Here is a 115,343-nt window from a genome sequence, read left to right as displayed (position 1 = left end):
AATTTAGGCATTCAAGATGCAATAGCTTTAGTTAATGAAATAGAAAATGCATTATATCGAAAATTATCTCCGGGTAATTTTTTGGCGCTTCGTCGTTATCAACGCAGCAGAAAACCTCATAATCTGGGCATGATGGCCGTAATGGAGGGTCTGAAAAGGTTATTTGAAGATCAGCACTTGCCTATGCGATTATTGCGCAATGACGGCATGAGGCTTATAAACAAACTCGGCTTTATTAAAAATAAAATTGTGAAAGAAGCGATGGGGATTTTATAGTATGCATTTTTAAGTACAGCTAGCCCAATACTTGTACTTTAGTTTAGGGTTAATCAAGGTTAGAATCTTAGATATTTTTTAAGTTATATCGTTTTGGTCAAACGGTTAGAAATCAAGAAGTGGAATAAGGAAACCTCAATGAAAAAAGCTCCATCCGGTTTAAAATACGCCGCTAGCCATGAATGGGTTCGTGATGAAGGGGACGGCACAGCAACAATAGGCATAAGTGAACATGCGCAAGAAAGTCTTGGGGATGTTGTCTATGTTGAGTTGCCACAGCTCGGAATGAGCGTTGTTGCAGGAGAAGAAACTGGAGTTGTAGAATCTGTTAAAGCAGCTTCAGATATTTATGCGCCTATTTCTGGCGAGGTAATTGCAGTTAACGCATTACTAGAAGATGAGCCCGAAATTGTTAATGGTTCGCCATATGATAGTGGTTGGTTTTTTAGGGTAAAAATATCAGATCCGACCGAATTACATAATTTAATGGATACTGAGGAGTACGAGTCTTTAGCTGCTGCTGATTAATTAGAGTTCGCACTACAAAGACAGCCTAAAAGTACTGTCCAGAAGGACTGCTATCTACTACAGTAGGATGGAAGATAAGATGAACTTTAACGACAAAATGGAAGAGATCAGACTCTTAAATCAGTTTAACTTGAAATCAAAAGCATATGGCCTAAAGATACATGAACAAGACGCTTCTTCAGGCTCGGTAAGCGCGGCAGCCAGACTATTTCATAAGGGTTTAACCGATCATCTCGACGGGGGCTACTTAACAGATCTAGGAATAGTGGCAGCTGGGCACGCCCAAGCTCTTTTGAAAATTCTGGAAGATTAATATTTAAACACAAACAGACCCTTGCCTATTTGTTTTAAAGATAACATTTTTAATTTACCTGTTGAGTATCTTGGCGGCTTCTTTAGCAAAATAGGTTAGAACTCCGTCAGCTCCGGCTCGCTTAAAACATAAAAGAGATTCGATTATTACCTTTTCTCGATGAAGCCAGCCGTTCTCGAACGCGGCTACATGCATGGCGTATTCCCCGCTCACTTGATATACAAATGTAGGTGCCTTAAGTTCTTCTTTTACTCTGCGCACTACGTCCAAGTAGGGCATGCCGGGCTTAACCATAATCATATCTGCCCCTTCTTCCAGATCTAATGCGCACTCATGCAGTGCTTCATTTGTGTTGGATGGGTCTATTTGATAGGTTTTTTTTTCTGCATTTTTAATATTTTTGGCAGAGCCTACAGCCTCCCGAAAAGGTCCATAGTAGCTAGAAGCGTATTTGGCAGAATACGCCATGATGCGTGTATTGACATGCCCGGATTCTTCTAGATTTTCACGAATGCGTCTGATGCGTCCATCCATCATATCTGATGGAGCAACAATATCTGCGCCTGCCTCGGCATGCGAGAGAGCTTGCTTCACTAGAGTCTCGATAGTTATGTCGTTCAAAACATAGTCGGTGTCATCATCAACGATGCCATCCTGGCCGTGTGTTGTGAAAGGATCAAGTGCTACATCAGTGATAATGCCTAACCCTGGAACTGCCTGCTTGATGGCCCTTGTAGCTAGCTGCACTAACCCATCTGGATTGAATGCCTCTTCAGCCAAAAGAGTTTTATGTTGTTGATCGGGAACAGGAAATAAAGCGATTGCAGGGATGCCAAGATCTACTAGTGTTTGAGCCTCTTTCACCAAGAGGTCAATAGAAAGCCTTTCTATTCCAGGCATAGAGAGTATTTTTTCGCGACGACGACTGCCCGCTATTACGAATAAAGGGCAGATTAAATCATCAGGAGTCAACGTAGATTCTCTGATGAGGCGGCGTGAAAAATTATCAGTTCGGTTTCGACGCATGCGCGTATATGGGAATACGCCTCGGATGTGTTTAAAGCTCATGATTTCTCCGGACCTTAATTTTCTTTACAGGCTAAAAATCATTATTTTTCAGCATACAGAAAGCAAATAGTTGCAGGTTATAAATGCCTAAATACCTTCGCTGCCGCATTTAACGCAAATGCTATATCTTCGTCTGTATGCGCTGCGGACATGAAGCAGCCTTCGTAAGCTGCAGGAGCAAGATAGACTCCAGCATCTAGCATACCACGGAAAAAGTGACCAAAACGCGCAGTATCGCATGCCATAACCTGCTGATAATTTGTTACAGCGGGCTCTTCGGTGAAAAAGAAGCCAAACATGCTACCTACGTGATTTGTAGTCATAGGAATATTGGCATTGGTTGCTTGTTCTTGCAGACCCCTAACAAATTTTGTAGTTTTGGCGAACAATGAATCATGGAATCCAGGTTGAGTGATCAACTCTAAAGTTGCCAATCCCGCCGTCATAGCTACAGGGTTTCCTGAAAGTGTTCCAGCTTGATAGATCGGTCCAACTGGTGCAATTTGGTTCATGATATGACGCTTGCCTCCAAAGGCCCCAACCGGCATGCCACCACCAATTACTTTGCCAAGAGTGATCAGATCAGCATCAATATCAAAGCGTCCCACGGCGCACCGGACGTCTACTCTAAATCCGGTCATAACCTCATCAAAAATTAATAACGCACCAGAGTTAGTGCACTCTTCGCGTACAGCCTCCAAAAAACCTTCAATTGGTGGGATGCAGCTCATATTGCCTGCAACTGGCTCTATGATCACGCATGCGATTTCAGAGCCAATTTGAGCAAAGGTATTTTTGATATCATCAATATTATTGTAGGTGAGCGTTATGGTTAAATCGGCTAACACAGATGGAACCCCTGGAGAGCTAGGTACTCCCATGGTTAAGGCTCCCGATCCGGCTTTAACCAAAAGAGAATCAGAGTGTCCGTGGTAGCAGCCTTCAAACTTTATAATTTTATCGCGACCAGTAAAGCCTCTAGCTAGGCGAATAGCACTCATAGTAGCCTCAGTACCAGAATTAACCATACGAACCATGTCCATTCCTGGCACAAGAGTACAAAGTTTTTCCGCTAATCTTGTTTCTAGTTCGGTAGGCGCACCAAAAGTGATACCTTTGTCCATTTGTGTTTTTACTGCCGAAATAACCTTAGGGTGGCCGTGCCCTAAAATCATTGGCCCCCAGGATTGAATAAAATCTATATAACGCTTGCCATCAGCATCATATAGATATGCTTTGTCAGCCTTTTCGAAAAATATGGGAGAACCGCCAACAGCCTTAAAGGCTCTTACGGGAGAATTAACGCCACCTGGTATATGTTCTTGCGCAGCTTTGAATAGTTGTTGAGATCGTTGCATGGATTGGACTGCCTAGCGACTTTAGAGTGAAATATTTAGTGCTTATTATCCTTGATTATGACCCTGTGTGCCAAGTAATAAAAAAGAGATTTTAAAACAAAGCCCTCTATTTTTTGAGAATAGGGTGCTATGAAAAAGGCTTTACTACGACCAAAATAACAACCCCCACCAGTATGATCACTGGAGCCTCATTAAACCATCTATAAAAAATATGGCTATAGGAATTATTGTCATCTCGAAATTGACTCATTAGCTGCTGACAGATGCAGTGATATACAACTAATAAAATAACTAGGAAAAGTTTTATTTGAAACCAGAGGGCTCCTTTATAGTAATCAGGAGAAATGCAAAAAAGAGCTATTCCCATAGAAATGGTGATTACCATAGATGGGTTTGCAATGCCCCTGTATAGTTTCCGTTCCATAATTTTAAATCGTTCATTGCTTATCTGATCGTCAGACATGGAGTGATAAACAAACAACCTTGGCAGGTAAAACAGCGCAGCAAACCAACAAACCATTGCAATAATGTGTATTGCAGTTATCCAACTATGATTCGCTATGAGAAATTCTTTTATCCAGTCCATTCGCTCATCACCTATATTCTGTGAGACTACGTTTAATCTTAGATTGTTTGGGTTATTATAAACACCTACAAAGGTTGATGACATGAAGAATAGCATAGTGATTAAAATCGGTGTTGTGGGTGCCACAGGATACACTGGCGTCGAGCTATTAAGGCTTTTGGCGATGCATCCTAATGCGCAAGTGCTGGTGATAACTTCTCGCACCGAGATTGGTCGTCGAGTAGACGATTTATTTCCCAGCCTTAGAGGCTATTATGATCAGAGCTTTGTTGACCCAAACTCTGATCAATTAAATAATTGTGATGTCGTATTTTTCGCTACTCCTCATGGGGTTGCTCAAGAAGCTGCACCAGGCATGCTAAGAAGAGGCATCAAAGTTATTGACCTGTCCGCTGATTTCAGACTAAGAAGTTCTACTTCGTGGGAACAATGGTACGGAAAAGCCCATGGTTGTCCAGAACTGCTTGATAAGGCTGTGTATGGATTACCAGAAATTAATCGACAGGAAATAAAGAATGCCGATCTAGTTGCTTGCCCCGGCTGTTACCCTACCAGTGTATTGCTTGGATTTAAGCCGCTACTTGAGTCAGGGTTAGTAAATCTTGATGATCTTATTGCTAATACTGCATCTGGCGTTAGCGGTGCTGGTCGTGAGGCTAACATAGAAAATCTTTTGTCGGAGACCAGCGATAGCTTTAAAGCCTACAGTGTGGCTGGACATAGGCATTTGCCGGAAATTAAGCAAGGTCTGGAGGATATTGCAGGAGAGCCTGTTAAATTGACGTTTGTACCTCACTTGCTACCAATTATCAGAGGAATACACTCTACATTGTATGCGACACTTAAAGTAAAAGGTGTGGATATACAGAAAATCTATGAAGATTGCTTTAGAGATGAACCTTTTGTTGATGTTTTGCCAGCCGGCAGTCATCCTCAGACACGCACTGTTAAAGGCACCAATAAGTGTAGAATTAGCGTATTTTGTCCTGGTGGTGGAGATAAGATTGTAGTTCTTGTTGTTGAAGATAACCTTGTGAAAGGTGCTTCTGGCCAGGCAATACAGAATATGAATATATTATTTGGCTTGCCAGAAAGTACGGCTCTAGAAAGCCCCGCCTTGCTGCCCTAGGTTGACCTTACGCTATCAGTAAAAAGTGTCACAGGTGGAAAGGAAAAAGTTCTAGACCTGATCCGCTCGATAGCATGGTTGATTCTGTTGCTAGAAAATCAGAATTTAAGTATTTTGATATTCTAAAAGGTATTATAGGATTATCTGCAGGCTTTTCCTCGCAGAGTGTATCTGCAAAAACATGGTAACAGGATGATAGCAAGATACGTCGTGAGCGTGAGTGAAAGATTGATAAGAATTAGTATCGTTTGAACTGAAGTCAAACAGCTAGCGAATAATATTAAAGGAGAGCAAGGCATGTCTGCAAATAAGACTAGAGATTTTTCATCAGGAAATACAACGCTGATTTCTGAAAGCACTCGTATTGTTGGAGATCTACACTTTACTGGAAATTTAGAAATAGAGGGCCAGGTAACTGGCAATGTTCTCTCTAGCGAAGGAGGTGATCGAGTTAGAGTTTTGCCTACAGGTGTGGTTACAGGAGATATTCATTCCCCTATGGCTGTAATTAACGGACGCGTAGAGGGGAATATTTATTCCTCAGAAGAAGTCCACCTAGTGGCTAATTCCTATGTGGAAGGCAATCTCTACTATGTATTGATTGAAATAGAAAAAGGTGCCCAGATAAACGGAACTTTTGTCTATCAGCCCAATCCGGACGACATTAAAGTTTTGGAAAACGACGATATAGCAACATCCAACGAGTAAGTTGTTAGTGTATGCTATGATGGCTTGGTTATATCTTTTTTGGTTGCAGTAATCTACAGGAATATAAATGTCAGGTATTCAAACGTTTGTGCCTATGCCTCTGTATGTGTCAGAGCGCGCAGCAGCAAAGGTAAAAAATTTAGTTGAAGAAGAAGGTAACCCTGAGCTCAAATTAAGAGTGTTTGTTACTGGTGGCGGCTGTTCCGGCTTTCAGTATGGATTCAGTTTTGATGAGTTGGTAGCCGAAGATGATACTATTATAGAAGAAGAAGGTATTTCTGTGCTTGCGGATTCCCTGAGTATTCAATATTTAGTGGGCTCCACTGTAGATTATGAGGAAGGCCTCCAAGGGTCTAAGTTCTCTATTTCTAATCCAAATGCTACCGCTACATGTGGTTGTGGATCTTCTTTTTCAATGTAAGTCATATTCTTTTAGAGCTGGCTTTACTTTGTGTAAATCGCTCCTAGTATAGAGGCTTTTTTCGCCCCAGTTACAGCTGGTATATTGCCAGGTGCCCCTTCGATAGTTTGCTTTGCTAGCCAAGCAAAGGCAACAGCTTCAACCCATCCTGGAGCAACACCTAGTGCTGATGTGTTTTCAACTAGGGTTGGATGCAGCAATTCTCCAAGACGACGAACTAAAGCAATATTGTGCGCACCACCACCACAGATATATACTTCATCTACTTTTAATTTGTGAGAATGCAGCGCTTGAGTGATAGTTTTAGCTGTAAACTCCAACAATGTCGCTTGAACGTCTGCTGGCCTGCAAGGTGGAATTTCTCTTAGGTGTTCTTGTAACCAGCACATATTAAATAATTCTGGACCCGTGCTCTTGGGGGCCGGCTCTATAATATAAGAAGTACTCATTAGACTAGAAAGTAACGCCTTAACAGCGCTCCCTTCGGAGGCCCAGGCACCGCTTTCATCATAATCTTTTCCAAGATTTTCCTTGATCCACTTGTCCATTAGCCCATTACCTGGACCTATATCATAACCAAGAACTGATGAGGTCATTCCATCACCGAGCAATAGGGTAATATTAGAGATACCCCCTATGTTGATAATGGCACGTATAGAGCCAATTTTTTCAAAGAACTCTAGATGAAATCTTGGGACAAGAGGAGCCCCTTGCCCGCCTAATGCGATATCACGACGACGAAAATCAGCAACTGTAGTGATACCAGTTAACTCTGCAATAGTGTTTGGATCGCCTATTTGCAAGCTATAGCCTTCGTCGTTGTTAGAAATTTTTCCTGGCGGATAATGCCGAATAGTTTGTCCGTGGCTACCGATTGCTAAAATATCTTTTGTTCCTTTTATCGATCTTGATAAATAGACTAATTCATTGACGGCTTGCGCGAATAGTTTCCCAAGAGATCTGTCTAGCAGACTCATTCGATGTATTTCATCTACTCCTGAGGCGCTGAGTGAATTGATTTGTTCTTTTATCCTGCTCTCTAATTTAAGTGAATGTGTGAGCAGCACTTCAGGTTTCTGAGGTCCGAGGTCTACCAAGACAGCGTCAATACTATCTGCACTTGTTCCAGACATAAGACCTATATAAAGTTGCTTCTCGCTCATAGTCTTGAGTATCTAATTATTAGATTTTTGTTTTTTGGATGATAATATCATAGCTAGTTTTGATGTTTTTTGGTGGCTTTTAAGCTGTGCAACTAAAGGTTTTGTGAGCTGCTCGAATCGGACTCTCTCAGAATTTTTGATCGGGTTAGCCTGTGGAAGAGCGACCGTGCGAGGATTTTTGTGAACACCATTGATTAAAAATTCATAGTGTAAGTGAGGGCCTGTAGAGTAACCCGTAGAGCCCAATGTTCCAATTATTTGCCTCTGCGAGACTTTTTGCCCTTTTTTCACTTTTCGTTTCTGAAGATGAAGGTACTTGGTGATTACTTCTTGGCCATGCTGTATAAATATATAATTTCCATTGGCTTTATTGTAGCTGCTAGCAATAATTTTGCCGTCACCCGCCGCAAGAATTGGAGTACCTCGCGGGGCAGCATAGTCTACACCCCGATGAGCGATTATTTTTTTGTGTATGGGATGCTGGCGTTTTAAATTAAAACTAGAACTTATACGAGTAAAATCAAGCGGCGCGCGAAGGAACGTTTTTCGCATATCATAGCCTTCAGGGGTGTAGTATTTTGCGCTTCCATCGACGCTTAGGTAACGAACAGCCCTAAACGATCTACCTTGATTGACGAATTCAGCAGCTAAAATATGGCCTTCATCTATTTTTTCTCCATTTAAAAATTTTTCTTCATATAGAACAGAAAAACTATCCCCCTTTCGTATATCTAACGCAAAGTCGATATCCCAACCAAAGATATTAGCGAGCTCCATAATTACACCATAAGGCAGCCGAGCGCGCTCACCGCTGAGGAATAGCGAGCCTTCAATTATTGCATCGCGATAAGTAGAAATTATCTCAGGACTTAAAATAATATGCTTCCCAGTAAATTTAACTCCTTCTATTTGATCGGTCTTGACATAGAGATAAGATTCTAGTTTGGATTTAATGTATCTAAGTTGTATGAGCTCTCCTTCAGGAGATAGGGCAAATTGTATCTTTTGTCCAGGCTGTACTGCCAATAAAGGCTCGGATAGAGGGATAGATGTTAAGTCAAGAACGTCTTTTGCGCTCAAAGAAGATCTTTGGAAAATGATGCTGAGATTGTCGCCATGCTTAATGATCTGATCTTTCCATATTAGATGTTCGACACTACTGTCAGAAGACGACTCTAGACTGGAAGAGCTGAATGCCGAAACATCCGATGCTGCTTTTATTTTTTCTCCATTATCAAAACTGACGACTATATCTTTTTCGATACGCTTTATGGGTGTTCTTTCGGCTGAAAAATAAAAGATCATTGCTAGTATAGCAACTGCATAAGTCAATGCTGCTGCATATGCCTTGAGGTAAACCAATGCTGCTGCATATGCCTTGAAATAAATCAATGATACGGTAGCGCAGACCTTAGATGTGAATATCTTATAGGATAATATCGAATAAGCCTGCTTGGCATTGTGATATCTATTTTGGGGCATAATAGCTTATATACTACTTTATATTGATGTTAATACCAGAACTGCATATTAACAGAAATCATCTTAAGTCCACAGTTGGGATTTTTAAGTCCAGTCTCAGAAATGTTTGTTTTTGTAGAGAGATAATGTATCGTTTGCATCCTTCGTGGTTTGTTCAAGGTAGAGACTTTAAAGATGGACAAGAACAGTGAGCAGTTAATAGACGACCTTCAAGCACGAGGCTTGATTGCCCAAATGACCGCAGCTGAGAAGCTAGTTGAGCACCTGTCAACTGGTTCTCGCACTCTCTATTGTGGGTTTGACCCAACAGCAGATAGCCTTCACATTGGCAGCTTGGTGCCCTTGTTAGTTTTAAGACGCTTTCAACAGGCAGGACATAAACCCATTGCTCTACTCGGAGGTGCGACAGGATTAATTGGAGATCCAAGCTTTAAAGCTCAAGAACGAAAACTTAATACACCTGATGTAGTTGCAGACTGGGTCATTTTGATTAGAGAGCAGATATCTAAATTTGTAGATTTTAATATTGGCGACCGTTCTGCTGAGATGGTGAACAATATGGATTGGATCGAAAAAATAGATCTGTTGTCCTTCTTGCGAGATGTAGGCAAGCATTTCTCTGTCAACAACATGGTTAATAAGGAGTCTGTACAACAAAGACTCGATAGAGATGGCGAGGGTATATCTTATACCGAGTTTACTTATATGTTGCTCCAGTCCTATGATTTCGCTCAACTGAATCGACTGCATGATTGCACTGTGCAAATTGGCGGATCAGACCAGTGGGGGAATATAACCGGCGGCGTTGATCTTTCACGACGCTTAAATGGTAGTCAGGTTTTCGGTATGACGCTACCATTAGTAACAAAATCAGATGGCACTAAGTTCGGTAAAACTGAAGCTGGCACCATATGGCTTGATCCTAAAAAAACGTCGCCTTATGCATTTTATCAATTCTGGTTGAATACTGCAGATGCAGATGTGTATACCTTTTTGCGGTATTTCACTTTTTTATCACTCAGTGCTATTGATGAGATAGAAAAAGTTGATGCCCTGATTCAGGGTAGAAAGTCTGCTCAAGACGTACTTGCGAGAGAAGTAACGGAGCTTGTGCATGGACCGGTTAGTCTTGCTGCGGCACAACGGATAACTCGCGAGCTTTTCTCAGGTGAGCTGGCATCTTTGAGCGAAGACGACTTAGTTCAACTTAAGCAAGATGGCTTGCCGTCAAGTAGCCTAGAACTGTCGGAACTAGATGGGCAAACTATGACAGGGCTTTTTTCAGAGTGCGGCCTAGCCCTTTCCGGCAAAGAGGTTAAGGATGCACTTTTGCGCAATGCCCTATCTATTAATGGGGTCACTAAGTGTTACGAAGATAACATGAAGATAGCAAGATGTTTTTCCTTGGATCATGCACTTTTCGGGAGATTTTTTATAGTTAAGCTCGGGAAGAAAAAATATCATTTATTTGAGCTGACCGTTTAAGCAAAAAAATTATAAAAATAAACGCCCAAAATAACGTTTCTTTTTGTTCAGAAGCAAAGTTCTCTGCTCAGAAATAAAGCTAAAATCCCCAGTTCTTGTGAACATATTAATCAAATCGAAAAAAAGAACTACTTTTATAAAGAAATAGTTTGACAGCTAGGCGTGAAAGGCTAGAATGCGCGTCCGTTTCAAGGTTGATTGGAAACGAAAAATTAACAGCCACAAGTCGTGAATTTTTTAGTAAAAAAACCATCGATACTGTTGACTTTAAGGAGGCGATCCGTAGAATACGCAACCCGCTCCATACGTGAGCAACGTTCTTTAACAATTAATCAGATAATGAGTGTGGGTGCTTGCTGAGATGATTCATGTGACAACGAATCATCAAATACAAGTAACTCACCAAAATAAGTAATTTGGTAAGCCAAAGTGTTTGGCCAAGTTTTTGAGTAGTGTCGCAGGTTTTTGTGAAACTGCTCCCTCTTAATCTAATCTTTCTAAGATATGAAAGAGGTTAAAGAATTTTAAACTGAAGAGTTTGATCATGGCTCAGATTGAACGCTGGCGGCAGGCCTAACACATGCAAGTCGAGCGAGAAATTTCCTTCGGGAAAAAGTACAGCGGCGGACGGGTGAGTAACGCGTAGGAATCTACCTAGTAGTGGGGGACAACATGTGGAAACGCATGCTAATACCGCATACGCCCTATGGGGGAAAGCAGGGGATCTTCGGACCTTGCGCTATTAGATGAGCCTGCGTCGGATTAGTTTGTTGGTAGGGTAATGGCCTACCAAGACTACGATCCGTAGCTGGTCTGAGAGGATGATCAGCCACACTGGGACTGAGACACGGCCCAGACTCCTACGGGAGGCAGCAGTGGGGAATATTGGACAATGGGCGGAAGCCTGATCCAGCCATGCCGCGTGTGTGAAGAAGGCTCTAGGGTTGTAAAGCACTTTCAGTAGGGAGGAAAAGTTAGTAGTTAATAACTGCTAACCCTGACGTTACCTACAGAAGAAGCACCGGCAAACTCCGTGCCAGCAGCCGCGGTAATACGGAGGGTGCGAGCGTTAATCGGAATTACTGGGCGTAAAGCGCGCGTAGGCGGTTTGATAAGCTGGATGTGAAAGCCCCGGGCTCAACCTGGGAACTGCATCCAGAACTGTCTGACTAGAATACAATAGAGGTGAGTGGAATTTCCTGTGTAGCGGTGAAATGCGTAGATATAGGAAGGAACATCAGTGGCGAAGGCGACTCACTGGATTGATATTGACGCTGAGGTGCGAAAGCGTGGGGAGCGAACAGGATTAGATACCCTGGTAGTCCACGCCGTAAACGATGTCTACTAGCCGTTGGGATCCTTGAGGTCTTAGTGGCGCAGCTAACGCAATAAGTAGACCGCCTGGGGAGTACGGCCGCAAGGTTAAAACTCAAATGAATTGACGGGGGCCCGCACAAGCGGTGGAGCATGTGGTTTAATTCGATGCAACGCGAAGAACCTTACCAGGTCTTGACATCCCGAGAAGTCGCTAGAGATAGCTTCGTGCCTTCGGGAACTCGGTGACAGGTGCTGCATGGCTGTCGTCAGCTCGTGTCGTGAGATGTTGGGTTAAGTCCCGTAACGAGCGCAACCCTTGTCCTATGTTGCCAGCACGTAATGGTGGGAACTCATAGGAGACTGCCGGTGACAAACCGGAGGAAGGTGGGGACGACGTCAAGTCATCATGGCCCTTACGACCTGGGCTACACACGTGCTACAATGGCCGGTACAGAGGGCTGCTAACCCGCGAGGGGGCGCTAATCCCACAAAACCGGTCGTAGTCCGGATCGCAGTCTGCAACTCGACTGCGTGAAGTCGGAATCGCTAGTAATCGCAAATCAGAATGTTGCGGTGAATACGTTCCCGGGCCTTGTACACACCGCCCGTCACACCACGGGAGTGGGTTGCAAAAGAAGTGGGTAGTCTAACCTTCGGGGGGACGCTCACCACTTTGTGATTCATGACTGGGGTGAAGTCGTAACAAGGTAGCCCTAGGGGAACCTGGGGCTGGATCACCTCCTTAATCGATGCACTGACATTTCAGTTAAGTGCCCACTCTCATTATCTGATTATTGGCTAAAGCAGTACGCGTGTATGTTTTTATACGCACACCTATAGACAGTGGGTCTGTAGCTCAGTTGGTTAGAGCGCACCCCTGATAAGGGTGAGGTCGGTGGTTCAAATCCACCCAGACCCACCATTTCATATGCATGAAAGGTTGCATTGGGGCTATAGCTCAGCTGGGAGAGCGCCTGCCTTGCACGCAGGAGGTCAGCGGTTCGATCCCGCTTAGCTCCACCACTTTCTCTAAAAATACTGCTTATAGATGTCAGAATTAAATTATTTTTGATGATTTAATTCTGGTTTTTATGCCAGACGTTCTTTAAAAAAGTAGAAATGTTAAAGCTGTATTAATTATATATAGTAATTTTTATACAAGTGTATTCTTATGAATACACAAGTTCGGCAAAAAATTATCGAAAGATAATTGTCGTAAATGCAGTCGTTTGTCTTATATGGTCAAGCGACTAAGCGCATACGGTGGATGCCTTGGCAGTTAGAGGCGATGAAGGACGTAGGAGCCTGCGATAAGCTTCGGGGAGTTGGCAAACAAACTTTGATCCGGAGATTTCCGAATGGGGAAACCCACCTGCTATAAAGCGGGTATCATGCACTGAATACATAGGTGTATGAGGCGAACCTGGGGAACTGAAACATCTAAGTACCCAGAGGAAAAGAAATCAATTGAGATTCCCTAAGTAGCGGCGAGCGAACGGGGATTAGCCCTTAAGTTTTTAACGTTTTAGTGGAAGGTTCTGGAAAGTTCCGCGATACAGGGTGATAGCCCCGTACACGAAAAGACGTTCTAAGTGAAATCGAGTAGGTCGGGACACGAGTTATCTTGACTGAACATGGGGGGACCATCCTCCAAGGCTAAATACTACTAACTGACCGATAGTGAACCAGTACCGTGAGGGAAAGGCGAAAAGAACCCCGTAGAGGGGAGTGAAATAGATCCTGAAACCGTATGCGTACAAGCAGTAGGAGCAGACTTGTTCTGTGACTGCGTACCTTTTGTATAATGGGTCAGCGACTTACTTTTAGTAGCAAGGTTAACCATTTAGGGGAGCCGTAGAGAAATCGAGTCTTAATAGGGCGTTTAGTTGCTAGGAGTAGACCCGAAACCGGGCGATCTATCCATGGGCAGGTTGAAGGTTGAGTAACATCAACTGGAGGACCGAACTCACGTATGTTGAAAAATGCGGAGATGACTTGTGGATCGGAGTGAAAGGCTAATCAAGCCCGGAGATAGCTGGTTCTCCTCGAAAGCTATTTAGGTAGCGCCTCGTGTCTCACCACCGGGGGTAGAGCACTGTTTGGGCTAGGGCCTCATCCCGAGGTACCAACCCCATGCAAACTACGAATACCGGTGAGTGCAATCACGGGAGACACACGGCGGGTGCTAACGTCCGTCGTGAAAAGGGAAACAACCCAGACCACCAGCTAAGGTCCCAAATACCAGTTAAGTGGGAAACGAAGTGGGAAGGCTAAGACAGCTAGGAGGTTGGCTTAGAAGCAGCCATCCTTTAAAGAAAGCGTAATAGCTCACTAGTCGAGTCGGCCTGCGCGGAAGATATAACGGGGCTAAACTGGTAACCGAAGCTGTGGATGCGTGTTTACACGCATGGTAGAGGAGCGTTCTGTAAGCCGTTGAAGGTAGATTGAGAAGTCTGCTGGAGGTATCAGAAGTGCGAATGCTGACATGAGTAACGATAAAGGGGGTGAAAAACCCCCTCGCCGAAAGACCAAGGTTTCCTATCCCATGCTAATCAGGGTAGGGTTAGTCGGCCCCTAAGGCGAGGCAGAAATGCGTAGTCGATGGAAAAAAGGTTAATATTCCTTTACTTCTTATTATTGCGATGGAGGGACGGAGTAGGCTAGATCAGACGGGCGTTGGTTGTCCCGATCTAAGCGTGTAGGGGGTTCTCTTAGGTAAATCCGGGAGAACATTACTCTGAGACGTGATGGCGAGGCTCTCTTTTGAGCCGAGTGGTCGATGCCATGCTTCCAAGAAAAGCTTCTAAGCTTCAGGTAATAAGAAACCGTACTCCAAACCGACACAGGTGGTCAGGTAGAGAATACCAAGGCGCTTGAGACAACTCTGGTGAAGGAACTAGGCAAAATGGCACCGTAACTTCGGGAGAAGGTGCGCTGTTGGCGGTGATCGGACTTGCTCCGTAAGCTGTCGACAGCCGAAGTGACCAGGCCGCTGCGACTGTTTATTAAAAACACAGCACTTTGCAAACACGTAAGTGGACGTATAAGGTGTGACGCCTGCCCGGTGCCGGAAGGTTAATTGATGGGGTTAGTCTTCGGACGAAGCTCTTGATCGAAGCCCCGGTAAACGGCGGCCGTAACTATAACGGTCCTAAGGTAGCGAAATTCCTTGTCGGGTAAGTTCCGACCTGCACGAATGGCGTAACGACGGCGGCGCTGTCTCCACCAGAGGCTCAGTGAAATTGAATTTGCGGTTAAGATGCCGTATACCCGCACCTAGACGGAAAGACCCCGTGAACCTTTACTATAGCTTGGCACTGAACTTTGAACCTATCTGTGTAGGATAGGTGGGAGGCTTTGAAGCGTGATCGCTAGATTGCGTGGAGCCATCCTTGAAATACCACCCTGGTATGTTCGGGGTTCTAACCCAGGTCCGTTATCCGGATCGGGGACAGTGTCTGGTGGGTAGTTTGACTGGGGCGGTCTCCTCCCAAAGAGTAACGGAGGAGCACGAAGGTACCCTCGGCATGGTCGGAAATCATGCTATGAGTGCAATGGCATAAGGGTGCTTGACTGTGAGACTGACAAGTCGAGCAGGTACGAAAGTAGGTCATAGTGATCCGGTGGTTCTGTATGGAAGGGCCATCGCTCAACGGATAAAAGGTACTCCGGGGATAACAGGCTGATACCGCCCAAGAGTTCACATCGACGGCGGTGTTTGGCACCTCGATGTCGGCTCATCACATCCTGGGGCTGAAGCCGGTCCCAAGGGTATGGCTGTTCGCCATTTAAAGTGGTACGCGAGCTGGGTTTAGAACGTCGTGAGACAGTTCGGTCCCTATCTGGTGTGGGCGTTGGAGATTTGAGGAGAGCTGCTTCTAGTACGAGAGGACCGAAGTGGACAGACCTCTGGTGTTCGGGTTGTCATGCCAATGGCATTGCCCGGTAGCTATGTTTGGACAGGATAACCGCTGAAAGCATCTAAGCGGGAAGCCCCCTCCAAGATTAGATCTCCCTGGGACTTTAAGTCCCCTGAAGGGCCGTTCAAGACTAGGACGTTGATAGGCTGGATGTGTAAGCACTGTGAAGTGTTGAGCTAACCAGTACTAATTGCCCGTGAGGCTTGACCATATAATAGAAATGACTGCATTAAGAACCTATATAAAATAAAAATTTGTTGTTTTAACATTTCTGCACCCTATTTGAGACTAGACCAATTAATATAATTAATTGATTTTGACTCATAACAGTTTTCCTGGCGACCATAGAGCTTTGGTACCACCTGATCCCATCCCGAACTCAGAAGTGAAACGATGTATCGCCGATGGTAGTGTGGGGTTTCCCCATGTGAGAGTAGGTCATCGCCAGGTTTTTAATTCAAACGCCCTGATTCAGACGAATCAGGGCGTTTTTTTTTATTTTTGAAATGGATGCGATCTCTGGATTTAACATATTCAAAAATCGGGCATAATACTTGCTCATTATTTTTTTCATGAGCAAAATATGGATATTTTTATTCTCTATCTTTGTCTTGGTGCTGCCGCAGGGATGGTTAGCGGATTATTTGGTCTTGGCGGAGGCGTGGTGATTGTGCCAATACTAATTTTCACTTTTTCTGCCCAAAATTTTTCTTCTGAAGTATTGACACATATGGCTATAGGCACTTCTTTAGCCACCATAGCGGTGACCTCTATTAGTTCTGTTGCTTCTCACCATAAGCACGGTTTGGTAGTCTGGCCTGTAGCCTTATGGTTATCGCCAGGCATACTTGTTGGAGCTGCTTTAGGTGCCAGCTTTGCTATCAGTATTACAGGGCTTTTTTTGCAACTCACCTTTGGTATTTTTCTTTGTTGCGTGGCCCTCGCTATGGCGATACCGAGTAAGTCTTCCCTGGTGGTGGCTATGCCAGGCTATATTGGGAAGTCGTTTATTGGTTCAGTTATTGGATTTTTCTCTAGCGTATTTGGTATTGGGGGCGGTTCATTATCGGTACCCTATTTTTCTTGGACTCAAATGCCAATGAAGAATGCTGTTGCAACATCAGCAGCTTGTGGCTTACCTATAGCCTTTAGTGGGGCCATTGTATACGCAGTTCAAGGATTGGGTAGTCAAGAATTACCAGAAAAAACTATTGGTTTTGTGTATGCCCCAGCTTTTTTTGGCATCATCATTGCAAGTATATTTTTTGCAAAAGTGGGGGCGAAGTTAGCATACCAGTTACCTTCTGAAATACTAAAAAGGTATTTTTCATTGCTGCTGTTATTGATTGGGATACACTTTATATGGAAGAACACCATGCTTTTCTTGTTGAATTCAAATGGATAGATTGTTAACTATTCTCAGTGATGGAAGATATCACTCTGGTGAGAATTTAGGCAAAGAGCTAGGGATTTCTAGGTCAGCTGTCTGGAAGCAAGCACAAAAAATTAGCTTATTGGGCATACTGCTTGAATCCAAAAAAGGTTGTGGATATCGAATATCTGGTGGTCTCGAGTTGCTAGACATAAACCTAATTCATCGCCAGTTGTCTGCAGCTGTCAAGCCCCTATTGTTAAAGATACAACTTTTATCGACAGTGTCTTCTACTAACATACTTGCTAGACAGCGTGCCGAGCAAGACAATGCGTCTGGCTGGGTAGTTTTAGCTGAAGAGCAAACAAGCGGTCGCGGTCGTCGTGGTAAATCTTGGGTCAGTCCTTATGGGTGCAACCTTTATCTTTCTTTAGTCTGGGGTTTTGACGGCGGCGTGAAGGAAATAGAAGGTTTAAGTCTTGCTGTGGCTGTTGTAGTGCTTCGCGGGCTTAGATTGCTGGGTGTCGAAGGCTTAAGCCTTAAGTGGCCAAATGACCTGTTATATCAGAATAAAAAAATTGGTGGAATTTTACTGGAAGTTGTTGGCGATCCTTCTGGGTACTGCCAGGTTGTGATTGGCGTAGGGGTTAACATAAATATGTCGGGACAGTTTTCTGGATCGATTGCTCAGGCATGGGCAAATGTTAGTGAGTTATCGGACTCCAGGGTGGGAAGAAACCAACTTGCCGGGATTATTATAGATCAACTTTTGTTGCTGTTAAGTAAATATAAAAAAACAGGCTTTGTGGGCTACAAAGAAGAATGGTTGCAGCATGATGCATTTATGAATAAAAAGGTAAAATTGCTTATGATGAATAATTCTGTCGAAGGCATTGTTCGCGGTATAGATAATAGTGGAGCCTTAATACTAGAAGTGGATGGAGCGGTAAAAATATTCAGCGGTGGAGAAATTAGCTTGCGAGGATTCGAATGATTCTCGAGGTCGATGCGGGTAATACCAGAATTAAGTGGCGAGTATTTTTGGACGACATTGTTCAATCTCGAGGCGTTGTTGCTAACGAAGATATTGAATCGTGGTTACGGAAATTAGATCAAACTCCCTTGCTAGACAAAATCAGGATGTCTTCTGTCAGTGACAGGAGCATTGTAAAAAGAATAGCCCTGTATTCATCCCAGAGAAAGTGTTTATTTTTCGAAGCTAAGTCTGAAAAAGAGACTGCCGGGGTTTTTTGTGGCTATGCCGACCCATCGACTATGGGGGTCGATCGCTGGATGGCCATTGTGGCCGCCTATAATAGATTTCGATTACCATGTGTCATTGTTGATGCTGGTAGCGCAATCACTTTGGATGTTGTAGATGGTAGTGGGCAGCATCTAGGGGGCTATATAATGCCTGGCCTTGAAATGGTGCAAAAAGCCTTATTGGCTGGTACCAAGAATGTAAGTATAAAATTGCTAGACATGAGACATTCAGCGTGTTTATTGCCCGGCCAGTCAACCCAGCAGTGTGTAATTAGAGGGCAACTGCTGATGTTAAAATCGATGGTTGAATCGATTGCTGAAAGCATGCAAGATCAAAAAATGGCAACCCAGATTATATTGACTGGTGGAAATGGAGAGCAGCTGGCGACTATATTCGATGATTTGGTATATTTTGAACCAGAACTAGTTTTAGATGGGTTAAAATTTTCCGTAACCTAGATTTATTGACTAGTAATTTGATTATTATTTGTTGCGATAGAGCAACTTATTCATAAAAAACATGAAAAATTCATTTTATGCCACATCAGCTGTTGATTATAGTGTCAACATTCACTAAAATCGCGCTCCCTATTTGTGTATAGGGTTTGGGCTGGCGTAGCTCAGTTGGTAGAGCAGCTGACTTGTAATCAGCCGGTCGGGGGTTCGACTCCTCTCGCCAGCTCCAATATTTAGCATGACCGGAGTCTTGGGGTAGTTGCAATAGGGAAGCCGTACTATGGATGTGGACGATGTGCAGCCTTTTACGCAGGGGTTCCCGAGCGGTCAAAGGGATCAGACTGTAACTCTGACGCGAAAGCTTCGGTGGTTCGAATCCACCCCCCTGCACCAAATTTTTAGATTTGGTACTAATTTGGTACTATGTACGTTATGCGACTAAGTGTTTTTTTGGCTTAGAGGCTAGAGATTGTGGCGTCATTGATTGGTTATTTTCGATGATGAGTATATGGGTAGGTTATTTTTGCAACAAAAAATAGATTTGGTCCCAGCAGAAAAGTTGTTCTGTTGAGTCGCGGTTATAGGCGGGTATGGTTCAATGGTAGAACCTCAGCCTTCCAAGCTGATGGTGCGGGTTCGATTCCCGCTACCCGCTCCAGATACTACCGACAGCGAAAGTTAATGCTCATATAGCTCAGTCGGTAGAGCACTTCCTTGGTAAGGAAGAGGTCACCGGTTCAAATCCGGTTATGAGCTCCAGTGTTTAATAAGATACGGTATACCGTTAATTTTAACTATAAATGTAGTGCAAGTATTGATTGAGGAGTTTTTGTCATGGCAAAAGAAAAATTTGAGCGTAATAAGACCCACGTCAATGTGGGCACAATTGGTCACGTAGACCATGGTAAAACCACACTAACCGCAGCGCTGACTCGCGTATGTGCAGAAGTATGGGGAGGAGCGGCAGTTGCGTTTGATGGTATTGATAATGCACCAGAAGAGCGTGCTCGCGGTATCACTATTGCTACGTCTCACGTAGAGTACGATACCCCTAATCGTCACTACGCCCATGTTGATTGCCCGGGTCACGCGGATTATGTAAAAAACATGATTACAGGTGCAGCCCAAATGGATGGTGCGATCTTAGTTTGTGGTGCCACTGACGGTCCTATGCCTCAGACGCGTGAGCATATCCTTCTTGCTCGTCAAGTTGGTGTTCCTTATGTTGTGGTTTTTTTGAACAAGGCTGACTTGCTTGCCGCGGATTGTGGTGGAGTTGGCTCCGATGAATACAACGAAATGATCGAATTGGTAGAAATGGAGCTTCGTGAACTGCTTGATACTTACGAGTTCCCTGGAGATGACACCCCAATTATTGCAGGTTCTGCATTAATGGCACTTAATGGAGAAGATGATAACGAGCTGGGCACTACAGCTGTAAAAACTCTTGTTGAGACGCTAGATTCTTTCATTCCAGACCCAGTTCGAGCAGTTGATCAGCCGTTCCTGATGCCCATTGAAGACGTATTTTCTATTGCCGGCCGTGGTACTGTTGTAACTGGCCGTATTGAACGTGGGGTTGTTAAAGTTGGCGAAGAGATCGAAATTATCGGCATTAACGATACTACGAAAACTACTTGTACGGGCGTAGAAATGTTCCGCAAGTTGCTTGATGAAGGTCGCGCTGGTGAGAATTGTGGTATTTTGTTGCGCGGCACTAAGCGTGAAGAAATAGAGCGTGGCCAAGTGCTAGCTAAACCAGGTTCTGTTAATCCGCACACTAAATTTGAAGCTGAAGTGTATGTTTTGTCAAAAGATGAAGGTGGCCGTCATACACCTTTCTTTAAAGGCTATCGTCCTCAATTTTATTTCCGAACTACAGATGTTACGGGTGCTTGTGAGTTGCCGGACGGTGTTGAGATGGTGATGCCTGGTGATAATATCAAGATGGTAGTTACACTAATTAATCCAATTGCTATGGAAGAAGGTCTACGTTTTGCGATCCGTGAAGGCGGACGCACGGTAGGGGCTGGTGTTGTAGCAAAGATTATTGAGTAACAAGTAGGCTACGTTGATGCAAAGTCGAGGCTTCTTTGAGGTCTCGACTTTATTGTTGTCGTGTTTTTTAGGTTTATACGATAGGCCAGTAGTTCAATTGGTAGAGCACCGGTCTCCAAAACCGGGTGTTGGGGGTTCGAGTCCCTCCTGGCCTGCCAATAACATGCTTGAAGCTGGCCTTTATTCATTAAACAAGACAAGTAGGGGCGCAATGCAATATGAATGCGACTACGGAAGAAAAGCAGTATAGGTTGGACAGCCTGAAATGGTCGATTGTTGTTTCGTTAACCGCCGGAGCAATTTATGGTAATCACTACTTCTCCGAGGAGTCGCTGCTTTATCGTGCGGTAGCTTGGATTTTCATTGCAGTTTGTGTTGCTTTTATTGGCTCAAAGACGAAAAAAGGCGACAGCTTGATAGCGTTAATGCACGGAGCATATAACGAAGCTTGCAGAGTTGTTTGGCCTACGCGACAAGAACGCAACCAGACAACGTTGATGGTAGTAGCTGTGGTGCTAATTATGTCTTTGATTTTGTGGGGTTTAGACACATTTTTTGGCTGGATTGCTTCCATGGTTATAGGTTAAGGGGTTCACATGCGCTGGTACGTTGTACATGCCTATTCGGGCTATGAAAAGAAAGTTGCTGCAGCGATTAAAGACCGCGTTATCCTTAATGGTATGGAGGACAGTTTTGGTGATATTCTTGTGCCTACAGAAGAGGTGGTGGAAATCAAAGGCGGCCAAAGACGCAAAAGCGAACGTAAGTTTTTTCCTGGCTATGTTCTTGTGCAGATGGAACTGAATGATGATTCTTGGCATATGGTCAAGGCAACCCCCAGGGTATTAGGGTTTATTGGAGGCAAGGCAGATATGCCTGCCCCAATTACAGACAAAGAAGCAGATGCGATTTTACAACGAGTGCAAGATTCTGAAGATAAGCCTAGGCCTAAGACTATTTTTGAGGCAGGCGAAGTGGTCCGCGTCATTGACGGGCCATTTAATGATTTTAATGGTGTAGTAGAAGAAGTTAACTATGAGAAAAGCAGAGTGCGAGTGTCCGTATCAATTTTTGGGCGCAATACACCTGTCGAGCTCGAATTTGTTCAAGTAGAGAAGATCTAAATTTTTTTATTGCTAATGTCTGTGTTGGGCTATAGCTGGGAAGCCTGAGATGAGCTGTTTTTATGGAAGCTTTGAGGCGTTACACCCACTTTTGGAGAAAATAAATGGCTAAGAAAGTAGATTCGTATATAAAGCTTCAAGTACCGGCAGGAAAGGCTAATCCAAGCCCCCCTGTGGGTCCTGCCTTAGGTCAAAAAGGCGTCAATATTATGGAATTTTGCAAGGCGTTTAATGCCCAGACGCAGGATTTAGAGTCTGGCTCTCCTGTACCTGTTGTGATTAGTGTCTATGCGGATAAAAGTTTTACATTTGCTATGAAAACCTCGCCTGCATCATACTTATTAAAGAAAGCTGCGGGAGTTGAAAAAGGAAGCGCTACTCCTAATACAAGTAAAGTTGGAGCAGTTACTCGAGCGCAATTAGAGGAAATTGTAAAAATCAAAAAAGCCGACCTGACTGCTTCTGACATTGATGCAGCTGTTAGAACTATCGCTGGTTCTGCTCGGTCTATTGGTCTTGATGTGGAGGGCGTATAAATGGCTAAGCTATCTAAGCGCATACGCGCTATTCGTGAAAAAATTCAAATTGGTAAGCAATACTCAATTAGCGAAGCGGTATCTTTGCTGAAGGAAGTTTCTACTGTCAAATTTTCTGAAGTGGTTGACGTTGCAGTGAATTTGGGTATTGATCCTCGTAAATCAGACCAAGCAGTACGTGGAGCTACAACACTCCCTCATGGTACCGGTAAAAATGTTAGAGTCGCAGTCTTTGCTCAAGGTGATGCTGCAGAGGCAGCGAAAGCGGCTGGGGCCGATCTAGTTGGAATGGAAGATCTAGCAGAAGATATCAAAGCTGGAAATATGAATTTTGATGTAGTTATTGCTGAACCTGCTGCTATGCGAGTAGTTGGTCTTTTGGGTCAAGTTCTTGGGCCTCGTGGCCTGATGCCAAACCCTAAAACTGGTACTGTAACTCCGGATGTAGTCACAGCTGTTAAAAATGCTAAGGCTGGACAGGTTCGTTACCGTATAGACAAGAACGGCATAATTCATGGCGCAATTGGCAGTCTTGATTTTGATGTTGTGTCGTTAAAAGAAAATCTTGAAGCGTTGATTGTAGATTTAAAGAAGGCTAAGCCAGCATCAGCAAAGGGCGTATTTCTTAAAAAAATAGTACTTTCAACGACAATGGGCCCTGGATTACTAATTGATCAGGCGTCTCTAGAAGCATAAGACGCAATGGCCTTTAAGTTGTGAGGCCAGGTTTAACTTTGGGGTCTGAGCATTTTTTCTGCTTAGGCTGTTAAAGACCGTAGGTGCCTTTTATAAGGTTTAATGAAATCTCCAGCTATTTTTCTGGCTGAAGAAACGCCTACGCAAATGGTGTAACCCGATTCAGTATTTGTATGACTGGATTTTTTCGCCGAAATTGCATCAATAGTATTTTATGTTGATGCCTAACCAATTGAGAAGCCTGCTTTGGGTGGACCAATTAAGTCGAGGAGATAGTCTTGTGGCATTAAATCTCGAAGGCAAGAAAGCGATTGTAGTTGAAGTTAGCGCGACCGCTTCCAATGCGTTGTCATTGGTAATTGCTGATGCTCGCGGTGTTAGTGTGACTGACATGACAACTTTTCGTGAAAAAGCACGCGAACAAAATATCGATATTCGTGTTATTCGCAATACACTTGCGAAACGCGCGTTTGAAGGTACAGAGTTTGAGTGTGTAAATGAAGTGTTGACGGGTCCGTCGCTCTTTGGTTTTTCTATGGAAGACCCAGGCGCTGCAGCTCGCTTATTTAAAGATTTTGCGAAGGCAAATGATAAATTTGAAGTAAAAGCTCTTTCTGTCAGTGGTCAGTTGTTGGGCAAAGAGCAGATCGACGTGCTAGCTAAGCTACCAACCTTAGAGCAAGCTCTAGGACAGTTGGCAAATGTAACGCTTGCGCCAGTTATTAAATTGGTTCGTACTCTTAATGAAGTGCCCACCAAAGTAACTCGTGTTGTAGGAGCTGTCAGTGATCAAAAGCAGAAAGCTGCATAAATCATAGAACAGTTTAATAAATTTATTTAATTAGGAGATAGGTCATGGCTCTGTCCAAAGATGACATTTTAGAAGCGATTGCTTCAATGAGCGTAATGGAAGTTGTGGAACTTGTAGCTGCAATGGAAGAAAAATTTGGAGTATCTGCGCAAGCTGCTGTTGCTGTTGCTGCTCCAGTAGCCGGTGGAGATTCTGGGGATGCCCCGGAAGTTAAAGATTCGTTTGATGTGATGCTCACTTCAATGGGTGAGAAGAAAGTAAACGTTATTAAAGCTGTTCGTGCTATCACTGGGTTAGGCTTAAAAGAAGCGAAAGATCTTGTAGATAGTGCCCCTTCGCTTATCAAAGAAGGCGCTTCTCCAGCGGATGCGGAAGAGGCCAAGAAGCAGCTCGAAGAAGCCGGCGCTACTTGCGAGCTTAAATAAGCTTGAGACGGCCGGTTGTCTTATGATTAGCTGGACTTGGGCTGGAGGGGTAAAACCTTCTGGCCCTTTAGCGCTTTTATGCTGAACAGGTAGTTGGCGTTAAGAAAAAATCCTTTTCTGCAAAAGGTTAGTAGCCTTACATAAGGTACTAAACAGCTCGTAAAGCCCAAAGGCTAAACGATCTTGATGGGGAATATGATGGCCTACTCGTATACTGAGAAAAAACGCATCCGTAAGGATTTTGGGAAGCTTCCGCAGGTTATGGACTTACCTTATTTGCTTGCAATTCAGATGGACTCCTATCGAAATTTTACGCAAATGGGTGTTCCAACCGAAGACAGAATGGAAGCCGGTTTGCATGCAGCATTTAAGTCTGTGTTTCCAATTGTAAGTTATTCGGGGAATGCGGGACTTGAATATGTAGATTATAGGTTGGGTAAGCCGGTCTTTGATGAAGAGGAGTGCAAGCTTCGAAGTGTCACTTTTGGATGCGCGCTTAGAGTTCGTGTCCGCCTAATGATTTACGATAAAGATTCTTCATATAAAACTATTAAAGATATCAAAGAACAAGAAGTTTACATGGGTGAAATCCCATTGATGACTAACAATGGAACTTTTATCATTAACGGCACTGAGAGAGTTGTTGTATCTCAATTGCATCGCTCTCCAGGGGTATTTTTCGATCACGATAAAGGGAAAACGCACTCTTCAGGTAAGCTGTTGTACTCTGCCCGAATAATTCCTTATCGTGGCTCATGGCTTGATTTTGAATTTGACCCAAAAGACTTAGTTTTTGTGCGTATTGACCGTCGACGTAAGTTACCAGCGACAATGCTATTGCGCGCACTTGGCTTTAGTGCCGAAGAAATGTTGGCTGAGTTTTTTGAAACTAGTACTTTTAATCTGTGCAAGGATGACACTTATACCCTAGATCTCGTACCCTCAAGATTGCGTGGGGATATCGCAAATTTTGACATTACAGACAAAAAAGGTAACGTGATTGTTCCAGATGGACGTCGCATAACAGCGCGCCATGTGAGGGATCTGGAAAAACAAAAAATTACCAAATTGGCTGTTCCAGCAGAGTATCTCTATGGACGTCCGCTAGCTAAAGATGTGATTAATCCAGAGACTGGTGAGGTTTTACTGGATTGTAATACAGAGATTACTGAGGAAATATTAGCGCAATTACGCGCTGCAGGACTTTCTTCGATTGAGTCTATCTATACAAATGATCTTGATCGTGGCTCATTTATTGCGGATACATTAAGATCAGATAGTACGCGCACGCAGCTAGAAGCATTGGTGGAAATCTATCGCATGATGCGCCCAGGTGAACCCCCTACAAAAGAATCTGCCGAGAATCTATTTAATAACTTATTCTTCAGTTTAGATCGGTATGACCTGTCAACTGTTGGTCGAATGAAGTTTAATCGTCGTCTTGGCCGCAAAGAAGAAAGTGGCGAAGGAATTTTAAGCAAAGAAGACATTGTTGGTGTTCTAAGGGTACTGATTGGTATCCGCGATGGAAAAGGGATCGTCGATGATATTGACCATCTTGGTAACCGACGCATACGATCTGTGGGTGAAATGGCTGAAAATCAGTTCCGCATTGGTCTTGTTCGAGTTGAACGTGCCGTCAAAGAACGCCTTTCTGTTGCTGAGGCCGATGGTTTAATGCCCCAAGATTTGGTGAATGCCAAGCCTGTTGCTGCTGCTATGAAAGAATTTTTTGGATCAAGTCAGCTGTCTCAGTTTATGGATCAGAACAATCCGCTGTCAGAAGTCACGCATAAGCGTCGCATTTCAGCCCTTGGGCCAGGCGGGTTGACTCGCGAGCGTGCAGGTTTTGAGGTGCGTGATGTTCATCCGACCCACTATGGTAGAGTCTGCCCCATTGAGACCCCAGAGGGTCCAAATATTGGACTGATTAACTCATTGTCGGCCTATGCCAGAACTAATGATTATGGATTTTTAGAAACTCCTTATCGCAAGGTTGTTGGCGGCAAAGTCACTGATGACATAGAGTACATGTCAGCCATCAATGAAGCTGAATATGTTATTGCCCAAGCATCTGCATCCGTAAATAAGAAAGGGCTCTTATCGGAAGAACTTGTGAGTGTTCGCTATCAGGGAGAATTTAACCTTAAGTCGCCTGATGAAGTTCATTATATGGATGTTTCTCCACAGCAAGTTGTTTCTGTAGCTGCAGCATTGATACCATTTCTAGAGCATGATGATGCAAACCGTGCGCTGATGGGTTCAAACATGCAACGACAGGCGGTGCCTACATTGAAGGCTCAAAAGCCACTAGTGGGTACAGGATTTGAGCGCTTTGTGGCCTCTGACTCCGGGGTCTGTGTGGTTGCACGTCGAGGCGGCGAGATTGAAAGTGTAGACGCTAGCAGGATTGTCGTTCGAGTCAATGATTCAGAGGTTGAGACTGGCGATGCCGGTGTTGATATCTATAATTTGACCAAATATACACGATCAAATCAAAATACATGCATTAATCAGCGCCCCATAGTTTGTCTGGGGGATGCTATAGCTAAGGGTGATATTCTTGGGGATGGGCCATCTATTGATATGGGTGAGTTAGCCTTAGGTCAAAATATGCGTATTGCCTTTATGCCATGGAATGGCTACAACTTTGAAGACTCTATCCTCATTTCCGAGCGTGTTGTCGAAGAGGATCGTTTTACAACAATTCACATTCAAGAACTTACCGCCACAGCGCGTGACACTAAGCTGGGCTCTGAGGAAATTACTGCTGACATTCCTAATGTTGGAGAGGCTGCTCTTTCTCGATTAGATGAGTCTGGCATTGTTTATATTGGTGCCGAGGTAGTTGCTGGCGATATCCTCGTAGGTAAGGTAACACCAAAAGGTGAAACGCAGCTGACTCCGGAAGAAAAACTTTTACGCGCCATTTTTGGTGAGAAGGCTTCTGATGTAAAAGATACTTCTTTGCGCGTACCGTCTGGAACTAAAGGCACGGTTATTGACGTGCAAGTATTTACACGTGAAGGCCTAGAAAAAGATCAGCGGTCATTAGAGATTGAAACTACTGCGCTTACTCAATTTAGGCTTGATCTTAATGATGAATTTCGCATCATGGAAAATGCTACATTTGAACGTTTAACGACTGCTTTTTCTGGAAGCGAGATAATCAAGGCCCCTGGACTCAAAAAAGGAGACAAATTAACAACTGAGGTTGCGGCTGCATTTGCTAGCTCAGAATGGTTTGGTGTTCGTATGTCTGATGAAGCTCTTAATGAGCAATTAAGTCGCGCCGACGAAATGCTTAAAGAACGTCGCTCTATCTTAGATGAGCGATATGAAGATAAGAAGAATAAACTTCAAAGTGGCGATGATCTTGCCCCTGGTGTTTTGAAAACAGTTAAGGTGTACCTTGCTGTTAAGCGTCGAGTGCAGCCAGGAGACAAGATGGCTGGCCGTCACGGCAACAAAGGGGTAATTTCAGTAATCATGCCAGTTGAGGATATGCCGCATGACGAGCATGGCGTACCTGTTGATATTGTATTAAACCCTTTGGGTGTACCTTCTCGAATGAATGTAGGGCAGGTGCTTGAAACACATATGGGGCTTGCAGCAAAAACTCTAGGTGAGAAGATAGACAAGATGCTCCAAGAGCAAATAAAGACTGCTGAAATTCGTAAATTTTTGCAAGAAGTGTATGACGTTGGTATAGGGACCCAAAAAGTTGATCTTGACAAGCTGTCAAGCCAGGAATTTGATGAACTTGCGCAAAATCTTCGGGCCGGTGTACCCATGGCAACCCCTGTTTTTGATGGTGCAGATGAGGTTGAAATAAAGCAATTGCTGAAGCTGGCAGATCTCCCTGAAAGTGGTCAAATGCAGCTATATGACGGCCGAACAGGTGATATGTTTGAGCGTCCGGTTACTGTTGGCTATATGTATATGTTGAAATTAAATCACCTAGTAGATGACAAAATGCATGCTCGATCTACAGGATCTTATAGTCTGGTTACCCAGCAACCCTTGGGGGGTAAAGCTCAGTTTGGCGGCCAACGCTTTGGTGAGATGGAGGTGTGGGCTCTAGAGGCCTACGGCGCCTCTTATACTCTACAAGAGATGCTGACAGTTAAATCTGATGACGTGAGTGGCCGCACTAAAATGTATAAAAACATTGTTGATGGCGATCATCGTATGGATCCAGGTATGCCGGAATCCTTTAATGTGTTGGTTAAGGAAATACGCTCGCTGGCTATAAACATCGAGCTAGAAGTAGACAAATAACCACAGCTAAAAGTCGAAGAAAAATATAAATTGGGGCGGATCATTTGCCCGCTATTAAAATATAGTACCCATCTTGGAGAAAGGCGTTGAAAGACTTACTAAATCTGCTCAAATCACAAGATCAAACAGACGAATTTGATGCAATTCGTATTGGCCTAGCATCACCGGATATGATTCGGTCATGGTCTTATGGTGAAGTTAAGAAGCCGGAAACCATTAATTATCGGACCTTTAAGCCAGAGCGAGAAGGTTTGTTTTGTGCTAAAATTTTTGGTCCAGTAAAGGATTATGAGTGCCTTTGTGGGAAATACAAACGCATGAAGCATCGCGGCATTGTCTGCGAAAAGTGTGGTGTAGAGGTGACTCTTGCCAAGGTACGTCGGGACAGAATGGCTCATATTGAGCTAGCGTGCCCAGTTGCCCATATATGGTTCCTTAAATCTTTACCATCTCGTATTGGTCTGATTTTAGACATGACTCTTCGTGAAATAGAAAGAGTGCTGTATTTTGAGTCATTCATTGTGACTGATCCTGGCATGACTACACTTGATCGCGGTCAATTGCTGACAGACGATGAATACTTTCAAGCTATGGAAGAATTTGGTGATGAGTTTGAGGCAACAATGGGTGCAGAAGGTATTCAGAGCCTAATGAAAGATCTTGACATGAATCAAGAAATTGCAATCATCCGCGAGGAGATACCAAATACTCGCTCAGAAACAAAAATAAAAAAATTATCTAAACGACTCAAATTACTAGAGGCCTTCCTTGGTTCTGGCAACAAGCCTGAATGGATGATCCTTGAGGCATTGCCAGTATTACCGCCAGATTTAAGACCATTGGTCCCTCTTGATGGAGGCCGTTTTGCTACATCTGATTTGAATGACTTATACCGTCGAGTAATTAATCGCAATAATCGTCTAAAACGCTTATTAGAGCTAAATGCGCCAGATATAATTGTAAGAAACGAAAAACGCATGCTCCAAGAATCAGTCGATGCTCTTTTAGATAATGGACGTCGCGGTCGAGCTATCACTGGGTCTAATAAGCGACCTTTGAAATCGCTTGCAGACATGATTAAAGGTAAACAGGGTCGTTTCCGTCAGAATTTATTGGGTAAGCGTGTAGATTACTCTGGGCGTTCTGTAATTGTAGTTGGTCCAACTCTACGGTTACATCAGTGTGGACTACCTAAACGTATGGCATTAGAGCTATTTAAGCCATTTATTTTTTCAAAACTTGAGCTTCGAGGGCTGGCTACCACAATAAAAGCTGCTAAAAAAATGGTTGAACGTGAAGAGCTTATAGTTTGGGATATTCTTGACGAGGTGATTCGCGAGCACCCAGTGTTGCTCAATCGCGCCCCAACACTTCACAGGCTAGGCATTCAGGCTTTTGAGCCAGTTCTTATTGAAGGGAAAGCAATTCAATTACACCCACTAGTTTGTGCAGCATATAACGCAGACTTCGATGGCGACCAGATGGCGGTTCATGTGCCGTTAACTTTGGAGGCCCAGCTCGAGTCCCGCGCCTTGATGATGTCAACCAACAATATCTTGTCTCCTGCAAGCGGGGAGCCAATTATTGTTCCTTCTCAGGATGTTGTTCTAGGGTTGTATTGGATGACCCGGGAAAGAGTTAATGCATTGGGTGAAGGTCGTATTTTTGGCGACCTGAAAGAAGTATCCGGGGCTTACTATGGAAAGCAGGTTCATCTTCAGGCTCGAGTAAAAGTACGCATTAATCAGGTCCTTTTTGACGAACAAGGTGATGCTCAATCCAAAAGATATATTGTAGAGACAACAGTGGGTCGTGCTCTACTCTGGGACATTGTTCCGGATGGTTTAAGCTACGACATGGTTAACCAGCCTATGACTAAAAAAGCAATCTCAAAAATTATTAATCGTTGCTATCGTGATGTTGGATTGAAGGCAACGGTAATTTTTGCAGATCAGCTTATGTATACCGGGTTTGATTTCTCTACTAAGTCTGGCGCCTCTATTGGAGTAAATGATTTTACCATTCCTTTATCCAAGGGAGATATCATTGCTCAGGCTGAGAACGAAGTGAAAGAGATAGAAAGTCAGTTTGCCTCAGGCCTTGTAACGCAGGGGGAAAAGTATAATAAAGTAGTTGATATCTGGTCTCGCGCTAATGATCTGGTTGCCAAGGCAATGATGGAAGTGATTAGCACGGAAGAGGTTGTCAACAAAGCTGGTGATATAGAGTTACAAGCCTCTTTTAATTCAGTATTTATTATGGCAGATTCTGGAGCCAGAGGCTCTCCTGCACAGATTCGACAGCTAGCAGGTATGCGTGGATTGATGGCTCGTCCCGATGGATCTATTATTGAAACACCAATTACCGCTAATTTCCGTGAAGGTTTGAACGTGCTGCAATATTTTATATCAACGCATGGAGCTCGAAAAGGTTTGGCGGATACTGCTCTAAAGACAGCCAATTCTGGTTATTTGACTCGCCGACTAGTTGATGTATCGCAAGACTTAGTAGTTGTTGAGGAAGATTGCGGAACATCAGAGGGGCTACTAATGACTCCAGTTATTGAAGGTGGAGATATCATTGAATCTCTGGGTGACCGGATTCTGGGGCGTGTAGTTGCAGTCGATGTAGTTAAGCCTGGCTCGAAGAAAGTTATACTGCAAGCTGGCTATATGATTGATGAGAAATGCGTAGAAAGTATCGAGCTACTAGGTATAGACGAGCTTAAAGTCCGCTCCCCAATTACCTGTGAGACTCGTCATGGCATATGTTCGCAATGTTATGGACGAGACCTAGCCCGAGGCCACAGGATTAATTCTGGTGAAGCAGTTGGAGTTGTTGCCGCCCAATCTATTGGAGAGCCTGGCACACAACTTACTATGCGTACATTCCACATTGGTGGCGCAGCGTCTCGTGCCTCTGCTGCTGATAGCGTTCAGGTGAAAACAGGCGGAAAAGTCCGCTTAATTAACATTAAGGTAGTAGAGCGTGAAAATGGAGAGCTTGTAGCTGTATCGCGATCTGGTGGCTTGGCTCTAGCTGATGAAAATGGTAGAGAGCGTGAACGCTATAGGTTGCCTTATGGGGCTGTGATTAGAGTGAAAGAAGGCTCTATTGTTGCTGCTGGCGATGTGGTAGCTAGTTGGGATCCGCACACACACCCAATTATTACTGAGGTTGCTGGACAGGTGACTTTTTCTGGTATGGAGGAGGGGCTTAGCATACGAACTCAAACTGATGAGATGACGGGCCTTTCAAATATTGCAGTAATTGATCCTAATGAGCGCCCATCTGCTGGTAAAGACATTAAACCGATGGTTACCTTGCTTGATGACAAAGGAAAAGAATTAACCTTTGTCAACTCTACTGTGCCCGCACACTATATGTTGCCGCCCAATGCCATTCTTAGTATTCGCGACAATAATCATGTAGGGGTTGGTGATATTATTGCTCGTATCCCACAAGAGGGGTCTAAAACTCGGGACATTACTGGCGGATTACCCCGTGTAGCTGATTTGTTTGAAGCTCGCAAGCCAAAAGATCCAGCTATATTAGCTGAAATTTCTGGTACCGTAACTTTTGGTAAAGAGACCAAAGGTAAGCGAAGATTAGTTATTACACCCCCCAATGGAAAATTACTTCCTGACGGAAGTGACCATTATGAGTTATTGATACCTAAGTGGCACCAATTGGGTGTGTTCGAAGGCGAGAATGTCACTAAGGGCGAAATGATTGCTGATGGCCCTGAGAACTCTCATGATATTCTGCGCTTACAGGGTGTAGACTCCCTGGCGGAGTACATTGTCAATGAGATTCAAGAAGTTTATCGATTGCAAGGTGTTAAAATAAACGATAAGCATATCGAAGTTATATGCCGCCAGATGTTGCGCAAGGCTGAGGTCACCGCCATGGGTGATTCGTCTTTTGTGAAAGGAGAACAGGTTGAGTTCACCAGAATACTTGAAGAAAATGAAAAACTAGCACTTGAAGGAAAAGTTCCTGCCAAGTATGAGCGACTTCTTCTTGGTATTACTAAAGCCTCTCTTGCAACAGAAAGCTTTATTTCTGCTGCTTCTTTTCAAGAGACCACTCGAGTTCTTACCGAGGCTTCGGTCACAGGAAAAGCGGATCGTCTTCGTGGATTAAAAGAAAATGTAGTAGTTGGTCGCTTGATTCCTGCTGGTACAGGATTAACTTACCATCGGAAACGTCGTGAGGCTAGAGAGAAAGAAGCGGAGACGAAAGTTAGCGCAAGTGATATCGAAGCAGCATTAAGCGAGGCTTTAAGCACGGGTGAGAGCCTGGAACAGAGTTAAGTAAAAAATGACCTTAATTGGTCACCTCTCTTGACTAGAAGCGCGCGTATCTTTAAAATGCCGCCTCCCTAAATAGGAGCCTGTTGTTCGGGTTTAATTTAAAAATACAGCTTTCAAAGGAAGGCTTTTATCTGGAGTTAATTGAATGGCAACGATCAACCAGTTGGTTCGTAAGCCGAGGAAAAGCAAAGTAGTTAAGTCTGGCGTGCCCGCACTGCAGGCTTGCCCTCAGCGTAGAGGTGTTTGCACTAGGGTATATACGACTACACCTAAAAAGCCTAACTCTGCTTTACGTAAGGTATGTCGTGTTCGACTAACAAATGGTTTCGAGGTAAGTTCATACATAGGTGGCGAAGGCCATAACTTACAAGAACATAGTGTTGTATTGATTCGTGGTGGTCGTGTTAAGGATTTACCAGGTGTACGCTACCATACTATTAGGGGCGCTCTTGACACGTCAGGTGTAGCTAAACGAACGCAAAGTCGATCAAAATATGGAACCAAGCGTCCTAAAAAATAAAGACGTCTTTGTTTTAGATTAAAAAAGTTAAGTAAGGCCGGATAAGTAATATTTTTTAATTCCGGAAAACCCTGAAAAAAGAGTAAAATTGTATGCCTAGAAGAAGAGTTGTTGCCAAACGTGAAATATTGCCAGACCCAAAATTTGGAAATATAATATTGGCTAAGTTTATGAACCATGTAATGGTCAGCGGCAAAAAGGCTGTTGCTGAAAGTATTATTTATGGCGCATTGGATATTGTGCAAGATCGCCTTAAAGAAGATCCTCTTGTCGCTTTTGAAGCAGCGCTGGAAAAAATTGCTCCTTCTGTAGAGGTTAAAGCACGTCGTGTTGGTGGGGCCACATATCAAGTGCCTGTCGAGGTCCGCCCTTCCCGTCGTATGGCCTTGGCAATGCGTTGGATGGTAGATTTTGCCCGAAAGCGCGGAGAGAAATCAATGGCTCAACGCTTAGCTGGAGAGATTATTGATGCTCAGCAAAGCAAAGGCGGGGCAGTCAAGAAGCGTGAAGATGTTCATCGTATGGCTGATGCCAACAAAGCGTTTTCTCATTTCCGCTTCTGATAATGATGTCCAAAGTTGTGTCTTATATCAAAAGGTAGCTGGTTTCAGCTGCCTTTTGTGGTTTTTATAAGATGAATAAATTTCAACTTCCTGTTTTAGCTTCATTGTGTTGAGGAAATTATAGTGTCTCGTAAAACTCCTATCGTGTGTTACCGCAATATTGGTATTTGCGCTCATGTAGATGCAGGCAAAACCACTACTACCGAGCGAGTTCTTTTTTACACCGGGAGATCACATAAGATCGGCGAAGTACATGATGGCGCCTCAGTTATGGACTGGATGGAGCAAGAACAAGAGCGTGGGATTACTATCACTTCTGCAGCAACGACATGTTTTTGGATGGGAATGGAGCAACAACTAGAACAGCATCGTATAAATATTATCGATACCCCGGGACATGTTGATTTTACGATAGAGGTAGAACGTTGCTTAAGGGTGCTAGACGGTGCTGTCGTTGTTCTTTGCGGCTCTTCTGGCGTGCAACCGCAAACGGAAACTGTTTGGCGACAGGCGAATAAATATCAAGTTCCTCGTTTAATATTTATTAACAAGATGGATCGTTCTGGTGCTGATTTTAGAATGGTGATCAGTCAGATCGAAGCTCGCTTAGGGGCTACGGCAGTTCCAATGCAGATGACTATTGGCGCTGAGGGTGAATTCACTGGTGTTGTTGACTTGATTAAAATGAAGGCAGTTCTTTGGAATGAAGACGATCAGGGTTTAACATTTGACTATCAAGAAATACCAAGCGACCTTCGCGAAGAATGTGAGCTCATGCGTGAATACATTATAGAAGCGGCAGTCGAAGCAAGTGATGACTTGATGGAAAAATACATTGAAGGAATAGAGCTGTCGGAGTGTGAGATAAAATCTGCGATTCGGCAGCGAACACTGGCAAACGAAATTTTCCCTGTTTTTGGGGGATCTGCATTTAAGAATAAGGGTGTTCAGGCAGTTTTGGATGCAGTGATTGAATATTTGCCCTCCCCGCTTGATGCCAAGCCTATTGAGAGTGTTCCTGGAGATGAAGATGCTGTGGGTGCTTTTGAGGTAGATGATAGCGCCCCTTTTTCCGCTCTAGCTTTTAAGGTTGCCACTGACCCTTTTGTAGGCACTTTAACTTTTTTCCGAGTATATTCTGGAAAGCTTAAAAGTGGTGACGCTGTGTACAACTCTGTAAAGATGAAAAGAGAGCGTGTAGGTAGAATGGTTCAAATGCATGCTAATAGTCGAGAGGATATACGTGAAGTCCGCGCGGGAGATATAGCCGCTGCTATTGGTTTGAAAGATGTCACTACAGGCGACACTCTTTGTGAAGAGAAGTTTAAAATTATTCTGGAACGCATGGATTTTCCAGAGCCAGTAATTTCTGTGGCTGTTGAACCAAGGTCTCAGCCAGATCAGGAAAAAATGGGAATTGCATTAGGTAAGCTTGCCCAGGAAGACCCTTCTTTTCGTATAAGTGTTGATGCGGAGACAGGACAAACAATTATATCTGGTATGGGCGAACTACATTTAGATATTCTAGTGGAGCGTATGCGCCGTGAGTTTAGTGTTCAGGCTAATATAGGGAAACCACAGGTCGCTTACCGTGAAGCAATTCGGAATACTGTAAATACAGAAGGTAAGTTTATTCGTCAATCTGGTGGTCGCGGCCAATACGGGCATGTTTGTATTAAATTTGAGCCAGCAGATGATCCTGCTGCAGAAGGGTTAGATTTTGTTAATGAAATAGTTGGTGGAACAGTACCGAAAGAATACATCCCTGCTATTGAAAAAGGCATAACCGAGCAAATGCAAAACGGAGTACTGGCGGGTTACCCTCTCCTTGGATTAAAAGCAACCTTGTTTGATGGCTCCTATCATGATGTAGACTCGAATGAGCTGGCTTTTAAGATAGCGGGGTCTATGGCGACCAAAAAACTTGCCGAGGATGCCGGAGCAGTTTTGCTTGAGCCGACAATGACAGTTGAGGTGATCACCCCGGAAGCCAATATGGGAGATGTTGTTGGTGATCTTAATAGACGTCGAGGTGTCATTCACGGCATGGATGACGGAGCTATGGGTAAGGTTATAAGCGCTGAAGTCCCTCTTGGGGAGATGTTTGGTTATGCTACCCACCTTCGCTCTGCTACACAGGGGCGTGCGACGTTTACAATGGAATTTGATAAATATTCCGAGGCACCCCAAAATATCGTTGATCATGTGACGGCTAAAAATCAATTTTAGTCATTTTCTTTAAGTATAAAAAACCGCCCCAACTGAAGGCGGCTTTTAGATTTTTTTAAGACAATTGTTACTTTTTAGCTTTATCCTCTTTTTCTTTCCTTTCTTTCGTTTCCAGAATGACTTTCTCAGAAACACTATTGGGGCAAGGTAAATAATGCGCAAATTCCATTGAGAACTGACCTCGTCCTGATGTCATTGTACGAAGAGTCCCTATGTACCCAAACATTTCGGCTAACGGAACATCTGCCTTGATCCGGACACCTGTAACCCCTTTTTCTTGATCTTTTATCATTCCTCGACGGCGGTTAAGATCACCAATTACGTCACCCACGTGATCGTCTGGGCTGAAGACATCGACTTTCATGATAGGTTCTAGTAGCTGCGGTTTTGCTTTTGGCATAGATTGGCGAAATGCCCCTTTTGCAGCAATTTCAAATGCAATTGCTGAAGAGTCGACCGCATGGAATCCGCCGTCATAAAGCTCAATTTCGACATCCAAGACAGGAAACCCTGCTAACGGTCCCTGCTCCATCATACCCCTGAAACCCTTTTCAATAGCAGGAAAGAATTCTTTTGGAACATTGCCGCCTACTACGGAGGATGTGAATGTGAAGCCAGAAGCTACTTCCCCAGGCTTAATTCGGTAGTCAATTTTTCCGAATTGACCTGAACCACCAGATTGTTTTTTATGAGTATAGCTATCTTCTATTGGCTGCGTAATTGTTTCTCGGTATGCAACTTGTGGCTGGCCTACCTCAAGTTCAACTGCATAGGTGCGCTTGAGTATGTCTACCTTAATGTCTAAATGTAGTTCACCCATACCCTTAAGGATTGTTTCTCCCGAGTCTTCATCTGTTTCAACACAAAAAGTAGGGTCTTCTGCAACCATTTTTCCGATAGCAATACCCATTTTTTCGGAGCCGCCCTTATCTTTAGGTTTAACAGATATAGAAATTACAGGCTCTGGAAATATCATTGGTTCAAGCGTGCATGGATGTTTGGGGTCGCATAAAGTTTGCCCAGTCTTAACATTTTTTAACCCTACGAGAGCAATAATATCACCTGCTTGTGCAACTTCCAGCTCCTTGCGGTCATCTGCATGCATTTCAACCATACGGCCAATACGTTCAGATTTTCCTGTAAAAGAATTCAGAATAGATGAGCCTTTTCGGAGAACACCTGAATAAATGCGTATGAATGTTAAAGCACCGAAACGATCATCCATAATTTTGAAGGCTAGTGCTCGGAAAGGCTCTTCGGTAGAAACAATCGCCAGCTCTCCGTTTGGCTCGCCCAGCTCATCTGTAAGCGGCTGAGGAATGACATCAGTAGGACATGGCAAATAGTCAATTACTGCATCTAAAACCAACTGAACACCTTTATTCTTAAATGCTGAACCACATAGGGTGGGAAAGAAATCCAATGCTATAGTTCCTTTGCGGATACAGCGCTTTAAGTCTGTGATTGAAATTTCTTCGCCTTCAAGATACTTTTCCATTAAATCATCATCTTGCTCGACAGCTGTTTCAATTAACTGCTCGCGGTATTCGGCAACAAGATCTAACATATCGCTAGGTACATCTTCTATTTTAAAGTTTTCTGGCAGTCCGGAGTCGTCCCATATGTAAGATTTTTGAGTCACGATATCAACAACGCCTTTAAAGCCATCCTCTCGACCAATAGGGAGAGTCATAACTAAAGGATTTGCCCCTAGGACTTTTTTGATTTGTCCCACGACGCGAAGAAAGTCTGCGCCTGTTCGGTCTAATTTATTAATGAATATGATCCTGGCAACTTTAGAATCGTTAGCGTAGCGCCAATTTGTTTCAGATTGCGGCTCTACCCCACCTGAACCGCAAAACACACCAACGCCACCATCTAACACTTTTAGTGAACGATAGACTTCAACTGTAAAGTCAACGTGACCAGGCGTATCAATAATATTAAGGCGATGATCTCTCCAGAAGCAGGTAGTAGCGGCAGACTGAATAGTAATTCCTCGCTCCTGTTCTTGTGTCATAAAATCTGTAGTTGCTGCTCCGTCATGCACCTCGCCAGTTTTATGAATCTTTCCGGTAAGCTTTAGGATGCGTTCAGTCGTAGTTGTTTTCCCCGCATCAACGTGGGCGAAAATACCAATGTTTCTGTAGTTTGATAGGTCAGTCATTATGATACTCGATAAGTTACAAGGGCTAAAAAATGCGCGTAATTATACAAGAATTTTTCTAGTTTATTGATAAATATTTAGCAATAAACTGTAATTTAAGTAATAAAAAGGGCAATACTGTCCGAATTAGCTAAGATTTAGCTATTTTTCGAACAAATTAAAGCAGAATTTTATTTTTTGCAAAATCTATAATAAATATGGATTTAATTTTTTTCGAGTATAGACTGCGCATCTATGATAATTAAGTGTAAATGCTTGTGAGTTGCAGAATCATTTTGCTTAATATCAAGAAAATAAAATAAAGGCAGCCAATGTGCTTGACAGGCATTGCGCTCAGCCTTAAGATCTCGCCTCCTTTTTTCAGGGTTCTGATGAACATGCAGAATCTGTAGGCTCTTTTTTTAGATAGATAGTTGGAGTTTGGTTCCATGAAGGATCAACGTATACGTATTCGTCTCAAGGCATTTGATCACAAGCTGATTGATGCTTCGACACAAGAAATTGTTGAAACGGCCAAGCGTACTGGTGCGCAAATTCGTGGACCGATTCCTTTGCCTACCCGCAAAGAACGCTTCACTATTTTGACTTCCCCGCATGTGAACAAAGATGCGCGTGATCAGTATGAAATTCGTACTCATAAAAGATTGCTAGATATTGTAGAGCCGACCGAGAAAACAGTAGATGCTCTGATGAAGCTAGATTTAGCAGCAGGAGTTGAAGTTCAAATTAGTCTAGGTTGAGTTAGACAATAAGATATAAATTATTTTTCAATAAATAAGCCCATGCTCAGCCAACGCTGAGTGGGTGTAACGCTCTGAAATGGGCGGCCATAGCGGGTAAAAGCCCCGTACACTATGAGGTTATACAGATGGTTATTGGTATTGTCGGCCGCAAAAGTGGTATGACTCGTGTTTTCAATGATAGCGGTGCTTCAATCCCTGTTACAGTGGTTGAAGTCGAACCTAATCGTATCACTCAAATTAAAACCGATGAGATAGACGGCTATTCTGCTGTTCAGGTAACTGTTGGTGCTCGTCGCTCTTCGCGTGTCAGTAAATCAGAGGCCGGACATTTTTCTAAAGCCGGTGTCGAGGCTGGACGTGGTATTTGGGAGCTGAGAACTGATAAATCTGTTGAAGTTCAAGTCGGTGAAAGTATTGCTGTTGACCAGTTTGCAGTGGGCCAGAAGGTAGATGTTACAGGCACATCAAAAGGAAAGGGCTACGCTGGTGTTATTAAGCGTTGGAACTTTGCTATGCAGGATGCCACTCATGGTAACTCACTATCTCATCGTGCTCATGGCTCGATTGGTCAATGTCAAACTCCTGGGAGAGTATGGAAAGGTAAGAAGATGTCGGGTCATATGGGTAGCGAGAAAGTTACCACTCAAAACCTAGAAATTGTACGTATTGATATCGAGCGCAACCTGCTTCTTATTAAAGGGGCGGTGCCGGGTGCGCCGGGTAGCGATGTGATCGTTCGTGCGGCTGAGAAGAGCTGAGGGGATCGTTGATGGAACTAAATATTTCAAAAACTAAAGGTAAGACTGAAACTATTGAAGTTTCTGACTTAGCTTTTGGTAAAGAATTTAATGAAGATCTAGTGCATCAGACAGTTACTGCTTACTTGGCAGGTGCTCGTCAAGGCACTCGTGCTCAAAAAAATCGAGCCGCTGTATCTGGTGGAGGCCGCAAACCTTGGAAACAGAAAGGCTCTGGTCGAGCTAGAGCTGGAACTATCAGAAGCCCTATATGGCGTTCTGGGGGCGTAACATTCGCTGCTCAACCGCAAGATCATTCGCAAAAATTAAATCGTAAGATGTACCGTTCTGCAATGCGTTCTATTTTGTCAGAACTAGCTCGCCAAGAACGTCTAGTTATAGTGAAAGAATTTGATCTCGAGGCCCCAAAAACTAAATCCCTAATTCAAAAATTAGGCGACTACAATTTAGACAGAGATGTACTAATCGTAACTGAAGAAGTTAGCGAGAACCTTTATCTATCTTCAAGAAATTTGCACAAAGTAGATGTTAGCGATGCTATAGGTATTGATCCTGTTAGTTTGATTCGTTTTGAAAAAGTAGTAGTGACTGTTCCTGCACTTAAAAGAATTGAGGAGATGCTAGGATGAACCAAGGACGCATTTTCAAAGTCTTGTTAGGGCCGCATTTTACAGAAAAAGCTACTTCTGCTGTTGGATCTGCTAATCAAGTGGTATTTAAAGTCGTTAAAGATGCGACAAAGCCTGAGATAAAGTCAGCAGTTGAGCAACTTTTTGATGTTAAGGTTTTAGGTGTTTCTGTTGCCGTGATGAAAGGAAAGACAAAGCAAACTAAGTACGGGTTGGGTAGACGCTCTACTTGGAAAAAAGCATACATCCGTTTAGAGCAGGGTCAAGAAATTGACTTTGCGTCTGCAGAGTAAAAGGGAGTTGTTGACATGCCAGTTATAAAGAGAAAACCAACATCCCCAGGCCGTCGCCATGTGGTTAGTGTTGTAAACCCTGACCTACATAAAGGCGCCCCGCATGCTCCTTTGCTTGAGAGTCAATCAAAGTCGGGCGGCCGCAACAATAATGGCAGAATCACTACTCGTCATATTGGTGGTGGACATAAGCAGCACTACCGATTAATTGATTTTAAGCGAAACAAGGATGGCATTCCGGCTAAAGTTGAGCGCTTAGAATATGATCCAAACAGAACCCCCTATATAGCGCTTGTATGTTATAGAGATGGAGAGCGTCGTTATATAATCGCTCCCAAGGGTTTAGCTGTTGGAGATGTAATTGAATCAGGTGCTGGTTCGGCAATTAAGGCGGGCAATACGCTCCCTCTTGCCAACATACCGGTAGGTGGCATTGTTCATTGTGTTGAGATGAAACCAGGCAAAGGTGCTCAAATTGCTCGTAGTGCTGGAACCTCAGCACAATTAATTGCGAGAGAAGGGCAGTATGCAACTCTTCGACTTCGTAGTGGGGAGATGAGAAAAATTCCTGTAGCTTGTCGTGCAACTATAGGTGAAGTATCAAACAGTGAGCATAGCTTGCGCTCTCTAGGTAAAGCTGGAGCTTCGCGTTGGCGAGGTGTTAGGCCCACTGTTCGTGGTGTTGTTATGAATCCGGTTGATCATCCACATGGTGGCGGTGAGGGTCGCACATCAGGTGGTCGTCATCCAGTGTCTCCTTGGGGTATGCCTACCAAAGGTTACAAAACACGCAAAAACAAGCGCACGGACAATATGATTGTTCGTCGGCGTACTAAAAAATAATTAGTAGAGAATGAGGAAACAATAGTGTCACGCTCTCTCAAAAAAGGTCCATTCCTTGATTTACATTTAGTAAAGAAAGTTGATGAGGCAAAGGAAAAAAATGATAGGCGTCCAATTAAAACTTGGTCTCGTCGCTCAATGGTCAGCCCCGATATGGTGGGCTTAACTATTGCAGTTCATAACGGTAGACAGCATGTGCCCGTCATGATTAATGAAGAGATGGTTGGACATAAACTCGGTGAATTCGCTCCAACACGTACCTTTCGTGGGCACGTTGCGGACAAAAAAGCTAAGCGATAGAAAGCTTGAGAGGTAAATGACTGTGGAAGTAGCAGCTATATTGCGTGGTACTAAATTATCGCCCCAAAAGGCTAGACTTGTTGCCGACCAGGTACGAGGAATGCCTGTAGAGGCGGCTTTAGATGTCCTAACTTTTAGCGAAAAGAAAGGTGCCGACATAATTAAAAAAATACTGCTCTCTGCAATCGCTAATGCTGAGCACAATGAAGGCGCAGATGTAGATGAACTTTCTGTATCAACAATTTATGTTGATGCGGGTAAGACATTAAAACGTGTTAGCCCTCGTGCAAAAGGTAGAGCTGATCGTATATTAAAACGCCACTGTCACATTACTGTGAAAGTTGCTGATGGGGAGACCGTTTAATGGGTCAGAAAGTACATCCAAATGGTATGCGTCTGGGGATTGTTAAAACACACACCTCGGTTTGGTATGCAGGTCAAAAAGACTATGCAGATAAATTAAATTCAGATCTTTCTGTGCGAGAATTCCTCAGAAAAGAGCTGTCTAGCGCTTCTGTTAGCCGGATTGATATAGAGCGTCCCGCACAGAGTGCTCGTATCACTATCCATACAGCCCGTCCAGGTATTGTGATAGGGAAAAAAGGAGAAGGTGTCGAACGTTTACGTAATCAGTTGTCTGTGATAGTCGGTGTACCGGTGCACGTTAACATTGAAGAAGTGCGTAAACCTGATCTCGATGCATTGCTGGTAGCACAAAGTGTTGCTCAGCAACTAGAGCGACGTGTGATGTTTCGTCGTGCTACAAAAAGAGCTGTTCAGAATGCTATGCGTCAAGGAGCAAAAGGTATAAAGATTCAGGTGGGTGGTCGTCTTGGTGGTGCAGAAATTGCTCGATCAGAATGGATCCGCGAAGGTCGTGTACCTCTGCATACGTTTAGAGCAGACATTGATTACAATACCGCTGAAGCAGCAACCACTTACGGTATTATTGGTGTTAAGGTTTGGATTTTCAAGGGTGAAGTGTTTGGGGTTGAAGAGGCTGCGCAAGTGCCTACTAAAAATCAACCACTAAAATAAGAATTAAGATGGCGAGTTAAGGGTAAAGCGAGATGCTGCAACCAAAACGTACAAAATTCCGCAAGCAACATACCGGTCGTAACCGTGGTCTTGCATTGCGTGGTAGTAAAATAAGCTTTGGCGAGTTTGGATTAAAGGCTGTTGGCCGGGGTCGTCTGACCGCGCGTCAAATTGAAGCAGCGCGTCGTGCAATGACTCGCCATATTAAGCGAGGCGGTAAAATTTGGATTAGAGTTTTTCCTGATAAGCCAATTACCAATAAGCCTCTTGAGGTTAGGATGGGTAAAGGTAAGGGCAACGTAGAATACTGGGTCGCCCAGATTCAGCCTGGTAGAGTGCTCTATGAAATGGATGGTGTTTCTGAGGCATTAGCTAGAGAAGCATTTGCCTTGGCGGCGGCTAAATTGCCGATTCAAACAACCTTTGTTATAAGATCGGTGATGTGATGAAAGCTAGCGAATTAAGAGAAAAGTCTGTTGATGAGTTGAACGCAGAGTTAGGAGTCCAATTGGAGCGTCAATTTAAATTGCGCATGCAGCTGGCAACTTCGCAACTAGGTCAGACCCATCAAATTAAAGATGCACGCAAAGATATTGCGCGTATTGAAACAATATTAAATGAGAAAGTGGGTAATTCAAATGACTGAGGCAGCTTCTAGATCTAGTACTTTGTCAGGTCGTGTGGTCAGCGACAAAATGGATAAAACAGTGACGGTTGTAGTTGAACGTCGCGTGAAACATCCGTTGTATGGGAAGATTCTAAATAAGTCTTCTAAAATTCATGCCCATGATGAAAAGAATGAATGCCGTATTGGTGATGTTATAACAATTATAGAAACGAGACCTATGTCCAAGACCAAATCTTGGGCTCTGGTTAAAATCGACGAGCGTGGTGCTGAGATTTAGTTGATAACCAGCAATAACTGGTTAGGAGACATAGGATGATTCAAACAGAAAGTTATCTGGACGTAGCAGACAACAGCGGTGCACGCCGCGTGATGTGCATTAAAGTTTTAGGTGGCTCTCACAGACGTTATGCGCGCATCGGCGATATTATTAAAATTACCGTTAAAGAAGCAATCCCTCGTGGTAAGGTTAAAAAAGGCCAGGTGATGAGCGCGGTAGTTGTGAGAACTAGAAAGGGTACTCGTCGGTCAGATGGCAGCGTGATTAAGTTTGACGATAACGCAGCAGTTTTGCTGAATGCCCAATTGGCACCTATAGGAACAAGAATTTTTGGTCCTGTGACTAGAGAATTAAGAACTGAGCGTTTTATGAAAATTATTTCCCTTGCGCCTGAAGTGCTTTAGCCGGGGAAGAGGAAAGGATTATGTCTAAAATTAAGCGTGATGATGAGATAATCGTCACTGCCGGAAAAGATAAAGGCAAGCGTGGAAAGGTGCTAAAAGTTAAAACTGATGGCCGCCTTATAGTTTCTGGTATTAATATTGTAAAAAAACACCAAAAACCTAATCCGCAAAAAAATGTTACTGGCGGCATTATAGAAAAGGAAGCAGCTATTCAAGCTTCTAATGTAGCTATTTTCAATCCGACCTCAGAGAAAGCTGATCGGGTAGGCTTTAAAATTCTTGAAGACAATAAAAAAATTCGTGTCTTCAAATCTAGCGGCGAAGCCGTTGGTGTTTAAATTAGATCGGAAAATGACATGGCAAGGCTGAACGAAGTATATAAAAATGAAATTGCTGGCAAGCTAAAAGAAGATCTTGGCTTAACCAACACAATGGAAGTTCCCAAGATCACCAAGATCACGCTTAATATGGGTGTAGGTGAAGCATTAGGCGATAAGAAGGTGCTAGAAAACGCGGTAGCTGAAATGACTTTAATCGCAGGGCAAAAGCCTGTAGTTTGTTTAGCTCGAAAATCCATTGCTGGGTTTAAAGTTCGTGAAGGTTGGCCGATAGGCTGCAAAGTAACTCTTCGCAGTGAGCGCATGTATGAATTTTTGGAGCGTTTGATTTCTATTGCTATTCCCCGCATAAGGGATTTTCGTGGATTTAGCCCCAAATCTTTTGATGGGCATGGAAATTTTTCTATGGGTGTTACCGAGCAAATTATTTTCCCTGAGATAGATTTTGATAAAGTAGACGCAATGCGCGGCATGGACATTACTATAACTACCAGTGCTCGCAATAATGATGAAGGACGGGCTCTTTTGCGCGCTTTCAACTTTCCACTGAAGGATTGAGGTTAAAATGGCTAAAATATCAATGATTGAGCGTGAAAAGAAGCGTGCAAAAATTGTAAAAAAGTTTGCCGAGAAACGAAAAGCATTAAAGATCGCTATCGTTAATCTGCAGCTTTCTGATGAGGAGCGCTGGGAAGCACAAGTTAGCTTGCAGAAACTTCCTCGCAATGCTAGCCCTAGCCGTCAGAGAAACCGTTGTCGCCAAACAGGTCGACCTCATGGTGTTTATAGTAAATTTGGTTTGTGTCGCATGAAGCTACGTGAAGCTGCGATGCGTGGTGATGTGCCTGGCCTAGTTAAGGCTAGCTGGTAAAACGTCTCGAATTGAGGAATTGAACTGATGAGCATGCAAGACCCAATAGCAGATATGCTGACCCGCATACGTAATGCACAGATGGCAGAAAAGAAAATTGTTTCTATGCCTTCTTCTGCACTTAAGTCGGCAGTTGCAGAAGTGTTGAAAAATGAAGGGTACATTAAAGGTTTTGGCGTTGAAGAAGCCATCAAGCCTCAACTTTCGATAGAGTTAAAATATTTTGAAGGCAAGCCTGTTATAGAGGAGATTGATCGCTACAGTCGGCCCGGCCTACGGAAGTACTGCGGTGCTTCTGAGCTACCCTCTATTCGTGGTGGTTTGGGAGTGGCTATCGTATCTACAAGTAAAGGGGTGATGACCGATCGTGCTGCTCGTGCTGCTGGTATCGGTGGTGAAGTCCTTTGTACAGTATTCTAAGAGATAATAGAAATGTCTAGAATTGCAAGTAATCCTGTAAACATACCATCTGGTGTTGAAGTGCAAATCAATGCCGATGAAATTTTTGTAAAAGGATCGAAAACCGCGTTATCTATGCCTATTCATGCCGCTGTTGAAATTAAACAGGCGGATAGCATCCTAACATTCGCTCCCAAAGACGAGAGCAAAGGTGCTGATGCTATGGCTGGAACAACACGTTCTTTGGTGAGCAATATGGTTGTCGGTGTCAGTCAAGGTTTTCAGAAAAAATTACAATTAGTTGGAGTTGGTTATCGTGCTCAACTTCAAAATAACAAGCTTAACCTGTCGTTAGGTTTTTCTCATCCCGTTGAGTTTGCTTTACCTGACGGTGTTACAGCTGAAATTCCAAGCCAAACAGAAATTGTCCTTACGTCAGCAAATAAGCAATTGCTTGGTTTGGTGGCGGCAAAGATTCGCGCCTTTAGGCCCCCAGAGCCCTATAAGGGTAAAGGTGTACGCTATGCTGATGAGCAAGTGCATCGTAAAGAAGCTAAGAAAAAGTAGGTTAGAAGTATGAGCAATAAAAAAGAATCACGCATGCGTCGAGCGAGACGTACTCGTAGCAAGATTAGTGATCTAGGAGCCAACAGACTGTGCGTCAATAGGACGCCCAAGCATATTTATGCCCAGGTTATTTCGCCAGATGGTGGGCATGTGCTGGCTTCAGCCTCTACTTTAGATGCTGCTTTGCGTAGCGGAAGTACTGGAAATGTTGATGCAGCTAAGGGCGTAGGGCTTTTGGTGGCGGAGCGTGCAAAAGAAGCGGGTATCTCTGTGGTAGCGTTTGATCGCAGTGGATATAAATACCATGGTCGTGTTAAAGCTCTTGCCGATGCTGCACGTGAAGCTGGTCTTAAATTCTAAAGGTTTTAGCGATATGTCAAGAAATCAAAAAGGAAGCGAAGCGTCTGACGAAGGCTTACAAGAAAAGCTTGTTCAGGTAAATCGAGTTGCCAAGACTGTTAAAGGTGGTCGTATTTTCGGTTTTACAGCACTTACTGTTGTAGGTGACGGTAATGGAAAAGTAGGATTTGGCCGAGGAAAAGCTCGTGAAGTTCCTATGGCGATTCAGAAAGCCATGGAAGCGGCTCGACGCAATATGATTAATATTGATTTAAATGGCACAACTATACAGTATGCAATAAAAGCAAATCATGGAGCTTCAAAAGTTTATATGCAACCTGCTTCAGATGGTACTGGAGTAATTGCTGGGGGTGCCATGCGTGCAGTTCTTGAGATTGCTGGGGTGCATAATGTTTTAGCTAAATGTTACGGTTCCACCAATCCAGTTAATGTTGTTCGCGCTACTTTTAAAGCGCTGCAGTGTATGAATTCTCCTGTGACAGTTGCAGCTAAGCGTGACAAGACTGTCGAAGAAATTCTGAATTAAGGTTAATTATCACCATGACGAAGATTAAAAAAATTAAAGTTACCCAGGTGCGCAGCACTAATGGTCGGTCGGCATCGCATAAAGCGTCTATTGCTGGATTGGGTTTACGCCGTATTAGACATACCGTTGAGGTGGAAGATACACCTTCAGTGCGCGGCATGATTAACAAGGTCCACTATCTAGTTAAGGTTGAGGGGGAATAGTATGCGTCTTAATACGCTAAGTCCGGCACCAGGGAGAACCAAAGAAGCTAAGCGTGTCGGTCGAGGCATAGGCAGCGGCTTAGGAAAAACTGCTGGACGGGGGCATAAAGGCCAAAAATCTCGTTCAGGCGGAAGTGTTCGTCCGGGTTTCGAGGGTGGTCAAATGCCTTTGCAAAAACGCCTACCTAAATACGGCTTTACATCTCGCATATCGCGCGTGACGTCTGAAATTCGTTTGAGCGAACTAAACCAAATAGATGGTGATATTGTTGATATTCAATCTCTGCGTGCCGCAGGATTGATTAATAGTCACATTACTCGAGCAAAAGTGTTTCTTTCTGGTGAGCTTTCCAAAGCTGTTGTTCTTAAAGGTCTTCGTGTGACAAAGGGAGCTAAGATTGCAATTGAAGCTGTCGGCGGCAAGGTAGAAGAGTAGAATTTAATGACGAAAGCCGGCATACAAAAACAAGGTGATTCAAAAGGTTTAGGTGAGCTTTGGACTCGCTTGCGTTTTTTGTTTATAGCTCTTGTTATTTATCGCATTGGCACCCACATACCAGTGCCTGGTATTGATCCTGACCGTTTATCTGAATTGTTTGGACAAAATCAGGGGACAATTGTTGGAATGTTCAACATGTTTTCTGGTGGCGCGCTGGAGCGTATGAGTATTTTAGCCTTAGGAATCATGCCATATATATCTGCCTCTATTATCATGCAGCTAATGTCAGCAGTGATTCCTTCGCTCGAGCAGCTTAAGAAAGAAGGTGATTCTGGACGTCGCACGATAAACCAGTATACTCGCTACGGAACAGTTCTATTGGCTACACTTCAGGCAATCGGTATGTCTGTAGGATTGGCGGGCCAAGGTTTGGCTTATGCGGTAGATTTTAGTTTCCATTTTATCGCAGTCATTTCGCTGGTTACTGGTGCTGTGTTTTTAATGTGGTTAGGAGAGCAGATTACCGAAAGAGGAATTGGCAACGGCATATCAATGCTTATTTTTGCAGGTATTGTTGCAGGCATTCCTTCGGCTATTGGGCAAGCATTGGAATCATCACGTCAAGGCGAACTGCATATCCTAGCTTTATTGCTAGTTGGAATTCTGGCGGTTGCAGTCGTTTATTTTGTTGTATTTATTGAGCGCGGCCAGCGGCGAATAACAGTTAATTATGCTCAACGTCAACCAGGTCGAGGGCCAGCCCAGGCAAGCCATCTTCCACTGAAAGTAAACATGGCCGGCGTTATTCCAGCAATTTTTGCCAGTAGCCTGCTATTATTTCCTGCATCTATTGCCCAGTGGTTTGGACAGGGCGCCGGCTCAGCAGACTGGCTTCAAGAGGTAGCACTTTTTATCGGTCCAGGACAGCCCTTGCACATCCTAATGTTTGCTGGATTGATTATTTTCTTCTGCTTCTTCTATTCAGCATTAATGTTTAATCCTCGTGAGATGTCAGACAATTTAAAACGAGGCAATGCTTTTTTGCCAGGGATAAGACCCGGAGAGCAAACTGCAAAATACATAGACGGTGTGATGACAAGATTAACCTTAGTCGGAGGCCTTTACATGACTGCAGTATGCCTTTTGCCGCAATTTTTAAATGTGTACTTAAATGTTCCTTTTTATCTCGGTGGTACTTCGCTGCTTATTGCGGTGGTGGTAACAATGGATTTTATGTCTCAAGTGCAGTCACATTTGATGTCGCATCAATATTCTTCTTTGATGAAGAAGTCTAACCTTAAAGGATATAGCGGTCGAAGCCGTTAATTAGAATAGAGGATTTATTATGAAAGTACGCGCATCTGTAAAAAAAATGTGTCGTAACTGTAAGATAATTAAGCGAAAAAGTGTCTTGCGTGTTATCTGCAGTACTGAACCCCGTCACAAACAACGTCAGGGTTAATTGAATAGAGTTATTGATTTTTACTACAAGCAAAGCTATTCTCTTGCGCCTTTTTGGGTTACTCCTGTTGCGGGAGTTATTTTAGATAGTAGGATTGCAAATAAATATTAAAGTGGAGTGAACAGATGGCCCGTATTGCCGGTGTCAACATACCTGATAACAAGCATGCAGTGATTTCTCTCACGTATGTTTTTGGAGTAGGCCGTAGTACTGCTAAGGCAATTTGTGCTCGCGCGGGTATTGCTGAAAATATAAAAATATCTAATTTAAGCGAAGTGCAAATTGATGCCATTCGGGGTGCTGTTACTGAGCAGACCGTTGAGGGCGACCTGCGTCGTGAAGTTAGCATGAACATTAAAAGACTGATGGATCTTGGTTGTTATCGCGGTCTTCGTCATCGTCGAGGCTTGCCTTTACGCGGGCAACGCACCAAAACTAATGCGCGAACTCGAAAAGGGCCACGCAAGCCCATTAAGCGATAGAAAAGGATACGTATGGCAAAGCCTGACAAAAAAATCACGCGAAAGAAAGTAAAAAAGACCGTAATTGACGGCGTGGCACATATTCACGCCTCTTTTAATAATACTATTGTGACTATTACAGATCGCCAAGGTAACACTCTAAGTTGGGCCACCTCTGGTGGTTCTGGATTTAGAGGATCTCGGAAAAGCACTCCGTTTGCTGCGCAGGTTGCAGCTGAACGTGCTAGCGAGGCTGCCCAAGAGTTTGGGTTAAAAAACCTTGATGTAGAGGTTAAGGGTCCAGGCCCAGGTCGCGAGTCCGCTGTACGTGCTCTTAACAATGCAGGGTACAAAATTACTAATATTACTGACGTCACGCCTATTCCACACAACGGATGTCGTCCGCCGAAAAAACGTCGCGTATAAAGAGGGTAGTAAGCAAATGGCAAGATATCTAGGACCGACATGTAAACTTTCTCGCCGCGAAGGTACAGATCTATTTCTGAAAAGTGGAATCCGACCCTTGGAGTCTAAATGCCATGCAGATAGTGTTCCCGGGCAACATGGTGCTCGCCGCGGACGCCTTTCTGATTACGGGGTTCAGTTGCGTGAGAAACAAAAAGTGAAACGTACGTATGGGGTTCTTGAAAAGCAATTCCGTAACTACTACAAAGAAGCAGCTGTCATTAAAGGGGCAACAGGTGAGACCTTGTTGAGGCTTCTTGAGCAGCGCTTAGATAACGTTGTATATCGCATGGGGTTTGGTTCAACGCGCTCTGAATCACGACAACTGGTTGCTCATAATGCAATTCTAGTGAACGGCATAAAGGTTAATATTGCTTCCTATCGAGTTAGCGAGAATGATGTTGTAAGTATTCGTGAAAAATCAAAAAAACAATTACGCATACAGGCAGCACTACAAATTTCTGGACAACGAAGCGCTGTTGATTGGATTGAAGTGGATTCAAGTAAGATGATTGGGACATTTAAGCGTTATCCAGATCGTGCTGAGCTTCCGTCCGAAATCAATGAGAACCTTATTGTAGAGCTTTACTCTAAATAAAATTTTTAAGATTTAAAAGCCAATTAATCGATAAGAGGCAGTTAGGAATATGCATACATCAGCAAATGAGTTTTTGACACCACGTACTATTGATGTAACCGAATTAAGTTCCACCCGATCCAGGGTCGTTCTTGAGCCTCTTGAGCGTGGTTTTGGGCACACCTTAGGGAATGCTTTGCGCCGAATTTTATTATCCTCAATGGCTGGATCAGCTATAGTCGAGGTAGAGATGGATGGCGTGTTACATGAGTATAGTAGCTTGCAGGGTGTCCAAGAAGACGTAATTGAAATTTTACTTAATCTTAAGGGCGTAGCTATTATTCTGCATGAAAAAGATGAAGTAACCTTGACGCTTACCAAGAAAGGTAAAGGCGCTGTTACTGCCGGGGATATAACTGTTGACAGCACATGTGAAATTACCAATCCTGAGCATGTGATTGCAAATATTACAGCAGCCAGCGCAAAGCTTAATATAAAACTTCATGTGGTAAAAGGAAGAGGTTATCAGCCTTCTAATCTTCGCATAGATGCCTCTGATGAGGATCGTACTATAGGTCGACTGCAGCTGGACGCTACCTTTACACCTGTTAGGCGTGTTTCTTATGTGGTCGAGAGTGCTCGTGTTGAACAACGCACTGATTTAGATAAATTAGTGTTAGACATAGAAACCGATGGGACAATCGATCCAGAAGAGTCTATTCGCCGCGCTGCAACTATCCTGCAGCAACAGCTGGCTGTTTTCGTAGATCTTCAGAGTGAAAGTGCTGCGTTGCCCGAAGAAGAAGAAGATCTGGTTGATCCTGTTCTCTTGCGTCCGGTTGATGATCTGGAGTTAACGGTACGCTCTGCAAATTGTCTCAAGGCTGAAAATATTTACTATATTGGTGATTTGGTTCAGCGTGCGGAAGTTGACTTGCTGAAAACCCCAAATTTGGGAAAAAAATCTCTAACCGAAATTAAAGATGTGTTAGCTTCTAGAGGTTTATCTTTAGGTCTTCGTCTTGAGAATTGGCCGCCAGCAAGTATACGCACAGAAACTGAAGCTGAAGTAGTTTAGTTTTTTATCATTTCCAGCTTAAGCAAGCCAGGAATTCAAAATTTTATTGCTGAGATAGCAAAATTTTTTAAGGAAATAGAACCATGCGTCATCGTAAGAGTGGTCGAAAATTAGGCCGCACAGGTGCACATCGTAGAATCATGTTTCGTAATATGGCTACGTCTTTAGTTGAGCACGAGCTAATAAAAACTACCTTACCGAAAGCAAAAGAGCTGCGTAAGATCGCCGAGCCTTTAATTACTTTAGCTAAAGTAGACAGTGTAGCTAATCGGAGGTTGGCATATAGTCGACTTCAAGATAAGGCTGCTGTAGGAAAATTATTTTCTGAATTGGGCCTTAGATACCAAGATCGTCCTGGGGGCTATATTAGCATTTTAAAATGTGGCTTCCGATCAGGCGACGCAGCACCAATGGCTTATGTTGGACTAATGGATCGGCCAGAGGTTGAAGCTGTAGAAATTGATGCGGAAACAGAAGATAGTTAATTTTTTTATAAATCTTCTTGACCATTAAACAGCCGGATATTATTCCGGCTTTTTAATGGTTGCTGATTTTTTCTTGAGCCCAACCTTATTTGATGGAATTTTGAGGAGCTCGCTATGATAGCGGGAGTTGTATATGGAAGGTGGTCCCCACATCTAAATCAGAAGTGATTGCCAGCTGACCTTTGTGTTGTTCTGTAATAATAAAATATGAAAAAGATAGGCGTTTTGCTGAGTCATAGTTACAGCTTACTGATTGGTTGGTAAAAAAAGGCTCAAAAATAAATTGCTGTTCTTCTTTGCTAACACCTAAGCCGTTATGTTGTATCTTGACCCATAGTGCTTCATAGCACTCCATAACTTTAATCTTTATTAGGGGTTTTGATTTTTCAGGTGTGACTTCACTGATTGCATAACAAGCATGACGAAATAGGCTTAATAATACTTGTTTCATTTCTGAGGAAAAAAAAGGTATTTGGGGAAGATTTTCTTCAAAGTCAATTTCAACCTTAATATCACTAAATTTTAGACCAGAGGGAGAGGTGATTACCTTGCAAGCTAGTTCAAGAGTGTCACTAACGAGAGAAGGAATGGCGCCGAGTTGTTTTTTGCCTCCCCTGCTAACAGAAAAATCTACAAGATTGTCAATAATAGCTAGAACTTGTTGGCCTCGTTGGCTGGCATCTAACAGTGGCAATTTTAGCCTTTCTCCATCTTTATTTTTTAAGGAGTCTAGTTTTTCTATGTTGGACAGTCCTTGGTTTAAATTTTTCAATATACACTGTAGAGGGAAATTGATATCGTGCGCCATAGTTGAGGCTAGTTCTCCCATAGAAGACATCTTGTCTCTTTGTATAAGCATGTTTGCAGTAAGAATGGTCTCTGTTACGTCATCTATCAAAACAACTACGCCGGTTGCTTTTTGGTCTCTAAGTGGGTAAATAGTTATGTCGAAGTGATACTGACCTCGCTGGCTATGCTTAATTGTTGTGGCTTGACTCTGAGTTTGAGCATAGCTAATTTGTGCTGGGGTAATAGTTATGGCTGGATAAGTTTGCCAAAGATCCTTACCTAAGGCCTGTGCAGAGCTGATCCCTGTAATAGACTCAGTTTTTTGATTCCATCGAGTTATTTTCCCATGCTGATCTAAACTTATTAGCATGAGGGGCATGGAGCTTAAAATACCAGCTATATATGACTCCGACGAACGAAGTCGCTCTGTTGTTGTTTTATGTTGTGTTATTTCGCCCTCTAAAAGTCTATTTGAGTCTTTTAGTAGTTGGTTGTATTGATCCAAAGTAGCAGTTCTTTCTAATACGCGCTGCTCAAGTTGATTTCGTATTTCCTCGAGGGCTCTGTTCGATTGATGAGCTTGCCTTCGACTAAAAAAAAGCATTATGGCGGTGGTTGATAAAAGGATAATGAAGATCCCGCCGGACCAATTGGCCAGATGTTGCCAGTTGGTATGACCGTCTTCATTGTTTAGGAAGGTTATCATGCCTGCATTTACAGGGAAAATCGGGGTTAATATACACAAATAATACAAATATTTTTTCATATCTGAACGCCACTCTCACAAAAGGTTATTCTAAAATAAGAATATCATGCCTAGCGCAAACACGAATCCTGACCAGATTAGCGTCACTGTGCAATAGCCCATTATATCCCTGATTTTGAGTCTTGCGATACCTAGCAATGGAAGAGCCCATAACGGTTGAATCATGTTGGTCCATGCATCGCCAAAGGCAACAGCCATAGCAGCTTGATGTAGCGGAACACCTAATGATTGCGCTGCAGGAATTACAATGGGAGCCTGGATGGCCCACTGCCCTCCACCTGAAGGCACAAAAATATTCACTAGGCCAGCACTAAGGAAGGTCAGTAGTGTAAAATTGTCAGCATTTGAGATGCTGACAAACCATCCCGACATAGATGCGGCTAATCCAGAACCTACCATCATGCCCATAATCCCAGCATATAAAGGGAACTGAAGCACAACCCCGCAGAGCCCTTTTACTGCCTCGCTAAGCGCAGCCAGATAGGATGCTGGCGACTGATGAAGCAAAAGCCCTGCTACCAGAAAAATAAAGTTAATGGTATTTAGACCAATAGCGCCATCATACGTAATATAGTCTACTAAATAGTATGCGCCGAGCAATCCTAGCAAAAAAGTGGGCAATCGGTGATTTTCGACGTAATTAGCAGGGGTGCTGATCTTTATATCGGGGTTTGTGTTAATATTTATTTTGTAGGGCTCTACTTCAATAGTTTCTGCCGGTGGAGGTAGCATCAGCCTATTAACCAGGGGCAGCGTGACAAAAAGAATGAGACATATAGTTAGAGATTCCCAGCTGAAAATTGTTTCAGACAAGGGAATGGTGTTTCCCTCTAGCAGGGCGCTTAATTCATCACCATCGGTTGCGGCAATCTTTAATGGTATAGAGGCTGATAGCCCTGCATGCCAGACAAGCATGCCAGAGTAAGCCGAGGCAACTAGGAGGGGATAGTGCACCCCTTTTACTTGGAGAGCGATCTGACGCGCCATTAATGCGCTGGCAATCAACCCGAAGCCCCAGCTAATCCAGCAACAAATTAAGGCAATCATAGTCATTAATACAATTGCCTGTTCTGGAGTTTTGGCTATGGAGGCGATTTTTTTCAAACCCCCTCTTACCGCTTCTGTTTGCGCCAGAACACTTCCGGTGAACAGGGTAATGGTTACCTGCATGGAGAACACTAAAAGATCCCACACCCCATCACCCCATAATCGAACCATATGCGTAGGTGAATAGTCTTGTGTAATTACACCGGTAATTAAAACTATAAAAGTTATTATGATGGCGATAACGAACGCATCAGGTAGCCACCGCTCCATGATGTGAGCAAAAAACTTGGAGGTGCGTCTGATCATTATGGGAGCGTATCCTTATGCTTGGTCCATGAAAGTAAGACTACTTCTGCTCAAAGGGGGCTAAAGATTAACTGATGTATGGTTGCGATGGAAAAATTCTTTTGTGTCGATGTCCATTAATCGCATGCGCCCACCCCAAACATATCCGGTATCTAAAGGAAAAATGTTTTCTTTTTCGATACGCCCTTCCAGTGCAGCCCAGTGTCCAAAGATAATCTTAGCATTTTTTGATAACCTTTTTTCATGCCTAAACCAAGGCAAAAATCCATCTGGCGGAATTGCAGAGGTATTATTAGATGTAAAATCGAGTTGTCCCAATAGAGTGCAAAAACGCATTCGTGTAAGGTAGTTAGCGATAACCCTCCATCGTTTTACTCCAGTCAGACTATCATCCCAAATATCTGGTTGGTCTCCATACATGGCGTTAAAAAATTCACCTGATTGGGTGCCACAACGTAAAACAGTATTCAATTCTTCCGCTAACTGCATAGCTTTTGCTAAGGACCATTGAGGAGGGATTCCCGCATGAACTAAAATGTAACCTTTTTCATTAATCATCATTGGTTGCTGTTGAAGCCAATGTAGGAGCTTTTCTCTATCGGGAGCATCAAGTATTGCTTGAAATGTATCGCTAGAGCTAATTTTTCTTGACCCATAAGCCGTAGCCAGTAAGTGCAGGTCGTGATTGCCTAGAACCATCCTAAAACTGTTGCCTAGTTTGTAGCAAAATCGAAGTGTTTCAAGGGAGGAGGGGCCTCTGTTCACTATGTCGCCAACAGACCACAAAAAGTCTTTATCCGGATCAAATGATACTTCTTCTAGTAAAGATATCAGTGGTTCAAGGCAACCCTGAATATCGCCTACGGCATAGGTGCTCAATGCACTGCTCCTGGCACAGACAATAAAAATACTGGGATAGAGACATCGAATGCTGTTTCCGAGTTACAAGACATTTGATAGTATCCCTCCATGGTGCCAACTTGAGTGTTAAGCGTGACACTGCTTGTGTATTGGTATGCTTCCCCTGGCGCAATAGTTGGCTGCTCTCCTACAACGCCAAGACCTTTAACTTCTTTGGCTTGCGCATCTCCATCAGTGATAATCCAATGCCGGCTAATCAGTTGTACCGAGCGGCCTCCATTATTTTTAATGCTAACATGATAAATAAAAGAAAATTTCTTATTCATTGGATCTGAATATTCCGAAGAATAGTGGGGGGTCACGCCCACAATGATATCATTCATAACAGGGAGCTCATTTGGTTGCTAAGCTGCACAAACTGCTCAACGCTGAGATTTTCTGGGCGAAGAGTTAAATCAACATCAAGTTGTTTGAGGCGCCTATCAGGAAGAATTAATTTTAACGAATTTCGTATAGTTTTTCGACGTTGCTGAAAGCATGTTCTTACTAGTTCAGACAGGAGGGCTAGATCAGTTGCCTTGTATGGTGGACTTGAATATGGCTGCAACAATACCATGGCTGAATCGACTTTAGGTATTGGATTAAAAGCAGAAGGTGGCACTAAGAATAAGGGATGCACTTTACAATAATATTGAATCATTACGCTCAGCCTGCCATAACTTTTTTGTCCAGGCAATGAGCCAAGTCGATCCACCACTTCTTTCTGAAGCATAAAATACATATCAGAAATACATTCATTGAAGCCTAGCAAATGAAATAAGAGCGGCGTGGTAATATTGTATGGCAGGTTACCGACAATTCGTAGTGGGCGCCCATCAGTGCAAAATTTTCGAAAATTTATTTTTAGCGCGTCTCCTTGGTGGATCTCAAGATTAGCATATTGCTGGAACTTGTCCTTAAGAACTGGAATCAAATCCCGATCTAACTCAATGATGCTAAGCCTCGGGCATTTTGTTAATAGCGGGCCTGTTATTGCACCTTGCCCGGCTCCGATTTCAATCAAGTTGTCATTTTTTTCTGGCTTGATGGCCTCAACTATTAGTTCGATAACACCCCGATCAACTAAGAAGTTCTGACCGAAACGCTTACGTGCCTGATGCTCGTTTTTTTTATGGGAATATTTCATTGGTTTAGCATGACCATTCTTCTGGCATATTCAATGGCGGCAACCAAGCTTCCTTTGTTTCCTTTGCCAGTTCCAGCCAAATCAAGAGCTGTGCCGTGGTCAACAGATGTTCGTATAATCGGCAACCCTAGTGTGACGTTAACTGCGCTTCCAAATCCTTTGTATTTGAGCACTGGTAACCCTTGGTCATGGTACATTGCTAATACTACGTCACAATTTTTTAAATATTTTGGCGTAAACAGTGTATCGGCAGACAGGGGCCCCTCAAGACGAAATCCTTGATTTCGCAGCTGATCCAAACAAGGCGTAATAATATTTATTTCTTCCATTCCCAGATAGCCGTCTTCTCCTGCATGAGGGTTGAGACCGCAAACCAATATTTTGGGGCATTCAATCCCAAATTTTTGTTTTAATTCGCTATTAAGAATGCAAATAGTCTTTTTTAATAGATCCTGTGTAATGGTTTTTGACACATCAGAGAGAGGTATATGTGTTGTTACAAGAGCTACCTTGAGGCCCTCGGTAGCAAGCATCATGACTACTTTTTTAGTGGAAGTTTTTTCTGCTAAAAATTCTGTATGGCCGGTGAAACTAAACCCCGCAGCGTTAATCACACCCTTATGAATAGGCCCGGTAACCATTGCATGACAATAGTTATTTTGGCATGCAATCAATGCTTGGGAGAGTGCATCTAGCACATATTTCGAGTTATCTGGATTAAGGACTCCTGGTACTACTTTGCAGCCTAAAGAGATGGGCTGTATTGCAATCTCTCCACCCTTGAGTGCTTTAGGGCGCCCTGGAGCTGCCGCACGAAGTTTAATAGGTAAATTTAGTTGCTTGGCTCGCAATTCCAATAGATTTGGATCCGCATAAGCTATCAGCTCAAAATCAAGCGGTTGCTGGATGAGTTGAATAAGTAAATCTGGTCCTATGCCAGAAGGTTCACCTGGGGTTACAGCTATTCTTATCACAATTTGATGTCTACAAAAGCCTCATCTCTAATCTCTTTAAGCCAGACCTCTAACTCTTCTCGGTATCTTTTTTGTTTTAGAGTATTTTTGGCCTGAGAGCGCTTTATTGTATCAGTGAAATCTTGATCGCGGCGTTCTGTGACCTGTAAAATATGCCATCCAAATTGAGTTTTAATAACTTCGCTGATTTCGTTTATATTAAGTGCATTCATTGTTTTTTCAAATTCAGCCGCAAATTTACCAGGAACCGACCAACCCAGGCTCCCGCCAGACATTGCTGTACCGATATCTTCGGAGTGGGTTCTAGCAACGTCATCAAAATTCTTGCCATTTAATATTTTATTGCGAATTTTATTGGCTATCTCTAGAGTTTTTTCGTCATCTCGGATTTCATTTGGCACTAGCAGTATATGTCTGATATTGTGCTGCTGTACAAGATTTGATGAGGCTATACCTCTTCGATTGTATAGCTTTAACAGGTGAAATCCAGCAGCACTACGTATGGGTTCGCTAATTTGTCCTGGAGATAGATTTTCAATTGTCGCACTGAATATTTCAGGCAACTGAGAGGCTTTTTTCCAGCCTAGGTCGCCACCCTGAGAAGCTTTATTTCCTTTAGATTTGACAATAGCAAGACTCTTAAAGTCTTCTCCATTTTTGATTTGAAAATAAATGTTCAAGATTTCTTCCTGAATTTTAGCTACTTTTTCATCGGAGGATTCGGAAGCTACAGGTAGTAAAATGTGTCCAATTTGGAAATCAGGGGTCGCCCATGAACGCCCCTCTTCGGTATTGAGAAAGTTGTCGATCGCTTGTTCGCTAATAGATATGCGCTTATTAAGGTTGCCTTCCTGAACTCGACCTATGAGCATCTGCTCTCTTACTTTTTGACGAAAAGTTGCAGCCGTTACGCCTGATTGCTGTCCTTCATCGAGCAGGTCCTGCATAGTTTTATTTTGCCGTTGAGCTGCTTGTTCTATAGCTTGATTTACTTCCGTATCACTAAATCTGACCCCGGCTTGCTTCGCCTTAAGTAGCTGGATACGCTCAATAATCAAGCGCTCTAAAACTTCGGCTATAACTTCATCTTGGGGTGGACCTGCTCGATCACTTTCTCTTATTCGATCAAGAACTTCAAGCGTCCTATCTTCTAGCTCGCTGCTCATGATCACTTCATCATTTATTGATGCGACAACTTCATCCAAAAGGACTTCTTTTGCGGGTACCAATGAAGCAAATGAGACTGCTAGTATTGCGCCACATAAGTGCTGAAAAAAGATATTTTTTGATATCATTGCTGTGTCTTCATGAATTAGTTATTTGGTGCTTCGTAGCCATACACACCATCTGTTAATATGGACTCCATTTTGGACCCAAAGCCTGCAATGCCTTTGATCTGGAGCGAAAGGAATACACCTTTGTCTTCCGCTAAGTCGTCCATTGGTAATACAATATTGTCGTCTCTATCAATCCACTTTCGGGCAAGCAGACTTAGGCGTACACAGCAGCTCTCATATTGAACTCCAAAAAATGTTTCTAGGGTTCTGCTGTTAGTAACATCATAGTTATAGCGACCCACAATGTTCAAGCTTCTTGTTATCGGCACTGCAGTAGAGAAATCACTTTGTTCAATATCGTTGTTATATTTTTTTCCATTAAGTGTGACCGGGGTCTGATTATTGAAACGATAGCTGATGTTAAGAAGCCTATTATCGTCTCCATTATAGCGCAAACTAGTGCTTGCCCGATCTAGCTCGTTGTCATCTGAATCGTATTGGGCGCTAGCAAGGGCTTGCCAGTTGTCCCCAAGTCTCATTTCAAATTCTGCAGCATAAGGAGATTCGTCCCTTCGCATTTCCTTGTTTATAGATGAATCTAGAGATACAGTTCGATCATCTAGATAAAATATTTGACCAGCGCTCGCACGCATTTTTTCAATGCCAGAACTATCATCAATTAGTCGTGTAGTAAATCCAACAGAAACTTGCTTCGAATCAGTCACACGATCTCCACCGCTAAAGTGCTCATCTCTAAATAGTGAGCTGTATCCAAAAGTTGATAATGCTGTGTCAAACAATGGAAGATCGTCTTGATTTTCTTTTTTGGCATAGACTATGTAGAGTCTCGGCTCAAATGTATGCGTGTACCCATTGAGCCAAGTGGTTTTTCTTTCTAAGTATATTCCAGTATCTATAATTCCTATAGGCACCGTGACTGACGGACTATCATCATTTTGTCCAGAAACTGGAGAATCAAGGTCATATGCCATATGTTTCACCTTAACAGTAGGACGAAAGTATCCCCAGTCCCACCATTTATTCCAGCTTGCCGCATAAGCTAAGTTAAGCCTGCGTCCAGTAGTTTTGGTGCTATCGTTATGATCATAGTCGCTATACTGGTTCTCTAAATCAAAATCAAAATCACCAACGCTAAAGCTTTTGTTGGCTTGAACTCTTGGCAATAACTTGTATTGGTCAGCCCCGTCTTTAATAAGTGTTTGATACCCAGAACCTTCAATTGAGACACCCCAGTTTTTTATAGAAAAACCCAGATGACCGTGCTGGCGAAGGTACGATTGGCTATTGACCTGCAGTGTTGTTGTATCAAGATTTTGAAAATAATCTTCATCGCTTGCCCTTGTATAATTGAGAGTAGATCTGAGATGGCCGAAGTCTCCTCTATGCTGTATATCTGCTAGCCATCGATCCTCTCCTTCATTCTCTCTTTTTCCTGTAACCGCATTGATTGTTTCATCATCGTCATCTCCGCCGTCATCACTTGCTAAAAATGCACCACTAAAAATAGTTTCAGATAATTCAGACAGATGCCTCATTTCGAGTTCGGCCATAGCCCCTCGTTCCTGCACATAACGTGGGGTAAAGGTAGCATCATAATTGGGAGCCAAGTTAAGGTATATTGGCTGCGAGAAGTCTAACCCGTTTTCTTCGCTACTTTCCCAGCTAGGAAATAAAAGACCACTGGTTCTCCTCTCATCTATCGAAAATCGAACCCATGGAAGATATATGACGGGAAGATCTTTTATCTCTAAACGCACATGCTTAGCTGTAGCAATTCCTGTTCCAGGGTTAATTCGAAGCTTGGAACTGACTAGTCGCCAAGCGTTATTGCCTGGCTCGCATGTGGTGTAAGTGCCATTATCAATATAAAAAATATCTCCACCTGGGCGCCTGAGCATGCTAGCTGACCCACGAGCTCCAGATTCATGGAGTAGGTAGGAGGCATTATTTATTTCTACATCTAGTGAGTTCATGTTCACATGCGCGGCATCACCTCTGAGCAGGAGGCCTGGCTCTCGAAGTTCTATGTGACCATCCATGTCGACCGTACGATCATCTTGATTGAGTGTAGCAGCATCACTACGCGCTTGACGGTATCCTTGTGTTAGATGCACATCACCTTTGAGGTAGGCAACATTATCCTGGATTAACTCTGTGGACGAGGAGGCAACTCTTAATGATGCATCTTCAGGGTTGAGCTCTGAGTCTGGATAGCTACGCTCTGGTTCTATATAGGCACCACAGCAACCAGAAGATCTTTTCGTTAGCTGATCTATAGAGAGATCTTCTTCATCTATCCAGTCGAGATTCTTGGCTAGTTTTACTTTTGGTACTAATTCAGTTTGATTTTCTTCGTCCTGAGGGACATCAAGAACTTCATCTTTGATTGGTCTTGGGTAGGATTTTCCTGCTATCGACTGCTGCCCACACACCCATCCGCCATTTTTCCCTGTATCGCACTCCCACTGCAGGTAAGTATTACTTGTTTCTGCTAACGAGAGACCGCATACCAGTATCATGCTAAAGAAGACCAGCATTGTCTGCGAATACAATGAACATAGCGTTCTATTGATTTTTACGCAGATGTAACTTGCACTTTTTAGTATCATGATTACCCGTAATCTATAAATAAAAATTGTCATCAGTATGCCGATCCTACATTTTACTCATTCTGAAGCATCATGCGAGGGTTTGAGGTAGAATCTGTAGTCTTTTTTTTAATTGAATGACAAATATGACAAATTTATTTTATTTACGAGATTGGGTTGAGAAGTATTTGCCTCGAGGTGTTGTTTTGAGTGAGCCAATATTTCTTGACCCACTTAATGGCGATGCGGGTTTTAGGCAATATTTTAGGGTTAATTCTAATCCATCCCTAATAGCTGTATTGGCCCCACCATTGCTTGAAAATAACTTTAATTTTGTAAACATATCCTCTTGTTTTCGAGAAGGCGCTCTCCATGCGCCATTAGTTCATGCAGTAGATTATCAGTCAGGATTTTTACTACTTGAAGATCTTGGCGATCATTTGTTGTTGCCTCTTCTAGCCGGAAAGAATCAAAGTCAGCTCTATGATTTTGCTGAAATAGAGCTCATAAAAATCCAAAAAATTTCCAAAAATAAGACAATATTTCCAGAGTATAGCCGACAGGAACTGCTCAAAGAAATGACTATTTTTATTGAATGGTTTGTCAGAAAATTGCTTAATATCGAGCTGAGCCCTGCTGATTTGAGACTGCTTGATGATGCTTTCTCAATTATTGCAGAGAGCGCATTGGAGCAGCCGCAAGTGGTAGTGCATCGCGATTTCCATTCGCGTAATTTGATGCAGTTACCTGATGGCTCTATCGGTGTCATTGATTTTCAGGATGCAGTCATAGGACCTATTACCTATGACATGGTTTCCTTATTCAGAGATTGTTATATACGGCTGCCTAAAGAGTATGTTGTACAGCGAGCATTAAATTGCTATCAACAGGCCGTAGATGCTGGTATTGCTCCAAAAATTTCTGATAATCAGGTGATTAGATGGTTTGATTTGATGGGCTTGCAGCGACATATTAAGGTGCTTGGCATTTTTTCTAGACTTCACTTAAGAGACGACAAGCACGATTATCTTGATGACTTGTCGCTTGTAATTCGCTATATCTTGGAGCAGTTGAGGCCATACCCAGAGCTAAAAAATTTCACACTTTGGTTTGAACAATATGTGCTTCCAGAAGTATCTCGACAACCCTGGTTTCAGTCTTTGGAGGCAGCTGGAGAGATTTCAGCAACAAGCAGCTCAGGAGATTAAATATGAAAGCAATGATTCTTGCTGCAGGGCGTGGAGAAAGATTACGTCCCCTTACCGACACGACTCCTAAGGCATTAGTGCAGGCGGGAGAAAAGCCCTTAATTCAGTATCACATTGAGAATCTAGCATCAGCTGGAGTAAAAGATGTGGTGATAAATATATCTTGGTTGGGTGATAAGGTAGAATCATTTATTGGCAATGGATCTGCTTTCGGGATTAATGTTCAATGGTCAAGAGAGCATAGACCGCTTGAAACAGGAGGGGGCATTCGTAGAGCTCTTCCGTTGCTAGGGAGCGAACCATTCTTGCTTGTTAATGCTGATGTCTGGACTGACTTTCCATTGAAAAATTTAGTCGAAAAACTTTTACCATCGGAAATTGATGCCCATCTAATTTTGGTCCCAAATGCATCTCATCATATGGATGGAGATTTCATATTAACGCCTGAGAGCATAGTCAGCACACCAAATGCTAGAAATAACACCTACACGTACAGCGGGATATCTATCTTAAGGCCAAAAATATTTAACGTACATGCCTCGACTACCGAAAAGTTCCCCTTGCGTGATGTATTGTGCGAAAGTATCTCCTCTGGCCGCATAGAAGGCGAAATATATACTGGGGTATGGCGAGATATTGGAACACTGATGCGTCTCCATGAGCTAGATGAATACCTAATGAAAAGATGATGTGGTGGAAGTTAAAAAATGGGGTTTTCGGCGTAATTATTTTTTTCGGGAAAAAGATTCCACTTATTGAATAGCCAGCCTCAGACTTCTAGAGTTAAATGATTGAATACCACAAAGAACAAGTATCAGTGTAGTAAGGTCATCCCATGGAGACCCTTGCCTCGTGCCCTTGATTCCACGATCAATGGCTCCTGACAACTTTAACATTTGTCGTAATCTCTCAATAGGGATTCGGCTAATAGTTTTCTTTACAAGGGGCCTACGACTTTCCCAAACCCCTAGCTTTTGAAGCACTGAGTCAATACCCTCGCCTGACTGAACGGCCTCGCTTCCCTTGATTAGAATTCGTAGATCTCGAGTGATTGCCCAAAGAATAATAGTGGCATCAGTACCTTCGCTGCGAAGGCCTTGAAGAACGTGACAGGCCTTTTTCGCTTCACTCTCCATAATTTTGCCTAACAGTACAAACACATTAAATCGTGAGCTATCAACGACAATATCAGACATAGCTTGTCCAGTTAGCTCTCTCTCTGGTGCCAGCAGTTTAAGTTTTTCTATTTCTTGGATAGCTGAAAGCAAGTTACCTTCAACTCTGTCAGCAAGCACCCTTATTGCCTCTTGGTTAGCCTTAATACCAGATTGATTGAGCCTCCGATTTAGCCATTGCGGTAATTGGGGTGTGGAGACTGGCCATATTTGTATAGAAATACCCTGATTTTCTATAGCAGTAAACCATTTGCCCCTAGTTGACGAGCTGTCTAGTTTTGGTGTGATAATAAGTGTTAGAGTTTCTGTGTTAATTTTTGATAAATATTCTTGAAGTGTCTTGGATCCCTTGTCTCCAGGCTTGCCTGAAATGATACGAATTTCTAGAAATTTCTTTTCCGAAAAAAGTGAAATGTGGCTAGCTTCGATTAGAACGCTATTCCAATCAAATTTGCTGTCTGCATAAAATAATCTTCGTTCGTTATAACCATGTAATTTTGCTGCTGTGCGAATAATATCAGCAGATTCTTGAACCAAGAGTGGCTCATCTCCGCTAATGATATATACAGAAGCGAGGCCTTTCGAGGCTAAGTGCGCACTAAGTTGCTCAGCTTTCAGTCGCATACTGGCTTGTCTTTGTAAGCATTGAATTTAAAATATTTATTATTTTACGAGCTAGATCATTCATCATTTCACGCTTCAATATTTTTTGTTCTTCAGCATTTGTTGATACATTACTTTCGTTGTAATTAAAGAATTTTTCTCTACTGAGAGTTGTTTTTGGCAGCAATACCTTGCCGTCAGCAGTTACAATTTCGACATCAACTAGCTCGGTTATGTGTAGTTCAGATACTCTTGCAGAGGAATTAACGCTTGCCGAACGACTAATGGACCTTTGATTTATTAACCTGATCGTAATTTCAGCTTCTTTGGGGTTCTCTGTAATAGCGATATTGCTAGATTTGAGAGATCTGGAAACAAAACGATAAAGCTGATTTTTTTGATCTCCATCTATATGAATTTGATTGATAGCAGCTAAAGCTGCAGTATGACCGCTGCTCCTTAGGTGCCAGCCACAGCTAGTAATCATAAGGGATACAAGAAATCCTGAGATAATAACGGGGATTAATTTTTTCATTGTAGTTCCTTTCTTCTTGAAAAGAGTTTTGGTTAGGGGCCCTAACTATAAGTATGTTTTTTCATCAGCGTACTACATTTAAATGGCAACAATGTTAACTAATTTATTAGGGATCACTATTATTTTTTGGATAGCTAGCCCCTCAGTGAAGCGTCGAACATTTTCATGCTGTTTGGCCATGTTTTTTATAGCTTCAACAGTTGTTTCAGATGGCACATCAATTTGAGCTCGTAATTTACCGTTTACTTGCACAGCAATCTGAAGAATATTTTTTGTTAATGCTGATTTGTCTGCAACTGGCCATTTCATATCGAGCAAGCTATCTCTATGGCCTAGTTCATTCCAAAGCTGAGCACATATATGGGGTGCAATTGGCGATAAAACTAGCACAATCGTTTCAAGCGCCTCCCGTTCAACAGCCAAACCAACTGCAGTATCTCTGGCAGTCATTTTTCCTATATCATTTAATAACTCCATCACGGCCGCAATAGCGGTGTTAAACGTTTGCCGGCCTCCAAAGTCATTACTTACTTTGATGATGGTGGTATGAGTTTTCCGTCTTAAGTCCTGCTGCTTCTGATCTAGACTAGAGAGAATAGATGCGGCCCCGTCTCCCGCAGCAAGATGAGTGTGCACTGTTTTCCATAGTTTCCGAAGAAAACGGTGCGCGCCTTCAACAGCGCTATCATTCCATTCTAGCGATTGCTCAGGAGGTGCGGCAAACATTGTGAATAATCTTACTGTATCAGCACCATACTGCTCTATTAGATTTTGAGGATCTACTGTATTGCCTTTTGATTTCGACATCTTCACCCCATCTTTCAATACCATCCCTTGGCAGAGAAGCTTAATAAAAGGCTCATCAGAGATTAGTAACCCCTCATCACGCATTAGTTTGTGGAAAAAACGTGCATATAGCAGATGTAAAATGGCGTGCTCAATGCCCCCTACGTATTGATCCACTGGCAACCAATAATTTGCGGCGACACTGTCAATCATTCCTTCTGAATAATTAGGGCAGGTGTATCTTGCGTAATACCAGCTTGACTCCATAAATGTATCAAAAGTGTCAGTCTCATGCTCAACTGGGTGACCGTTTAGTGTAGTTTTTTTCCAGTCAAGGTTAGCCTTAATGGGTGATCTGATTCCATCCATTTCTACTTCTTCTGGCAGCAGTACCGGAAGGCGATCGATAGGGACGGGAATTTCTCCACCATCAGGAAGATTGAACATGGGGATTGGAGACCCCCAGTATCGTTGACGAGACACGCCCCAGTCGCGAAGCCTGTAATGGGTTTTTATCTTTCCGCACCGAAGCTGTTCTAGTTTCTTTGCTATAGCATTAAAAGCTTCTTCGGGACCTAGGCTATCAAATTCTCCGGAATTTATAGATACAACTTCATCTGGTGATTTAGATGCATACCATTTTTCCCAGCGACTTTTACTAAAGTAGTAGGCAGCGCATTTGTCAGCATCAGCTGCATTTTTTCGGCGCAATTTTTCTGTGGACACGGCGACATGTTGAAAGACCTGCTTAATTGGCAGATGATAGTTGTTAGCAAATTCAAAATCGCGTTCATCATGAGCTGGAACTGCCATTATTGCACCAGTTCCGTACCCCATTAGTACGTAGTTTGCCACCCACACTGGTATTTTTTCTCCGGTAAGGGGGTGGATAGCCTCAAGCTCTGAGGATACCCCGATTTTTTTCATTGTTGCCATGCTTGCTTCAGAAACAGACTGCTCTTTGCAGTCTTGAATAAATTTTAATAACTTTGGATTATTTTTTGAGAGAGCTATAGCAATAGGATGCTCTGCTGCAATACAGACATAGGTAGCTCCCATCAATGTATCAGGGCGGGTGGTGTACACAGAGAGGTTGTCAATGCCATTGATAGCTTGATTTAACTTAAAAGTTAATTCAACGCCACGGCTTTTTCCAATCCAGTTTTTCTGCATTGTGCGAACTTGCTCGGGCCAGTCGCTAAGTGTATCCAGGCTGTCTAGCAATTCTTCGGCATATGCCGTAATTTTAATAAACCATTGCGGTATATCTTTTCGCTCTACTACTGAATCGCAGCGCCAACAACAACCGTCAATTACTTGTTCGTTAGCCAGCACCGTCTGGTCTTCAGGGCACCAATTAACAGCTGCAGTTTTTTTGTATACTAATCCTTTTTTATAAAGTCGCGTGAAGAACCATTGTTCCCACTTGTAGTAACTGGAATCGCAAGTAGTCATTTCTCTGGACCAATCGTATCCGAAACCAAGCTTCTTGAGCTGGTTTTTCATATACTGAATGTTTTCATAGGTCCATTTTGCTGGAGCTGTGCGGTGCTTGATGGCTGCATTTTCTGCAGGTAAACCAAAGGCATCCCAGCCCATGGGCTGCAGGACATTCTTACCTAGCATTCTTTGGTAGCGAGATATGACATCTGCGATAGTATAGTTTCGTACATGCCCCATATGAAGCTTTCCGCTGGGGTAGGGGAACATTGCAAGACAGTAGTATTTTTCTCTATCAAGATCCTCTTTTACTTCGAAAGCGCAAGTCTCTGCCCAGAGCTTTTGAACAGCAGTTTCGATCTCCTTGGGATGATATTGTTCTTGCATTAGCTTTCTTGGCCAGGTTGAGGCTTATAGTTGATTTTGTCTGTGATACATCAGGTTTTAATTATAGGCTAAAGCTTTCTATAGACCCAGACAGATTTCCTTGTTGATGAGAATAATTTATTTCTTGATATTACCTATAGTGGGCTTTAGGTTGATAATTTTTAGTTAGAGGTTTTTTAAGCAGCCCTAATAGAACCAATAAGAGAGATAGAAAAATTATTGGATTGGAGCCAAGCCGTCCAAAGGGGGTAAGACCAATCCTTGGTTCCAGTGTGCCTTCGAGAGTGTCTCGATAAAATGATGGAATAACCGCAGCTGTTTTCCCATCAGCATTAACCAACGCACTTATTCCGTTGTTTGTTGCTCGAATCAACGGCTTTCTGTTTTCTATAGCTCGCATTCGAGCGATCTGAAAATGCTGTTTTGGTCCTATCGTATTTCCAAACCAACTGTCGTTACTTATGGTGAGAAGTAGGCTGGCATTTTCTGCAGATTCTCTGACTAGTTCGGAATAGGCAATTTCATAACAAATAGATGTGCTGATAACTACATCATTACCTACAATAATATTTTGTTGGTTTGCCCCCCCCGAGCTAAATACCGACATAGGTAAATTAAAAAATTTAATGATCCCGCGCAACCATTTTTCGAAAGGGACATATTCACCAAAAGGCACTAAATTTTGCTTATGATAGATCCCGGCACCTTGCCCGACAGCTAGTGCTGAATTGTAATAATAAGTTTCATGTAGATTACTTGGATTATCCTTAGGATCGGACATTGTGGGAATGCCGATAATTAGAGCAGTATTCGTATTAGCCGCTTCTTTTGCAATAGAGTTTAAGTAATCTGGCACCTCGTGTCGGAATCTTGGGATTGCAGCTTCCGGCCACACCACCAGGTCGTTATCCAGAAGACTTGCAGTATCTTCACGGTATTGAAAAAGAATTTTATCTAGCTGACTGGAGTCCCAAGAGCTCCACAAAGAAATGGCTGGTTGCATTAAGCCTATGGAAATAACTTTATTTGATGGCTCAGTCCATTTGACTGACTGCAGATAAAGGCCTCCAAGCCAAAAAGAAAAAGTTAGTATTAGTGCGCCAGTTAGCGATATAAATACACTTTGGATTTGAGTACTTTTAGCTATAAGTTGCAGTCTTAGCTTAAAGAAAAGTCCTAGCAGTCCGCCGCAGAAAGCAGTTATCCAGCTTAATCCTAACACCCCAGTAATTGGCGCCCATCCAGATATCCATGAATCAGTATGAGCATAGCCTAGATAAAGCCATGGAAACCCAGTAAATACCCAGCCTCGAAACCATTCACCCAGCGTCCAAAGACTGGGAAATATTAGCAGCATAGTAGTGGCTAGGGCATAAGATGTGTTGCAGGAAGAACTAGATATGTGTAACGCTTTTCTGCCCTGAGCAAACGGAATCGCAACCAATAGAGACAGTAAAATTATAAAGGAGATTATGAGCAACAAAGACAGCCCGATATTAGCTTGACCGTAATCACGTATACTTACAAAAATCCAAGATGCCCCGACAGAATAAAGTCCTAGACCGTAGCTAAGACTTCGCAGAAAAATTAATTTGAAAGAAGCCACTTTCTCCGAGTGCCCGCAGACAAATACTGAGAAGCCAGCTATGGATAAAATTCCTGCTGGCCAGACATCAAAAGGAGCCATAGAAAAGGGCAAAAGAGCCCCAAATAGGATCAATATGAGGCAGACTTTGGTATCATATTTACTTGAAAAAGAGCTCAAGATTGATATTTCCTTGGTTTAGCAAGTATTCCTGCGGATTTAGACTTAGCTGATAACGGAGCTTTCAGGAAGTAATCTTATTGGGCATGACCTGCATTTCCAATAACTTTACTTGTCGATCGTTTCCTTCGGAGATTCTAAATTTAAAGATATCTATGTCTATATTTTCGCCTACTTTCGGCATTCGACCGAATGCTTGAACAATGACACCTCCAACAGTGTCCAATTCATCAGCATTCATATTGACATTAAAGTATTCGTTAAAGTCTTCAATGGGTGTTAATGCGTGAATAAAATAGCCCATTTCGTCTCGAGGGATTATCATTTCTTTTTCGGCATCATCCGTTTCATCTTGGATTTCACCTACAATTTCTTCTAGGATGTCCTCAATAGTGATTAGCCCAGCAATACCGCCATATTCATCTACCACAATTGCCATATGGTAGCGCTGCTCTCGGAACTCCTTTAGAAGCACATTTAGGCGTTTGCTTTCTGGAACAATGGCAGCAGGTCGGATTATGTTCTTTATATTGAAGCCATCTTGGTTCTCAAGCAGAAGCGGTAACAATTCTTTTGCCAGCAGAATACCGACTATGTGGTCGGCTGTTTCATCCAGTACAGGATACCGTGAGTGCCTGCTTTCTATCACAAGCTTAAGGGTGTCGTTTAATTCAAGATGCCGAGGTATTACTGCCATTTGTGAGCGAGGTATCATGATTTCACGAACCTGTTTGTCGCAAACATTCAGGGCTCCTTCGATAATTTCCAGAGCATCATGATCAATGATGTTATTTTCGCGAGCCGAATTTAATAAGTCTGTGAAATCTTTCTTAGATTTGGGGGCCGAAGAGAATACGTTAGCCAGCCTTTCCAACCAAGATCTATTTTGTGGGCCACTCGGTTCATCATCCATCATGGGTTGTCAATATCTCCAAATTTTTATTCATAAGGTGGCGGAAAATTCAGGCTGGCAAGTATTTTTGTTTCCAGAAGTTCCATTTTTTCAGCCTCCGCATCGTCTTCATGGTCAAAACCAATAAGGTGTAAGCTACCATGTATTACAATGTGTGCCCAGTGCGCATAGAGAGGCTTATTTTGCTCGATCGCTTCACGCTCAATAACTTGTGCACAAATTGCCAAGTCCCCAAGTAGAGGTAACATTAGAGATTCTGGTAAATTTGCTGGAAATGATAATACATTGGTTGGATTATTTTTTTTTCGATATTGATGATTTAATGTGGCACTCTCATCTTCATCAATGATGCGAATGTTTAGCTCCATCGGCTTTTTGTGCCCAGATAACGTCGCCGTCACCCACTGATGAATCGCACTTTCATCTGGAATATGCTCACAGCCGGAGACATTTTCCATGCGTACATCAATTATCATGATGCTGTCCGTCCACCCTGATGCTCTGGGTGCCTAATGGTTTCATGGCCTTTCTTTTTCATGTGCCTCATATGCGTCAACAATCCTAGCTACTAAAGGATGTCGAATTGTATCCTTAGACCCAAAAATAGAGAAGCTTATACCCTCGACATTTTTGAGTACATCACAAGCATGAAGAAGCCCTGATTGGTTTCCTTTGGGTAGATCAACCTGAGACGCATCACCAGTGATGATAGCAGTAGCGTTAAAACCTATGCGAGTTAGAAACATTTTCATTTGTTCGCGGGTGGTATTTTGACTTTCATCTAAAATAATGTATGAATTTTTAAGAGTTCGCCCACGCATAAAAGCAAGGGGGGCAACCTCAATAACATTACGATCAATTAACTTAGCTACTGTCTCCACCCCAAGCATTTCATATAAAGCATCGTATAGTGGCCGCAAATAAGGGTCTACCTTTTGGCTAATGTCTCCAGGTAGAAAACCTAATTTTTCTCCAGCTTCGACCGCTGGACGAACCAATACGATTCTTTCCGCCTCATTTTTTAGTAATGATTCGACCGCGCACGCTACAGCAAGATAAGTTTTTCCTGTACCAGCAGGACCTATACCGAAATTAATAGTATGCGTTTTTATTGCCTGAACATATTGCTGCTGATTGATGCCGCGTGGCTTTATTGTGCCTGTTTTCGTGCGTATTGCTGGAAAATTTTCTATATCATCTATAGCTGAATTTAGCATGGTATTAGTTGACGTACCCATAAAAGACTCGAAACTGAATTGCTGTATAGCCAGATGAATTTGGTCTGGCGTTAAGATGCTATTCTGGTAGAGCATCATGAGAATTTTACTTGCAGTATCTGTGGCCTGACTATCTCCGTAAAGCGTAAAAATATTACCACGATTATGAATTTTGATTCTTAATCGTTGTTCAATTTGTCGGAGATGTTCGTTAAATTGGCCGCAAAGAGAGGCTAATCGTTTGGTATCGTTTGGCTCAACACTGATAGAGCGAACAACAGGTTGTGTCTCTACATTTCCCAATAGACGACCCCTATTCTGCTATAACCAACAGCATATTATTTGTGTAACTCACCACAGACATCTAAACATGGTTTGTATGTATAAATTATAACAGATAGTAGTTATTTTATAGTGGATTCACTTTTACACTTCTCTTCAAGAGTGTTTTCTGTGACCACTTTTCCGAGGAGCGAGTTACGGAAAGCCTTAGTTATTTCTACTTCTATAAAATTACCGATAAGGTTCTGATTATTATAGGTGAAATTTACCACACGATTATTTTCTGTGCGACCCTGCAATTGTCCGGGATCTTTCTTTGATATTCCGGTAACTAAGATAGTCACTATTTTGCCAACCATGCTTTCACTTATAGCCATAACATTCTGGTTGATTCTATCCTGTAAAATTGCCAGTCTTTGTTTTTTTATTTTTTCTGGGGTCTCGTCAGGAAGTTCTGCAGCAGGTGTACCGGGTCGCCGGCTATATGTAAAGCTGAAACTCTGATCAAAGCCTATTTCATGGATAAGACGCATTGTTTGCTCGAAGTCAGCCTCTGTCTCACCTGGAAAACCCACAATAAAATCAGACGAAATGCTAATGTCAGGACGTAATTTTCGTAATTTTCGTATTTTAGACTTATATTCAAGTGCCGTATGGCCTCGCTTCATAGCGGAAAGGATTCGGTCGGAACCACTTTGAACAGGAAGATGCAGGTGGCTTACCAATTCAGGCACTTCTGCATAAACTGCAATTAAATTTTCAGAGAACTCTACGGGATGTGAAGTTGTGTAACGAATACGATCGATGCCATCAATTTTTGCAACATAAGCAATGAGTTCAGCAAGATCGCATAAGTTATTATCTGGCGTCTCGCCCCTATAGGCATTAACATTTTGCCCTAACAAATTAATTTCTCTTACTTTTTGGCTGGCTAAGTGAGCTATTTCTGCCAATACATCAGACACAGGGCGACTTATTTCTTCCCCTCTAGTATAAGGTACCACGCAAAATGTACAGTATTTCGAGCAACCCTCCATGATTGATACAAAAGCAGAAACTCCTTCGGCATCTGGTTGTGGCAAGCGATCAAATTTTTCAATTTCAGGAAAGCTGATGTCTACGATAGTAGGTACAGCACGCCTTTTTTTTTCATCCATCATTTCTGGTAAACGATGCAGCGTTTGAGGCCCAAAAATGAGATCCACAAAAGGAGCTCGTTGTGCAATTGCTTCACCTTCTTGGCTGGCAACGCAACCGCCTACACCAATTATTAGATTGGGGTTTTTTTCTTTTAATTTTCTCCAGCGTCCAAGTTGATGATATACCTTATCTTGTGCTTTTTCTCTAATAGAGCAAGTATTCAGTAGCAAGACGTCAGCCTCGTCTGGATTTTCGGTTGCTACCATTTGATGACTGTCACCCAACAGGTCACGCATTCTGGCCGAATCGTACTCATTCATTTGACATCCGTGTGTGACGATATGAATTTTTTTGGTGTTATTTCTTGTCATATGCTGGTTCGATCTGAGACGTATAATTTTAGTTTATTGGCTACACATTATAGTCCCAGTCCCAGAGAAAACCTATTCTCCGAGAGCCCAAGTTGATAAATATCTGGTAGTTTGTGGTATAATAGTTTGGTTTATTTAAACCAATTATTAACTTAGCTCTAGGCCAAAAATATGTCTCTAAATGCAGTCTATAAAGTGATTTTTTTAAATCAGGGTGAAGTATATGAGATGTATGCAAAACAAGTGTATCAAAGTGATCTTTGGGGTTTTCTGGAGGTCGAAGAATTTGTTTTTGGCGAGCGCAGCCAAATGATTGTTGATCCAGCAGAAGAAAAACTTAAAAGTGAATTTTCTGCAATCAAGCGTAGCTTTATTCCCATGCACTCAGTTATACGTATTGATGAGGTTGAGAAAGAGGGGGCTTGCAAGATCACTGATGCCAAAACGGGTAGCAATATTGCACAATTTCCATACCCAGGAGCTGCGCCAAAACCAAAATCCTGATAGTCGTGCTGCCTCCTATTTCCTTGGCCCCTGTAAAATACAAAATTCTTCTACACGCCTATTTTTTGTTTTATCGAAGCTAATTTTACTGAGTTACAAAAGACTCTCATAGCCCTATCTATGTCATCCAGGGATGGAAAAGACGGGGCTAGTCGAATATTTTTGTTGTCCGGGTCCAGCCCATAAGGAAATGTAGCCCCTGCAGGGGTTAATTTTACACCTGCCTCTGCGGCAAGCTCTATCACTGAGTCAGCGAGACCAGGACGAGTATCAAAAGAAATAAAATACCCTCCTTTTGGCGTGGTCCATTGCGCTAGATCGGAGCCCTCAAAGTTATTTTTTAGATGTTCTAGGACAGAAGAAAATTTTGGCTGCAGTAGTTTCGCGTGCTTTTTCATGTGGAGCTTAAGGCCACTACGATCTTGTATGAAGTTCAAATGCCTTAACTGGTTAACTTTGTCTGGGCCAATACAAAAAACACCTAAGTGTTGCTGGATAACGTTCAAATTTTCTTCTGACGCTGCCAAAAAAGAAACACCTGAGCCTGCAAAAGTTATCTTTGATGTAGAGGTAAACTGCAATACATTATTCTGGGTGTTGTGCTCCCTGCAATAGTCCATTATTTTTGGTAAATCTATCCCATCTTCTGATAAGTCGTGAACAGCATAGGCATTATCGTAAAATATTCTGAAATCGGGCGAGCTAATTTTTCCTAATTTTGCCAGTCTCTCGATGGTGTTTTGGCTATAAATACAACCGGTAGGATTGGAATATTTAGGGACACACCATATACCTTTAATACTTTTGTCATTTGCGATGAAAGCTTCTACTTGATCCATATTAGGACCATCTTCATCCATAGAAACCCTGATCATTTCTATACCGAATTCTTCACAAATAGAGAAATGTCGATCATATCCAGGAACAGGACATAGAAACTTAACCTTGCCTTGATCGCGCCAACTAGAACCTTTGCCGCTAACACCAAACTGCCATGCAAAAAGCATTGCAAGATACATCATGCTAAGACTACTGCTACCTCCCACAATGACTTCATTTTTTGCGACACCAAGTAGCTCTGCCCCTAGTGAACGCATTTCTGGCAGTCCAGCCAAATGCCCATAATTTCGAGAGTCTATGCCTTCACTTGTAATATAGCTGCCTTTTGTAGCTCCATCTAAAATATTAGACAAATCAAGCTGCCTGGTAGAAGGTTTCCCTCTAGTTAAGTCTAGATTTAACGAGCTTGCTCTAAATGCTTTATGTTTTTCACAAAATATTTGATGCCAATGCTCTAGCTCTTCACGGCCCATTTGATCAATGTACAACTTACACTCCCGTTATCTTTTTAATTTTCGATAAACCACTTTACAGTTTCTTTCAGGCCCTCTTGAGCATTATGGCTAGGATTGTAGCCAAGATATTTCTTAGCTTTGGAGATATCTGCTAAAGAATGCAAGACGTCTCCGGTACGGAAATCCTGATAAGTGGGATTTTTTTCTACCACATTGATATCTTTTTCGATAATAGCTTTGACAAGAAAAGCAAACAACTCATTAAGTGAGGTACTGTCGCCGTAGGCTATGTTATAAATTTGATTGATGGCATTCTTATGTGTAGAGGTGGCAGCCAAGATATTTGCTTGGATTATATTTTCAATATAACAAAAATCACGTGAGGTGCTGCCGTCTCCGTTTATGGAGCAGGATGCACCTGACAATAGGGAATTTGTCCATTTGGGTACTACAGCAGCATAAGCTCCACTAGGAGATTGCCTGGGGCCAAAAACATTAAAGTATCTTAATCCTATGGTCTCCATTCCATAGGTCTTACCAAATACTTCTGCATAAAGTTCATTGACATACTTTGTGATAGCGTAAGGAGAGAGCGGTCTGCCTATTATGTCTTCAACCTTCGGAAGACCAGGATGATCACCATAGGTAGAAGATGAGGCAGCATAAACAAAACGCTTGATCTTAGAATCTTTTGATGCAACGAGCATATTCAAAAAACCATTGATATTAGAATCATTGGTCAGAATAGGATTTGCGATAGACCTAGGAATACTACCTAAAGCAGCCTGATGCAACACATAGTCTACATTTTTGCAGCCTTCCAAGCAGTCGTCTAGATTACGGATATCAGCTTCACGGAAGGTAAAGTTCGACCAATATTTTCCTGCAGCATTTCTCACGGCCGTTAAGTTTTGTGCGCGACCATTTGAGAAGTTGTCGATTCCGATAACGGTTTGACCAAGTTCTAGCAAAGCTTCCAGCAAACTAGAGCCAATAAAACCTGCAACACCAGTGATCAACCAGATCTTGGGATTTTTTGTAAGTTCTTCTTTTGTTCGGTCGTATGAAGACAAGATTCCCTACCTTTATTCAAAGCCTGATTGATCATTCCTATTAGAGCGATCATGGCTCTAGAGCCGATTGTCGTGCTAGCCTATATAATACGTTATAAAGGGAGCTCATTAAACCACAAAACAAAAGCCAGAAATTCTAAGAAATTTATCCATCAAAGTATGCGATATTTTTTGACATACAGCCGGCTCGATGGAAACGTCTTGGCAAAATATTTTTGATAGGAGTCTTGTTGTTGCAAGGTGGTGGCTACGGGTGGACTTGAACCACCGACCCCAGCATTATGAATGCTGTGCTCTAACCAGCTGAGCTACGTAGCCATATAATCCGCATTATTTGCGATATCTCCTTAGCAAAAAAGGGGCGCGAATTTTGTCGATTTCACATAGGCTTGTCAAGATATTTTCTGATTTTTAGCCTCCATGCGCTAGTTCTTAGTCTGCCCAAACGAGTCAAAAAACAAAAAATATTCTTTATACATTAAATCTAAAGTGTACAACATCACCATCTTGAACGATGTAGTCTTTACCCTCCAGCCGCCACTTGCCTGCCTCTTTAGCGCCTTGCTCGCCTTTCCCTGCAATAAAATCTTCGTATGCAGTTACCTCTGCACGTATAAAACCTTTCTCAAAGTCTGTATGAATTTTTCCCGCAGATTGCGGTGCTGTAGCTCCAACGGGAATAGTCCAAGCTCTGACCTCTTTGGGGCCAGCTGTAAAAAAAGTGTGAAGCCCTAAAAGCTGATATCCGGCAAGAATGACACGATTAAGGCCGGGTTCTTCCATACCCATTTCTTGAAGAAATTCTAGCTTTTCATCCTCGTCTAATTCTGCAATTTCAGATTCAAGTTTATTGCATATAGGAACCACGATAGCATTTTCTGATGCAGCAATAACCTTAACTGTCTCTAGGTAAGGGTTATCTTCGAAACCGTCTTCGCCTACATTGGCAATGTACATAGTTGGTTTAAGGGTTAAGAGGGATAATGACTTAATAGCTTTTCGTTCATCTGGATCAAGATTGAGTGAGCGCAAGGGTTTTGCTTGATCAAGATGAGGTTGAATTTTTTCAAGCACTACCTTGAGAATTACAGCTTCTTTGTCTTGACCACCTTTAATGGCCCTTGTTGCTCGCTGCAACGATTTTTCTACAGTTTCTAAATCGGCAAGAGCTAATTCTGTATTGATGACCTCGATATCGGCACTCGGATTAATCTTCCCGTCAACATGAATAATATTTTCATCGTCAAAACACCTCACGACATGTGCAATAGCCTCTGTTTCGCGGATATTAGTAAGAAATTTATTACCTAGACCTTCACCTTTCGATGCGCCTGCAACAAGCCCTGCAATATCGACAAATTCCATGGCAGCTGGAAGAATTCGTTCGGGCTTAACAATAGATGCTAAATTTTCTTGGCGAACATCAGGAACGGGAACAATCCCTGTGTTTGGCTCAATGGTGCAGAATGGAAAATTTTCTGCATCTATGCCGGCTTTAGTTAATGCATTAAAAAGGGTAGATTTGCCGACATTAGGTAGGCCTACGATTCCACAGTTAAAACCCATTAGATGTACTCTCAAATATAGATGATTTTTATATAAGACTAAAAAATTAGCTGTCTTGTTGCGTATGCAGTTCCTTCATTGCTTTGCCCCAGTCTCCCGAAACAGCCAAGGGAATTACCCGTACGGCATCAACGATTGCCTCATTGATTAACTGTTGTTCAGATTGAGGGGCCTTTTTCAGAACAAAATTTACAACCTCGCTTGCATGCCCTGGATGTCCAATACCTATTCGAAGACGCGAAAAATTAGCGTTGTTGCCTAGCGCCTTAATAGTATCCTTTAATCCATTATGCCCTCCATGGCCGCCGCCTATTTTAAATCTAGAGATCCCTGGATTTAGATCAAGATCGTCATGAATCACCAAAATTTTTTCTGGATTAATTTGATAAAATCTAGCCATGGTTACTATAGATTTTCCGCTTAGATTCATATATGTATTGGGTATTAGCAGGCGTATGTCCTGCTCTTCTATTGTGATGCGGGCAGTGGAGCCAAAGAATTTACTTTCAGTCTGTAATGTAGCTTGGTAATGCTCTGAGAGAGCCAAAACAAAATTGGCCCCAGCATTATGACGGGTTTGTTCGTATTCAGAACCTGGATTTCCCAGCCCTACAATTAACTGAACAGATGTACCCAATACTGAAGCCTCGTTGTTTGTGTCAAGATGATAAAAGAAGCTTAGTCGCTTTTATCATCAGCTGAATCAGCCTCTTGGGCTTCTCCTCCAGACTGCTGCTCAGTAGCCTCATCAGCTATAACTTCTTCTTCAACTTCTTCTTTGGGTTTGTTGATAGTGAAAATAGGCGAGTCGCGCTCTTCTCCATAATTTAAGGCAATACTTTCCACCCCTTTGGGCAGCTTAACATCAGAAATATGTAGGATTTGCCCGATTTCTACTTCAGCTACATCCACCTCAATGTATTCAGGGAGATCACCAGGTAGGCATGAAATATCAATTTCTGTCATGCTATGCGTTATATTTCCTCCACCCAACTTAACACCTGCACAAATATCTTCATTGATAAAATGAAGTGGAACTTTCGTATTAAACTTCTGTGTTTTACTAACACGCAAAAAGTCAGCATGAAGGATAACTGGTTTTGCAGGGTGACGTTGAAGATCCTTCAGAATTACCTCTTCAGCCTTTCCCTCTACATTCAAGGTGATGATGTGCGAATAGAATGCTTCATTTTGAAGCGAACGATCTAGCTCTTTATGAGATAGAGATATGCTTTGTGATGGAGTTTTTCCGCCATAAACGATGGCAGGTATTTCGTTAGATAAACGACGCAGGCGGCGGCTCGCACCTTTCCCCATGTCGTTTCGTACAGTTGCATCTAGCTGAAAGTCATTTGACATTATGTTGTCTCCTAATTTAATCCCCAGTAATCCGCGACCAGAATTGAAGAGGGATATTCCTGATAGCCCTAAATTGGGCGGTAATTTATCAGTTGCTGTGTTCGATTGTTATCTGAAAAGCCAGGTGTTAATCAAACATAGCACTGATGGATTCTTCGTTGCTTACACGACGCATGGCTTCTGCCAGCATTTTTCCTATAGTTAAAACTCTGATGCGATCACTTTTTAATGCAGCAGGACTTGTCGGAATGCTATTTGTAACAACCATGGTGTCCAGCGCTGATTTTTCGATATTTGCAAGAGCCTTCCCAGACAAAACAGCATGAGTACAGTAAGCCACTACTTTGCTTGCTCCGCGTTCTTTTAAGGCTTCAGCGGCTTTGCATAAAGTACCGGCTGTATCGACAATGTCATCAATTAATATGCAGGTACGGCCCGTTACCTCTCCGATAATATTCATCACTTCTATTTGGTTTGCTTCTGGCCGACGTTTATCGATTATAGCTAGTTCTGTGTTTAGTATTTTTGCCATCGCTCGAGCTCGAACTACACCCCCAATATCAGGCGAAACAACAGTCGGTTTTTGGTAATTTTGGCGCTCTACATCTTCTGTCATCAGTGGTAAACCGTAAACATTTTCCACTGCACAGTTGAAGAAACCCTGTATTTGTTCGGCATGCAGATCAACTGTCATTACACGATCTACACCAACGTTAGCAATCATATCAGCAACAACCTTGGCACTAATTGGCACGCGAATAGAACGAACTCGTCGGTCTTGACGTCCATAGCCAAAGTAGGGAATTACCGCAGTGATACGTGCAGCAGAGGCTCGACGCAGCGCGTCTACCATTAAAATTAATTCCATTAGATATTTATGGGTTGGCGGACATGTCGGTTGCACAATAAAAACATCCCGTCCGCGAACATTTTCGCAAATTTCGATGTTAATTTCACCGTCAGAAAACTGTGAAACAACAGCATCACTTAAAGGAATTCCGAGAAATCGTGTGATTTCTTTTGCTAGCGCTGGATTTGCATTTCCAGAAAATACCATTAAGTTTGCCACAAAATCTTCCCTGGTAGTTGTAGTTTGCGCTCCCTAGCTATAATTTTAGAGAGATATGGCTGGGGTGGGAGGGATCGAACCTCCGCATGGGGGCATCAAAAGCCCCTGCCTTACCGCTTGGCGACACCCCAATAATTTTTATCTAGGAGGTAGAAATTTTAACAAAGGAGACTTATTGACCCCTTTAGCAACAAAACCCTGCCATGGCGCTGGTATTTGTTTAAGCACTAATTTTGCTTCAGCTTCTGAGGCAAAAGATGAAAATAAACATGCACCTGTTCCCGTTAACCTAGCATAAGCGAACTGATCTAGCCATTGGCGCGCTTTTTTCACCTCAGGATACAGTGCTTCAACTACTGATTGACAGTCGTTTTTTCCACTCTTCTCAACAAAGTCGGCTATTTTGATCGGATGCGTGTTTCTTGTCAAACCCTGATGAGCAAATATTTCTGCTGTAGAGATGTGTGTATTTGGCATTAAAACTAAAAACCATTCAGTTGGTCTTTCTGTAAGGGTAAGCTTTCCTCCAATCCCTTCAGCCCAAGCAGTATAACCGAAAACGAAAACTGGGATGTCTGCACCCATATTAGCGCCTATCTTTAAAAGCTCATCATTCGATAAATTTAGCTTCCAGGCGGCATTCAATCCTAGTAATGTTGTCGCAGCATTACTGCTCCCGCCACCCAATCCGCCTCCAATAGGTAGCCGCTTGTCTAGAGATATTTTTGCCCCTAAGGCGCATCTTGTGTATTTTTGGATAGCCTGAGCAGCAAGTAAAATAAGATTGTCCTTATCGGAAATATCTTTCATAGGCGACGATAGTTGAATTTCGCCACTCTGATTAGATTCAATGTCGAGACGATCACCATAATCAAGTAACTGGAATAATGTTTGTAAGTTATGATAACCGTTCTCTTGGCGTCCAGTTATATGGAGAAATAAGTTAATTTTTGCTGGAGAAGGAAGTGATAGTCTCATTGAAATCCTTAGTTTGGTAGCCACGTTTTTATTTTTAAATTAAATTGGTAGGTACCTTTCTTGCCCTGTATATTTCCTGGAAGCCTCCAGCCTTTTATGTTTTGATAGTCAGAAAATTGCAATGCCCAGCCCGATTGCTTCAGTGAGCTCAAGGTTCCGTCACTGTTATAAATAGACATCATCTTTGATGAGGACGGGGCGGCGATGCCTCTAATCCAAAATCTAAGTTGTTTTACTGGCCACTGCCACCCAAACAGCAGCTCAGTAAGATCTTCAGCTGAGCTTGCAGTATCAGGTTGCCTGGCCCCGCGCTGTAATTGAGCATGATATTGATTGCCTGTTATCCTAGTTGTGCCGATCCCAAGAGGACCGTTTAATTTTACATCAAAGACATCCCCTCGTTGATCCCATGATATCCAGGCAGCACCGCCTTCTTTTGAGTCCCTATAGCCTATTTTCCCCTGAAGAATCCAGTGATCTAACTGTGTTATTTTGTTGAGGTGTTGCTCCCAGCCAATGGTATTTAAAGGCGAATAATTTTTATTGATAGCGCACGAGCTGACTAGAATCGTAAATAGTAAAAAAATAATTCTTTGCATAAGCTCATTCTACCTCAAGACGCTCGAGGGTTTCCTGGATAATAGCGTTACTTGGGTCGTTCTGTAAAATTTGACCCCACACCAGCCTAGCCTCTTTTTTTTGCCCTGTAATCCAAAGCACTTCACCTAGGTGAGCCACAATTTCCGGCTCAGGTATCAATAAACTTGATAGTGCCCGAGTTAGATGTTTAATAGCCTCCGCGTGGTCCCCCAGTCGATAACAGACCCACCCTAAGCTATCTAGGGCTTCTGGCGACTTAGGATTTAATTTAAGAGACCTGAGTATTAATTCGCGTGCTTCACTATAGCGATCACTATTCAGTGTCATGGAATATCCTAGAGCATTAAGTGCCTCAGCATGATTCGGATTTATTGCTAGAATAGACCTTAGATCTTTCTCAGATTGCAGAATATTTTTTTGAAGACCACTGACCGTGGATCGCATATAAAGAAAGTCTTGGTTTTCTGGATACTCAAGCAGAGCAGTACTAAGAAGATCGTACCCCTCATCTAGAAGTTTCTGCTCACGCAACATTTCAGCTTCAATAAAGTATGTTATGGGGGCGAACGTAGGTCTCTTGGTGCGAAGATCATGCAGTATGAGTCGCAGTTTGGCTACCCCTCCCTGTGTTGCCATGACTTCTTTCAGAGCAGATATCGCATCTATGAGCCTATAAGCGTTTTCCTTTCCGTCTATAAAGCCTGTGTTGGCGCCTTCTATAAATTTTGTAAGATGAGTAGAAGATGCTACAGAATTATCCTTCTTGTACAGGACGCCTAGCTCGTAATGAGCATGGTAATAATGCCACTTATTAGCTGGGGCTTGGATTACTCTGGTGAAAAGCTTGATTGATTCTTCTTGAAGGCCAAGCAATCTAGCGGCACAAGCTAATGAATAAGTGATATTTTTATCATTAGGGTATTGTTTGAGCAGTGCAGTCAATTTTTGATGCCCGTTTTCGGGGCTTTTTTCTAGTGCTTCTTCCGCAAATTCGAGCTCCAAATCTCGCTTTAGACTGGTGTCAGACAATTGGTTTATAGCAGTATACGCTTCCTTTTCTTTTCCTTGCATGAAAAGTATTTCAGCTTTGAGCTCGAAAGCTGTATCCATAAATCTTTTGTTGGCGGTTACTAGTAGTAATCGATCAATAATTTCTAGTGGTTCTGTACTGAGACCTTGTTCATATAAAATTCTTGCCTTAGTAATTTTTAGAACAAAATTGTTAGGGACCTGCGCTTCTATTTTTTTATAAAATCCGAGCAGCTCTGCTCTTTTTATCTTGCGTGCAGAGACAAGTAAGTCTAGAAGTGGCCCCGTATCATCACGCTCAAGAGAAAATATTATATAGGGAATTGCCTCATCGATTCGGCCGTATTTTAAAAGAGCTTTGGCATATATACTGCTTGCCTCAATTCTATCGGGTTCTACTTCCATCCATAATTTAGCCATTTCCAGCAATAGAGATGAATTATTGTAATAGAGCGCAATTCTCGCAATTCTCGCAACTATTTCTGGATCATGAGTTAATCTTGCTTGAGTGATATATTTTTCTTGAAAAATAGCTGTCTTACCTCTCAGGCCTGCGAGCTCTGCTATTATTAAGTCATATAGGGTATCTTCAGTGAATGGGCGAACCTCATATTTACGTTCACGTAATATTTTTCTTTGCTCAGAAAGTGTTTGGATATTTTTAATGGGCACTGGGGCTAACTTGGTATGAGGTGTTTGATATGGCTGAGCACTGATACTTTTGTTGGTAATTTGGCTAGTGCAGCCGTTCAGTATAAAGCCACATAGCGCTATTATTAGGATGGAAAGGTTGTAGCTGCTCATATATTTGCGTATAAAATTTTTGATTGTTTGTGCATTGAAGTTAGATACTTTAACAACAACAAAAGCTTTAACGCTAGTTAAATATTGACCGAATATCACTTGTCTTTAAAGGCTTAGAGCCGGACAATTGCAGATTAGCCTTATCAAGCATTGAATTAATGACTATTTTCACATTTGGAATCAATTACCGCACTGCCGCTCTCGATCTTCGAGAGAAGGTAGCTTTTGCTCCAGAGAATATGATTAGGGCCTTACGCAATGCGATCGAAGTTACCGGCATTGGCGAGGTGGCCATCCTGTCTACCTGTAATCGCACAGAGATATATTTTGTTGACCCTAATGATTCTCATGGAAGTGCTGAGAAGATCTTGGACTGGCTAGCAGATTACCATCAGTTGTCAGCAAGCGAATTATCTACCTGTTGCTATACTTACAGAAATGAAGATGCTGTTAAACATATGATGAAAGTCGCTAGTGGCTTAGATTCAATGATACTGGGTGAGCCGCAAATATTAGGTCAGCTCAAGTCAGCTTATGCTGTAGCGCAGGAAGCAGAAACAGTTTCTACAAAACTTAATCAGTTATTTCAGCAAGCATTTTCTATCGCAAAACGAGTTCGCACCGAAACAGCTATTGGTCAAAATCCTGTCTCTGTTGCATATGCTGCTGTGAGCCTTTCGCAGCAAATTTTCTCAAATCTGAAAGATGCTCACGTACTTTTGATTGGCGCTGGAGAAACTATTGAATTGGTAGCAAAACATTTAATAGAGAAACAGGTGGGCAGCATTACGGTTTCTAACCGAACACTGCGTAGAGCCGAAGAGTTGGCTCAAGAATTTGGCGCCCATGCAATATTATTTTCAGATATTCCTGAATTCCTTCAAAAAGCAGACATCTTGATCTCATCAACAGGTAGTCAGTTGCCCATACTTGGAAAAGGTGCTGTAGAGTCAGCAATTAAAAAACGTAAACATAAACCTATGTTTATGTTGGATTTAGCGGTACCTAGAGATATTGAACCAGAAGTTGCAGGCTTGGATGATATTTATCTTTTTACCGTAGATGATCTTCAAGAGGTTATTCTTGAGAATATGCGTTCGCGTGAAAATGCTGCAAATAAAGCTGAGAAAATCATAGAAGAGGGTGTGAGTGAATGGAAAAGTCAGCTTCAGGGTCTTGATGTGGTAGATATGATTCGAGCCTTTCGTAAAAATTTAGAAGAAACTCGTGATATTGAGGCTGAAAAAGCTTTGCTTGCCTTGCGAGCAGGTCAAGATCCTGAGGATATAGTAAGAAGTTTGGCGCGAAATTTAACTAATAAGCTTTTGCACGCTCCATCAAGAAAACTCAAGCAAGTTGGAGAGCGGGGGCGCAAAGATCATATTCGCTTGGCTGGTGATTTATTTGGATTACAGAAATCAGATAAAAATGAGTCAAATCATTAAACAAGTAAGCTTACTGTTGGCTAATTAAATAATAAAGTGCGCTAATGAAAGAATCTATTTTAGAAAAGCTACAATTGATGACTGATCGCCATGAAGAAGTGCGAGCGCTTTTGGGCGATCCTAGTGTAATAGGTAATCAAAATTATTTTCGTGCGCTTTCTAAGGAGTATGCCGAACAGGAGCCAATTGTCGAAGCTCATAAAGACTATATCTTGGTCGAAGAAAAAATATCTGAAGCAAGGCTGCTACTTCGGGATTCTGATCTAGATATTAGAGGCATGGCTGAAGAAGAGATAACCCTAGAAACAGAAAAACTTTCTAGTATTGTGATTGCAATACAGAAACTTTTATTACCCAAAGATACCAATGATGAGAAAAATGTATTTCTGGAGATTCGTGCAGGCACTGGTGGCGATGAAGCAGCTATTTTTTCTGGTGATCTGTTTCGTATGTACTGTAAATATGCTGAGAGCAAAAAATGGAAGGTGGAGATTATCAGTGAGAATTTAGGCGATCATGGTGGCTATAAGGAGATTATTAGCTTGATCATAGGACAGGGTGTTTACTCTAAATTGAAATTTGAATCCGGTGCTCATCGCGTACAAAGAGTCCCGGATACTGAATCTCAAGGCCGTGTACATACGTCTGCCTGTACTGTGGCAGTTATGCCAGAAGTAGATGCACTAGATGATATTGATATTAAAAAAGGAGATCTTCGTGTTGACACTTTTCGCGCTTCAGGCGCCGGCGGCCAACATGTCAATAAGACAGATTCGGCTATCCGTATAACCCATCTTCCAACAGGACTGGTTGTTGAGTGTCAAGACGAGCGCTCCCAACATAAAAACAAGGCGAGGGCTATGGCCCTGTTGTCATCCCGCTTAAAAAACGCTCAAGAAGTTGTTGCTGCGGAAAATTTGGCAGAAGAGCGCCGTTCATTGGTTGGTAGCGGGGATCGCTCAGAACGCATCCGCACTTATAATTACTCTCAGGGTCGTATCACAGATCACCGAATCAACCTGACGCTATACAAGCTAGGAGAGGTAATGGAAGGGCAGTTAGATGAGGTCATTCAACCTTTAGTGAATGAACATCAGGCGGATCTACTGGCTACAATTTCCTCTTAAAAGGTAGATGCACGTTTCATGTCTAAAAAAGTTCACTCTTTGAACAGAAGAATTTTATCGCTAGGATTAGCGGATGCCTACTGATGCTTCTATGAATTGCATGGCTATTTCAAATTTGCTGAAACTCAGTGTTGAGCTAGCTGATGTAAGTGACAGTCCAAGGCTAGATGTAGAGATAATACTTAGTTATGTTCTGGGAAAAGATCGCGCCCATTTATATACATGGCCTAATCAAATCCTGAGCAGCTTAGAACAGACACGCTTTAATGAACTTTTGAGATGCCGAGTTAACGGAGAACCTGTCGCTTATATCATAAAAAGACGTGAATTCTGGTCGTTGCCGCTTAAAGTTTCTCCTGTCACTATCATACCTAGGCCAGAGACAGAACTGCTTATAGAAAAAGCCCTTTCTCTACCTTTGGATCAACAGATTTCAGTATTAGATTTAGGAACAGGAACCGGGGCTATTGCACTAGCTCTTGCGAGCGAAAAACCATTCTGGGAAATTATAGCTGTTGATTTAGAATTCGGTGCCGTTGCCCTTGCCGAGGAGAATCGACAGCAATTTGGTTTTGATAATGTAAAGATTTGTCAAAGTAACTGGTTTTCTAACTTAAAAGAAATACAATTTGACCTTATTGTAAGTAATCCGCCATATTTGTGCCTTAAAGATAAACACCTCCAAGAAGGTGACGTTAGATTTGAGCCGTTATCAGCCCTTGTGGCCAACGATTCTGGCTTGGCTGATATCCATACAGTTGTTTTTGACTCTTATTTACATCTTAAGCCTGGGGGCTGGTTGTTACTGGAGCACGGACACAGTCAAGGAAAAGAGGTTCGTCAAAAAATGATCCAGGCTGGTTTTAGTGGTACAGAAACTTTCATTGACCTGTCTGGCCTTGATCGAGTCAGTGTATGTTTTAAGGCTGAATTATAGGTACCATATTTTTATTTTAATTTTTGATATTTCCCGCCATGAAAAATTAATGGCGATATGTTGTTGTTAGAAAAATCTAGTACTCGACCTACTATGATAATGTGATCTCCCCCAGAGTAAAGGTGCTCTGTAGCGCATGTAAACTGAGATGCGCAGCCATCTAGCAGTGGCAAGCCATGCGCACCAGAATGCCAAGATGCTTGTGAAAATTTATCGTTATGTGAGCTAGCAAATAATTCAGAAGTTGATTTTTGGTTACCACTTAGAATATTTACTGCGAAATGACCGGCTTGTTGGAATAAGTCAAATAGTCTTGATTCTTGACCTACACACCAAGAAACAAGAGGAGGCTCTAATGATACGGTTGAAAAACTATTGGCCGTCATTCCTTGGGGGGTCTTTTCTCCATCTAGAGCAGTGATTACAGTAATACCTGTTGCAAAACTACCAAAGGCATTGCGTAATTCGTGGTTTTCTTGAGCTGTCATGCTATTAACCCTAAAGTAAATGTAGTTATCTTGGTGTGTGCGTCAGGGTAACCCAATAAGACGCGGATTTAAAAGCATCAAATAACGATTTGTGTTGCATCATTTAAATATTTGAAACAAATTCGTCAAATAAGCTTAGTGTGGGGATCTCATGCTACAATCCGGAACGTTTTCACTCCCTTCGGTTTTTTAGAGATACGCGAAGGTGAAAGATTTATTTAAATTGGCAATATTATGACAAACAGGGATAGTTCAGTTTTTGAGAAAAATCAGCAAACAGGCGTTCCAAGTCAACCGAAAAATAGTGAACTTCAGCGCAAAAACAAAGCGAGTAATAATCTTTTGACGGACTGGGATTTATCTAAGTTTAAAGTGGGCCAAGAAGCCGGTAAGACACGTTTTCATGATCTCGATCTACCCCTTTCTCTGATGCATGCAATAGCAGATCTAGGATTCAAGTATTGTTCCCCGATCCAGGCAAGAACGCTGCCTTATACGTTACGTGGCCATGATATTGTGGGCAAAGCCCAAACTGGCACTGGAAAAACTGCCGCTTTTTTAACTACAATTATTACTGAACTCCTTGGTAATCCCGTTGAGGACGATTACTTTGCAGGCGAGGCTAGGTCACTGATTATTGCTCCCACTCGAGAGCTCGTGATGCAGATAGCAGGGGATGCTCAAGATCTTTGTAAGTACACTGACTTAAAGGTCCATAGCTTGGTTGGAGGTATGGATTACGACAAACAGAAGCGCCGCCTGCATGAGAGTTTATGTGATATCTTGGTGGCCACACCGGGGCGTTTATTGGATTTTGCAGGAAGCAATGATGTCTATCTTGATAGAACTGAGATCTTGGTACTTGACGAAGCAGACAGAATGCTTGATATGGGATTCATCCCTCAAGTAAGACGTATTATCCGCTTAGCCCCTCATCAAGAAAGTCGACAAACAATGTTTTTTTCTGCAACCTTTACTTCTGAGGTGATGAATCTCGCCGAACAATGGACGGTTAATCCAACCACTGTTGAAATTGAACCCGAGAGTGTTGCCACAGATACTGTGACTCAAAAGGTTTACATAACCTCGACGCTTGAAAAATTTGAACTGCTGAGCAACATCATTGATCAGGATGAAGTCGAAAGCGTGATTGTTTTTGCTAATCGACGCGATCAATGTCGCAGGCTTCAGGAAAAATTAAAAAGCAAGGGATTTAGTGTCGGGCTTCTTTCTGGTGAGGTGCCTCAAGGCAAGCGAGTAAAGACTCTAGCAGATTTTAAGTCTGGAAAATTGAAAATTTTGGTCGCTACAGATGTTGCTGGTCGAGGTATTCATATAGACGGTATTAGTCATGTAGTAAACTATACATTACCTGAAGAGCCTGAAGATTACGTACACCGCATTGGTCGTACCGGAAGAGCTGGCAAGACCGGTACGTCTATAAGTTTTGCCTGCGAAGACGATGCATTTTTATTGGAGCCAATAGAAAAGCTATTAGGAACAAAGCTCCTGTCTCAGCTGCCGGATAAGCTGTTGATGCCAATATAAAAAAATATTTATATATTTGGCACAAGATTTAACTAGTAACAGATAGACTCGTTAGGCGGCACTTGCTATAGTCGCGCATCTCGGTGTCTTTCGGTCAGTACCTTATTCTCTAAGCAGTGATCTTAGCGTTTTTTTTAAATATTTCCAGACACCTTATAAATGGTTTTCAGCGCAAGACCGATTTTTTGATAATATCATAAATATGCTGATACCGGAGTCCCCTTTAACATGCTATTTAATGAACTCGGCCTATCGGCTGATATACTTCGTGCTGTCTCTGAACGCGGATATAACAAACCAACACCCATCCAAATTAAAGCTATTCCTTTGGTGCTCCAAGGGCTTGATATATTGGCTGGCGCCCAAACAGGAACTGGCAAAACAGCTGGCTTCACATTACCTATGCTGCAGATATTAAGCGCAAATAGTATAAAAAAATCCTCCCGGCCTATTAGGGCTTTAGTGTTAACCCCTACCCGAGAGCTAGCTGCACAAGTTGCAGAGAGCGTTAAAACCTATAGTAAGTACTTATCAGTTCGCTCTACGGTAATTTTTGGGGGCGTCAAAATAAATCCTCAAATAGCTATATTGCGATCAGGTGTTGATATTCTTGTAGCTACACCGGGGCGTCTTCTTGATCATGCTCATCAAAAAACATTAGATTTGTCTCAAGTAGAAATCCTAGTGCTAGATGAAGCAGATCGGATGCTGGACATGGGATTTCTTCCCGATATCCGTAAGTTACTAGCGTTGCTGCCCAAGAAACGCCAAAATCTTTTATTTTCGGCAACCTTCTCTGACGATATTAAAAGACTTGCTGATGGCTTATTGAATTCACCGACATTAATAGAGGTAGCTCAAAGAAATACTGCATCTGAAAGAATTGAACAAACGATTCATTTTGTGGATAAGGGTCGAAAGCGCGAATTACTTTCATTTCTGATTGGCTCTGAAAATTGGAGGCAAGTATTGGTTTTTACTCGCACAAAGCATGGTGCAAACAGACTGGCTAAGCAGTTAGAAGAAGATGGACTGACTGCTGCTGCTATTCATGGTAACAAAAGTCAGGGTGCCCGAACAAAAGCATTGGCTGATTTTAAGCAAGGCAAGATACGCGTACTAGTAGCGACAGATATTGCAGCCCGCGGCCTTGACATTGATCAGCTGCCTCACGTTGTAAATTTCGAACTACCTAACGTGTCGGAAGATTACGTTCATCGTATTGGCCGTACTGGTCGTGCAGGTAAAGAAGGCGAGGCTATATCATTAGTATGCGTGGATGAACATAAATTATTGCGCGACATAGAGCGCCTTCTAAAATTAAATCTGCCTAAAAAAGTTATTGATGGATTTTCTCCAGACCCTTCAATCAAGGCTGAACCTATAGAGAATGGTAGACAGAACAGAGGGAGGGGAAAGCCAAGACACGCAGGTAATGCTCGAGGGCCAGACAAGAATGTTTGGGGAGCCCGTGGCAACAAAAATAGGTGATCTCATTCGGATGAGTATTGAATAAAAAAGGCGAGAATTTTATCTCGCCTTTTTTATTTTACTAAATACAGCTTAGATTTTCGCATCGCTCTTAACTGATTACAGTAATATTCTCAGCTTGAGGTCCTTTTTGACCTTCAGTAACTGTGAATTCAACTTTTTGGCCTTCAAGTAAAGTTTTGAACCCTTCAGCAGCAATAGCGCTGAAATGGGCAAAAACATCTGGGCCAGACTCTTGTTCGATGAAACCAAAACCTTTTGCTTCATTAAACCATTTAACAGTACCAGTAGTAGTAGACATAATCTTATCCTTTCAATTCAATAGTAATTTTTTAGCCTTAAAAAAGAAGACAATTTTTGCTGAAAATGTGTTGCTATTACTTATGAAGAACCGGACGAGCTACTAAAGGTGAGGCATCGAGATGGTGTGCATAAATATAAAACGTACTTTCAAGCTAAATTGATTATATACCAGTTTTTTCTACAGTCAAAGGATTGACATAGTGGCTAAAAAATTTCTTTTAACTTAGTTACCAAAGACTTGCAATAAAATTTTCCCTTAGCCCTCTGGGAAAATCACCAGAAGTACGCAGCCAGTTTTTGACTGGGGCACATGAGCTGAACCTACCGGGTGATGCAAAAAGGTGCCCGCCTTATGATCGCTCCTGCCATCACTGAATACTCCTGAGATTACATATACTTGTTCAGGGCCTGTCTCATGGATGTCAAGGGCGCCATAAACAGCACCAGGTTCAAATTCATATACGTCTATACGTTTATTGTTTTCTCCCCGCCAAAGATTTCGGACTGTAATTCCTGGAGCCCCTTCTACGGGCTCAATATCCTGCCAGTTACAGACAGCAACACCATCAAAATTCATTTTATCAATCATGAGTGATCTCCAATTTGTTTCTTATTTATACCATAACAACAACATGATGATGTAGGATTTTTCATTGTTTATGCCAAGATTTAGTCAGCATATCTAAGCTCGAACGAACATCACCTTAAATATGCATGGCTTCCCATCAACAGGGTCGATCATTACAGGCGTTGTGTAGGTCAGTCGATTTTTTTTAAGGGATATGAGGCGTGTCTGCACTGTATTTGTCCAAATATCATTCCAGCTCGCATCTAACTTATGTAAAACTCGATCTTCTTGAACTGTATAGGTGCCAGCATAAGCAAGCATGGAATCAAAAAGCTTAATTTTTTCTTCCTCTGAAGGAGGACTTTGAGACGGGCTAGGCCTATCACCATGTAGGGCGAGGACTAAGATACGACCATCTTGATCGTAATTTAAGTAACCTGTGGGGTTGGAGCCAAATACATCAGATTCACCATTGGAATTTGATGACGCTTTCTTCCATCCGGTTAGTCGCCAAGTCCCTACTAGACTGGCTCTTAGTGCAGCTATTTTAGCTTCTTTTTTATCCATATTATTCCGTATTTGGGGTGTGCTAGATTCCGCCATATTTTTTCAATACAACAGCGTACACTTTCCCATGCCCATGCTCTTGGATTATACTTAGCAAAGTTTTACCTTCAGGGTTTTTTGCATTTATATTGTGACCGCTATCAAGAAAAAAATTCACAAAGGTATCAAAATTTCCTATATTCATGCCCCGGTAGGATTTTTCTAGTAGATGGAAACTTGGGTTTACATTTTGAGGGGCTTTAAAATGTAAAAATGTTTTTATTCTTTCGTCATCAAATGTTTCACCGAGAATTTTTTGCTTGTCTTTTACGAATGTCATGAGCTTTAGCTACTATTTTTAAGTCTATGTTTAAGGCAGGTTTTTTTATATCAAGGTAGCCCATTAAGTTTTTGCAATAAAATATCGTTCACTTGTTTTGGATTAGCCTGGCCTTTCGAAGCTTTCATTATCTGCCCGACAAAATACCCTAACATTTTTGATCGTTTTGTTTCCTCGGCTTTGCAAAATTCAGATACCTGCGTAGGATTTCCTGCTAATACCTCATTTACTAGTACTTCAATCGCCTTGTCATCTGAAACCTGTTTTAAGCCACGAGCTTTGATAATAGTATCCGCATCGCCGTCACCACTCCACATAGCATCAAATACTTGCTTTGCCATTTTTCCTGAAATGGTGCCATCATGGATACGGAAAATCATCCCAGCGAGCTGTTCGGCTTTTACCGGAGAAAGATTGATGAGTAGATTGGCGTCATTAAGACGCGCTGAAAGCCCACCTAATATCCAATTTACAGTTAGCTTAATATCTCCACTAGTTTTGACAGCTGTTTCAAAATACTGCCCTATCGCGCGATCACTACTTAAAATGCTTGCGTCATAGGCTGATAATTCGTATTGCTGTATAAAGCGGTGATATCGAGCATCTGGTAGTTCGGGTAGAGATTTGCGGATTTTTTCAATGTAGTCATCTTCTATGACTACAGGAAGTAGATCGGGGCAAGGAAAATAGCGATAATCATTAGCCTCTTCTTTGCTGCGAAGAGATCGAGACTCTTTGGTATCTCCATTGTATAATCTGGTTTCTTGAATTATTTTTTCGCCATCCTCTATAAGGTAAATTTGCCGCTCAACCTCCATGCTTATGGCGTCCTCCATAAATTTGAAAGAATTCAAGTTTTTGGTTTCTGTTCTAGTGCCTAAATCTTCCCCAGGTCTTCTAATTGAAATATTAACGTCAAAACGCATTGAGCCTTGCGACATCTCTCCATCACAAATACCTAGGGACGTGACAATGCTGTGAAGTTTTTTAGCGAATGCTATCGCCTCTTCTGCGTTACTGATATCTGGTTCTGAGACAATTTCTATTAATGGAGTGCCTGCGCGATTAAGGTCCACTCCAGTCATATCTTCAAAGTCCTCATGGAGCGACTTACCAGCATCTTCTTCTAAATGGGCGTGATGTATTCGGATCGTTTTCTTGGCGCCACTGGATAGCTCAATTTCTATTTTTCCTGAGCCTACTATTGGTTTTTCCAGTTGAGTAGTCTGGTAGCCCTTAGGAAGGTCTGGATAAAAATAGTTCTTGCGCTCAAATACCGAAGTTTTTGCAATCTTGGCGCCAATGGCCAAACCAAACATGATTGCATAGCGGAATGCCTCTTCATTGGGCGTGGGCAATGTTCCTGGCATTGCTAAATCTAGAGCAGATGCTTGAATATTAGGCTCTGCACCAAAAGTAGTACTTGATCCAGAAAAAATTTTGGATTTGGTGGCAAGTTGAGCATGAACTTCTAGCCCTATAACAGTCTCCCATTCCATTAGTTGACACCTTCCTCATTTTCACTAGAAAGCTTTACACCCTCTGGGATTTGTTGGTGCCAGCCAGTGACGCATTGAAATTGATGAGCCACATTTAGCATGCGCGCCTCTTCAAAATAGTTGCCTATAATCTGAAGACCGACAGGTTTCTTGTCTACAAAACCACAAGGAACAGACATACCTGGAAGCCCTGCTAAATTAGTTGCAATGGTAAAAATATCCTCTAGATACATAGCTATTGGATCATTGCTTTTTGAGCCAAACTCAAAGGCCGGAGTGGGCGAAGTCGGACCCATGATGACATCAACACTTTCAAATGCAGATACAAAATCTTGTTTAATAAGCCGCCTAACTTGTTGTGCTTTTCGGTAGTATGCGTCGTAGTAGCCAGCAGAAAGACAGTAGGTCCCAACTAAAATTCGACGTTTGACTTCATCACCAAACCCTTCAGCACGACTACGCATGTACATATCACGAAGGTCGATGGGATTTTCACACCTATGTCCATAGCGCACCCCGTCAAATCGTGAGAGGTTAGCTGATGCTTCTGCTGGCGCAATTACATAATAGGCAGGAACTGCAAGATTGGTGTGCGGAAGATCGATGCTGACCAACGATGCACCCTGTTTTTCTAACTGACTTAGCGCTTCCAGTATAGCTTTTTCAGTCTCAGGATTTAGTCCTTTTTGGAAATATTCTTTTGGAACTCCTATTTTTAAGCCCTCTACTGTGTGTGAAAGATCTAGCGTATAGTCTGGAACAGATTTGTTTATTGACGTTGAATCTTTAGGGTCAAATCCAGCCATTACATTAAGCATTAATGCGCAGTCCTCCGCTGTCCGCGCCATCGGTCCAGCCTGATCTAGACTTGAGGCAAAGGCAATCATGCCCCAGCGAGATACTCGTCCATATGTCGGCTTTAGGCCAGTAATTCCACAAAGAGCAGCAGGCTGCCGAATTGATCCGCCGGTATCAGTTCCGGTCGCTCCTGGCGTAAGATGACTCGCAATAGCCGCTGCCGAACCCCCAGATGAACCTCCAGGGACCGTGTTGGTATCCCAAGGATTTTTTACAGATCCATAAAAGCTAGTTTCATTGGATGAGCCCATTGCAAATTCATCCATATTGGTTTTTCCTAAAACTACAGCTCCAGAGTGATAGAATTTTTCTACTACTGTTGCATCGTAAGGGGGGATGAAGTTGTCTAGCATTTTCGAACCGCAGCTGGTACGTACGCCTTTAGTGCAAAAAATGTCTTTATGTGCAATAGGGACACCACAAAACAGGGGAAAATTCCCTGAGGCGCGTTGCTTGTCTGAGGCTTTTGCTTGCGCTAGCGCGAATTCTTCGTTGACGGTTATATAGCAGTTATATATGCCGTCTAGCTGTTGTATGCGATTCAGGTAATACTGGGTAACTTCTACGCTGGAAAACTCGCGTGAATTTAAGCCAGAAATGATACTAGCAATAGTTTTTATATGAATGGTATGATCGTTTGTCAACTGCGTTAGTTCCTTAATCAATCACTTTAGGGACAAGATATAGCCCGTTTTTTGTACATGGCGCAATAACCTGAAAGGCTTCTCGCTGGTTGACCTCGGTTACGTTGTCAGAACGTAAGCACTGAATTGCATCTGTTGGATGAGCCATAGGATCAACATTCTTAGTATCTATAGCATTTAGTCGATCAACTAGGGAGAGCACATCTGCAATACTTTGCGTAGTTTCGGCAATGGTCGCATCATTGAGCTGTATGCGCGCCAATTCGGCGAGTTTTTCAATATCTGTATAATTAATAGCCATGATATAGTTTCTGCGCGTTGTGCAGCTGACATTTAGATCTAACCAAATGACAGCCTTCGATGATTTTTGTTTGGGTTGAAAGCAGGCGCTAAGGTACCACATTCCTCGCTTTAACGGTACTCTATGGAAGGGCAGAGACCATGAGGACCATCGATGTTTTTATGCTTTATGCTACTGTATGAAATTATTCTTGAAAAAACAACTATAGAACTTGCTCTAGATCTGAGTGATTGTTAGAGTTAAGGGCGACTCTAAGAAGCGCCAAAACAACCTTATATACTGAACCAGCAAGCCAAGGAAGATGTGGATGTTAAAGAGATTGCGTGGAATGTTTTCGAATGACCTTTCTATTGATTTGGGAACAGCAAATACACTTATTTATGTCAAAGAAAAAGGTATAGTTCTTAACGAGCCCTCTGTGGTCGCTATTCGACATCAAAATGGCCAGAAAGTTGTTGATGCTGTCGGTGTGGAAGCGAAGAGAATGCTGGGTCGTACCCCCGGAAATATTACTGCTATTAGACCCCTAAAAGATGGTGTTATAGCGGATTTTCAAGTTACCGAAAAAATGCTTCAGTACTTCATTAAAAAAGTACATGCACATAGCTTCATTCCACCGAGCCCTAGAGTGCTTATTTGTGTGCCCTGCGCAGCCACAGAAGTTGAGAAAAGAGCTATTCGCGAGTCAGCCTATAGTGCTGGAGCTAGAGAGGTATTCCTAATAGAAGAGCCTATGGCTGCTGCTTTGGGGGCTGGTATGCCTGTAGGTGAGGCTTGTGGGTCTATGGTGGTCGATATTGGAGGAGGTACGACAGAAATTGCTATTTTGTCTCTCAATGGAGTTGTTTTCTCTGATTCGGCACGTATTGGCGGCGATCGCTTTGATGAGGCTATTAGCAGTTACGTGCGACGTAAATACGGTTGCGTGATCGGCGAAACAACAGCTGAGCGTATCAAATTTGAAATTGGAAGCGCCTATCCGGCAAAAGAGATTCGAGAGATTGAAATAAGGGGTCGAAACTTAGCTGAGGGGGTCCCAAAGAGCATAACATTAAATAGCGATGAGGTATTAGAGTCTCTACAAGAACCATTGTCGGGGATAGTGCAAGCAGTAAAACGAGTGTTGGAGCAATCTCCACCTGAATTAGCCTCTGATATAGCAGAAACTGGAATTGTTTTAACTGGAGGTGGCGCCTTATTGCGTGATCTAAACCGCCTGCTTACTCATGAGACTGGCTTGCCAGTTATTATAGCTGAAGATCCTTTGACTTGTGTTGCTAGAGGTGGGGGAAAAGCCCTAGAAACCATGGATCAACGACATATGGATGTGATGACGTATTAGTAAATAGTTATTATTGGTCCAATAAGTTTCTTTGGCTTAAGGTTTGACTGTTGTGGAGAGCAAGGCGGTATGAGAAACCTTTTTTCTAGTAGCCCCTCATATGCTCGCCGAATGTTATTTCTGTCTGTTATCGCTGGAGTTCTTCTGCTAGTTGATACCACCACACAGTGGTTAAAGCCTGCACGCTCGTGGATTGCTGAACTCACTATACCTATTTTTTCGGTAGCATTGCTTCCAAGATGGGTAAATGAAACCGTAAACGAGTTTGCAGACGCCGCAAATCTCAAAGAGAAGAGCAAGCTTCAAGAAGTAGAATTATTGATTCTCAAGGGCCGCTTGCAACGGATGGCAGATCTTAGCGCTGAAAATTCCCGACTACGAACTTTGCTGAATGCCACAGAAATACTACAACACAGCGTTTTAGTCGCAGAGCTGACAGGTGTTTCTCCTGATCCCTTGAGTCATACTATTATAATCAATCGCGGGAAAGATTATAAAGTGTTTGAGGGTCAGGCTGTGCTTGATGCTGATGGGTTAATGGGGCAAGTTATAGAAGTATACAGTACTAGCAGTAAGGTGCTGTTGATTAGTGATAGTTCTCATGCGTTGCCCGTGCAAGTTTTGAGAAATGGGATGCGCTCTATTGCAGAGGGGTATGGTGATTTTAGGCATTTAGCTCTGCGTTATGTTTCTACTATTGCAGACATAAAAGTAGGTGACCAGTTGGTTAGTTCTGGTCTTGGTGGGCGATACCCCGCTGGATATCCTGTTGGGATAGTTGCTTCTGTTGATACAATAAGCGGTAATCCGTATCTTGCTGTAGATATTAAACCCTCAGCTCAAATAGATCAAAGTCGTTATTTATTGCTCGTGTCCCAAACTGTAGAAAAATTTGGAGCAAGCAAGAATGCCCGATAAGAATTACTCTTTATATTTTTACAGTACTATTTCATTATTCATGGCATTATTATTGCAAATTACCCCTGTATTTGGCTCCACGGTATATTGGAGACCTCAGTTTTTATTATTGGTTGCATCTTACTGGCTACTTAAAAAGCAACGCCAATATGGTATTGCTTTTGCATGGCTCGCTGGTATGCTCCTTGACATATTTTCAGGGCAAATGCTTGGTCGCTATGCGATAACTTTTTCATTTTGCGCTTATATTTTAATCCTTCTAAACAAGCGGTTTTATCACTTTGGGTTGTTGCCTCAAGCTTTTTTAGTCTTTCTTCTAGTGCTACTCAATCAGCTATTGTTAGCCAGCATTTCTCTGCTTTATCGAACTGACTGGAGTATTGTTATGCTAATTGCCCCAGCAATAACATCTGCTCTGATTTGGCCGCCTTTATCTTTGCTGATGAATAGGTTACCCAAGGGTGGCAGGTTGAATCAAGATAATTTATTTGAAAATCAGGGATAGTTGCCAATGACAGGCTATTATTCGGGCCAATTTGTTACAACAGGTGATCAGGAAAAGCTAAGCTCAAGATTCAGTGACTAAGTTTATACTGATGTTGCTGAGTATAAATTGTTTGGAGTAAAATTCACTAGAGAGATATCAGCTTTTTAGTTTAAGTCGCAATATCCAGATTGGGAGTGTTCTTTGGATCGAGCTGTTGTATTAAAGAAAATTGCCTGCGGTATTTTGCTACTGGTATCAGTATTTATAATCGTGAGTGCTCTATACCTGTATGTGAATAAAGATTTCATTCGGGATGTTGACACTTATCGGCTCAAAATTAATACCTATGTGTCCAGAACGCTGGGGATGAAACTAGAGAGCGATAAACTAGAAGGGGGGTGGCATCAGTTTGCACCTCAATTTTCTGTTACAAATGTATCAGTTTATGCCGGCCAAGGAGATCAACCCGCTGTTACGATCAACAAAGTACGTTTTAAAATTAATCTAATACAAACTATCTTGTCTCAACAGCTGATATTACGAGAGTTAAATGTTGATCATATAGATATTTCCATGGAAGAGTCTTCTTTAGGTTCATGGACCATTGCTGGAAAAAGTCTTGGTGGTAACGAGTCTGGTCTTTTGGGCGGCTTGCTCGATAGCCGTTATTTAGAGATTGAATCGATTAGCCTTAGGTTGAAGTTTCTGTCTGGGGCTGAATCAATAGTAAAAGCACACAATCTTCGCCTAGAAAATCAGGATGATTTTCATCGACTGTTGAGTACAGTAAGTCTGCCTGGAGTCGAGCATCCTGTAGACGTCATCGTCGAGGCCAGAGGTCAAGACGTAAGAGATTTAGATTTTTCAGCTTACTTGAAGCTTGATAATTTTAATTTTAACAATAATATCAATAATTTAGTAAAAAATACTTTTCCTGATATATCTGAACACACTATTGATTTGAATGCCAATATTGATGCAGTCTTTTGGATTCAGGCCAAAAAAGATAAAACAATTACATTGTCTGGCAACCTTTATTCTGATGGCATCTACCACAGTCTATTTAAAGGTGCTGGGCCCATTACCAAGCTTAATACAGGTGTGAATGGCTGGTACAACCTTGATCAAGGTTGGGGTATAAATCTTCATGATTTAAGTTGGGATTGGGATGATTTACAGGCTAAGTCTTTGGTGGTCAATATTGCCCAAAATACTCCTGACGGATTAGAGTCTGTCGTTTTATCTATGGACCAAATTGATTTGACATTGCTGAGTGAGACACTGAAGAAAATTCCTACAACATTTAAAGATTTTTCTGATACGCTTCAAAGATTTCAACCTGCGGGCAACATCCGCAACTTGCATTTAGTTGTGGATGGAAAAAGTACAAATTCTGATATTCGGCTAAAAGCTAATCTTGATAATGTCTCTTTAAAGTCATGGGGTGGAAATCCAGGAGTTAGGAAAGTTAATGGCTATTTAGAGGTAAGTAACGAAAGCGGATTTTTAGAGCTAGATAGCCCCAATGGCTTTGCTCTGTATCTGCCCGGCACTTTTGATGATTTCCTTCAGCGTAGCTCTATCAGGGGGCAGGTATCTTGGCGCCATGACCCCATAAGCGAAGCTATAAGGGTCTTTAGCGGCCCTCTTGACATGCATGGAGACGAGGGCGAGTCACGCGCTTACTTCTATCTAGACATCCCTGTAGGAGAAGAAGGCCTGAGTCCAGAAATGTATTTTATTATGGGGACAAAAGATCTTGATTCTCGATACAAGGAATTTTATATCCCCGATAACCTCAATAAAAATTTAAGTAAGTGGCTGAATCAAGCAATGGTTGATATAAAGATTCATGAGGCTGGATTTGTATGGCAGGGACCTGTAGGTACGAAAAAAAATAATAAAGTAAAAATTAACCGAAAGGCGTCCACACAGGTTTATTTGAAAATAATCGATGGCGAGCTAAAGTTCCATAAAAATTGGCCATCTTTGGTCAACCTCAACTCAATCATCACAGCGGATGCATCCAAAATTGATGCTGAAATTTTTAGTGCTCGCATAGGGAAAGCAGAGATTAGTAAGGCAAATTTGAGTATTAACCCCGAGAAAGACAAAGGGCTGCCTTATGTGCACATCCTTGCTTCTATTAAGTCAGATCTGGGTGAAGCTGTGGATGTGTTGGCGCGATCCCCTTTAAAGTCAAGAGTGATAGGTCTGGCTGATTGGGATATATCCGGAGAAACCACTATTTCTTTGGACGCAAAGACACCGCTTACGGAACACAATTCATCTAGCTACTACAGTGTAGATACGATAATCGATCAAGGGCTAATGTCCCTGCCTGATACGAAAGTGTCACTGAAAAACTTGCAGGGAGTTTTAAGTTATCGCGACGAGAGAGGCTTATTTTCGCCATCCCTTAAGGGTGATATTTTTGGCGCCCCCTTCGCAGCCAGCTTGGAAACACTAGAGAAGGACTTTTCAATTGAGATGTATGGCGGTTTGGATATGTCGTCATTGGTAAAACTGCTTGAGCTGCCATCAGACAAGGCCCTTAAGGGCAATACAGATTTTATGGCCACTCTGCTTATTCCGCTTGAAGACCCGTCACTCCCAATTCGGCTGAATGTTAAGACCGATATGAAGGGTGCTGCAATTAATTTGCCTGAACCGTTTGGCAAGAAGGCTAATGTTAAAGAAAATGTAGAAGTAAATATTATTTTTGCCGATGCAATGGACTTACGAGTTGACATGGGTGAGCTGATCAGGTCGCACTTAGAATTAAAAAAAGGCTCTGTAGTTCGGGGAGTATTAGCTATTGAGAGTGATCGCTTGGAGTTGCCTGGAAAAGGCCAGATCTTGACAGTTGGGCACTTGAAATCGTTTTCTTTGTCGCAATGGAATGAAGCATATCCAAAAATATTAAATTTGAGCGGTGAAAGAAAAAGTAGCTTGACTCCACTTTTTGAAATCTCAATTGATCAGCTTAATGCTGCCGGACTGAATGTTGAGCAGGTAGAAGTTAATGGAGGTTATCAGGCTGGCGACTGGATGCTAGGGATTAAAAGTAATCTTATGGATGGTCATCTTTGGGTTCCTCAAGACACCTCTGTCCCCATGTTGATCGATCTAGAGAAACTTTTTCTGCCAGCACTCTCTAAATCTGGCGGGGTAGCAGATATAGTAAATCCAGCAAACTTGCCCCATCTTCAGCTGTCAGTTAGAAATTTCAGCGTGGGAGATAAGCAATTTGGTAAGGTGAAGTTATTGATGGAGCCTCAGAGCATGGGAATAAAGATTACCGATATAGATGCGAATTTTTTGGGGTTAAGGGTTGGGGGGCAGGAGAATGACACTAGTATCGAATGGACAGAAAATAACGGACAACATCATACAAAATTTCAGGGCTCACTGGGCGTAAATGATATTGGTGAAACGCTTAAATCTTGGGGTTTCCCTGTAATAATGGATAGTAAGAAGGCTCAATTTCTATCCCAGCTAAGCTGGTATGGAAGGCCTTGGGAAGCATCACCGGTCTCTATGAAGGGCTCAGTCTCCATGCATCTTGAAGATGGACATTTTTATCAAGAGTCTTCTGGCGCTACTAACGCTTTAATTCGCTTGGTGAGCTTATTTAATTTTGATAATTGGATTCGTCGGCTACAGTTGGATTTTTCAGACCTTTATGAAAAGGGCATGAGTTACAATAAAATGGATGGAGGCTTGTTGCTTGATGAGGGCGAGGTGACTTTTGATCCCGTCATGGTTGTCAATCTCACTTCTGGAGACATCGAATTGGAAGGGAAAGCAAGTTTGATTTCCGAGAAAATTGATGCCCGGCTGCTAACAAAACTGCCCGTGAGCAACAATCTTCCTTGGGTGGCCGCGGCAGTTGGAGGCTTGCCGGTTGCTGCAGGTGTCTTTGTCACTAGCAAGTTATTCGAGAAACAAGTAGAAAGCTTGTCTAGTATCAGCTACAGCATTAAAGGATCGTTGAGTGATCCAAAGATAAAGATGGAGAAAATTTTTAATATAGATACTTCTGGCAAAACAGCACCTAAAAGTGAGGAAATTGAGCCTATTAGCACTTTAGAGAGTGATAGATAGTGAGTAATACAGCTTTATTGCGAAAAGTGGCCTCTATTCAAATGACTAGCGGTGCAGATCTTGGTGCCAATTTAGATCAGGCTGAGTTATTAATTCAATCAGCAGTTAGCAGAGGAGCCGAATTGTTAGTACTTCCTGAAAATTTCGCTTATCTTGGCTGTAAAGAAATTCAAAATATTGCCGAAATAGAAAAATCTATAGGCCCTGCACGAAAATTTTTAGCAGAGCAGGCAAGTAAGTATAAAGTTTGGATTGTGGGCGGCACAATTCCAGTAAAAGAGCCCTCTCTCTCAGACCTTAATGACAGTAGCCTCACATCCGCGAGCTGCTTTGTAGTTGACAGCAAGGGGATTGAGGTATCTTGCTATCGGAAGATGCATCTTTTTGATGCGCAGATCGATGATGCTAAAGGTAATTATTGTGAATCTTCCGAATATAGCCCGGGAAGCTCACCAGTTGTAGTGGATACCCCAATCGGCAGGGTGGGAATAGCTGTTTGTTATGACTTACGCTTCCCAGAATTGTTTCGTTATATTGTGGGGCAAGGCGCTGAAATAATCGTTATACCGTCTGCATTCACTACAAAAACTGGCAAAGCTCACTGGAGTCTGCTGTTAAGAGCACGGGCAGTTGAAAACCTTGCGTATGTTGTCGGTGCCAACATGGGCGACAGAGACCACCCTAAACAGCCAACTTGGGGGGGATCAGCAATTATTGACCCATGGGGTACAATAGTTGGCCAGCTGGAAGGCGGCTCTGGAGTGGTTGTGGCTGATATTGATTTAAGCTACCTAAATGATCTTCGTAATAAAATGCCTGTACATAAACATAGACAATTTAGTATCGCAAAGCCGCTGTCCAGTGCAGAGTAAAGTTAGAAAAACTTTTATGGTTTACTTATAGGGCTAGCACACACTATTGAATAGATATAAAATTCAGTTCCATTATTACGCCATAATTAAAACTAATAGCGGCAGATTCTTTCAAGTCAACAATTGATGATTTGATGTGAACTTTAAGTGGACAAAAGGTAATTAATATAATGACAAAGTTTAAATGCACTTCTTTTGATGATCTTATTTTCGTAGTAGATGATATAGAGTTTAAATATTCAGAATGCAAGGTTATGTCAGAAAAAGAACATCCAAAATACGCTCATGTAGAGTTAGTTCTTAAATCCCTCTGCGGCCATTATGCCGAAGTATTAGTCACCTCTGATGGCGATAAATCAGGAAAAAGTAATATTGTTTCTGGAGAATATGACGGCATGCTTATTGATCAGTCCGTAGCCACTGCTCTAACAAAACTTAATCATGCATTCCAGGAAGAAGAGTTAAATCGAAAAGAGAAACGCGAGCTTGATTTTAAACTTAAGAAGCAGGCACAACCGACTTAATATAAATATTTTCACTAACGATGATAGGGGTGTCCGGCATTAATGGTTGCTGCACGATAGAATTGTTCGACTAGCAAGATACGCACTAACGGGTGAGGAAGGGTGAGCGGCGAAAGCGACCATTGGCTGTTTGCTCGCTTGATGCAATCTTGTGCCAGCCCGTCTGGACCGCCAACCAACAGGCTGAAATTGTCACCTGAGAGCTGCCATTGATCTAGATTTATTGCAAGCTGCTCAGTGCTCCAGTATTTTCCGTGTATGTCTAAAGCGATAACTTGATCGCTCACTCCTATTGCCTTCAGCATGACCTCTCCTTCTCGCGCAATAGCACGCTGGACGTCAGCACCTTTTCCACGGTGACCCATGGGTAGTTCAATAATTTCAAGATTTAGCTCAGAGGGCATACGCTTTAAGTACTCATTGCAGCCAGCTTCAATCCAGTCGGACATCTTGGCACCTATGGCTATGATTTTTATACGCATATTATTGTGTTTCTAAGGTTATTCACTTGCAAGGATAGGATCGTTTGGACGGATTGACCATAATTTTTCTAATTCATAAAACTCTCTTGTGGTCGGATGCATGAGATGCACAACTATATCACCTAGGTCGACCAGAACCCACTCACCACTTTCCATACCTTCTACGCCCATTGGTTGAAATCCTGCTTTTTTGGCATCTTCGATGACAGTATTTGCGAGCGCTTTCACCTGACGATTTGAACTACCGCTGGCGACAATCATGGTATCCATAACGTCTGTTAAACGGGTAACATCAAGTGTGATGATATCTTTACCTTTCACCTCTTCAAGAGCATCAAGTACGATATTGATTAGTTTTTTTTTCATAGAATATCCCGTGTTTTCTGATAAAGTTCATTTTCTTTTATGTAGTTAGCTACTGTATCTGGCAGCAGACAGGAAGTAGGTTCTTTTTTCAGAAGTGCGCTGCGAATTTCTGTTGATGAGATACGCAATGGAGTCGTCTTCATAATAAAAATCTTTCCTGCCGGAGCTTCATGAAATTGCTTTATGCTAGTAGCCCTCCACTTTTTCATGAATTCTAGTACTTCTTGATTTTTTGGTTCACCCCAGCCTGGACGTTTGGCCACTACGATATGTGCAATATCAAGAAGGCTACGCCATTTATCCCAGGTATTTATATCTGCAAAAGAGTCTATTCCCAAACAAAGGCAGATCGACGCCTCTATTCCAACCCGTGCGCGAATTTCTGAAAGAGTATCTAAAGTATAAGAAGGTCCACTCCTACCAAGCTCTATATCATCAGCAATCAACCCTTGCTCCACTTGCTCACTTAAAGCAAGTTGAAGCATTTTGAGTCGGTGGTTTACGCTACCAAAAGGAGTCAGTCTATGAGGGGGCCAAGCGCTAGGTATCATGCGCATTTCTTCAAGGTTGAATGCTTGCTTCAACTCCAGGGCAGTCCTTAAATGCCCTACATGAATAGGGTCAAAAGTCCCACCAAATAGACCTATACCATGGGGTCTTAAGGGCATATATTGTTTGCTCGAATAGCAAGTTTATTGACGAATTTCACCATGACCAAATACAACCCACTTTTGTGAAGTTAAGCCTTCTAGTCCTACTGGGCCTCTGACGTGAATTTTGTCAGTAGAAATACCAATTTCTGCACCAAGACCGTATTCAAAACCATCGGCAAATCGAGTTGAGGTATTGTGCATCACAGAGCTTGAATCCACTGCTTTGATAAAATGAAGTGCTCTTGAGTCATCTTCTGTGACAATAGAGTCAGTGTGTTGTGAGCCATAATGGGTGATATGGGCGATGGCTACCTCGATATTTTTCACTACTTTGATGGAGAGGATCGGCGCTAAAAACTCTGTACTCCAGTCCTCTTCCCTTGCTGCGCTGCATCTAATTAGCTGCTGAGTAATTTCACACCCTCTTAGCTCAACATTTTTTTCTTCGTAGGCGCTAGCCAATCGGGGGAGAATATCTGCAGCAATATTTTCTGCAACTAGCAAGGTCTCCATGGCATTGCAGACACCGTAACGATGAGTTTTGGAGTTTAATGCAATATTAAAAGCCATATCCAGGTTGGCTTTATCGTCGATATATACATGGCAAATACCATCTAGATGCTTGATGACGGGAATTTTTGCATCTTGGCTGATGCGCTTAATCAGCCCTTTTCCTCCGCGAGGAACAATGACATCAACATAGTCTGACATTGTGATGAGTTCGCCTACCGCTTCTCTGTCAGCAGTTTCAATTATCTGCACAATAGATTCTGGGAGTCCTACGGCAGATAGACCTTGCTTGATACAGGTTGCAATTGCTTGATTCGATTTGATGGCTTCACTGCCACCACGTAAAATAGTGGCATTCCCTGATTTCAGGCATAGGCTAGCAGCATCAACAGTTACATTGGGGCGCGATTCATAAATAATTCCAATTACACCGAGAGGCACCCGCATTTTTCCTAACTTGATACCGCTAGGTCTGCTGGTTAAATCTGTGATTTCTCCAATTGGGTCTGGCAGTTCGGACACTTGATTAATACCTTCAATCATACTGCCTATTCTTGCGTCGTTAAGTTCTAATCGATCCATTAAAGCCGAATCTAGACCATTAGCTTGGGCCTTATCTAAATCGACAGCATTCGCGACTAAGATATTTTGACGATTCTCATTAAGAGCTTCTGCAATAGATAATAGCGCCAATTTTTTTGTATCTGCACTAGCGGAAGAGATTACTTTTGAAGCAACCCGAGCCTGTCTGCCTAGCTGTCTTATGTAAGATTTGATATCCATAAAATCCTATATGTTGATATTTTCAGTACCGCTTATTATAGCCCTGCCTGCATCATAAATCTTTCGCAGCTTAGTAATGATTTATAGGCAGAATCAATGCAGCAACACCAGGACTTCAAACAAGCTCTGGTGTTGCTAGTTGGTATTACTTGCCTAGTGGCTTGAATGTCAAAATCAACTTAGGTAGCAACGTCATTGAGCCTAGCAATGCTGCTAACATTGCTAGGGCTGTCAGTAGTCCAAAATATACAGATGGAATAAAGTTAGATAAGGCTAGGATGGAGAAGCCCATAATAATAGTGATCGCTGTATAGAACAGTGCACGACCAATGCTGGCATGAGCCCTATGCATCGATGCAACATAGTCACCATCGACCTCAAATTCTCGCTTAAACCGAGTTATATAGTGAATTGCATGATCAACCCCGATACCTACCGTGATGGCTGCTATTGTGATTGTCATCATATCAAGAGGGATGCCAGCAATTCCCATGCCTCCAAGAACTACACCTGCAGCTAAAAAATTGGGGACAATAGCAATAAAGGATATAGAGATCGAGCGAAACAAGATCAGAAACATTGTCATTATGCCAATGAACACTGTGCCCATGGTCATAATTTGAGAGTGGAATAGGCTCTGTAGCATATTATTATAAAGAACCAATATACCAGTGAAGTGAACCTGCTCTTCTTTAAAACCAGCTTCAGAAACAGCAAATAAACGAATTTTATTTAATAGTTGCTGTCGATTTAAATCCCCTTGTGTTTCGTTAACGCGCATAGTGATGCGTGCCTGATTATTTTTCTCATCTATGTAAGGATTAAGAAGAAGCTCAGCGTTTTCTTTTGATAGCATTAAGGACATAAAAGCAAGCTCAAGATCGTTAAGCTTATGGCCAGATAGGTCAGAAGCAACATCTGTAACCGTTACTAGCGAGCTAACTTTACCAATTTCTGGCAGGGATTCTAGATAAAGATGTATCTTCCGGATATCCTCTATTCCTGCACTTGTCAGCCAGTAGCTATCCTCAACAACATCGACTTCTGCTGGTGTTTCGTCTTCATACATCCCAGCAAAAGGATCATCAGCTGATTCTGCTGGTGCTTCATCTTCATACATCCCAGCAAAAGGATCATATGCCTCGGCAACGTTAGATGTAACATCTTCAGCGCTATTTTCATAGGCTCCAGCAAATGGATCACCATATGGGTCATCAGTGGGAGCAGTTTTGCTTTCTCCACTTGAGGCCATTATTTCATCAAAACTCAGAGAGCCGTCATCTATCGGCGGTGGTGCATCTAAAATAATTTCTAGAGGGGTGGTACCACCTAACTTGGCGTCAATTACAGACAATCCTTGGTGTATTTCTGTATGGGCACGAAAATAATCTATGAAACGATTTTCCACTTGCAATTGAGACATACCCCAAGCACTTATTAAGCCTGCAGTTAATGCAAGCCCTAGCACTAAGTTGCCATGTTTTTCTGTAAAGCGTGAGAAATAGAGCGTAAAGGTCGCAGAATTGTCACCCGAATCCGTGTTTTTTCCCTTACCCAGTATTATCATTCCTGCTGGGATTATTATGAATGCAAGAATAAGAGCTAAAACAATCCCCATTGTCATCATCCAACCGAAATCAATAACTGGTCGAATATCACTGACCACCAAGGAAATAAAAGCTACTGCCGTAGTCAATACAGTATAGACGCATGGGAGAATCATATGCGTAACTGTGTCGCGCACGAGGTCAATTTGATCGCGATTTGGTCCATCTTTTAGTAATTCTCTGTAGCGTACAATCAAATGGATAGTGATCGCCAAGGTTATGATTAATAGTAGTGCTACAAAGTTTGAAGAGATAACAGTAAGGCGCCAATCAATCCAGCTTAGGTAGCCGAGTATTATCTCTACAGATAGAACACAAGTTATGAGCGGAAGCACAACCCAGCGAATTTGTCGAAAAATAATAGCTAAAGTTGCGATGATAAATAATAGAATACCGGTACCAAAAATATTTAAATCGCTCCTGATGAAGTCAACCATATCGGCTGTTATCATGCTGGGACCGCCTAAAAATACTTGGGCTTTTCCTTTAAATCTAGACATTTTTTCACGTATCTCTGCAACTCTTTTATGTTCTTCTGTGGCACGAAGAGTTCGGTAATCGAGAAATTCTTTACTGACATTGTCTAGCTCGATTACCTCTTCAGGATTCAATCCTTCAGTGTCGCGTTTAATTCTCAGGGTGTCTCGAGCACCAACCAGCGATAGGTATTTTTCATCTAGTTTCATCGTGGCAAGTATTGCGGTAGTTTGACCATCTTGGCTTAGAATCATCTCTTTATAGATGGGGCTTTCTAGAAACTCTTTACGAACCATAGTTTTATCAATATCTGGCAGCAACAGCGTGCGTGGCGGGTCTTTCAGTTGTGATACGGTGATTTTAGGGCTATACAATAATGGCACGTTCATCATCGATATGACGTTAGCGACACCATCAATTTTTTCTAGTTCTTTGTGCATTTCGTACAGGGTGTCGAGTGAGTCGTCATCAAACAAATCACCTTCATAGGGAGTGTATGTTACTACTAGAAAATCGCTACTGCCGTAGCGCTGTAGGGCTTCTCGATAATAAGCAAGAGAAGTATCATTTTCCAGAGTCAGAGAATCTGCCGAAGCATCTAGTTTGAAATTTGGTAGACCAAAAGCCATTCCTATAGCGACCAATATGACAAATATTATCGAGGCCACAGGGCGACGTAAAATTAAACTTTCATAGACTGCCAGCAACCGTTTAGACATCTGGTTATCCCTCAGGTATTTATTATTAGATTGTGCATTATGACAGAAGAGGTGATGACAGCACCATACTGATAATTGGGATATGTTTTAAATTGCACAAATACTCATAACCGTTAGAAAAAAGTCAGTTTTTAGGGTGATGTGCAAGCCGTTTAATAGATCTAAACCTTGAAGTCACCCCCAATTTTTTTCTTCACGGGTATGTTTGCTAGCTTTGTATACTGAGGTACTCCATTTTTGTAGGGCGGGTAATCTTCCCCTTGAATAAGCGGAGAAAGATAGTCCTTTCCTTCTTGTGTGACACCATACCCATCTTTGGTAATATAATTTTTTGGCATCTTTTTTTCTTGATTGGCTATATTTACTAAAGGTGCCTCACCTAAGCTCCATGAATAATCAGCACTTTTATTGCGTTCAATGGTCACCATAACCGAATTTTTTCCTGCTAGAGCGTACTCCACTGCAGCCCGACCTACGGCATAAGCCTGCTCTACGTCAGTAGCAGAAGCAATATGACGAGCAGATCTTTGAAGATAATCAGCTAAAGCCCAGTGGTACTTATAATTCAGAGAGCTTTTAATCATGCTAGCAAGTGTAGGCGCTACACCGCCAAGTTGATGATGTCCAAATGCATCTTGGTTTGAGGATCCTGAAATTAATGAGCCATCTGAGTATTTGGCCCCTTCTGACGCAACGACCACACAGTAGCCATGTTGTGATACAGCTTCTTCTACTCGGCCGAGAAAATCTTTTCGGGAAAAAGGAATTTCTGGAAATAAAATTATATGTGGCGGATCGCCAGCTTCTACTGCTGCGAGCGCACTTGCAGCAGCAATCCAACCTGCATGCCGCCCCATGACCTCAAGAATAAACACTTTAGTAGAGGATTCACACATAGAGGCAACATCTAAACTAGCTTCTTTGGTAGATATGGCAACGTATTTAGCGACAGACCCAAAACCTGGACAGCAATCCGTAAAAGGTAGGTCATTGTCCACCGTTTTTGGTATGTGGATGGCTTGAATTGGGTAATTCATTTGCTTTGCTATTTGAGATATTTTAAGGCAAGTATCAGCAGAGTCTCCTCCACCATTGTAAAAAAAGTAGCCAATATTATGTGCTTTAAAGACTTCGATGAGTCTCTCATATTCGGCTTTGTTCTCTTCAAAATCCTTAAGTTTATAGCGACAAGAGCCAAATGCTCCAGAAGGCGTGTAACGAAGACCTGCGATTGCATCTGGTGTTTCTTTGTTGGTATCGATTAAATCTTCGCGTAGAGCACCAATAATTCCATTGCGACCCGCATATACATGACCAATCTTATCCGAGTGCTTTCGAGCCGCTTCAATTAATCCGCAGGCACTGGCGTTAATAACGGCAGTTACTCCTCCAGATTGCGCATAAAAAGCATTTTTCTTTTGTTTATTGTCGCTGGACATAGCTTTGCTCATCAAAGGAGTCATTTTTAGAAGCGGGCAATCATACTGCAAAGTTAAAGCTTATTATATTTTTATATGTGTTTAGTTTTCAATTGTAAGGATCTTTCGCGATATAGCGATAATTTTTTGACTACGGAGGCTTGCATGATGTTCAAATTCAGTTATGTTGAGCCATGGGGTTTTTTAGGTTATTTTTGGTGGCCTAGAGATTTCCTAGGTTTTCTAAATTATCTAACAGGCAGTCGTTGGCGAATGCATATTCATATTCTGGGGATCTGCGGCACTTTTATGGGCTCTTTGGCTCAACTAGCCAAAGCATCAGGACATCAAGTCTCGGGTAGTGATACGAATGTCTATCCTCCCATGAGTACGCAGTTAGAAAAGGCAGGCATAGAATTAACCGAGGGGTATGATACCTCGCAGTTTATTTCTTCCCCTGATCTTGTGGTTATAGGAAATGCCTTGTCTCGAGGTAACCCTGCTGTGGAATACATTCTAAATAATAAGCTTGATTATACTTCTGGCCCCCAGTGGTTATGCGAGCACCTCCTTAAAGATAAATGGGTTCTTGCGGTGGCTGGAACTCATGGTAAAACGACCACCTCAAGTATGTTAGCTTGGATTTTAGAGTATGCCGATATGGGGCCTGGATTTCTCATTGGAGGAGTGCCGGCTAATTTTAACGTATCAGCTCGCTTGGGCGACTCTCAATTTTTTGTTGTAGAAGCAGATGAATACGACACAGCTTTTTTTGATAAGCGTTCCAAGTTTCTTCATTATCGACCTCGCACTGCTATTCTTAATAATCTAGAGTTTGATCATGCAGATATTTTTGATGATATTGGTGCCATTCAAGCCCAGTTCCATCATTTTGTCAGAACAGTACCCAGCGAGGGCTTGATTATTACACCATCAGATGATGCTAATATACAGGTGACAATCGATCATGGATGCTGGTCTGAAGTGCAATCTTTAGGTGAGGGCGGCGACTGGAATATATTGCTGGCAGAGAAAGATAGCTCTGCTTTTTCGGTTATCTTCAAGGGGGACATTCAGGGCACTGTTCGTTGGGGACAAGTTGGCATCCATAATGCGAAAAATGGATTAGCTGCAATCGCAGCTGCGAATCATGCGGGAGTGAAGCCTCACGTAGCTTGTGAGGCATTATGCCAGTTTTTGGGCGTAAAACGTCGAATGGAGAAGATCGCTACAGTGTCTGGCGTAACCGTATATGACGACTTCGCTCATCATCCAACGGCTATTTTTACTACACTGGAAGGCATTCGGAATAAAGTTGGCCACGAAAAAATTGTTGCTGTTATAGAGCCACGCTCAAACACTATGAAGCTGGGTGTTCATAAGGACAGACTCGCAGAAGCTACTAGATTGGCAGACCAAGTTTTATGGTATCAGCCCGAGAGTGCAGATTGGTCGTTAACCGAAGTGGCTCACAAGAGCTCTAACTCAGTCGATATTATTGATAATATCGACGAACTTATACAGCAAACATTGAATAGTGCGGATGGATTAACTCATATTGTTATAATGAGCAATGGCGGTTTTTCCGGATTCCATAGTCAATTAGTGAATGCCCTAAAAGAAAAAACTGACAATAAGCAGGAGTAATTGATGGGAGAACTCAATGTCTATATTTAAACGGTCTGTCACACTGGCTATGACTGGTGCATCTGGTGCCCAGTATGGTTTCAGGCTACTTGAGTGTTTAGTTCAAGCGGAATGCCGAGTTCAGTTCCTGATGTCTGATGCAGCACGCGTGGTTGTTGAAACAGAAACTGACTTAGATTTGCCTGCAGACATTAATCTGGAGGAATTCCTTGCCTTAAATTTTGATGCAGAGCCTGGGCAAATTATAGTAAACACTGCCAAAGATTGGTTTTCATCTGTCGCTTCCGGCTCTTCTGCGCCAGAATCGATGGTTATCTGCCCTGCTAGTGGTGGTACTCTATCTGCTATTGCTTCTGGCGCCAGCAATAATCTAATTGAGCGAGCCGCAGATGTTGTGATTAAAGAAAAATGCCAATTAATCGTTGTGCCAAGAGAAACACCTTTATCGGAAATTCATTTAGAAAATATGCTGAAATTAGCGCGGTTAGGGGTAACTATATTGCCTGCTATGCCTGGTTTCTATCAGAACCCAAAAACCATTAACGACTTAATAGATTTTGTTGTTGCTAGAATCCTTGATCATTTGGATATAAAGCAAGATATTATTCCCCGCTGGGGCGATTAACAGTACCTATTAAGGCTTGCACCCACTTCGATATAGCTATTATTTCTTCCATACATAGGCTGTGCTCCATCATAAAGGTTTGATAGCCCGGCTTGAGGCCTAAAGCCGATAGGGTCTTAATACTTTTTTGGCCGTGAGTTTCTGGAACAATAGCATCATAAACACCGTGAAATAACTGAATAGGCAGATCTTGGTTGGCTGGAGCTATATCGATGGAATTGGCAGTAGGAAAGTAGGTAGACATTCCTAGAAGACCAGCTAAACTTCGGGTATAAGTGAGCGCAGCATCTAGCGCGACAGCTCCACCTTGAGAAAATCCCGCAATAATGATTCTTTGACTATTAATGCCTCTCTGTATCTCTCTGTCTATTATCGCATGCACCGCTTTGACTGATTTTTTTAATTGTTTTTTATCTATTTTTCGATCAAAGGTCATCTCTAAAATATCGTACCAAGCAGGCATCATATGGCCGCTGTTAATGGTTACTGGTATTGTTGGTGCGTGAGGAAAGATGAACCTTATTCGGTTGTGAGTAGGAAGTTCTAGCTCTGGAATAATAGCTTTAAAGTCGTGCCCATTAGAACCTAAGCCATGCAGCCAGATAATAGTGGAGTCAGCTTTTTTTTCAGGATTAATTTCAATATGAGGAAGAATATTCATTATGTTATTTTATAATATTTTGTATGTAAAAAAGTATAATCAGTTAGAGGTTATTATAAGTTAATTTTTTAGTGAGTTTATGTTGCCATGTTGCCTATATTGTATTCTTTTCGTCGTTGTCCTTATGCAATCCGAGCCAGAATGGCGCTATTTTATGCAGGTATTGAAGTAGAGCTAAGGGAGGTTCTGCTACGAGACAAGCCCATGGATATGCTGAGAGTATCGCAGAAAGGTACTGTTCCTGTATTAGTTCTTCCAGATGGCAATGTGTTAGACGAAAGCTGTGTAATTATGCATTGGGCGTTAGATCAAAGTGATCCAGATCAGTGGTATTTTTCAGCCAAGTCTGCTGAATTAGATGAGATTATTCAAAACAATGATAGTTTATTTAAAGAATCTTTAGACCGTTATAAGTATTCAG

At 42.4% G+C, this 115,343-nt stretch carries 113 protein-coding genes, 9 tRNA genes and 3 rRNA genes (2 of these 125 only partly in view); 77 read left to right on the top strand and 48 right to left on the bottom strand.

What is annotated here, in order from left to right:
* The 3 genes from ABXT41_RS06445 to ABXT41_RS06435 form a co-directional block, all read left to right on the top strand.
* Nucleotides 1–276: the end of a UbiH/UbiF/VisC/COQ6 family ubiquinone biosynthesis hydroxylase gene (locus ABXT41_RS06445; protein WP_415390682.1), read on the top strand. It extends 957 nt beyond the left edge of the window; the window shows 276 of its 1,233 coding nt (coding positions 958–1,233); its start codon lies off the left edge, out of view; the stop codon is at nt 274–276.
* Between the two features lie 138 nt (nt 277–414).
* Nucleotides 415–804: a glycine cleavage system protein GcvH gene (gene gcvH, locus ABXT41_RS06440; RefSeq protein ID WP_415390681.1), complete on the top strand. Its 390-nt coding sequence runs from the start codon at nt 415–417 to the stop codon at nt 802–804.
* 79 nt (nt 805–883) lie between these two features.
* Nucleotides 884–1,117, top strand: coding sequence for a TIGR02647 family protein (locus ABXT41_RS06435; RefSeq protein WP_415390680.1), 234 nt, complete (start codon nt 884–886; stop codon nt 1,115–1,117).
* A gap of 54 nt (nt 1,118–1,171) precedes the next feature.
* On the opposite strand, the gene hemB is transcribed toward ABXT41_RS06435, so the two are convergent.
* From hemB to hemJ, 3 genes are all read right to left on the bottom strand, one after another.
* On the bottom strand, nt 1,172–2,185 hold the full coding sequence (gene hemB / locus ABXT41_RS06430) for a porphobilinogen synthase (protein WP_415390679.1): 1,014 nt from the start codon (nt 2,183–2,185) through the stop codon (nt 1,172–1,174).
* 77 nt (nt 2,186–2,262) lie between these two features.
* Nucleotides 2,263–3,543: a glutamate-1-semialdehyde 2,1-aminomutase gene (gene hemL, locus ABXT41_RS06425; RefSeq protein ID WP_415390678.1), complete on the bottom strand. Its 1,281-nt coding sequence runs from the start codon at nt 3,541–3,543 to the stop codon at nt 2,263–2,265.
* Nucleotides 3,544–3,670: 127 nt separating this feature from the next.
* Nucleotides 3,671–4,129, bottom strand: coding sequence for a protoporphyrinogen oxidase HemJ (hemJ, locus tag ABXT41_RS06420; protein WP_415391474.1), 459 nt, complete (start codon nt 4,127–4,129; stop codon nt 3,671–3,673).
* A gap of 97 nt (nt 4,130–4,226) precedes the next feature.
* Here hemJ and argC point away from each other — a divergent pair, with 97 nt between their 5' ends.
* The 3 genes from argC (at nt 4,227) to erpA (ending at nt 6,387) form a co-directional block, all read left to right on the top strand.
* Entirely contained in the window at nt 4,227–5,258 is a 1,032-nt protein-coding gene (argC, locus tag ABXT41_RS06415) for an N-acetyl-gamma-glutamyl-phosphate reductase (protein ID WP_415391473.1), read from the top strand.
* Nucleotides 5,259–5,555: 297 nt separating this feature from the next.
* Complete coding sequence (locus ABXT41_RS06410; protein ID WP_415390677.1) at nt 5,556–5,966, top strand: bactofilin family protein; 411 nt, start codon at nt 5,556–5,558, stop codon at nt 5,964–5,966.
* A 67-nt stretch (nt 5,967–6,033) separates the two neighbouring features.
* Nucleotides 6,034–6,387, top strand: coding sequence for an iron-sulfur cluster insertion protein ErpA (gene erpA / locus ABXT41_RS06405; RefSeq protein ID WP_415390676.1), 354 nt, complete (start codon nt 6,034–6,036; stop codon nt 6,385–6,387).
* Nucleotides 6,388–6,410: 23 nt separating this feature from the next.
* On the opposite strand, the gene ABXT41_RS06400 is transcribed toward erpA, so the two are convergent.
* A complete protein-coding gene (locus ABXT41_RS06400; protein WP_415390675.1) occupies nt 6,411–7,550 on the bottom strand; it encodes an anhydro-N-acetylmuramic acid kinase in 1,140 nt (379 codons plus the stop codon).
* A 12-nt stretch (nt 7,551–7,562) separates the two neighbouring features.
* On the bottom strand, nt 7,563–9,032 hold the full coding sequence (locus ABXT41_RS06395) for a peptidoglycan DD-metalloendopeptidase family protein (protein WP_415390674.1): 1,470 nt from the start codon (nt 9,030–9,032) through the stop codon (nt 7,563–7,565).
* Between the two features lie 174 nt (nt 9,033–9,206).
* Between ABXT41_RS06395 and tyrS the strand changes: the two genes are divergently transcribed.
* From tyrS to fusA (ABXT41_RS06265), 26 genes are all read left to right on the top strand, one after another.
* Complete coding sequence (gene tyrS, locus ABXT41_RS06390) at nt 9,207–10,517, top strand: tyrosine--tRNA ligase (RefSeq protein WP_415390673.1); 1,311 nt, start codon at nt 9,207–9,209, stop codon at nt 10,515–10,517.
* 526 nt (nt 10,518–11,043) lie between these two features.
* Nucleotides 11,044–12,579 (top strand): 16S ribosomal RNA (locus ABXT41_RS06385).
* Nucleotides 12,580–12,679: 100 nt separating this feature from the next.
* Nucleotides 12,680–12,756: transfer RNA gene (locus tag ABXT41_RS06380), tRNA-Ile, on the top strand.
* Between the two features lie 25 nt (nt 12,757–12,781).
* Nucleotides 12,782–12,857, top strand: a tRNA-Ala gene (locus ABXT41_RS06375).
* A gap of 217 nt (nt 12,858–13,074) precedes the next feature.
* Nucleotides 13,075–15,965 (top strand): 23S ribosomal RNA (locus ABXT41_RS06370).
* 123 nt (nt 15,966–16,088) lie between these two features.
* Nucleotides 16,089–16,204 (top strand): 5S ribosomal RNA (gene rrf, locus ABXT41_RS06365).
* The 16S, 23S and 5S rRNA genes sit together here with 2 tRNA genes alongside, the layout of an rRNA operon.
* A 133-nt stretch (nt 16,205–16,337) precedes the next feature.
* Nucleotides 16,338–17,159, top strand: coding sequence for a sulfite exporter TauE/SafE family protein (locus tag ABXT41_RS06360; protein WP_415390672.1), 822 nt, complete (start codon nt 16,338–16,340; stop codon nt 17,157–17,159).
* A complete protein-coding gene (birA, locus tag ABXT41_RS06355) occupies nt 17,152–18,120 on the top strand; it encodes a bifunctional biotin--[acetyl-CoA-carboxylase] ligase/biotin operon repressor BirA (protein WP_415390671.1) in 969 nt (322 codons plus the stop codon). Before ABXT41_RS06360 ends, birA begins: the two co-directional genes overlap by 8 nt.
* Complete coding sequence (locus ABXT41_RS06350; RefSeq protein ID WP_415390670.1) at nt 18,117–18,848, top strand: type III pantothenate kinase; 732 nt, start codon at nt 18,117–18,119, stop codon at nt 18,846–18,848. The genes birA and ABXT41_RS06350 overlap by 4 nt, the downstream gene beginning before the upstream one ends.
* A 150-nt stretch (nt 18,849–18,998) precedes the next feature.
* Nucleotides 18,999–19,074: transfer RNA gene (locus ABXT41_RS06345), tRNA-Thr, on the top strand.
* Nucleotides 19,075–19,154: 80 nt separating this feature from the next.
* Nucleotides 19,155–19,238, top strand: a tRNA-Tyr gene (locus ABXT41_RS06340).
* Nucleotides 19,239–19,429: 191 nt separating this feature from the next.
* A tRNA-Gly gene (locus tag ABXT41_RS06335) sits at nt 19,430–19,503 on the top strand.
* Nucleotides 19,504–19,528: 25 nt separating this feature from the next.
* A tRNA-Thr gene (locus ABXT41_RS06330) sits at nt 19,529–19,604 on the top strand.
* 75 nt (nt 19,605–19,679) lie between these two features.
* Entirely contained in the window at nt 19,680–20,903 is a 1,224-nt protein-coding gene (tuf, locus tag ABXT41_RS06325) for an elongation factor Tu (RefSeq protein WP_415390669.1), read from the top strand.
* 82 nt (nt 20,904–20,985) lie between these two features.
* A tRNA-Trp gene (locus tag ABXT41_RS06320) sits at nt 20,986–21,061 on the top strand.
* A 60-nt stretch (nt 21,062–21,121) separates the two neighbouring features.
* Nucleotides 21,122–21,490 carry a preprotein translocase subunit SecE gene (secE, locus tag ABXT41_RS06315; protein ID WP_415390668.1) on the top strand — a complete coding sequence of 123 codons (369 nt, stop codon included), beginning with the start codon at nt 21,122–21,124 and terminating at the stop codon, nt 21,488–21,490.
* A 9-nt stretch (nt 21,491–21,499) separates the two neighbouring features.
* Nucleotides 21,500–22,027, top strand: coding sequence for a transcription termination/antitermination protein NusG (gene nusG / locus ABXT41_RS06310; RefSeq protein ID WP_415390667.1), 528 nt, complete (start codon nt 21,500–21,502; stop codon nt 22,025–22,027).
* Between the two features lie 104 nt (nt 22,028–22,131).
* Nucleotides 22,132–22,563, top strand: coding sequence for a 50S ribosomal protein L11 (gene rplK / locus ABXT41_RS06305; protein ID WP_415390666.1), 432 nt, complete (start codon nt 22,132–22,134; stop codon nt 22,561–22,563).
* Entirely contained in the window at nt 22,564–23,259 is a 696-nt protein-coding gene (gene rplA / locus ABXT41_RS06300; RefSeq protein ID WP_415390665.1) for a 50S ribosomal protein L1, read from the top strand.
* Between the two features lie 280 nt (nt 23,260–23,539).
* Nucleotides 23,540–24,070, top strand: coding sequence for a 50S ribosomal protein L10 (rplJ, locus tag ABXT41_RS06295; RefSeq protein WP_415390664.1), 531 nt, complete (start codon nt 23,540–23,542; stop codon nt 24,068–24,070).
* A gap of 44 nt (nt 24,071–24,114) precedes the next feature.
* A complete protein-coding gene (gene rplL, locus ABXT41_RS06290) occupies nt 24,115–24,495 on the top strand; it encodes a 50S ribosomal protein L7/L12 (RefSeq protein ID WP_415390663.1) in 381 nt (126 codons plus the stop codon).
* 198 nt (nt 24,496–24,693) lie between these two features.
* On the top strand, nt 24,694–28,776 hold the full coding sequence (gene rpoB / locus ABXT41_RS06285; RefSeq protein WP_415391472.1) for a DNA-directed RNA polymerase subunit beta: 4,083 nt from the start codon (nt 24,694–24,696) through the stop codon (nt 28,774–28,776).
* An 86-nt stretch (nt 28,777–28,862) separates the two neighbouring features.
* Entirely contained in the window at nt 28,863–33,092 is a 4,230-nt protein-coding gene (gene rpoC, locus ABXT41_RS06280; RefSeq protein WP_415390662.1) for a DNA-directed RNA polymerase subunit beta', read from the top strand.
* Nucleotides 33,093–33,237: 145 nt separating this feature from the next.
* Nucleotides 33,238–33,612 (top strand): 30S ribosomal protein S12, encoded by a 375-nt coding sequence (rpsL, locus tag ABXT41_RS06275; RefSeq protein ID WP_415390661.1) that lies wholly within the window; start codon nt 33,238–33,240, stop codon nt 33,610–33,612.
* A gap of 92 nt (nt 33,613–33,704) precedes the next feature.
* Nucleotides 33,705–34,175, top strand: coding sequence for a 30S ribosomal protein S7 (gene rpsG, locus ABXT41_RS06270; protein WP_415390660.1), 471 nt, complete (start codon nt 33,705–33,707; stop codon nt 34,173–34,175).
* A 123-nt stretch (nt 34,176–34,298) separates the two neighbouring features.
* Nucleotides 34,299–36,404 (top strand): elongation factor G, encoded by a 2,106-nt coding sequence (gene fusA / locus ABXT41_RS06265; RefSeq protein ID WP_415390659.1) that lies wholly within the window; start codon nt 34,299–34,301, stop codon nt 36,402–36,404.
* A 67-nt stretch (nt 36,405–36,471) separates the two neighbouring features.
* Here the strand turns inward: fusA (ABXT41_RS06265) and fusA (ABXT41_RS06260) are convergent, their stop codons facing one another.
* On the bottom strand, nt 36,472–38,571 hold the full coding sequence (gene fusA / locus ABXT41_RS06260; protein WP_415390658.1) for an elongation factor G: 2,100 nt from the start codon (nt 38,569–38,571) through the stop codon (nt 36,472–36,474).
* A 428-nt stretch (nt 38,572–38,999) separates the two neighbouring features.
* On the opposite strand from fusA (ABXT41_RS06260), the gene rpsJ reads away from it, so the two are divergent.
* The 28 genes from rpsJ (at nt 39,000) to rplQ (ending at nt 52,715) form a co-directional block, all read left to right on the top strand.
* The gene (rpsJ, locus tag ABXT41_RS06255; protein WP_415390657.1) at nt 39,000–39,311 is read left to right on the top strand and encodes a 30S ribosomal protein S10; all 312 of its coding nucleotides are present in this window, start codon (nt 39,000–39,002) and stop codon (nt 39,309–39,311) included.
* A 128-nt stretch (nt 39,312–39,439) separates the two neighbouring features.
* Nucleotides 39,440–40,072 (top strand): 50S ribosomal protein L3, encoded by a 633-nt coding sequence (gene rplC / locus ABXT41_RS06250; RefSeq protein WP_415390656.1) that lies wholly within the window; start codon nt 39,440–39,442, stop codon nt 40,070–40,072.
* A gap of 11 nt (nt 40,073–40,083) precedes the next feature.
* Nucleotides 40,084–40,701: a 50S ribosomal protein L4 gene (gene rplD, locus ABXT41_RS06245; protein ID WP_415390655.1), complete on the top strand. Its 618-nt coding sequence runs from the start codon at nt 40,084–40,086 to the stop codon at nt 40,699–40,701.
* Nucleotides 40,698–40,994, top strand: a complete 297-nt coding sequence (rplW, locus tag ABXT41_RS06240; protein ID WP_415390654.1) for a 50S ribosomal protein L23 — start codon at nt 40,698–40,700, stop codon at nt 40,992–40,994. The genes rplD and rplW overlap by 4 nt, the downstream gene beginning before the upstream one ends.
* Before the next feature lie 15 nt (nt 40,995–41,009).
* Nucleotides 41,010–41,837, top strand: a complete 828-nt coding sequence (gene rplB, locus ABXT41_RS06235; RefSeq protein ID WP_415390653.1) for a 50S ribosomal protein L2 — start codon at nt 41,010–41,012, stop codon at nt 41,835–41,837.
* 24 nt (nt 41,838–41,861) lie between these two features.
* A complete protein-coding gene (gene rpsS, locus ABXT41_RS06230) occupies nt 41,862–42,137 on the top strand; it encodes a 30S ribosomal protein S19 (RefSeq protein WP_415390652.1) in 276 nt (91 codons plus the stop codon).
* A gap of 22 nt (nt 42,138–42,159) precedes the next feature.
* Nucleotides 42,160–42,501 carry a 50S ribosomal protein L22 gene (gene rplV / locus ABXT41_RS06225; protein ID WP_415391471.1) on the top strand — a complete coding sequence of 114 codons (342 nt, stop codon included), beginning with the start codon at nt 42,160–42,162 and terminating at the stop codon, nt 42,499–42,501.
* Nucleotides 42,501–43,175, top strand: a complete 675-nt coding sequence (gene rpsC, locus ABXT41_RS06220) for a 30S ribosomal protein S3 (RefSeq protein WP_415390651.1) — start codon at nt 42,501–42,503, stop codon at nt 43,173–43,175. Before rplV ends, rpsC begins: the two co-directional genes overlap by 1 nt.
* Nucleotides 43,176–43,207: 32 nt before the next feature.
* On the top strand, nt 43,208–43,621 hold the full coding sequence (gene rplP / locus ABXT41_RS06215; RefSeq protein ID WP_415390650.1) for a 50S ribosomal protein L16: 414 nt from the start codon (nt 43,208–43,210) through the stop codon (nt 43,619–43,621).
* Nucleotides 43,621–43,821, top strand: a complete 201-nt coding sequence (gene rpmC, locus ABXT41_RS06210; protein WP_415390649.1) for a 50S ribosomal protein L29 — start codon at nt 43,621–43,623, stop codon at nt 43,819–43,821. Before rplP ends, rpmC begins: the two co-directional genes overlap by 1 nt.
* A complete protein-coding gene (gene rpsQ / locus ABXT41_RS06205; protein ID WP_415390648.1) occupies nt 43,814–44,080 on the top strand; it encodes a 30S ribosomal protein S17 in 267 nt (88 codons plus the stop codon). The genes rpmC and rpsQ overlap by 8 nt, the downstream gene beginning before the upstream one ends.
* 35 nt (nt 44,081–44,115) lie before the next feature.
* Complete coding sequence (rplN, locus tag ABXT41_RS06200) at nt 44,116–44,484, top strand: 50S ribosomal protein L14 (protein WP_415390647.1); 369 nt, start codon at nt 44,116–44,118, stop codon at nt 44,482–44,484.
* A 20-nt stretch (nt 44,485–44,504) separates the two neighbouring features.
* Nucleotides 44,505–44,822, top strand: a complete 318-nt coding sequence (rplX, locus tag ABXT41_RS06195) for a 50S ribosomal protein L24 (RefSeq protein ID WP_415390646.1) — start codon at nt 44,505–44,507, stop codon at nt 44,820–44,822.
* Nucleotides 44,823–44,840: 18 nt separating this feature from the next.
* Nucleotides 44,841–45,380: a 50S ribosomal protein L5 gene (rplE, locus tag ABXT41_RS06190; protein WP_415390645.1), complete on the top strand. Its 540-nt coding sequence runs from the start codon at nt 44,841–44,843 to the stop codon at nt 45,378–45,380.
* A 7-nt stretch (nt 45,381–45,387) separates the two neighbouring features.
* Nucleotides 45,388–45,693 (top strand): 30S ribosomal protein S14, encoded by a 306-nt coding sequence (rpsN, locus tag ABXT41_RS06185; protein ID WP_415390644.1) that lies wholly within the window; start codon nt 45,388–45,390, stop codon nt 45,691–45,693.
* A gap of 27 nt (nt 45,694–45,720) precedes the next feature.
* Complete coding sequence (gene rpsH, locus ABXT41_RS06180) at nt 45,721–46,113, top strand: 30S ribosomal protein S8 (protein ID WP_415390643.1); 393 nt, start codon at nt 45,721–45,723, stop codon at nt 46,111–46,113.
* A 12-nt stretch (nt 46,114–46,125) separates the two neighbouring features.
* Entirely contained in the window at nt 46,126–46,659 is a 534-nt protein-coding gene (rplF, locus tag ABXT41_RS06175) for a 50S ribosomal protein L6 (RefSeq protein WP_415390642.1), read from the top strand.
* Nucleotides 46,660–46,668: 9 nt separating this feature from the next.
* Nucleotides 46,669–47,019: a 50S ribosomal protein L18 gene (gene rplR / locus ABXT41_RS06170; protein ID WP_415390641.1), complete on the top strand. Its 351-nt coding sequence runs from the start codon at nt 46,669–46,671 to the stop codon at nt 47,017–47,019.
* 13 nt (nt 47,020–47,032) lie between these two features.
* Nucleotides 47,033–47,545: a 30S ribosomal protein S5 gene (gene rpsE / locus ABXT41_RS06165; protein ID WP_415390640.1), complete on the top strand. Its 513-nt coding sequence runs from the start codon at nt 47,033–47,035 to the stop codon at nt 47,543–47,545.
* A 14-nt stretch (nt 47,546–47,559) separates the two neighbouring features.
* Nucleotides 47,560–47,748, top strand: coding sequence for a 50S ribosomal protein L30 (gene rpmD / locus ABXT41_RS06160; protein ID WP_415390639.1), 189 nt, complete (start codon nt 47,560–47,562; stop codon nt 47,746–47,748).
* A gap of 1 nt (nt 47,749) precedes the next feature.
* Nucleotides 47,750–48,184: a 50S ribosomal protein L15 gene (gene rplO / locus ABXT41_RS06155; RefSeq protein ID WP_415390638.1), complete on the top strand. Its 435-nt coding sequence runs from the start codon at nt 47,750–47,752 to the stop codon at nt 48,182–48,184.
* Between the two features lie 6 nt (nt 48,185–48,190).
* Entirely contained in the window at nt 48,191–49,513 is a 1,323-nt protein-coding gene (gene secY / locus ABXT41_RS06150) for a preprotein translocase subunit SecY (protein WP_415390637.1), read from the top strand.
* Nucleotides 49,514–49,532: 19 nt separating this feature from the next.
* Entirely contained in the window at nt 49,533–49,649 is a 117-nt protein-coding gene (gene rpmJ, locus ABXT41_RS06145; RefSeq protein WP_415390636.1) for a 50S ribosomal protein L36, read from the top strand.
* A 125-nt stretch (nt 49,650–49,774) separates the two neighbouring features.
* Nucleotides 49,775–50,131, top strand: coding sequence for a 30S ribosomal protein S13 (gene rpsM, locus ABXT41_RS06140; RefSeq protein ID WP_415390635.1), 357 nt, complete (start codon nt 49,775–49,777; stop codon nt 50,129–50,131).
* A 12-nt stretch (nt 50,132–50,143) separates the two neighbouring features.
* Nucleotides 50,144–50,536: a 30S ribosomal protein S11 gene (gene rpsK / locus ABXT41_RS06135; protein WP_415390634.1), complete on the top strand. Its 393-nt coding sequence runs from the start codon at nt 50,144–50,146 to the stop codon at nt 50,534–50,536.
* A 16-nt stretch (nt 50,537–50,552) separates the two neighbouring features.
* Complete coding sequence (gene rpsD, locus ABXT41_RS06130; RefSeq protein ID WP_415390633.1) at nt 50,553–51,173, top strand: 30S ribosomal protein S4; 621 nt, start codon at nt 50,553–50,555, stop codon at nt 51,171–51,173.
* A 49-nt stretch (nt 51,174–51,222) separates the two neighbouring features.
* A complete protein-coding gene (locus tag ABXT41_RS06125) occupies nt 51,223–52,230 on the top strand; it encodes a DNA-directed RNA polymerase subunit alpha (protein ID WP_415390632.1) in 1,008 nt (335 codons plus the stop codon).
* Nucleotides 52,231–52,313: 83 nt separating this feature from the next.
* A complete protein-coding gene (rplQ, locus tag ABXT41_RS06120; RefSeq protein ID WP_415390631.1) occupies nt 52,314–52,715 on the top strand; it encodes a 50S ribosomal protein L17 in 402 nt (133 codons plus the stop codon).
* A 112-nt stretch (nt 52,716–52,827) separates the two neighbouring features.
* Here rplQ and ABXT41_RS06115 read toward each other — a convergent pair whose 3' ends face one another.
* The 8 genes from ABXT41_RS06115 to ABXT41_RS06080 are packed head-to-tail and all read right to left on the bottom strand — an operon-like array spanning nt 52,828 to nt 62,584.
* Nucleotides 52,828–54,270 (bottom strand): two-component system sensor histidine kinase NtrB, encoded by a 1,443-nt coding sequence (locus ABXT41_RS06115; protein WP_415390630.1) that lies wholly within the window; start codon nt 54,268–54,270, stop codon nt 52,828–52,830.
* Nucleotides 54,271–54,300: 30 nt separating this feature from the next.
* The gene (locus tag ABXT41_RS06110) at nt 54,301–55,623 is read right to left on the bottom strand and encodes a short-chain fatty acid transporter (protein ID WP_415390629.1); all 1,323 of its coding nucleotides are present in this window, start codon (nt 55,621–55,623) and stop codon (nt 54,301–54,303) included.
* 60 nt (nt 55,624–55,683) lie between these two features.
* A complete protein-coding gene (locus tag ABXT41_RS06105) occupies nt 55,684–56,502 on the bottom strand; it encodes a symmetrical bis(5'-nucleosyl)-tetraphosphatase (RefSeq protein ID WP_415390628.1) in 819 nt (272 codons plus the stop codon).
* Nucleotides 56,499–56,867 carry a Co2+/Mg2+ efflux protein ApaG gene (gene apaG, locus ABXT41_RS06100; RefSeq protein ID WP_415390627.1) on the bottom strand — a complete coding sequence of 123 codons (369 nt, stop codon included), beginning with the start codon at nt 56,865–56,867 and terminating at the stop codon, nt 56,499–56,501. The genes ABXT41_RS06105 and apaG overlap by 4 nt, the downstream gene beginning before the upstream one ends.
* Nucleotides 56,864–57,670: a 16S rRNA (adenine(1518)-N(6)/adenine(1519)-N(6))-dimethyltransferase RsmA gene (gene rsmA, locus ABXT41_RS06095; RefSeq protein WP_415390626.1), complete on the bottom strand. Its 807-nt coding sequence runs from the start codon at nt 57,668–57,670 to the stop codon at nt 56,864–56,866. The genes apaG and rsmA overlap by 4 nt, the downstream gene beginning before the upstream one ends.
* Entirely contained in the window at nt 57,667–58,641 is a 975-nt protein-coding gene (pdxA, locus tag ABXT41_RS06090) for a 4-hydroxythreonine-4-phosphate dehydrogenase PdxA (RefSeq protein ID WP_415391470.1), read from the bottom strand. Before pdxA ends, rsmA begins: the two co-directional genes overlap by 4 nt.
* Nucleotides 58,641–59,939 carry a peptidylprolyl isomerase gene (locus tag ABXT41_RS06085; protein ID WP_415390625.1) on the bottom strand — a complete coding sequence of 433 codons (1,299 nt, stop codon included), beginning with the start codon at nt 59,937–59,939 and terminating at the stop codon, nt 58,641–58,643. Before ABXT41_RS06085 ends, pdxA begins: the two co-directional genes overlap by 1 nt.
* A 17-nt stretch (nt 59,940–59,956) precedes the next feature.
* Nucleotides 59,957–62,584: an LPS-assembly protein LptD gene (locus ABXT41_RS06080; RefSeq protein WP_415390624.1), complete on the bottom strand. Its 2,628-nt coding sequence runs from the start codon at nt 62,582–62,584 to the stop codon at nt 59,957–59,959.
* A 92-nt stretch (nt 62,585–62,676) separates the two neighbouring features.
* Here ABXT41_RS06080 and ABXT41_RS06075 point away from each other — a divergent pair, with 92 nt between their 5' ends.
* Nucleotides 62,677–63,738: an aminoglycoside phosphotransferase family protein gene (locus ABXT41_RS06075; protein ID WP_415390623.1), complete on the top strand. Its 1,062-nt coding sequence runs from the start codon at nt 62,677–62,679 to the stop codon at nt 63,736–63,738.
* 2 nt (nt 63,739–63,740) lie between these two features.
* Nucleotides 63,741–64,427, top strand: a complete 687-nt coding sequence (gene murU / locus ABXT41_RS06070) for an N-acetylmuramate alpha-1-phosphate uridylyltransferase MurU (RefSeq protein WP_415390622.1) — start codon at nt 63,741–63,743, stop codon at nt 64,425–64,427.
* Nucleotides 64,428–64,490: 63 nt separating this feature from the next.
* Here the strand turns inward: murU and holA are convergent, their stop codons facing one another.
* The 8 genes from holA to miaB form a co-directional block, all read right to left on the bottom strand.
* On the bottom strand, nt 64,491–65,537 hold the full coding sequence (gene holA, locus ABXT41_RS06065; protein WP_415390621.1) for a DNA polymerase III subunit delta: 1,047 nt from the start codon (nt 65,535–65,537) through the stop codon (nt 64,491–64,493).
* Entirely contained in the window at nt 65,521–66,051 is a 531-nt protein-coding gene (gene lptE, locus ABXT41_RS06060) for an LPS assembly lipoprotein LptE (protein WP_415390620.1), read from the bottom strand. Before lptE ends, holA begins: the two co-directional genes overlap by 17 nt.
* 78 nt (nt 66,052–66,129) lie before the next feature.
* The gene (gene leuS, locus ABXT41_RS06055; protein WP_415390619.1) at nt 66,130–68,664 is read right to left on the bottom strand and encodes a leucine--tRNA ligase; all 2,535 of its coding nucleotides are present in this window, start codon (nt 68,662–68,664) and stop codon (nt 66,130–66,132) included.
* 130 nt (nt 68,665–68,794) lie between these two features.
* Complete coding sequence (lnt, locus tag ABXT41_RS06050) at nt 68,795–70,429, bottom strand: apolipoprotein N-acyltransferase (protein WP_415390618.1); 1,635 nt, start codon at nt 70,427–70,429, stop codon at nt 68,795–68,797.
* A 64-nt stretch (nt 70,430–70,493) separates the two neighbouring features.
* Entirely contained in the window at nt 70,494–71,345 is an 852-nt protein-coding gene (locus tag ABXT41_RS06045; RefSeq protein WP_415390617.1) for an HlyC/CorC family transporter, read from the bottom strand.
* Nucleotides 71,346–71,368: 23 nt separating this feature from the next.
* Nucleotides 71,369–71,818: an rRNA maturation RNase YbeY gene (gene ybeY, locus ABXT41_RS06040; RefSeq protein WP_415390616.1), complete on the bottom strand. Its 450-nt coding sequence runs from the start codon at nt 71,816–71,818 to the stop codon at nt 71,369–71,371.
* Between the two features lie 42 nt (nt 71,819–71,860).
* Nucleotides 71,861–72,862, bottom strand: coding sequence for a PhoH family protein (locus tag ABXT41_RS06035; protein ID WP_415390615.1), 1,002 nt, complete (start codon nt 72,860–72,862; stop codon nt 71,861–71,863).
* A gap of 101 nt (nt 72,863–72,963) precedes the next feature.
* On the bottom strand, nt 72,964–74,352 hold the full coding sequence (miaB, locus tag ABXT41_RS06030; protein WP_415390614.1) for a tRNA (N6-isopentenyl adenosine(37)-C2)-methylthiotransferase MiaB: 1,389 nt from the start codon (nt 74,350–74,352) through the stop codon (nt 72,964–72,966).
* 171 nt (nt 74,353–74,523) lie between these two features.
* On the opposite strand from miaB, the gene ABXT41_RS06025 reads away from it, so the two are divergent.
* Nucleotides 74,524–74,856: a DUF1820 family protein gene (locus tag ABXT41_RS06025; RefSeq protein WP_415390613.1), complete on the top strand. Its 333-nt coding sequence runs from the start codon at nt 74,524–74,526 to the stop codon at nt 74,854–74,856.
* 50 nt (nt 74,857–74,906) lie between these two features.
* Here the strand turns inward: ABXT41_RS06025 and ABXT41_RS06020 are convergent, their stop codons facing one another.
* The 11 genes from ABXT41_RS06020 to ABXT41_RS05970 form a co-directional block, all read right to left on the bottom strand.
* The gene (locus ABXT41_RS06020) at nt 74,907–76,184 is read right to left on the bottom strand and encodes an aminotransferase class I/II-fold pyridoxal phosphate-dependent enzyme (RefSeq protein WP_415390612.1); all 1,278 of its coding nucleotides are present in this window, start codon (nt 76,182–76,184) and stop codon (nt 74,907–74,909) included.
* Between the two features lie 20 nt (nt 76,185–76,204).
* Nucleotides 76,205–77,224 carry an SDR family oxidoreductase gene (locus ABXT41_RS06015; RefSeq protein WP_415390611.1) on the bottom strand — a complete coding sequence of 340 codons (1,020 nt, stop codon included), beginning with the start codon at nt 77,222–77,224 and terminating at the stop codon, nt 76,205–76,207.
* A 241-nt stretch (nt 77,225–77,465) separates the two neighbouring features.
* Nucleotides 77,466–77,542: transfer RNA gene (locus tag ABXT41_RS06010), tRNA-Met, on the bottom strand.
* Between the two features lie 153 nt (nt 77,543–77,695).
* A complete protein-coding gene (gene ychF / locus ABXT41_RS06005) occupies nt 77,696–78,790 on the bottom strand; it encodes a redox-regulated ATPase YchF (protein WP_415390610.1) in 1,095 nt (364 codons plus the stop codon).
* Between the two features lie 46 nt (nt 78,791–78,836).
* On the bottom strand, nt 78,837–79,427 hold the full coding sequence (gene pth / locus ABXT41_RS06000) for an aminoacyl-tRNA hydrolase (protein WP_415390609.1): 591 nt from the start codon (nt 79,425–79,427) through the stop codon (nt 78,837–78,839).
* A gap of 41 nt (nt 79,428–79,468) precedes the next feature.
* A complete protein-coding gene (locus ABXT41_RS05995; protein WP_415390608.1) occupies nt 79,469–80,149 on the bottom strand; it encodes a 50S ribosomal protein L25/general stress protein Ctc in 681 nt (226 codons plus the stop codon).
* Nucleotides 80,150–80,276: 127 nt separating this feature from the next.
* Nucleotides 80,277–81,206 (bottom strand): ribose-phosphate pyrophosphokinase, encoded by a 930-nt coding sequence (locus tag ABXT41_RS05990; protein WP_415391469.1) that lies wholly within the window; start codon nt 81,204–81,206, stop codon nt 80,277–80,279.
* 68 nt (nt 81,207–81,274) lie between these two features.
* A tRNA-Gln gene (locus ABXT41_RS05985) sits at nt 81,275–81,349 on the bottom strand.
* A 7-nt stretch (nt 81,350–81,356) separates the two neighbouring features.
* Complete coding sequence (gene ispE, locus ABXT41_RS05980; RefSeq protein ID WP_415390607.1) at nt 81,357–82,196, bottom strand: 4-(cytidine 5'-diphospho)-2-C-methyl-D-erythritol kinase; 840 nt, start codon at nt 82,194–82,196, stop codon at nt 81,357–81,359.
* Between the two features lie 8 nt (nt 82,197–82,204).
* The gene (gene lolB, locus ABXT41_RS05975) at nt 82,205–82,795 is read right to left on the bottom strand and encodes a lipoprotein insertase outer membrane protein LolB (RefSeq protein ID WP_415390606.1); all 591 of its coding nucleotides are present in this window, start codon (nt 82,793–82,795) and stop codon (nt 82,205–82,207) included.
* Nucleotides 82,796–82,799: 4 nt separating this feature from the next.
* Nucleotides 82,800–84,629: a tetratricopeptide repeat protein gene (locus ABXT41_RS05970; protein WP_415390605.1), complete on the bottom strand. Its 1,830-nt coding sequence runs from the start codon at nt 84,627–84,629 to the stop codon at nt 82,800–82,802.
* 158 nt (nt 84,630–84,787) lie between these two features.
* On the opposite strand from ABXT41_RS05970, the gene hemA reads away from it, so the two are divergent.
* The 3 genes from hemA (at nt 84,788) to prmC (ending at nt 88,138) form a co-directional block, all read left to right on the top strand.
* On the top strand, nt 84,788–86,074 hold the full coding sequence (hemA, locus tag ABXT41_RS05965; protein WP_415390604.1) for a glutamyl-tRNA reductase: 1,287 nt from the start codon (nt 84,788–84,790) through the stop codon (nt 86,072–86,074).
* 44 nt (nt 86,075–86,118) lie between these two features.
* Complete coding sequence (prfA, locus tag ABXT41_RS05960; protein WP_415390603.1) at nt 86,119–87,201, top strand: peptide chain release factor 1; 1,083 nt, start codon at nt 86,119–86,121, stop codon at nt 87,199–87,201.
* 73 nt (nt 87,202–87,274) lie between these two features.
* Nucleotides 87,275–88,138 carry a peptide chain release factor N(5)-glutamine methyltransferase gene (gene prmC / locus ABXT41_RS05955; RefSeq protein ID WP_415390602.1) on the top strand — a complete coding sequence of 288 codons (864 nt, stop codon included), beginning with the start codon at nt 87,275–87,277 and terminating at the stop codon, nt 88,136–88,138.
* Between the two features lie 11 nt (nt 88,139–88,149).
* Here prmC and ABXT41_RS05950 read toward each other — a convergent pair whose 3' ends face one another.
* Nucleotides 88,150–88,626, bottom strand: a complete 477-nt coding sequence (locus tag ABXT41_RS05950; protein ID WP_415390601.1) for a flavin reductase family protein — start codon at nt 88,624–88,626, stop codon at nt 88,150–88,152.
* 234 nt (nt 88,627–88,860) lie between these two features.
* Here ABXT41_RS05950 and rhlB point away from each other — a divergent pair, with 234 nt between their 5' ends.
* Together rhlB and ABXT41_RS05940 are read left to right on the top strand one after the other, a co-directional pair.
* Nucleotides 88,861–90,174 (top strand): ATP-dependent RNA helicase RhlB, encoded by a 1,314-nt coding sequence (gene rhlB, locus ABXT41_RS05945; protein WP_415390600.1) that lies wholly within the window; start codon nt 88,861–88,863, stop codon nt 90,172–90,174.
* Between the two features lie 228 nt (nt 90,175–90,402).
* A complete protein-coding gene (locus tag ABXT41_RS05940; RefSeq protein ID WP_415390599.1) occupies nt 90,403–91,665 on the top strand; it encodes a DEAD/DEAH box helicase in 1,263 nt (420 codons plus the stop codon).
* A 91-nt stretch (nt 91,666–91,756) separates the two neighbouring features.
* Here ABXT41_RS05940 and ABXT41_RS05935 read toward each other — a convergent pair whose 3' ends face one another.
* The 7 genes from ABXT41_RS05935 to gatC all read right to left on the bottom strand — a co-directional run bounded on the left by ABXT41_RS05935 (nt 91,757) and on the right by gatC (nt 96,724).
* Complete coding sequence (locus tag ABXT41_RS05935) at nt 91,757–91,966, bottom strand: cold-shock protein (protein WP_415390598.1); 210 nt, start codon at nt 91,964–91,966, stop codon at nt 91,757–91,759.
* A 258-nt stretch (nt 91,967–92,224) separates the two neighbouring features.
* Nucleotides 92,225–92,557: a cupin domain-containing protein gene (locus ABXT41_RS05930; RefSeq protein ID WP_415390597.1), complete on the bottom strand. Its 333-nt coding sequence runs from the start codon at nt 92,555–92,557 to the stop codon at nt 92,225–92,227.
* A 93-nt stretch (nt 92,558–92,650) separates the two neighbouring features.
* On the bottom strand, nt 92,651–93,103 hold the full coding sequence (locus ABXT41_RS05925; RefSeq protein ID WP_415390596.1) for a lipocalin-like domain-containing protein: 453 nt from the start codon (nt 93,101–93,103) through the stop codon (nt 92,651–92,653).
* A 22-nt stretch (nt 93,104–93,125) separates the two neighbouring features.
* Entirely contained in the window at nt 93,126–93,422 is a 297-nt protein-coding gene (locus tag ABXT41_RS05920) for a PA4642 family protein (protein WP_415390595.1), read from the bottom strand.
* A 50-nt stretch (nt 93,423–93,472) separates the two neighbouring features.
* Entirely contained in the window at nt 93,473–94,921 is a 1,449-nt protein-coding gene (gene gatB, locus ABXT41_RS05915; RefSeq protein WP_415390594.1) for an Asp-tRNA(Asn)/Glu-tRNA(Gln) amidotransferase subunit GatB, read from the bottom strand.
* Complete coding sequence (gene gatA, locus ABXT41_RS05910; RefSeq protein ID WP_415391468.1) at nt 94,921–96,405, bottom strand: Asp-tRNA(Asn)/Glu-tRNA(Gln) amidotransferase subunit GatA; 1,485 nt, start codon at nt 96,403–96,405, stop codon at nt 94,921–94,923. Before gatA ends, gatB begins: the two co-directional genes overlap by 1 nt.
* 31 nt (nt 96,406–96,436) lie before the next feature.
* On the bottom strand, nt 96,437–96,724 hold the full coding sequence (gatC, locus tag ABXT41_RS05905; protein ID WP_415390593.1) for an Asp-tRNA(Asn)/Glu-tRNA(Gln) amidotransferase subunit GatC: 288 nt from the start codon (nt 96,722–96,724) through the stop codon (nt 96,437–96,439).
* A gap of 307 nt (nt 96,725–97,031) precedes the next feature.
* Here gatC and ABXT41_RS05900 point away from each other — a divergent pair, with 307 nt between their 5' ends.
* From ABXT41_RS05900 to ABXT41_RS05875, 6 genes are all read left to right on the top strand, one after another.
* Nucleotides 97,032–98,066 carry a rod shape-determining protein gene (locus ABXT41_RS05900; RefSeq protein WP_415390592.1) on the top strand — a complete coding sequence of 345 codons (1,035 nt, stop codon included), beginning with the start codon at nt 97,032–97,034 and terminating at the stop codon, nt 98,064–98,066.
* Nucleotides 98,067–98,135: 69 nt separating this feature from the next.
* Nucleotides 98,136–98,984 (top strand): rod shape-determining protein MreC, encoded by an 849-nt coding sequence (mreC, locus tag ABXT41_RS05895; RefSeq protein ID WP_415390591.1) that lies wholly within the window; start codon nt 98,136–98,138, stop codon nt 98,982–98,984.
* Nucleotides 98,974–99,489, top strand: a complete 516-nt coding sequence (mreD, locus tag ABXT41_RS05890) for a rod shape-determining protein MreD (protein WP_415390590.1) — start codon at nt 98,974–98,976, stop codon at nt 99,487–99,489. Before mreC ends, mreD begins: the two co-directional genes overlap by 11 nt.
* Nucleotides 99,490–99,672: 183 nt before the next feature.
* Complete coding sequence (locus tag ABXT41_RS05885) at nt 99,673–103,578, top strand: YhdP family protein (RefSeq protein ID WP_415390589.1); 3,906 nt, start codon at nt 99,673–99,675, stop codon at nt 103,576–103,578.
* The gene (locus tag ABXT41_RS05880; RefSeq protein ID WP_415390588.1) at nt 103,578–104,450 is read left to right on the top strand and encodes a carbon-nitrogen hydrolase family protein; all 873 of its coding nucleotides are present in this window, start codon (nt 103,578–103,580) and stop codon (nt 104,448–104,450) included. The genes ABXT41_RS05885 and ABXT41_RS05880 overlap by 1 nt, the downstream gene beginning before the upstream one ends.
* A gap of 170 nt (nt 104,451–104,620) precedes the next feature.
* Nucleotides 104,621–104,974 carry a hypothetical protein gene (locus tag ABXT41_RS05875; protein ID WP_415390587.1) on the top strand — a complete coding sequence of 118 codons (354 nt, stop codon included), beginning with the start codon at nt 104,621–104,623 and terminating at the stop codon, nt 104,972–104,974.
* A 14-nt stretch (nt 104,975–104,988) separates the two neighbouring features.
* Here the strand turns inward: ABXT41_RS05875 and rlmH are convergent, their stop codons facing one another.
* The 6 genes from rlmH to ABXT41_RS05845 all read right to left on the bottom strand — a co-directional run bounded on the left by rlmH (nt 104,989) and on the right by ABXT41_RS05845 (nt 112,010).
* Nucleotides 104,989–105,456 carry a 23S rRNA (pseudouridine(1915)-N(3))-methyltransferase RlmH gene (rlmH, locus tag ABXT41_RS05870; RefSeq protein WP_415390586.1) on the bottom strand — a complete coding sequence of 156 codons (468 nt, stop codon included), beginning with the start codon at nt 105,454–105,456 and terminating at the stop codon, nt 104,989–104,991.
* Between the two features lie 18 nt (nt 105,457–105,474).
* On the bottom strand, nt 105,475–105,822 hold the full coding sequence (rsfS, locus tag ABXT41_RS05865; RefSeq protein ID WP_415390585.1) for a ribosome silencing factor: 348 nt from the start codon (nt 105,820–105,822) through the stop codon (nt 105,475–105,477).
* Nucleotides 105,819–106,490 carry a nicotinate-nucleotide adenylyltransferase gene (gene nadD, locus ABXT41_RS05860; protein ID WP_415390584.1) on the bottom strand — a complete coding sequence of 224 codons (672 nt, stop codon included), beginning with the start codon at nt 106,488–106,490 and terminating at the stop codon, nt 105,819–105,821. Before nadD ends, rsfS begins: the two co-directional genes overlap by 4 nt.
* Nucleotides 106,491–106,514: 24 nt before the next feature.
* Nucleotides 106,515–107,768 carry a glutamate-5-semialdehyde dehydrogenase gene (locus ABXT41_RS05855; RefSeq protein WP_415390583.1) on the bottom strand — a complete coding sequence of 418 codons (1,254 nt, stop codon included), beginning with the start codon at nt 107,766–107,768 and terminating at the stop codon, nt 106,515–106,517.
* A 145-nt stretch (nt 107,769–107,913) separates the two neighbouring features.
* Nucleotides 107,914–110,571 carry an efflux RND transporter permease subunit gene (locus ABXT41_RS05850; RefSeq protein WP_415390582.1) on the bottom strand — a complete coding sequence of 886 codons (2,658 nt, stop codon included), beginning with the start codon at nt 110,569–110,571 and terminating at the stop codon, nt 107,914–107,916.
* Nucleotides 110,572–110,732: 161 nt separating this feature from the next.
* Entirely contained in the window at nt 110,733–112,010 is a 1,278-nt protein-coding gene (locus ABXT41_RS05845; protein ID WP_415391467.1) for a 6-phosphofructokinase, read from the bottom strand.
* Between the two features lie 252 nt (nt 112,011–112,262).
* On the opposite strand from ABXT41_RS05845, the gene mpl reads away from it, so the two are divergent.
* Both mpl and ABXT41_RS05835 read left to right on the top strand, forming a co-directional pair.
* On the top strand, nt 112,263–113,636 hold the full coding sequence (gene mpl, locus ABXT41_RS05840; RefSeq protein ID WP_415391466.1) for a UDP-N-acetylmuramate:L-alanyl-gamma-D-glutamyl-meso-diaminopimelate ligase: 1,374 nt from the start codon (nt 112,263–112,265) through the stop codon (nt 113,634–113,636).
* A 16-nt stretch (nt 113,637–113,652) separates the two neighbouring features.
* Entirely contained in the window at nt 113,653–114,261 is a 609-nt protein-coding gene (locus tag ABXT41_RS05835; RefSeq protein ID WP_415390581.1) for a flavin prenyltransferase UbiX, read from the top strand.
* Here the strand turns inward: ABXT41_RS05835 and ABXT41_RS05830 are convergent.
* Entirely contained in the window at nt 114,239–114,922 is a 684-nt protein-coding gene (locus tag ABXT41_RS05830; protein ID WP_415390580.1) for an alpha/beta hydrolase, read from the bottom strand. The two genes, ABXT41_RS05835 and ABXT41_RS05830, sit on opposite strands and share 23 nt — an antisense overlap.
* 87 nt (nt 114,923–115,009) lie before the next feature.
* On the opposite strand from ABXT41_RS05830, the gene ABXT41_RS05825 reads away from it, so the two are divergent.
* Nucleotides 115,010–115,343, top strand: partial view of a glutathione S-transferase gene (locus tag ABXT41_RS05825; RefSeq protein ID WP_415390579.1) — the 5' portion only. It continues 284 nt past the right edge of the window; the window shows 334 of its 618 coding nt (coding positions 1–334); it begins with the start codon at nt 115,010–115,012; its stop codon lies beyond the right edge, outside the window.

It is taken from the genome of Porticoccus sp. Uisw_050_02, from assembly GCF_047729555.1.
GTDB lineage: Bacteria > Pseudomonadota > Gammaproteobacteria > Pseudomonadales > Porticoccaceae > Porticoccus.
This window is presented reverse-complemented; position numbering and strand designations above follow the sequence as displayed.

Excerpts from the sequence above, each read along its gene's own strand:
- gcvH (WP_415390681.1), top strand. The coding sequence starts at position 415 with ATGAAAAAAGCTCCATCCGGTTTAAAATACGCCGCTAGCCATGAATGG.
- ABXT41_RS06435 (WP_415390680.1), top strand. The coding sequence starts at position 884 with ATGAACTTTAACGACAAAATGGAAGAGATCAGACTCTTAAATCAGTTT.
- hemB (WP_415390679.1), bottom strand. The coding sequence starts at position 2,185 with ATGAGCTTTAAACACATCCGAGGCGTATTCCCATATACGCGCATGCGT.
- hemL (WP_415390678.1), bottom strand. The coding sequence starts at position 3,543 with ATGCAACGATCTCAACAACTATTCAAAGCTGCGCAAGAACATATACCA.
- hemJ (WP_415391474.1), bottom strand. The coding sequence starts at position 4,129 with ATGGACTGGATAAAAGAATTTCTCATAGCGAATCATAGTTGGATAACT.
- ABXT41_RS06410 (WP_415390677.1), top strand. The coding sequence starts at position 5,556 with ATGTCTGCAAATAAGACTAGAGATTTTTCATCAGGAAATACAACGCTG.
- erpA (WP_415390676.1), top strand. The coding sequence starts at position 6,034 with ATGTCAGGTATTCAAACGTTTGTGCCTATGCCTCTGTATGTGTCAGAG.
- ABXT41_RS06400 (WP_415390675.1), bottom strand. The coding sequence starts at position 7,550 with ATGAGCGAGAAGCAACTTTATATAGGTCTTATGTCTGGAACAAGTGCA.
- ABXT41_RS06395 (WP_415390674.1), bottom strand. The coding sequence starts at position 9,032 with ATGCCCCAAAATAGATATCACAATGCCAAGCAGGCTTATTCGATATTA.
- tyrS (WP_415390673.1), top strand. The coding sequence starts at position 9,207 with ATGGACAAGAACAGTGAGCAGTTAATAGACGACCTTCAAGCACGAGGC.
- ABXT41_RS06360 (WP_415390672.1), top strand. The coding sequence starts at position 16,338 with ATGGATATTTTTATTCTCTATCTTTGTCTTGGTGCTGCCGCAGGGATG.
- birA (WP_415390671.1), top strand. The coding sequence starts at position 17,152 with ATGGATAGATTGTTAACTATTCTCAGTGATGGAAGATATCACTCTGGT.
- ABXT41_RS06350 (WP_415390670.1), top strand. The coding sequence starts at position 18,117 with ATGATTCTCGAGGTCGATGCGGGTAATACCAGAATTAAGTGGCGAGTA.
- tuf (WP_415390669.1), top strand. The coding sequence starts at position 19,680 with ATGGCAAAAGAAAAATTTGAGCGTAATAAGACCCACGTCAATGTGGGC.
- secE (WP_415390668.1), top strand. The coding sequence starts at position 21,122 with ATGAATGCGACTACGGAAGAAAAGCAGTATAGGTTGGACAGCCTGAAA.
- nusG (WP_415390667.1), top strand. The coding sequence starts at position 21,500 with ATGCGCTGGTACGTTGTACATGCCTATTCGGGCTATGAAAAGAAAGTT.
- rplK (WP_415390666.1), top strand. The coding sequence starts at position 22,132 with ATGGCTAAGAAAGTAGATTCGTATATAAAGCTTCAAGTACCGGCAGGA.
- rplA (WP_415390665.1), top strand. The coding sequence starts at position 22,564 with ATGGCTAAGCTATCTAAGCGCATACGCGCTATTCGTGAAAAAATTCAA.
- rplL (WP_415390663.1), top strand. The coding sequence starts at position 24,115 with ATGGCTCTGTCCAAAGATGACATTTTAGAAGCGATTGCTTCAATGAGC.
- rpoB (WP_415391472.1), top strand. The coding sequence starts at position 24,694 with ATGGCCTACTCGTATACTGAGAAAAAACGCATCCGTAAGGATTTTGGG.
- rpsL (WP_415390661.1), top strand. The coding sequence starts at position 33,238 with ATGGCAACGATCAACCAGTTGGTTCGTAAGCCGAGGAAAAGCAAAGTA.
- rpsG (WP_415390660.1), top strand. The coding sequence starts at position 33,705 with ATGCCTAGAAGAAGAGTTGTTGCCAAACGTGAAATATTGCCAGACCCA.
- fusA (WP_415390658.1), bottom strand. The coding sequence starts at position 38,571 with ATGACTGACCTATCAAACTACAGAAACATTGGTATTTTCGCCCACGTT.
- rpsJ (WP_415390657.1), top strand. The coding sequence starts at position 39,000 with ATGAAGGATCAACGTATACGTATTCGTCTCAAGGCATTTGATCACAAG.
- rplC (WP_415390656.1), top strand. The coding sequence starts at position 39,440 with ATGGTTATTGGTATTGTCGGCCGCAAAAGTGGTATGACTCGTGTTTTC.
- rplD (WP_415390655.1), top strand. The coding sequence starts at position 40,084 with ATGGAACTAAATATTTCAAAAACTAAAGGTAAGACTGAAACTATTGAA.
- rplW (WP_415390654.1), top strand. The coding sequence starts at position 40,698 with ATGAACCAAGGACGCATTTTCAAAGTCTTGTTAGGGCCGCATTTTACA.
- rplB (WP_415390653.1), top strand. The coding sequence starts at position 41,010 with ATGCCAGTTATAAAGAGAAAACCAACATCCCCAGGCCGTCGCCATGTG.
- rpsC (WP_415390651.1), top strand. The coding sequence starts at position 42,501 with ATGGGTCAGAAAGTACATCCAAATGGTATGCGTCTGGGGATTGTTAAA.
- rplP (WP_415390650.1), top strand. The coding sequence starts at position 43,208 with ATGCTGCAACCAAAACGTACAAAATTCCGCAAGCAACATACCGGTCGT.
- rpmC (WP_415390649.1), top strand. The coding sequence starts at position 43,621 with ATGAAAGCTAGCGAATTAAGAGAAAAGTCTGTTGATGAGTTGAACGCA.
- rpsQ (WP_415390648.1), top strand. The coding sequence starts at position 43,814 with ATGACTGAGGCAGCTTCTAGATCTAGTACTTTGTCAGGTCGTGTGGTC.
- rplN (WP_415390647.1), top strand. The coding sequence starts at position 44,116 with ATGATTCAAACAGAAAGTTATCTGGACGTAGCAGACAACAGCGGTGCA.
- rplX (WP_415390646.1), top strand. The coding sequence starts at position 44,505 with ATGTCTAAAATTAAGCGTGATGATGAGATAATCGTCACTGCCGGAAAA.
- rplE (WP_415390645.1), top strand. The coding sequence starts at position 44,841 with ATGGCAAGGCTGAACGAAGTATATAAAAATGAAATTGCTGGCAAGCTA.
- rpsN (WP_415390644.1), top strand. The coding sequence starts at position 45,388 with ATGGCTAAAATATCAATGATTGAGCGTGAAAAGAAGCGTGCAAAAATT.
- rpsH (WP_415390643.1), top strand. The coding sequence starts at position 45,721 with ATGAGCATGCAAGACCCAATAGCAGATATGCTGACCCGCATACGTAAT.
- rplF (WP_415390642.1), top strand. The coding sequence starts at position 46,126 with ATGTCTAGAATTGCAAGTAATCCTGTAAACATACCATCTGGTGTTGAA.
- rplR (WP_415390641.1), top strand. The coding sequence starts at position 46,669 with ATGAGCAATAAAAAAGAATCACGCATGCGTCGAGCGAGACGTACTCGT.
- rpsE (WP_415390640.1), top strand. The coding sequence starts at position 47,033 with ATGTCAAGAAATCAAAAAGGAAGCGAAGCGTCTGACGAAGGCTTACAA.
- rpmD (WP_415390639.1), top strand. The coding sequence starts at position 47,560 with ATGACGAAGATTAAAAAAATTAAAGTTACCCAGGTGCGCAGCACTAAT.
- rplO (WP_415390638.1), top strand. The coding sequence starts at position 47,750 with ATGCGTCTTAATACGCTAAGTCCGGCACCAGGGAGAACCAAAGAAGCT.
- secY (WP_415390637.1), top strand. The coding sequence starts at position 48,191 with ATGACGAAAGCCGGCATACAAAAACAAGGTGATTCAAAAGGTTTAGGT.
- rpmJ (WP_415390636.1), top strand. The coding sequence starts at position 49,533 with ATGAAAGTACGCGCATCTGTAAAAAAAATGTGTCGTAACTGTAAGATA.
- rpsM (WP_415390635.1), top strand. The coding sequence starts at position 49,775 with ATGGCCCGTATTGCCGGTGTCAACATACCTGATAACAAGCATGCAGTG.
- rpsK (WP_415390634.1), top strand. The coding sequence starts at position 50,144 with ATGGCAAAGCCTGACAAAAAAATCACGCGAAAGAAAGTAAAAAAGACC.
- rpsD (WP_415390633.1), top strand. The coding sequence starts at position 50,553 with ATGGCAAGATATCTAGGACCGACATGTAAACTTTCTCGCCGCGAAGGT.
- ABXT41_RS06125 (WP_415390632.1), top strand. The coding sequence starts at position 51,223 with ATGCATACATCAGCAAATGAGTTTTTGACACCACGTACTATTGATGTA.
- rplQ (WP_415390631.1), top strand. The coding sequence starts at position 52,314 with ATGCGTCATCGTAAGAGTGGTCGAAAATTAGGCCGCACAGGTGCACAT.
- ABXT41_RS06115 (WP_415390630.1), bottom strand. The coding sequence starts at position 54,270 with ATGAAAAAATATTTGTATTATTTGTGTATATTAACCCCGATTTTCCCT.
- ABXT41_RS06110 (WP_415390629.1), bottom strand. The coding sequence starts at position 55,623 with ATGATCAGACGCACCTCCAAGTTTTTTGCTCACATCATGGAGCGGTGG.
- apaG (WP_415390627.1), bottom strand. The coding sequence starts at position 56,867 with ATGAATGATATCATTGTGGGCGTGACCCCCCACTATTCTTCGGAATAT.
- rsmA (WP_415390626.1), bottom strand. The coding sequence starts at position 57,670 with ATGAAATATTCCCATAAAAAAAACGAGCATCAGGCACGTAAGCGTTTC.
- ABXT41_RS06085 (WP_415390625.1), bottom strand. The coding sequence starts at position 59,939 with ATGATATCAAAAAATATCTTTTTTCAGCACTTATGTGGCGCAATACTA.
- ABXT41_RS06080 (WP_415390624.1), bottom strand. The coding sequence starts at position 62,584 with ATGACAATTTTTATTTATAGATTACGGGTAATCATGATACTAAAAAGT.
- ABXT41_RS06075 (WP_415390623.1), top strand. The coding sequence starts at position 62,677 with ATGACAAATTTATTTTATTTACGAGATTGGGTTGAGAAGTATTTGCCT.
- murU (WP_415390622.1), top strand. The coding sequence starts at position 63,741 with ATGAAAGCAATGATTCTTGCTGCAGGGCGTGGAGAAAGATTACGTCCC.
- holA (WP_415390621.1), bottom strand. The coding sequence starts at position 65,537 with ATGCGACTGAAAGCTGAGCAACTTAGTGCGCACTTAGCCTCGAAAGGC.
- lptE (WP_415390620.1), bottom strand. The coding sequence starts at position 66,051 with ATGAAAAAATTAATCCCCGTTATTATCTCAGGATTTCTTGTATCCCTT.
- leuS (WP_415390619.1), bottom strand. The coding sequence starts at position 68,664 with ATGCAAGAACAATATCATCCCAAGGAGATCGAAACTGCTGTTCAAAAG.
- ABXT41_RS06045 (WP_415390617.1), bottom strand. The coding sequence starts at position 71,345 with ATGATGGATGATGAACCGAGTGGCCCACAAAATAGATCTTGGTTGGAA.
- ybeY (WP_415390616.1), bottom strand. The coding sequence starts at position 71,818 with ATGATAATTGATGTACGCATGGAAAATGTCTCCGGCTGTGAGCATATT.
- miaB (WP_415390614.1), bottom strand. The coding sequence starts at position 74,352 with ATGACAAGAAATAACACCAAAAAAATTCATATCGTCACACACGGATGT.
- ABXT41_RS06025 (WP_415390613.1), top strand. The coding sequence starts at position 74,524 with ATGTCTCTAAATGCAGTCTATAAAGTGATTTTTTTAAATCAGGGTGAA.
- ychF (WP_415390610.1), bottom strand. The coding sequence starts at position 78,790 with ATGGGTTTTAACTGTGGAATCGTAGGCCTACCTAATGTCGGCAAATCT.
- ABXT41_RS05995 (WP_415390608.1), bottom strand. The coding sequence starts at position 80,149 with ATGTCAAATGACTTTCAGCTAGATGCAACTGTACGAAACGACATGGGG.
- ABXT41_RS05990 (WP_415391469.1), bottom strand. The coding sequence starts at position 81,206 with ATGGTATTTTCTGGAAATGCAAATCCAGCGCTAGCAAAAGAAATCACA.
- ispE (WP_415390607.1), bottom strand. The coding sequence starts at position 82,196 with ATGAGACTATCACTTCCTTCTCCAGCAAAAATTAACTTATTTCTCCAT.
- lolB (WP_415390606.1), bottom strand. The coding sequence starts at position 82,795 with ATGCAAAGAATTATTTTTTTACTATTTACGATTCTAGTCAGCTCGTGC.
- ABXT41_RS05970 (WP_415390605.1), bottom strand. The coding sequence starts at position 84,629 with ATGAGCAGCTACAACCTTTCCATCCTAATAATAGCGCTATGTGGCTTT.
- hemA (WP_415390604.1), top strand. The coding sequence starts at position 84,788 with ATGACTATTTTCACATTTGGAATCAATTACCGCACTGCCGCTCTCGAT.
- prfA (WP_415390603.1), top strand. The coding sequence starts at position 86,119 with ATGAAAGAATCTATTTTAGAAAAGCTACAATTGATGACTGATCGCCAT.
- prmC (WP_415390602.1), top strand. The coding sequence starts at position 87,275 with ATGCCTACTGATGCTTCTATGAATTGCATGGCTATTTCAAATTTGCTG.
- ABXT41_RS05950 (WP_415390601.1), bottom strand. The coding sequence starts at position 88,626 with ATGACAGCTCAAGAAAACCACGAATTACGCAATGCCTTTGGTAGTTTT.
- rhlB (WP_415390600.1), top strand. The coding sequence starts at position 88,861 with ATGACAAACAGGGATAGTTCAGTTTTTGAGAAAAATCAGCAAACAGGC.
- ABXT41_RS05940 (WP_415390599.1), top strand. The coding sequence starts at position 90,403 with ATGCTATTTAATGAACTCGGCCTATCGGCTGATATACTTCGTGCTGTC.
- ABXT41_RS05935 (WP_415390598.1), bottom strand. The coding sequence starts at position 91,966 with ATGTCTACTACTACTGGTACTGTTAAATGGTTTAATGAAGCAAAAGGT.
- ABXT41_RS05930 (WP_415390597.1), bottom strand. The coding sequence starts at position 92,557 with ATGATTGATAAAATGAATTTTGATGGTGTTGCTGTCTGTAACTGGCAG.
- ABXT41_RS05925 (WP_415390596.1), bottom strand. The coding sequence starts at position 93,103 with ATGGATAAAAAAGAAGCTAAAATAGCTGCACTAAGAGCCAGTCTAGTA.
- ABXT41_RS05920 (WP_415390595.1), bottom strand. The coding sequence starts at position 93,422 with ATGACATTCGTAAAAGACAAGCAAAAAATTCTCGGTGAAACATTTGAT.
- gatB (WP_415390594.1), bottom strand. The coding sequence starts at position 94,921 with ATGGAATGGGAGACTGTTATAGGGCTAGAAGTTCATGCTCAACTTGCC.
- gatC (WP_415390593.1), bottom strand. The coding sequence starts at position 96,724 with ATGGCTATTAATTATACAGATATTGAAAAACTCGCCGAATTGGCGCGC.
- ABXT41_RS05900 (WP_415390592.1), top strand. The coding sequence starts at position 97,032 with ATGTTAAAGAGATTGCGTGGAATGTTTTCGAATGACCTTTCTATTGAT.
- mreC (WP_415390591.1), top strand. The coding sequence starts at position 98,136 with ATGAGAAACCTTTTTTCTAGTAGCCCCTCATATGCTCGCCGAATGTTA.
- mreD (WP_415390590.1), top strand. The coding sequence starts at position 98,974 with ATGCCCGATAAGAATTACTCTTTATATTTTTACAGTACTATTTCATTA.
- ABXT41_RS05875 (WP_415390587.1), top strand. The coding sequence starts at position 104,621 with ATGACAAAGTTTAAATGCACTTCTTTTGATGATCTTATTTTCGTAGTA.
- rlmH (WP_415390586.1), bottom strand. The coding sequence starts at position 105,456 with ATGCGTATAAAAATCATAGCCATAGGTGCCAAGATGTCCGACTGGATT.
- rsfS (WP_415390585.1), bottom strand. The coding sequence starts at position 105,822 with ATGAAAAAAAAACTAATCAATATCGTACTTGATGCTCTTGAAGAGGTG.
- nadD (WP_415390584.1), bottom strand. The coding sequence starts at position 106,490 with ATGCCCTTAAGACCCCATGGTATAGGTCTATTTGGTGGGACTTTTGAC.
- ABXT41_RS05855 (WP_415390583.1), bottom strand. The coding sequence starts at position 107,768 with ATGGATATCAAATCTTACATAAGACAGCTAGGCAGACAGGCTCGGGTT.
- ABXT41_RS05850 (WP_415390582.1), bottom strand. The coding sequence starts at position 110,571 with ATGTCTAAACGGTTGCTGGCAGTCTATGAAAGTTTAATTTTACGTCGC.
- ABXT41_RS05845 (WP_415391467.1), bottom strand. The coding sequence starts at position 112,010 with ATGTCCAGCGACAATAAACAAAAGAAAAATGCTTTTTATGCGCAATCT.
- mpl (WP_415391466.1), top strand. The coding sequence starts at position 112,263 with ATGCATATTCATATTCTGGGGATCTGCGGCACTTTTATGGGCTCTTTG.
- ABXT41_RS05835 (WP_415390581.1), top strand. The coding sequence starts at position 113,653 with ATGTCTATATTTAAACGGTCTGTCACACTGGCTATGACTGGTGCATCT.
- ABXT41_RS05830 (WP_415390580.1), bottom strand. The coding sequence starts at position 114,922 with ATGAATATTCTTCCTCATATTGAAATTAATCCTGAAAAAAAAGCTGAC.